The 115343-nt window shown below is 56.6% G+C and carries 106 protein-coding genes, 2 tRNA genes and 1 other RNA gene (2 of these 109 cut by a window edge); 50 read left to right on the forward strand and 59 right to left on the reverse strand.

What is annotated here, in order from left to right:
• A protein-coding gene (gene selO / locus IAE50_RS02435; protein ID WP_200133133.1) for a protein adenylyltransferase SelO crosses the window boundary here: on the forward strand, window positions 1-531 show its final stretch. It extends 912 nt beyond the left edge of the window; 531 of the gene's 1443 nt are visible here — the last part of the coding sequence; the start codon falls outside the window, past its left edge; it ends in the stop codon at window positions 529-531.
• Window position 532: 1 nt separating this feature from the next.
• Here the strand turns inward: selO and hemP are convergent, their stop codons facing one another.
• The 3 genes from hemP to IAE50_RS02450 all read right to left on the reverse strand — a co-directional run bounded on the left by hemP (window position 533) and on the right by IAE50_RS02450 (window position 2888).
• Entirely contained in the window at window positions 533-712 is a 180-nt protein-coding gene (gene hemP, locus IAE50_RS02440; protein ID WP_124968482.1) for a hemin uptake protein HemP, read from the reverse strand.
• 144 nt (window positions 713-856) lie between these two features.
• Window positions 857-1903, reverse strand: coding sequence for a 3-deoxy-7-phosphoheptulonate synthase AroH (aroH, locus tag IAE50_RS02445; RefSeq protein ID WP_076769756.1), 1047 nt, complete (start codon window positions 1901-1903; stop codon window positions 857-859).
• Between the two features lie 151 nt (window positions 1904-2054).
• A complete protein-coding gene (locus IAE50_RS02450) occupies window positions 2055-2888 on the reverse strand; it encodes a pyruvate, water dikinase regulatory protein (protein ID WP_200579465.1) in 834 nt (277 codons plus the stop codon).
• A gap of 331 nt (window positions 2889-3219) precedes the next feature.
• Here IAE50_RS02450 and ppsA point away from each other — a divergent pair, with 331 nt between their 5' ends.
• From ppsA to IAE50_RS02465, 3 genes are all read left to right on the forward strand, one after another.
• Window positions 3220-5598, forward strand: a complete 2379-nt coding sequence (gene ppsA, locus IAE50_RS02455; protein WP_200579466.1) for a phosphoenolpyruvate synthase — start codon at window positions 3220-3222, stop codon at window positions 5596-5598.
• A 216-nt stretch (window positions 5599-5814) separates the two neighbouring features.
• Window positions 5815-7224 carry an MFS transporter gene (locus tag IAE50_RS02460; RefSeq protein WP_200579467.1) on the forward strand — a complete coding sequence of 470 codons (1410 nt, stop codon included), beginning with the start codon at window positions 5815-5817 and terminating at the stop codon, window positions 7222-7224.
• The gene (locus tag IAE50_RS02465; protein ID WP_200579468.1) at window positions 7221-9593 is read left to right on the forward strand and encodes a glycoside hydrolase family 3 N-terminal domain-containing protein; all 2373 of its coding nucleotides are present in this window, start codon (window positions 7221-7223) and stop codon (window positions 9591-9593) included. The genes IAE50_RS02460 and IAE50_RS02465 overlap by 4 nt, the downstream gene beginning before the upstream one ends.
• Before the next feature lie 64 nt (window positions 9594-9657).
• Here the strand turns inward: IAE50_RS02465 and rprA are convergent.
• Window positions 9658-9765, reverse strand: an RNA gene (gene rprA, locus IAE50_RS02470) — antisense sRNA RprA.
• Window positions 9766-9953: 188 nt separating this feature from the next.
• Window positions 9954-11069, reverse strand: coding sequence for an AI-2E family transporter YdiK (gene ydiK, locus IAE50_RS02475; RefSeq protein ID WP_042718165.1), 1116 nt, complete (start codon window positions 11067-11069; stop codon window positions 9954-9956).
• A 200-nt stretch (window positions 11070-11269) separates the two neighbouring features.
• On the opposite strand from ydiK, the gene IAE50_RS02480 reads away from it, so the two are divergent.
• The 4 genes from IAE50_RS02480 to IAE50_RS02495 all read left to right on the forward strand — a co-directional run bounded on the left by IAE50_RS02480 (window position 11270) and on the right by IAE50_RS02495 (window position 16269).
• The gene (locus IAE50_RS02480) at window positions 11270-14323 is read left to right on the forward strand and encodes an FAD-binding and (Fe-S)-binding domain-containing protein (protein WP_200579469.1); all 3054 of its coding nucleotides are present in this window, start codon (window positions 11270-11272) and stop codon (window positions 14321-14323) included.
• Window positions 14323-14733, forward strand: a complete 411-nt coding sequence (gene menI / locus IAE50_RS02485; protein WP_042715208.1) for a 1,4-dihydroxy-2-naphthoyl-CoA hydrolase — start codon at window positions 14323-14325, stop codon at window positions 14731-14733. Before IAE50_RS02480 ends, menI begins: the two co-directional genes overlap by 1 nt.
• Before the next feature lie 208 nt (window positions 14734-14941).
• Window positions 14942-15856 carry a kdo(2)-lipid IV(A) palmitoleoyltransferase gene (gene lpxP / locus IAE50_RS02490; RefSeq protein WP_023481826.1) on the forward strand — a complete coding sequence of 305 codons (915 nt, stop codon included), beginning with the start codon at window positions 14942-14944 and terminating at the stop codon, window positions 15854-15856.
• 56 nt (window positions 15857-15912) lie between these two features.
• Window positions 15913-16269 (forward strand): hypothetical protein, encoded by a 357-nt coding sequence (locus tag IAE50_RS02495; protein WP_225975728.1) that lies wholly within the window; start codon window positions 15913-15915, stop codon window positions 16267-16269.
• A gap of 16 nt (window positions 16270-16285) precedes the next feature.
• On the opposite strand, the gene IAE50_RS02500 is transcribed toward IAE50_RS02495, so the two are convergent.
• Together IAE50_RS02500 and IAE50_RS02505 are read right to left on the reverse strand one after the other, a co-directional pair.
• Window positions 16286-16858: an EAL domain-containing protein gene (locus tag IAE50_RS02500; RefSeq protein WP_094420026.1), complete on the reverse strand. Its 573-nt coding sequence runs from the start codon at window positions 16856-16858 to the stop codon at window positions 16286-16288.
• Window positions 16859-17327: 469 nt separating this feature from the next.
• Window positions 17328-18119, reverse strand: coding sequence for an alpha/beta fold hydrolase (locus IAE50_RS02505; RefSeq protein WP_200579470.1), 792 nt, complete (start codon window positions 18117-18119; stop codon window positions 17328-17330).
• Window positions 18120-18509: 390 nt separating this feature from the next.
• Here IAE50_RS02505 and sufA point away from each other — a divergent pair, with 390 nt between their 5' ends.
• The 7 genes from sufA (at window position 18510) to IAE50_RS02540 (ending at window position 25124) form a co-directional block, all read left to right on the forward strand.
• Window positions 18510-18866 (forward strand): Fe-S cluster assembly scaffold SufA, encoded by a 357-nt coding sequence (sufA, locus tag IAE50_RS02510; protein ID WP_200133127.1) that lies wholly within the window; start codon window positions 18510-18512, stop codon window positions 18864-18866.
• Window positions 18867-18874: 8 nt separating this feature from the next.
• The gene (gene sufB / locus IAE50_RS02515) at window positions 18875-20359 is read left to right on the forward strand and encodes a Fe-S cluster assembly protein SufB (protein ID WP_200579471.1); all 1485 of its coding nucleotides are present in this window, start codon (window positions 18875-18877) and stop codon (window positions 20357-20359) included.
• Window positions 20360-20376: 17 nt separating this feature from the next.
• Complete coding sequence (gene sufC, locus IAE50_RS02520; protein WP_094420024.1) at window positions 20377-21123, forward strand: Fe-S cluster assembly ATPase SufC; 747 nt, start codon at window positions 20377-20379, stop codon at window positions 21121-21123.
• Entirely contained in the window at window positions 21098-22369 is a 1272-nt protein-coding gene (sufD, locus tag IAE50_RS02525; protein ID WP_200579472.1) for a Fe-S cluster assembly protein SufD, read from the forward strand. Before sufC ends, sufD begins: the two co-directional genes overlap by 26 nt.
• Window positions 22366-23586, forward strand: a complete 1221-nt coding sequence (sufS, locus tag IAE50_RS02530; protein WP_200579473.1) for a cysteine desulfurase SufS — start codon at window positions 22366-22368, stop codon at window positions 23584-23586. The genes sufD and sufS overlap by 4 nt, the downstream gene beginning before the upstream one ends.
• Window positions 23587-23598: 12 nt before the next feature.
• Entirely contained in the window at window positions 23599-24015 is a 417-nt protein-coding gene (sufE, locus tag IAE50_RS02535) for a cysteine desulfuration protein SufE (RefSeq protein ID WP_042712086.1), read from the forward strand.
• A 98-nt stretch (window positions 24016-24113) separates the two neighbouring features.
• The gene (locus IAE50_RS02540) at window positions 24114-25124 is read left to right on the forward strand and encodes a L,D-transpeptidase family protein (protein ID WP_200579474.1); all 1011 of its coding nucleotides are present in this window, start codon (window positions 24114-24116) and stop codon (window positions 25122-25124) included.
• 67 nt (window positions 25125-25191) lie between these two features.
• Here IAE50_RS02540 and IAE50_RS02545 read toward each other — a convergent pair whose 3' ends face one another.
• Window positions 25192-25428: a major outer membrane lipoprotein gene (locus IAE50_RS02545; RefSeq protein ID WP_006118977.1), complete on the reverse strand. Its 237-nt coding sequence runs from the start codon at window positions 25426-25428 to the stop codon at window positions 25192-25194.
• Between the two features lie 313 nt (window positions 25429-25741).
• Complete coding sequence (gene pykF, locus IAE50_RS02550; RefSeq protein WP_054802861.1) at window positions 25742-27154, reverse strand: pyruvate kinase PykF; 1413 nt, start codon at window positions 27152-27154, stop codon at window positions 25742-25744.
• Between the two features lie 1012 nt (window positions 27155-28166).
• On the opposite strand from pykF, the gene IAE50_RS02555 reads away from it, so the two are divergent.
• Window positions 28167-29423: an autotransporter strand-loop-strand O-heptosyltransferase gene (locus IAE50_RS02555; RefSeq protein ID WP_200133123.1), complete on the forward strand. Its 1257-nt coding sequence runs from the start codon at window positions 28167-28169 to the stop codon at window positions 29421-29423.
• A 31-nt stretch (window positions 29424-29454) separates the two neighbouring features.
• A complete protein-coding gene (locus IAE50_RS02560; protein WP_200579475.1) occupies window positions 29455-35985 on the forward strand; it encodes an AIDA repeat-containing protein in 6531 nt (2176 codons plus the stop codon).
• 164 nt (window positions 35986-36149) lie between these two features.
• On the opposite strand, the gene IAE50_RS02565 is transcribed toward IAE50_RS02560, so the two are convergent.
• The 3 genes from IAE50_RS02565 to mdtK all read right to left on the reverse strand — a co-directional run bounded on the left by IAE50_RS02565 (window position 36150) and on the right by mdtK (window position 37839).
• Window positions 36150-36226, reverse strand: a tRNA-Val gene (locus tag IAE50_RS02565).
• A gap of 12 nt (window positions 36227-36238) precedes the next feature.
• Window positions 36239-36315 (reverse strand) — tRNA-Val (locus IAE50_RS02570).
• A gap of 150 nt (window positions 36316-36465) precedes the next feature.
• Window positions 36466-37839 carry an MdtK family multidrug efflux MATE transporter gene (mdtK, locus tag IAE50_RS02575; protein WP_200579476.1) on the reverse strand — a complete coding sequence of 458 codons (1374 nt, stop codon included), beginning with the start codon at window positions 37837-37839 and terminating at the stop codon, window positions 36466-36468.
• A gap of 268 nt (window positions 37840-38107) precedes the next feature.
• On the opposite strand from mdtK, the gene IAE50_RS02580 reads away from it, so the two are divergent.
• The gene (locus tag IAE50_RS02580) at window positions 38108-38746 is read left to right on the forward strand and encodes a riboflavin synthase subunit alpha (protein WP_094422856.1); all 639 of its coding nucleotides are present in this window, start codon (window positions 38108-38110) and stop codon (window positions 38744-38746) included.
• A gap of 68 nt (window positions 38747-38814) precedes the next feature.
• Here the strand turns inward: IAE50_RS02580 and cfa are convergent, their stop codons facing one another.
• Both cfa and punC read right to left on the reverse strand, forming a co-directional pair.
• Entirely contained in the window at window positions 38815-39963 is a 1149-nt protein-coding gene (gene cfa, locus IAE50_RS02585) for a cyclopropane fatty acyl phospholipid synthase (protein WP_200579477.1), read from the reverse strand.
• Window positions 39964-40260: 297 nt separating this feature from the next.
• Entirely contained in the window at window positions 40261-41457 is a 1197-nt protein-coding gene (punC, locus tag IAE50_RS02590) for a purine nucleoside transporter PunC (RefSeq protein ID WP_200579478.1), read from the reverse strand.
• Window positions 41458-41569: 112 nt separating this feature from the next.
• Between punC and punR the strand changes: the two genes are divergently transcribed.
• Window positions 41570-42481: a DNA-binding transcriptional activator PunR gene (gene punR, locus IAE50_RS02595; RefSeq protein WP_124968462.1), complete on the forward strand. Its 912-nt coding sequence runs from the start codon at window positions 41570-41572 to the stop codon at window positions 42479-42481.
• An 18-nt stretch (window positions 42482-42499) separates the two neighbouring features.
• Here the strand turns inward: punR and purR are convergent, their stop codons facing one another.
• Window positions 42500-43525 carry an HTH-type transcriptional repressor PurR gene (gene purR / locus IAE50_RS02600; RefSeq protein WP_023481848.1) on the reverse strand — a complete coding sequence of 342 codons (1026 nt, stop codon included), beginning with the start codon at window positions 43523-43525 and terminating at the stop codon, window positions 42500-42502.
• Window positions 43526-43822: 297 nt separating this feature from the next.
• On the opposite strand from purR, the gene IAE50_RS02605 reads away from it, so the two are divergent.
• Window positions 43823-43912 carry a YnhF family membrane protein gene (locus tag IAE50_RS02605; protein WP_094192965.1) on the forward strand — a complete coding sequence of 30 codons (90 nt, stop codon included), beginning with the start codon at window positions 43823-43825 and terminating at the stop codon, window positions 43910-43912.
• Window positions 43913-44078: 166 nt separating this feature from the next.
• Window positions 44079-45248, forward strand: coding sequence for an MFS transporter (locus IAE50_RS02610; protein ID WP_200579479.1), 1170 nt, complete (start codon window positions 44079-44081; stop codon window positions 45246-45248).
• A 44-nt stretch (window positions 45249-45292) separates the two neighbouring features.
• Here the strand turns inward: IAE50_RS02610 and IAE50_RS02615 are convergent, their stop codons facing one another.
• On the reverse strand, window positions 45293-46138 hold the full coding sequence (locus IAE50_RS02615; RefSeq protein ID WP_200579480.1) for a C40 family peptidase: 846 nt from the start codon (window positions 46136-46138) through the stop codon (window positions 45293-45295).
• Window positions 46139-46472: 334 nt separating this feature from the next.
• Here IAE50_RS02615 and IAE50_RS02620 point away from each other — a divergent pair, with 334 nt between their 5' ends.
• Window positions 46473-46817 (forward strand): Grx4 family monothiol glutaredoxin, encoded by a 345-nt coding sequence (locus IAE50_RS02620; protein ID WP_023481856.1) that lies wholly within the window; start codon window positions 46473-46475, stop codon window positions 46815-46817.
• A gap of 228 nt (window positions 46818-47045) precedes the next feature.
• Window positions 47046-47981, forward strand: a complete 936-nt coding sequence (locus tag IAE50_RS02625) for an omptin family outer membrane protease (RefSeq protein ID WP_200579481.1) — start codon at window positions 47046-47048, stop codon at window positions 47979-47981.
• A gap of 29 nt (window positions 47982-48010) precedes the next feature.
• Here the strand turns inward: IAE50_RS02625 and rnt are convergent, their stop codons facing one another.
• The 4 genes from rnt to IAE50_RS02645 form a co-directional block, all read right to left on the reverse strand.
• Complete coding sequence (gene rnt / locus IAE50_RS02630; RefSeq protein WP_094420013.1) at window positions 48011-48667, reverse strand: ribonuclease T; 657 nt, start codon at window positions 48665-48667, stop codon at window positions 48011-48013.
• Window positions 48668-48758: 91 nt separating this feature from the next.
• Window positions 48759-49166: a lactoylglutathione lyase gene (gloA, locus tag IAE50_RS02635; protein ID WP_023481879.1), complete on the reverse strand. Its 408-nt coding sequence runs from the start codon at window positions 49164-49166 to the stop codon at window positions 48759-48761.
• Between the two features lie 95 nt (window positions 49167-49261).
• Window positions 49262-50356, reverse strand: coding sequence for an alkene reductase (locus IAE50_RS02640; protein WP_023481761.1), 1095 nt, complete (start codon window positions 50354-50356; stop codon window positions 49262-49264).
• A gap of 56 nt (window positions 50357-50412) precedes the next feature.
• Complete coding sequence (locus IAE50_RS02645) at window positions 50413-51009, reverse strand: TetR/AcrR family transcriptional regulator (protein ID WP_200579482.1); 597 nt, start codon at window positions 51007-51009, stop codon at window positions 50413-50415.
• Window positions 51010-51117: 108 nt separating this feature from the next.
• On the opposite strand from IAE50_RS02645, the gene IAE50_RS02650 reads away from it, so the two are divergent.
• The 3 genes from IAE50_RS02650 (at window position 51118) to sodC (ending at window position 52914) form a co-directional block, all read left to right on the forward strand.
• Window positions 51118-51369: a DUF1289 domain-containing protein gene (locus tag IAE50_RS02650; RefSeq protein ID WP_200579483.1), complete on the forward strand. Its 252-nt coding sequence runs from the start codon at window positions 51118-51120 to the stop codon at window positions 51367-51369.
• Window positions 51370-51417: 48 nt separating this feature from the next.
• A complete protein-coding gene (locus tag IAE50_RS02655) occupies window positions 51418-52314 on the forward strand; it encodes an aldo/keto reductase family oxidoreductase (protein ID WP_200579573.1) in 897 nt (298 codons plus the stop codon).
• Between the two features lie 78 nt (window positions 52315-52392).
• Complete coding sequence (gene sodC, locus IAE50_RS02660; RefSeq protein WP_200579484.1) at window positions 52393-52914, forward strand: superoxide dismutase [Cu-Zn] SodC; 522 nt, start codon at window positions 52393-52395, stop codon at window positions 52912-52914.
• On the opposite strand, the gene IAE50_RS02665 is transcribed toward sodC, so the two are convergent.
• Genes IAE50_RS02665 through IAE50_RS02675 form a run of 3 tightly spaced genes read right to left on the reverse strand, consistent with a single transcriptional unit; the run spans window position 52907 to window position 56030 of the window.
• Window positions 52907-54931: an FUSC family protein gene (locus IAE50_RS02665; RefSeq protein ID WP_200579485.1), complete on the reverse strand. Its 2025-nt coding sequence runs from the start codon at window positions 54929-54931 to the stop codon at window positions 52907-52909. The genes sodC and IAE50_RS02665 overlap by 8 nt on opposite strands.
• Window positions 54928-55791, reverse strand: coding sequence for an HlyD family secretion protein (locus IAE50_RS02670; protein WP_200579486.1), 864 nt, complete (start codon window positions 55789-55791; stop codon window positions 54928-54930). The genes IAE50_RS02665 and IAE50_RS02670 overlap by 4 nt, the downstream gene beginning before the upstream one ends.
• A 2-nt stretch (window positions 55792-55793) precedes the next feature.
• Window positions 55794-56030, reverse strand: coding sequence for a DUF1656 domain-containing protein (locus tag IAE50_RS02675; RefSeq protein WP_054802851.1), 237 nt, complete (start codon window positions 56028-56030; stop codon window positions 55794-55796).
• Between the two features lie 154 nt (window positions 56031-56184).
• On the opposite strand from IAE50_RS02675, the gene slyA reads away from it, so the two are divergent.
• The gene (gene slyA, locus IAE50_RS02680; RefSeq protein WP_054802850.1) at window positions 56185-56625 is read left to right on the forward strand and encodes a transcriptional regulator SlyA; all 441 of its coding nucleotides are present in this window, start codon (window positions 56185-56187) and stop codon (window positions 56623-56625) included.
• 89 nt (window positions 56626-56714) lie between these two features.
• On the opposite strand, the gene slyB is transcribed toward slyA, so the two are convergent.
• Entirely contained in the window at window positions 56715-57182 is a 468-nt protein-coding gene (slyB, locus tag IAE50_RS02685; protein ID WP_023481629.1) for an outer membrane lipoprotein SlyB, read from the reverse strand.
• A 282-nt stretch (window positions 57183-57464) separates the two neighbouring features.
• On the opposite strand from slyB, the gene anmK reads away from it, so the two are divergent.
• From anmK to tyrS, 4 genes are all read left to right on the forward strand, one after another.
• Entirely contained in the window at window positions 57465-58589 is a 1125-nt protein-coding gene (anmK, locus tag IAE50_RS02690; RefSeq protein WP_200579487.1) for an anhydro-N-acetylmuramic acid kinase, read from the forward strand.
• Window positions 58590-58680: 91 nt separating this feature from the next.
• Window positions 58681-59001, forward strand: a complete 321-nt coding sequence (gene mliC / locus IAE50_RS02695) for a C-type lysozyme inhibitor (RefSeq protein WP_042716941.1) — start codon at window positions 58681-58683, stop codon at window positions 58999-59001.
• Window positions 59002-59057: 56 nt separating this feature from the next.
• Window positions 59058-59714: a pyridoxamine 5'-phosphate oxidase gene (pdxH, locus tag IAE50_RS02700; RefSeq protein WP_076769772.1), complete on the forward strand. Its 657-nt coding sequence runs from the start codon at window positions 59058-59060 to the stop codon at window positions 59712-59714.
• A gap of 141 nt (window positions 59715-59855) precedes the next feature.
• Window positions 59856-61130, forward strand: a complete 1275-nt coding sequence (tyrS, locus tag IAE50_RS02705; RefSeq protein ID WP_054802846.1) for a tyrosine--tRNA ligase — start codon at window positions 59856-59858, stop codon at window positions 61128-61130.
• Between the two features lie 79 nt (window positions 61131-61209).
• On the opposite strand, the gene gstA is transcribed toward tyrS, so the two are convergent.
• Both gstA and dtpA read right to left on the reverse strand, forming a co-directional pair.
• On the reverse strand, window positions 61210-61815 hold the full coding sequence (gstA, locus tag IAE50_RS02710; RefSeq protein ID WP_200579488.1) for a glutathione transferase GstA: 606 nt from the start codon (window positions 61813-61815) through the stop codon (window positions 61210-61212).
• Window positions 61816-61920: 105 nt separating this feature from the next.
• The gene (gene dtpA, locus IAE50_RS02715) at window positions 61921-63423 is read right to left on the reverse strand and encodes a dipeptide/tripeptide permease DtpA (RefSeq protein ID WP_042716881.1); all 1503 of its coding nucleotides are present in this window, start codon (window positions 63421-63423) and stop codon (window positions 61921-61923) included.
• 742 nt (window positions 63424-64165) lie between these two features.
• On the opposite strand from dtpA, the gene IAE50_RS02720 reads away from it, so the two are divergent.
• Complete coding sequence (locus IAE50_RS02720) at window positions 64166-64591, forward strand: CopD family protein (protein WP_200579489.1); 426 nt, start codon at window positions 64166-64168, stop codon at window positions 64589-64591.
• A 4-nt stretch (window positions 64592-64595) separates the two neighbouring features.
• On the opposite strand, the gene nth is transcribed toward IAE50_RS02720, so the two are convergent.
• From nth to blr, 10 genes are all read right to left on the reverse strand, one after another.
• Entirely contained in the window at window positions 64596-65228 is a 633-nt protein-coding gene (gene nth, locus IAE50_RS02725; protein WP_200579490.1) for an endonuclease III, read from the reverse strand.
• Window positions 65228-65929, reverse strand: a complete 702-nt coding sequence (locus IAE50_RS02730; protein ID WP_042716886.1) for an electron transport complex subunit E — start codon at window positions 65927-65929, stop codon at window positions 65228-65230. The genes nth and IAE50_RS02730 overlap by 1 nt, the downstream gene beginning before the upstream one ends.
• A gap of 3 nt (window positions 65930-65932) precedes the next feature.
• Window positions 65933-66553 carry an electron transport complex subunit RsxG gene (gene rsxG / locus IAE50_RS02735; protein ID WP_200579491.1) on the reverse strand — a complete coding sequence of 207 codons (621 nt, stop codon included), beginning with the start codon at window positions 66551-66553 and terminating at the stop codon, window positions 65933-65935.
• Window positions 66554-66562: 9 nt separating this feature from the next.
• Window positions 66563-67615, reverse strand: a complete 1053-nt coding sequence (gene rsxD, locus IAE50_RS02740; RefSeq protein ID WP_200579492.1) for an electron transport complex subunit RsxD — start codon at window positions 67613-67615, stop codon at window positions 66563-66565.
• Window positions 67616-69922 carry an electron transport complex subunit RsxC gene (rsxC, locus tag IAE50_RS02745; RefSeq protein ID WP_200579493.1) on the reverse strand — a complete coding sequence of 769 codons (2307 nt, stop codon included), beginning with the start codon at window positions 69920-69922 and terminating at the stop codon, window positions 67616-67618.
• On the reverse strand, window positions 69915-70493 hold the full coding sequence (gene rsxB / locus IAE50_RS02750) for an electron transport complex subunit RsxB (RefSeq protein WP_200133105.1): 579 nt from the start codon (window positions 70491-70493) through the stop codon (window positions 69915-69917). The genes rsxC and rsxB overlap by 8 nt, the downstream gene beginning before the upstream one ends.
• On the reverse strand, window positions 70493-71074 hold the full coding sequence (rsxA, locus tag IAE50_RS02755; protein ID WP_023481348.1) for an electron transport complex subunit RsxA: 582 nt from the start codon (window positions 71072-71074) through the stop codon (window positions 70493-70495). Before rsxA ends, rsxB begins: the two co-directional genes overlap by 1 nt.
• 78 nt (window positions 71075-71152) lie before the next feature.
• Window positions 71153-71593, reverse strand: a complete 441-nt coding sequence (locus tag IAE50_RS02760; protein WP_023481384.1) for a DUF2569 domain-containing protein — start codon at window positions 71591-71593, stop codon at window positions 71153-71155.
• Window positions 71594-71678: 85 nt separating this feature from the next.
• Window positions 71679-71894, reverse strand: coding sequence for a transcription modulator YdgT (gene ydgT, locus IAE50_RS02765; protein ID WP_023481783.1), 216 nt, complete (start codon window positions 71892-71894; stop codon window positions 71679-71681).
• Between the two features lie 238 nt (window positions 71895-72132).
• Window positions 72133-72270, reverse strand: coding sequence for a division septum protein Blr (gene blr / locus IAE50_RS02770; protein WP_023481427.1), 138 nt, complete (start codon window positions 72268-72270; stop codon window positions 72133-72135).
• Between the two features lie 197 nt (window positions 72271-72467).
• Between blr and IAE50_RS02775 the strand changes: the two genes are divergently transcribed.
• Window positions 72468-73508, forward strand: a complete 1041-nt coding sequence (locus tag IAE50_RS02775; protein ID WP_200579494.1) for an oxidoreductase — start codon at window positions 72468-72470, stop codon at window positions 73506-73508.
• Between the two features lie 35 nt (window positions 73509-73543).
• Here the strand turns inward: IAE50_RS02775 and add are convergent, their stop codons facing one another.
• The 4 genes from add to malX form a co-directional block, all read right to left on the reverse strand.
• A complete protein-coding gene (gene add / locus IAE50_RS02780) occupies window positions 73544-74545 on the reverse strand; it encodes an adenosine deaminase (protein WP_200579495.1) in 1002 nt (333 codons plus the stop codon).
• Between the two features lie 167 nt (window positions 74546-74712).
• Window positions 74713-74994, reverse strand: coding sequence for a hypothetical protein (locus IAE50_RS02785; RefSeq protein ID WP_225975726.1), 282 nt, complete (start codon window positions 74992-74994; stop codon window positions 74713-74715).
• 28 nt (window positions 74995-75022) lie between these two features.
• On the reverse strand, window positions 75023-76207 hold the full coding sequence (locus IAE50_RS02790) for a MalY/PatB family protein (protein ID WP_200579496.1): 1185 nt from the start codon (window positions 76205-76207) through the stop codon (window positions 75023-75025).
• Window positions 76204-77820 carry a maltose/glucose-specific PTS transporter subunit IIBC gene (gene malX / locus IAE50_RS02795; protein WP_200579497.1) on the reverse strand — a complete coding sequence of 539 codons (1617 nt, stop codon included), beginning with the start codon at window positions 77818-77820 and terminating at the stop codon, window positions 76204-76206. The genes IAE50_RS02790 and malX overlap by 4 nt, the downstream gene beginning before the upstream one ends.
• 289 nt (window positions 77821-78109) lie before the next feature.
• On the opposite strand from malX, the gene IAE50_RS02800 reads away from it, so the two are divergent.
• The gene (locus IAE50_RS02800; protein WP_094419993.1) at window positions 78110-78358 is read left to right on the forward strand and encodes a biofilm development regulator YmgB/AriR family protein; all 249 of its coding nucleotides are present in this window, start codon (window positions 78110-78112) and stop codon (window positions 78356-78358) included.
• Between the two features lie 60 nt (window positions 78359-78418).
• Here IAE50_RS02800 and IAE50_RS02805 read toward each other — a convergent pair whose 3' ends face one another.
• The 5 genes from IAE50_RS02805 to manA form a co-directional block, all read right to left on the reverse strand.
• Entirely contained in the window at window positions 78419-78631 is a 213-nt protein-coding gene (locus IAE50_RS02805; protein WP_148285640.1) for a hypothetical protein, read from the reverse strand.
• 163 nt (window positions 78632-78794) lie between these two features.
• Window positions 78795-79094 (reverse strand): hypothetical protein, encoded by a 300-nt coding sequence (locus IAE50_RS02810; RefSeq protein WP_148285641.1) that lies wholly within the window; start codon window positions 79092-79094, stop codon window positions 78795-78797.
• 91 nt (window positions 79095-79185) lie between these two features.
• The gene (locus tag IAE50_RS02815; RefSeq protein ID WP_200133099.1) at window positions 79186-79437 is read right to left on the reverse strand and encodes a two-component-system connector protein YcgZ; all 252 of its coding nucleotides are present in this window, start codon (window positions 79435-79437) and stop codon (window positions 79186-79188) included.
• Between the two features lie 218 nt (window positions 79438-79655).
• Window positions 79656-81188, reverse strand: coding sequence for a YdgA family protein (locus tag IAE50_RS02820; protein WP_042715267.1), 1533 nt, complete (start codon window positions 81186-81188; stop codon window positions 79656-79658).
• A gap of 99 nt (window positions 81189-81287) precedes the next feature.
• Window positions 81288-82466 (reverse strand): mannose-6-phosphate isomerase, encoded by a 1179-nt coding sequence (gene manA / locus IAE50_RS02825; protein ID WP_200579498.1) that lies wholly within the window; start codon window positions 82464-82466, stop codon window positions 81288-81290.
• A gap of 199 nt (window positions 82467-82665) precedes the next feature.
• On the opposite strand from manA, the gene fumA reads away from it, so the two are divergent.
• Together fumA and fumC are read left to right on the forward strand one after the other, a co-directional pair.
• On the forward strand, window positions 82666-84312 hold the full coding sequence (gene fumA, locus IAE50_RS02830; RefSeq protein WP_200579499.1) for a class I fumarate hydratase FumA: 1647 nt from the start codon (window positions 82666-82668) through the stop codon (window positions 84310-84312).
• 150 nt (window positions 84313-84462) lie between these two features.
• Complete coding sequence (fumC, locus tag IAE50_RS02835; protein ID WP_200579500.1) at window positions 84463-85863, forward strand: class II fumarate hydratase; 1401 nt, start codon at window positions 84463-84465, stop codon at window positions 85861-85863.
• Here fumC and tus read toward each other — a convergent pair.
• The 3 genes from tus to rstA form a co-directional block, all read right to left on the reverse strand.
• Window positions 85860-86789, reverse strand: coding sequence for a DNA replication terminus site-binding protein (tus, locus tag IAE50_RS02840; protein ID WP_094419987.1), 930 nt, complete (start codon window positions 86787-86789; stop codon window positions 85860-85862). The two genes, fumC and tus, sit on opposite strands and share 4 nt — an antisense overlap.
• 76 nt (window positions 86790-86865) lie before the next feature.
• Window positions 86866-88161, reverse strand: a complete 1296-nt coding sequence (gene rstB, locus IAE50_RS02845) for a two-component system sensor histidine kinase RstB (RefSeq protein WP_200579501.1) — start codon at window positions 88159-88161, stop codon at window positions 86866-86868.
• Between the two features lie 21 nt (window positions 88162-88182).
• On the reverse strand, window positions 88183-88899 hold the full coding sequence (rstA, locus tag IAE50_RS02850; RefSeq protein ID WP_200579502.1) for a two-component system response regulator RstA: 717 nt from the start codon (window positions 88897-88899) through the stop codon (window positions 88183-88185).
• Window positions 88900-89027: 128 nt separating this feature from the next.
• Between rstA and IAE50_RS02855 the strand changes: the two genes are divergently transcribed.
• Window positions 89028-89363: a GlpM family protein gene (locus tag IAE50_RS02855; RefSeq protein WP_023481682.1), complete on the forward strand. Its 336-nt coding sequence runs from the start codon at window positions 89028-89030 to the stop codon at window positions 89361-89363.
• Between the two features lie 2 nt (window positions 89364-89365).
• On the opposite strand, the gene IAE50_RS02860 is transcribed toward IAE50_RS02855, so the two are convergent.
• Both IAE50_RS02860 and ydgH read right to left on the reverse strand, forming a co-directional pair.
• Entirely contained in the window at window positions 89366-90748 is a 1383-nt protein-coding gene (locus tag IAE50_RS02860) for an amino acid permease (protein ID WP_200579503.1), read from the reverse strand.
• Window positions 90749-90946: 198 nt separating this feature from the next.
• Window positions 90947-91891, reverse strand: coding sequence for a DUF1471 family protein YdgH (ydgH, locus tag IAE50_RS02865; RefSeq protein WP_023481762.1), 945 nt, complete (start codon window positions 91889-91891; stop codon window positions 90947-90949).
• A 492-nt stretch (window positions 91892-92383) separates the two neighbouring features.
• Here ydgH and pntA point away from each other — a divergent pair, with 492 nt between their 5' ends.
• From pntA to IAE50_RS02880, 3 genes are all read left to right on the forward strand, one after another.
• Window positions 92384-93916, forward strand: a complete 1533-nt coding sequence (gene pntA / locus IAE50_RS02870) for a Re/Si-specific NAD(P)(+) transhydrogenase subunit alpha (RefSeq protein ID WP_200579504.1) — start codon at window positions 92384-92386, stop codon at window positions 93914-93916.
• Window positions 93917-93926: 10 nt separating this feature from the next.
• Entirely contained in the window at window positions 93927-95315 is a 1389-nt protein-coding gene (gene pntB, locus IAE50_RS02875) for a Re/Si-specific NAD(P)(+) transhydrogenase subunit beta (protein WP_094419982.1), read from the forward strand.
• A gap of 107 nt (window positions 95316-95422) precedes the next feature.
• Window positions 95423-96535, forward strand: a complete 1113-nt coding sequence (locus IAE50_RS02880) for a mechanosensitive ion channel family protein (RefSeq protein WP_200579505.1) — start codon at window positions 95423-95425, stop codon at window positions 96533-96535.
• A 28-nt stretch (window positions 96536-96563) separates the two neighbouring features.
• Here IAE50_RS02880 and uspE read toward each other — a convergent pair whose 3' ends face one another.
• From uspE to ogt, 3 genes are all read right to left on the reverse strand, one after another.
• On the reverse strand, window positions 96564-97514 hold the full coding sequence (uspE, locus tag IAE50_RS02885) for a universal stress protein UspE (RefSeq protein WP_094419980.1): 951 nt from the start codon (window positions 97512-97514) through the stop codon (window positions 96564-96566).
• A gap of 145 nt (window positions 97515-97659) precedes the next feature.
• Entirely contained in the window at window positions 97660-98412 is a 753-nt protein-coding gene (gene fnr, locus IAE50_RS02890) for a fumarate/nitrate reduction transcriptional regulator Fnr (protein WP_023481718.1), read from the reverse strand.
• Between the two features lie 209 nt (window positions 98413-98621).
• A complete protein-coding gene (ogt, locus tag IAE50_RS02895; RefSeq protein WP_094419979.1) occupies window positions 98622-99137 on the reverse strand; it encodes a methylated-DNA--[protein]-cysteine S-methyltransferase in 516 nt (171 codons plus the stop codon).
• 457 nt (window positions 99138-99594) lie between these two features.
• Between ogt and smrA the strand changes: the two genes are divergently transcribed.
• The gene (gene smrA / locus IAE50_RS02900; protein ID WP_094419978.1) at window positions 99595-100158 is read left to right on the forward strand and encodes a DNA endonuclease SmrA; all 564 of its coding nucleotides are present in this window, start codon (window positions 99595-99597) and stop codon (window positions 100156-100158) included.
• Here smrA and umuC read toward each other — a convergent pair.
• Both umuC and umuD read right to left on the reverse strand, forming a co-directional pair.
• Window positions 100155-101408 carry a translesion error-prone DNA polymerase V subunit UmuC gene (gene umuC, locus IAE50_RS02905; protein WP_200579506.1) on the reverse strand — a complete coding sequence of 418 codons (1254 nt, stop codon included), beginning with the start codon at window positions 101406-101408 and terminating at the stop codon, window positions 100155-100157. The two genes, smrA and umuC, sit on opposite strands and share 4 nt — an antisense overlap.
• Window positions 101392-101772 carry a translesion error-prone DNA polymerase V autoproteolytic subunit gene (gene umuD, locus IAE50_RS02910; protein ID WP_042717591.1) on the reverse strand — a complete coding sequence of 127 codons (381 nt, stop codon included), beginning with the start codon at window positions 101770-101772 and terminating at the stop codon, window positions 101392-101394. The genes umuC and umuD overlap by 17 nt, the downstream gene beginning before the upstream one ends.
• Before the next feature lie 232 nt (window positions 101773-102004).
• Here umuD and IAE50_RS02915 point away from each other — a divergent pair, with 232 nt between their 5' ends.
• The 4 genes from IAE50_RS02915 (at window position 102005) to IAE50_RS02930 (ending at window position 106406) form a co-directional block, all read left to right on the forward strand.
• On the forward strand, window positions 102005-103075 hold the full coding sequence (locus IAE50_RS02915; RefSeq protein ID WP_042717592.1) for an AI-2E family transporter: 1071 nt from the start codon (window positions 102005-102007) through the stop codon (window positions 103073-103075).
• A 398-nt stretch (window positions 103076-103473) separates the two neighbouring features.
• Entirely contained in the window at window positions 103474-103830 is a 357-nt protein-coding gene (gene mdtJ / locus IAE50_RS02920; RefSeq protein WP_042717594.1) for a multidrug/spermidine efflux SMR transporter subunit MdtJ, read from the forward strand.
• Complete coding sequence (mdtI, locus tag IAE50_RS02925) at window positions 103817-104146, forward strand: multidrug/spermidine efflux SMR transporter subunit MdtI (RefSeq protein WP_054803877.1); 330 nt, start codon at window positions 103817-103819, stop codon at window positions 104144-104146. Before mdtJ ends, mdtI begins: the two co-directional genes overlap by 14 nt.
• A 97-nt stretch (window positions 104147-104243) precedes the next feature.
• Entirely contained in the window at window positions 104244-106406 is a 2163-nt protein-coding gene (locus IAE50_RS02930) for a bifunctional diguanylate cyclase/phosphodiesterase (RefSeq protein WP_200579507.1), read from the forward strand.
• 1 nt (window position 106407) lies between these two features.
• Here IAE50_RS02930 and IAE50_RS02935 read toward each other — a convergent pair whose 3' ends face one another.
• The 3 genes from IAE50_RS02935 to IAE50_RS02945 all read right to left on the reverse strand — a co-directional run bounded on the left by IAE50_RS02935 (window position 106408) and on the right by IAE50_RS02945 (window position 109562).
• The gene (locus tag IAE50_RS02935; RefSeq protein WP_200579508.1) at window positions 106408-107238 is read right to left on the reverse strand and encodes a serine protease; all 831 of its coding nucleotides are present in this window, start codon (window positions 107236-107238) and stop codon (window positions 106408-106410) included.
• 281 nt (window positions 107239-107519) lie between these two features.
• On the reverse strand, window positions 107520-107915 hold the full coding sequence (gene asr / locus IAE50_RS02940) for an acid resistance repetitive basic protein Asr (RefSeq protein WP_034814024.1): 396 nt from the start codon (window positions 107913-107915) through the stop codon (window positions 107520-107522).
• A gap of 162 nt (window positions 107916-108077) precedes the next feature.
• Window positions 108078-109562, reverse strand: coding sequence for a carboxypeptidase M32 (locus tag IAE50_RS02945; RefSeq protein ID WP_200579509.1), 1485 nt, complete (start codon window positions 109560-109562; stop codon window positions 108078-108080).
• A gap of 133 nt (window positions 109563-109695) precedes the next feature.
• Between IAE50_RS02945 and IAE50_RS26695 the strand changes: the two genes are divergently transcribed.
• On the forward strand, window positions 109696-109788 hold the full coding sequence (locus IAE50_RS26695) for a KPN_01571 family protein (RefSeq protein WP_208864599.1): 93 nt from the start codon (window positions 109696-109698) through the stop codon (window positions 109786-109788).
• Between the two features lie 66 nt (window positions 109789-109854).
• Here the strand turns inward: IAE50_RS26695 and IAE50_RS02950 are convergent, their stop codons facing one another.
• Window positions 109855-111105: an MFS transporter gene (locus tag IAE50_RS02950; RefSeq protein ID WP_200579510.1), complete on the reverse strand. Its 1251-nt coding sequence runs from the start codon at window positions 111103-111105 to the stop codon at window positions 109855-109857.
• Between the two features lie 122 nt (window positions 111106-111227).
• On the opposite strand from IAE50_RS02950, the gene IAE50_RS02955 reads away from it, so the two are divergent.
• From IAE50_RS02955 to IAE50_RS02970, 4 genes are all read left to right on the forward strand, one after another.
• Window positions 111228-112124: a LysR family transcriptional regulator gene (locus IAE50_RS02955; RefSeq protein WP_200133081.1), complete on the forward strand. Its 897-nt coding sequence runs from the start codon at window positions 111228-111230 to the stop codon at window positions 112122-112124.
• Between the two features lie 128 nt (window positions 112125-112252).
• Window positions 112253-113473, forward strand: a complete 1221-nt coding sequence (mlc, locus tag IAE50_RS02960) for a sugar metabolism global transcriptional regulator Mlc (RefSeq protein WP_200579511.1) — start codon at window positions 112253-112255, stop codon at window positions 113471-113473.
• Between the two features lie 125 nt (window positions 113474-113598).
• Entirely contained in the window at window positions 113599-114294 is a 696-nt protein-coding gene (gene bioD / locus IAE50_RS02965; RefSeq protein ID WP_094419969.1) for a dethiobiotin synthase, read from the forward strand.
• A 143-nt stretch (window positions 114295-114437) separates the two neighbouring features.
• Window positions 114438-115343, forward strand: the 5' portion of a protein-coding gene (locus tag IAE50_RS02970; RefSeq protein ID WP_200579512.1) for a hypothetical protein. The gene runs 15 nt beyond the window's last position; 906 of the gene's 921 nt are visible here — the first part of the coding sequence; the start codon lies at window positions 114438-114440; its stop codon lies off the right edge, out of view.

Here is a 115343-nt window from a genome sequence, read left to right on the forward strand (position 1 = left end):
CCGTTTATTGCCGTCGATGCCCTGAATGGGGCGCTGGATGAGTATCAGACCGCGCTGCTGACGGAGTATGGCAGCCTGATGCGCAGCAAGCTCGGCCTGTTTGTGCCGCAAGAGGGGGATAACGAGATCCTCAACACGCTGTTTGCGTTGATGGCGCGGGAAGGGAGTGACTACACGCGGACCTTCCGCATGTTAAGCCATACCGAGCAGCAGAGTGCGGACTCGCCGCTGCGCGATGAGTTTATCGATCGCGGTGCGTTTGATAACTGGTTCGCCACCTATCGCCAGCGCCTCCAGCAGGAGGGGATTGACGATGCGCAACGGCAGCAGCAGATGCAGAGCGTTAACCCGGCGGTGGTGTTGCGCAACTGGCTGGCGCAGCGCGCCATCGATGCGGCGGAGCAGGGCGACATGGCAGAGCTGGAAAGGCTGCATGAGATCCTGCGCCAGCCCTTTAGCGATCGCAGCGATGATTATGCCCGCCGTCCGCCGGACTGGGGCAAACGGCTGGAAGTAAGCTGCTCGAGCTAGTTTATTTGGTGAGGATCAGCTTGCCGGCGTGGGTTTCGCGCAGCAAATAGCGCTGCCCGTTATGCTCAATCACAACACGGCGCTGTTCGCCGAGCAGCGCCTGGCTGGTGATATGCCGATCGTCGGCCTGAATCTGATCCGGTTTTTCGTGCGGGCTGGTGGGCGTGGCGGGGCTATCCATAGGCAAAGTCGCGCTTAACGGTAAATCAACAATGAGAATTATTATCGATAAACAGCGCGGTGAGGCAAGTGCGTTTCAGGGAGATCGCGCCGATCCCCCTAAAATCTGTAGGTAACCTCTGCCTGGTTCGCAGATGAGCCTGGATCAACCGCGCGTGGCGACGGCGGCGGCCAGTTTTTCCAGCAGCAGCACGCTGTCATCCCAGCCAAGGCACGGATCGGTGATCGACTGACCATAGATCAGCGGCTGCCCGGCAACGATTTTTTGCGTTCCCTCTTTCAGGAAACTCTCCGCCATCACACCGGCAATGGCCGTTGAACCATTGCGAATTTGCGCACAGATCTCATCACACACCTCAAGCTGGCGGCGATGCTGTTTCTGACAGTTGCCATGGCTGAAGTCGACCACCAGTTGCTCCGGCAGATCAAACTCGCGCAGCGTGTCGCAGGCATTGGCGATATCCTGCGGGTAAAAGTTTGGCTGCTTACCGCCGCGCATAATGATATGGCCCCACGGGTTCCCGCTGGTCTGGTAGACGGTCATCTGACCATCTTTGTCCGGTGACAGGAACATATGGCTGGCGCGAGAGGCGCGGATCGCATCCACGGCAATACGGGTATTGCCATCGGTGCCGTTCTTAAAGCCCACCGGGCAGGAGAGCGCCGAGGCCATTTCGCGGTGGATCTGGCTTTCGGTGGTGCGCGCGCCGATGGCGCCCCAGCTAATCAGATCGGCGATAAACTGGCCGGTCACCATATCAAGGAACTCGGTGGCGGTCGGCACACCCAGTTCGTTGACCTGCAACAGCAGCCTGCGCGCCAGTTCGATACCGTGATTCACGCGATAGCTGCCGTTCAAATCGGGATCGGAGATCAACCCCTTCCAGCCGACCACCGTGCGCGGTTTTTCAAAATAGGTGCGCATCACAATCTCTAACTGCGCCTCGTGCTGCGTGCGCAGAGCTTGCAGGCGGCGGGCATACTCCATCGCCGCATCCAGATCGTGAATAGAGCAGGGGCCGATAACCACCAGCAGGCGGCGATCTTCACCGTTAAGGATTTTTTCTATACGTCTCCGTGAGGCCGTCACATGGGCGGCGACCTCCGGGCTGACAGGATAGCGCTGTGCCAGCGCCGCAGGCGTCACCAGGCTATCAATACGCGCGGTGCGAAGTTCATCTGTTTTGTTCATTAACGATCTCGAAATTAGGGGCTTCAGCGGCAAAAGTGCCGGAAGTGATGCGCTCACCATAAACCAATCGCGGCTGAAAACAAGCCTGCTACGGGGCGCAACACATCAGTGGGAAGGATGATAGCGCAGAATGCATTCATGTACTAGCTTATTAGTACATGCGGCGGCTTAATCCCATCATATCGAGCATCTTGGTGGCAATCTCCTCAACGGAGTAGTTGGTGCTGTTAAGGCAGGGGATTTGATGGCGGCGGTAAAGCGCTTCCACTTCGGCCACTTCCATACGGCACTGGCGTAACGACGCATAGCGGCTGTTCTCGCGGCGCTCTTCGCGGATGGCGGCAAGGCGCTCAGGATTAATGGTCAGACCAAAGAGTTTATGCTGCAACGGCTTCAGCGCGGCAGGCAGGCCGAGGTTATCCATATCATCCGCAATAAAGGGGTAGTTCGCGGCGCGAATACCGAACTGCATCGCCAGATAGAGGCTGGTGGGTGTTTTACCGCAGCGGGAGACGCCGAGCAAAATCACCTGTGCCTGGTCGAGGTTGCGCAACGAAATACCATCATCGTGCGCCAGTGTGTAATCAATGGCGGCGATACGCGCGTCATACTTGGTCAAATTTCCCGGCGTCAGGCCATGGGTACGATGGGCAATCGGCGTCGGATCGAGTTTTAATTCCTGCTGCAGCGGCGCCACCAGCGCCTGCACGATATCCTGACAGAACCCCTCGCATTGCAAAATAATGGCGCGGATTTCCGGCAACACAATCGAGTAGAAGACCAGCGGGCGATTGCCGGTCTGCTGATAGAGCGCATCTATCTGCTCCTTGACCGCGCGGGCGCGGCTCTCGGTTTCCACGAAGGGCAGGATGATACTGCTGACGGCAACCGGAAATTGCGACATCACCGCATGGCCTAATACTTCAGCGGTGATAGCGGTTCCATCGGAAATATAAAACACGTGACGATCGACTGCGTTGTCCATTAATCCCATCCTGAGTGTGATGCGCAATTATCTGAAAGCTTAAATTAAAAAGCCTGCCACTGCGTATAACCTTTATCTCATTTTAAAATGAAATACCGTTTTTATTTTTAATGAACTGTACGGTTCATTTTTTAACACCGGGAAGTACGCGAATCGCCGGGGTATTGAGAATTAACCTGGTCACCATTAATTGATGGGTATCTGTCCGAAAAACCGCTAAGGCTAATTGCTTACACGATTCACCGTTTTTTCAACGCAATTTATTATGCCAGGATAAAAAACGCTGTAAGACGTTATGTACCCCTTCATATATCACAAAAGGATTGTCTCGATGTCCAACAATGGCTCGTCACCGCTGGTGCTTTGGTATGACCAACTCGGCATGAATGATGTAGACAGAGTTGGAGGCAAAAATGCCTCCCTGGGTGAAATGATTACTAATCTTTCCGGTATGGGCGTCTCCGTACCGAATGGATTTGCGACCACCGCCGACGCGTTTAATCAGTTCCTCGAACAGAGCGGTTTAAATCAGCGTATTTATGAACTGCTTGATAAAACCGACATCGACGACGTCTCCGAACTGGCGAAAGCCGGGACGCAGATCCGCCAGTGGATTGTGGATACCCCGTTCCCGCCCGAACTGGAACAGGCGGTACATGAAGCGTACGCCCAACTTTCGGCAGATGACGCAGAGGCCTCGTTTGCCGTGCGCTCCTCCGCCACCGCAGAAGATATGCCGGATGCCTCGTTTGCCGGTCAGCAGGAAACCTTCCTCAATGTGCAGGGCTACGACGCCGTGCTGGTGGCGATTAAGCACGTCTTCGCCTCCCTCTTTAATGATCGCGCCATCTCCTATCGCGTGCATCAGGGTTACGACCACCGTGGCGTGGCGCTCTCGGCGGGCGTGCAGCGCATGGTGCGCTCCGATCTCGCCTCCTCGGGGGTGATGTTCTCCATTGATACCGAATCCGGTTTCGACCAGGTGGTGTTTATCACCTCTGCGTTTGGGCTGGGTGAAATGGTGGTGCAGGGCGCGGTCAACCCGGATGAGTTCTACGTGCATAAGCCGACGCTCGCCAACGATCGCCCGGCGATTGTGCGCCGCACCATGGGTTCGAAAAAAATCCGCATGGTCTATGCGCCGAATCAGGAGCATGGCAAGCAGGTGCAGATTGAAGATGTGCCGCAGGCCGACCGCGATCGCTTCTCCCTGACCGATGAGGAGGTGCAGGCGCTGGCGAAACAGGCGGTGCAGATTGAAAAACATTACGGCCGCCCGATGGATATCGAGTGGGCGAAAGATGGCCACACTGGCAAGCTCTTTATTGTGCAGGCGCGTCCGGAAACCGTACGCTCGCGCGGCCAGGTGATGGAGCGCTACACCCTGCATGCGCAGGGCAAGATCATCGCCGAGGGGCGCGCCATCGGCCACCGCATCGGCGCGGGCACGGTGAAAGTGATCCACGATATTAGCGAGATGAACCTGATTGAGCCTGGCGACGTGCTGGTCACCGACATGACCGACCCGGACTGGGAGCCGATCATGAAAAAGGCGGCGGCGATTGTCACCAACCGCGGCGGGCGCACCTGCCATGCGGCGATTATCGCCCGTGAGCTGGGTATTCCGGCGGTGGTCGGCTGCGGCGATGCCACCGATCGCATCAAAACCGGCGAAAAAGTGACGGTCTCCTGTGCTGAAGGCGACACCGGCTATGTCTATGCCGAACTGCTCGATTTCAGCGTGAAAAGCTCAAGCGTCGACACCATGCCGGATCTGCCGCTGAAGATCATGATGAACGTCGGTAACCCGGATCGCGCCTTTGACTTCGCCTGTTTGCCAAACGAAGGCGTCGGGCTGGCGCGTCTCGAATTTATCATCAACCGCATGATCGGCGTGCACCCGCGCGCGCTGCTGGAGTTTGACGACCAGGAGCCGAAGCTGCAAAACGAAATCCGCGAAATGATGAAGGGTTTCGATTCGCCGGTTGAGTTCTATATCGGTCGCCTGACGGAGGGGATCGCGACGCTCGGCGCAGCCTTCTGGCCGAAGCGCGTTATCGTGCGCCTCTCCGATTTCAAATCTAACGAATACGCTAACCTGGTGGGCGGCGAGCGCTACGAGCCGGAAGAGGAGAACCCGATGCTCGGCTTCCGTGGCGCGGGCCGTTATGTGGCAGATAGCTTCCGCGACTGCTTTGCGCTGGAGTGCGAAGCGGTAAAACGCGTGCGCAACGAGATGGGGCTGACCAACGTCGAGATTATGATCCCGTTTGTGCGTACCGTTGACCAGGCGAAAGCGGTAGTGGACGAGCTGGCACGCCAGGGGCTGAAACGCGGCGAGAACGGGCTGAAGATCATTATGATGTGCGAAATTCCGTCGAACGCGCTGCTGGCAGAGCAGTTCCTCGAGCACTTTGACGGCTTCTCCATCGGTTCAAACGACATGACCCAGCTGGCACTCGGCCTCGATCGCGACTCCGGCGTAGTGTCGGAGCTGTTTGACGAGCGTAACGATGCGGTGAAAGCGCTGCTGTCGATGGCGATCCGCGCAGCGAAAAAGCAGGGCAAATATGTCGGCATCTGCGGTCAGGGGCCGTCCGACCATGAGGATTTTGCCGCGTGGTTAATGGATGAGGGCATCGACAGTTTGTCGCTCAATCCGGATACGGTGGTGCAAACCTGGCTCAGCCTCGCCGAACTGAAAAAATAACGGCGAAAACAAAATCCCCGGCACAATGTCGGGGATTTTTTTATTTCAGCCGCGAATATGTGGCCGATCACAATAACTAAAAAACGTAAAAAGCCTGGCAATTATTGCAATTGTTCCGATGCTGCCTTCTTCTAATACTTGAGCCTGTAGTGAGCGGTGCGATAAGAAATAACGCACCAGGATGAAATAATTTTTCACCTCACAAGGCTAATAACAATGACAATTTCCTCTGTCCTGCGTACGAAAGACAAAATAGGCTATGGCCTCGGCGATATGGCAAGCGCCCTGGTGTGGCAAACGGCGACGCTATTTCTCGCCTATTTCTATACCGATGTTTTTGGTTTACCCGCCGCCATTATGGGCACTATGTTTTTAGTCGTTCGCGTTATTGATGCGTTTGTCGATCCCTGTATCGGCGCGCTGGTGGATCGCACGCAAACACGTCATGGTCGTTTTCGCCCGTGGCTGCTCTGGTTTGCTATTCCCTTCGGCGTCAGCTGCGTTATCACCTTCTATGTACCGGAGGCGGGCGCCACGGCGAAAATTATTTATGCCTGCGTCACTTACGCCATTCTCAGCTTTATCTACTCCGCGATTAACGTGCCTTACTGCGCCATGCCCGGCGCGCTGACCATGGATCCGCACGAGCGCCACTCGCTGCAATCCTGGCGCTTTGGCCTGTCGTTTATCGGCGGGCTGATTGTTACCGTTATCGCCCTGCCGCTGGTGGCGCACCTCGGCGATGGTAACGTGCAGAAGGGTTACTTCTACGCCATGAGCATGATGGGCGTATTAGGGATTGTGCTCTTCTTTAGCTGTTTCTTTATGACCCGCGAACGCTTTACGCCGCGTAATGACACTTCCGGCTCGATGATAGGCGATCTCAAGCTGCTGGCAGCAAATAGCCAATGGCGCATTGTTTTCCTGTTTAATATTTTGCTGTTGACCGCCGTCGTGACCCGCGGTTCAGCCACCATGTATTACGTCAAATATGTGTTACTGCGCCCGGAAATGGTCTTCACCTTTATTGTCTCCGGCATGCTGGCTTCACTCACCGGCGCACTATTATCGGCACGTCTACTCGGTAAATTCGATCGCGTGCGCGCTTACCAGTGGACGATTATTACTTTCGTTATCTTTGCCGCGCTGATCTTTATCATTCCGCCATCGCAGGTGTGGCTTATTTTCACCCTCAATATTGTCTTCAGCTTTATTCAGAACCTGACCACGCCGCTGCAATGGACGATGTTCTCCGACGTGGTGGATTATGAAGAGCACCGCAGCGGACGCCGCCTCGACGGGCTGGTCTTCTCCACCGCGCTCTTCGCCATTAAATTTGGTCTTGCCCTCGGTGGCGCAGTGGTGGGCTGGGTGCTCGGTGCGGTTGACTATATTCCGAACCAGGCTCAGCAGAGCGCAACCGTGCTCACCACCATCAATGCGCTGTTTACCCTGATTCCCTGCCTGTTATTTATCTGCATGGTGCTGCTGCTGACCCGTTACAAACTCAACAGCAGCGTCGCCGACAGCATCGCACAAGAGCTTCTGCAAAAACGCGGTGGCAGTAATGAAGCCGCCGACGTGCAAACCACCCCGGATCTCAGCAACACAGGAGTGACCCGATGACCGCAATTTACAAAGACGCAAACCGCCCCGTCGCCGAGCGCGTGGCCGATCTTCTCGCCCGCATGACGCCAGAGGAGAAGTTCGCCCAGATGCACGGGCTGTGGCTGGTGCTCTCGGAGGAGGGCGACCACCGCGAGCGGACCGATTTAAGCGATGAATTTGCCGGAGTAAGCGCGCAGGAGGCGCTGGCGGAGCGGCTGAAACTGGGCGTCGGGCAAATTACCCGCCCGCTGGGCACCCATATTGTCGAGGCGAAACAGGGTGTACGCGCCGCCAACCGGCTGCAAAAAACGCTGATGGAGGAGACGCGCCTTGGCATCCCGGCGCTGTTCCATGAAGAGTGCCTGGTGGGGCTGCTGTGTAAAGACGCCACGCTATTTCCCTCCTCTCTCAACTACGGCTCGACGTGGGATCCGGAGCTGATTAAACGCGCCGCGCAGCACATTGGCGATGAAGCGCGCTCGACCGGCTGTAAACAGGGGCTGGCGCCGGTGCTGGATGTCTCGCGCGATGTACGCTGGGGGCGCACGGAGGAGACTTTTGGCGAAGACCCATGGCTGGTCGGCGTGATGGCCTGCGCCTACGTTGAGGGGTTGCAGGGCGAGAAGGACGATATGCTGGCGACGCTCAAGCACTATGTCGGCCACTCATTCAGTGAAGGAGCACGCAACCACGCGCCGGTGCATCTCGGTTTTTGTGAGCTGAACGACACCTTCCTGCTGCCGTTTGAGATGGCGGTGAAGTGCGCCAATGCCGGATCGGTGATGCCCGCCTATCACGATATCGATAACCAGCCGGGCCACAGCGATCGTTTCCTGCTCACTACCGTATTGCGCGAACAGTGGGGCTTTGAGGGGATTATTGTTGCCGATTATGGCGGCGTCAGCCTGCTGCACCAGCATCACGGCGTCACTCACGATGCCGCCGAGTCGGCGGCGCTGGCCTTTAACGCCGGGCTTGATGTTGAGTTGCCAAAAGATGACTGCGCGCGCCATCTGGCGCAGGCGGTGGAACGCGGTCTGATCTCGATGGAAAAAGTGGATGAGATTGTCGCGCGGCTGCTGTCAGTGAAGTTCCGTCTCGGCCTGTTTGAACACCCCTACAGCGATGAGCAGAAGATTGTTCTGCAAGCGGAGGAGACACGGCAAGTGGCACGCGAGGTGGCGACCCGCTCGCTGACGCTGCTGGAGAATAACGGCGTGCTCCCCCTGAGCGGCGCGCCGAAGGTGGCGGTTATCGGCCCGACCGCGGACGATCCGCTGGCTTTGTTGAGCGGTTATAGCTTCCCGGTGCATCTGATTATTAGCGATATGCTGGAGGAGACGTCGCAGGTCACCACACCGCTTGCCGCCCTGCGCCAGACCCTTGGCGAGGCGCAGGTTCGTTACGCCAAGGGCTGCCATATCATTGAAAAACGGATGGCGGGCGCGCCGGTCTTTCCGGGCGATGCCTCAGGAAAACCGATGCAGGCGTCGCCGGTCTCAAAGGATATAAGCCTGATTCCTGACGCGGTACGCGCGGCGCAAGAGAGTGAGGTAGTGATTGCCTGCGTGGGCGATCTCGCTGGCCTGTTTCAGAGTGGCACGGTCGGCGAGGGCTCTGACACCGACAGCCTGACGCTGCCCGGTGTCCAGCAGCAGTTGCTGGAGGCGCTGGTAGAAACCGGCAAGCCGGTGGTGGTGGTGATGACCGGCGGGCGGCCGTATAACCTGCAGGGGCTGGAAACGCGCGTCGCTGCCCTGCTGATGGCATGGGCTCCGGGGCAGGAGGGCGGATGGGCAATTGCCGATGTGCTCACCGGGCGTGCAGAGCCGCAGGGCAGGCTGGTGGTGAGCGTGCCGAAAAGCGCGGGCGCCATGCCCTATTACTACAACCATAAACTGAAGAGCGGCGGGACGCCTTTCGCCTTCCACTTTGGCTCACGCTACCCCTTCGGCTATGGCCAGAGCTGGACGCAGTTTGCCTACGGCGAGCCTGAATTGGCGAGCAGTCAGGTCGATATCGACGGCGAAATTACGCTGCGCGTGAAGGTAAGCAATACCGGAGAGCGCAGCGGCAGCGACGTGGTGCAGCTCTATGTGCGCGATAAAGTCGCCTCGATGGTGCGGCCGGTGCAGGAGTTAAAAGCGTTTCAGCGCGTGGCGTTAAGCCCTGGTGAGACGGCGACGCTCACCTTCACGCTACCGGTTGATATGCTCAACTTCACCCGCCGGGACGGAAAGCGCATTGTCGAACCTGGCGAGTTTGAGTTGCAGATTGGCGCCTCATCGGCAGACATTCGCGGGCGCGCAACCGTGACGGTAACCGGGCAGACAAAAGTGTTGCCGCAGCGATGGCGAATGATGAGTAATTGTGAAGTAAGTCGCTAATTTCAGACGAAACCCGCTATGCAAAGCGGGTTTCTTTTTTATCAGCGCTATCAATAAAAAAAGGATAAAAAAAAGCCCATCGTGGGAGATGGGCAAAGACTACACACAGCAATTCGTTGTTTCACTCAGGGGATTTCCATGCTTATAAATCAAGGTGTTGATTTATAACCGTGCTCTTATAGTAGGCATACGGAATTTTTGCGTCGATCAGATTCGTCTCATTAGTTAAACGCAGGTAAAGAATATATGCTGCAAAAGAGGCGATATACCGGAGATTATACAGGATGGGTGATGTAGCGGTGTTAAAATGATAAGCAATGCTTAATGATTATTAAGGCGGGCTACCCCGCCTTAACGGTATCAGGCAGGCTTGTCTAAATCGTCGACTTGCGCCAGCGCGTCGTCTGAGGGCGTCTTCGGTGCCGGGACTTCGTTAACCCAGGCGGAGAAGAGACGCCAGGAGACCGCCAGCAGCACCGGGCCGATAAACAGGCCAATCATGCCAAAGGCTACCAGGCCGCCGATAACGCCGGAGAGGATAAGGATCAGCGGAAGATCGGCCCCGAGGCGAATCAGCACCGGGCGGATAAAGTTATCAAGCGTTGCCACCACCGCACTCCATACCAGCAGCACCGTTCCCCACGTCGAATCACCGCTCCAGTAGAGCCAGATAATCGCCGGTACCAGCACCAGCAGCGGACCGATCTGAATCAGGCAGGTCATCAGCATCAGCACGGTAAAGAGGGTGGCGTAAGGCACGCCGGAGACAGCAAGCCCGATACCGCCCAGCACCGCCTGCACCAGCGCCGTTACCACCACGCCGAGCGCGACGGCACGGATTGCCTGGCCTGCCAGCAGCACCGCAGCATCGCCGCGCTCAGCCGCCAGCCTGAAAGCGAAGTGGCGAATACCCTCTGCCACCTGCTCACCGCGCCAGTAAAGCAGGGCGCTGAATAACAGCATCAGGCCGCAGTGCAGCATCAGGCGGCCAATATGCGCGGCCTGGCCGACAAACCACGTTGTTGTGGTCCCGACGTAGGGGCGCAGCTTCGCCATAATCGCGCTACCGCCCATATCGAGCAGGCTGTGCCAGGCGGCGTAGAGCTTGCTGCCCACCAGCGGAATGCTGTTCAGCCATGCCAGATCCGGCGGTGAGGAGACGCCGCTGGTCACGGCGTGGATCACCGTGCCGCTGGAGTCGACAAGGCTATTGACCAGCAGGGCGACCGGGATAATAAACAGCAGGATCAGCAGCAGCATCATCGCCAGCACCGCCAGCGAGCGGCGACCGAAGAGTAATCGCTGCAGGCGCAGCAGCAAAGGCCAGGTGGCGATCACCACGGTTCCCGCCCAGGCGAAGCCGAGCACAAACGGCTGCACCACCCACAGGCAGGCAATGATCATCAGGGCTAAAAACAGTACCGACAGCATTAATTGCGGCACATCCCTGGAGTGACGACTATCAACTTTATCCATTATTCACCTTTCCAGTACTGAAGGGGCGGTGCGGCAGGCAGGCACCCATTATTATGCGAAGCGATATGCGCTGGTTTGCACCGCCTGATTCTGCCTGCAATTCTGCTGAGCACCTAAGAAAAAAATGTGATACAACGATGAGGGCTTAAAGCAAACGATTAACTTTTAACAACATTAACTGTCAGGCAGGGTCAAGCATAATGATCCCACAGATTTCCCAGGCACCAGGCGTCGTTCAACTGGTGCTCAATTTTTTGCAAGCACTGGAGCAGCAAGGTTTTACAGGTGATACCGCCACCAGTTACGCCGACCGGCTAACCATGGCGACAGACAACAGTATTTACCAGCTACTACCCGACGCCGTTCTCTTCCCCCGTTCAACGTCAGACGTTGCCCTGATCACGCGTCTCGCCGCCGAAGCGCGTTTTAAGGCGCTGGTCTTTACCCCGCGCGGCGGCGGTACTGGCACCAACGGCCAGGCGCTGAATCAGGGCATCATTGTTGATATGTCCCGCTATATGAACCGCATTATTGAGATTAACCCCGAAGAGGGGTGGGTGCGTGTTGAAGCGGGCGTCATCAAAGATCAGCTTAACCAGTTTCTTAAACCGTACGGTTTCTTCTTCGCGCCGGAGCTCTCTACCAGCAACCGCGCGACCCTTGGCGGCATGATCAATACCGATGCCTCCGGCCAGGGTTCACTGGTCTACGGTAAAACCTCCGATCACGTGCTCGGGCTGCGCGCGGTGCTGCTGGGCGGCGATATCCTTGATACCCAGGCGATGCCGGTTGCGCTGGCCGAAACCCTCGGCAAGGCCAGCACCGCTATCGGGCGCATCTATAAAACCGTGCTCGAGCGCTGTCGCGATAACCGCCAGCTGATTGTCGATAATTTTCCGAAACTCAACCGCTTTCTCACCGGGTACGACTTGCGCCACGTCTTTAATGACGAGATGACCGAGTTTGACCTGACGCGCGTGCTGACCGGCTCGGAAGGCACGCTGGCCTTTATTACCGAAGCGCGGCTCGATATCACCCGCCTGCCGAAAGTGCGCCGGCTGGTGAACATCAAATATGACTCCTTCGACTCCGCGCTGCGTAACGCTCCCTTTATGGTCGAGGCGCGCGCGCTGTCGGTGGAGACCGTTGACTCGAAAGTGCTCAACCTGGCGCGGGAAGATATCGTCTGGCATTCGGTTAAAGAGCTGATTACTGATGTGCCGGACAAAACTCTGCTTGGCCTCAATATCGTCGAATGTGCCGGGGATGATGAAGCGTTGATCGATGCACAGGTCGCCTCGCTCTGTCAGCGGCTGGATGAGCTGATGGCGCGCGGCGAAGGCGGCGTAATTGGCTGGCAGCGCTGCGATGAGCTGGCGGCAATTGAGCGTATCTATGCGATGCGCAAAAAAGCGGTTGGCCTGCTGGGGAATGCCAAGGGGGCGGCCAAGCCAATCCCGTTTGCGGAAGATACCTGTGTGCCGCCGGAGCACCTGGCCGATTATATTGTTGAGTTTCGTGCGCTGCTCGACGGGCACGGGCTGAGTTACGGTATGTTTGGTCATGTTGATGCCGGTGTGCTGCACGTGCGTCCGGCGCTGGATATGTGCGATCCGCAGCAGGAAGTGCTGATGAAAACTATCTCTGATGAGGTGGTGGCACTGACGGCGAAATATGGCGGGTTATTGTGGGGCGAGCACGGTAAAGGTTTCCGCGCCGAGTACAGCCCGGCCTTCTTCGGCGAGGCGCTCTATGGTGAGCTCAGGAAAATCAAAGCGGCGTTTGATCCTGAGAACCGCCTGAATCCGGGGAAAATCTGCCCGCCGGAGGGACTTGATGCGCCGATGAAGCAGGTTGATGCGGTTAAGCGCGGGACGTTTGATCGGCAGATCCCGACCACTTCGCGCACGGCCTGGCGTGGTGCGATGGAGTGTAACGGTAACGGGCTGTGCTTTAACTTTGATGTCAAAAGCCCGATGTGCCCGTCGATGAAGATCACCGGCAACCGCATTCACTCACCGAAAGGGCGCGCTACGCTGGTGCGCGAATGGCTGCGCCTGCTGGCCGACCGCGGTATCGATCCGCTGAAGCTTGAGAGAGAGCTGCCGGAAAAACGCGCCTCGCTGCGCACCCTGATTGAGCGCACCCGCAACAGCTGGCATGCGCGCCGCGGCGAGTATGACTTCTCCCACGAGGTGAAAGAGGCGATGTCCGGCTGCCTGGCCTGCAAAGCCTGTTCGACCCAGTGCCCAATCAAGATTGATGTTCCGGAGTTCCGCTCCCGTTTTCTGCAAATCTATCACGGTCGCTATCTGCGCCCGCTGCGCGATCATCTGGTGGCGACGGTCGAAAACTATGCGCCGCTGATGGCGCGTGCACCGAAGACTTTCAACTTCTTTATGAGCCAGCCATGGGTGCGAAACCTGTCGGCGAAACATATCGGCATGGTCGATCTGCCGTTACTCTCAGTACCGTCGTTGCAGCGGCAGATGGTCGGCCATCACTCGGCCAATATGACGCTGGAGCAGCTTGAAGCGTTGAGTGAAGAGCAGCGCGCGAAAACGGTGCTGGTGGTGCAGGATCCCTTCACCAGTTACTACGACGCGCAGGTGGTGGCGGATTTTGTCCGCCTGGTCGAGCGGTTAGGTTTCCGCCCGGTGGTGCTGCCATTTTCACCAAACGGCAAAGCGCAGCACATCAAGGGCTTTCTGAATCGCTTTGCGAAGACGGCGCAGAAGACCGCGGATTTCCTCAACCGTGTTGCGGAACTGGGGATGCCGATGGTTGGTGTCGATCCGGCGCTGGTGCTCTGTTATCGCGATGAGTACAAGCTGGCGCTGGCGGATAAACGCGGCGATTTCCATGTGCAGCTGGTGCATGAGTGGCTGCCCGCCGTGCTGGAAAAGGTTGAGCCACGCACCGTGAGCGGCGAGCCGTGGTATCTTTTCGGCCACTGTACCGAAGTGACCGCCTTGCCCGGCGCGCCTGCGCAGTGGGCGGCTATCTTCGCGCGTTTCGGCGCACAGCTGGAAAATGTCAGCGTCGGCTGCTGCGGGATGGCCGGCACCTATGGCCATGAAGTGAAGAACCACGCCAATTCACTCGGTATCTATGAGTTGTCGTGGCATCAGGCGATGCAGCGTCTTCCGCGCAACCGCTGTCTGGCGACGGGCTATTCGTGCCGCAGCCAGGTGAAGCGCATTGAAGGAAACGGTGTGCGCCATCCGTTACAGGCACTGCTGGAGATGGTGTGATGATCTGGAAACGCGCGGTTACGCTGGAAGCGCTCAACGCCATGGGCGACGGCAATATGGTTGGCCTGCTGGATATTCATTTTGAGCGCATCAGCGACGATACGCTGGAAGCGTCGATGCCTGTCGATGCGCGTACGCATCAGCCCTTTGGCCTGCTGCACGGCGGCGCCTCGGTGGTGCTGGCTGAAACCCTCGGCTCGGTGGCGGGCTATCTCTGCACGGAAGGGGAGCAAAAGGTGGTCGGTGTGGAGGTCAATGCCAACCACCTGCGCCCGGTGCGCAGCGGGCGGGTGCGCGGCGTCTGTAGCGCCCTGCACACCGGCAGCCGCCATCAGGTGTGGCAGATCGATATCTTCGATGAGCAGGCGCGCCTCTGCTGCTCTTCACGCCTGACCACCGCCGTTGTCTGAAGCGATTTCGGCGGGTTACCGCCGAAAATCTTCACGTTTTATTCACTATTCTTAAGATAACCCATTAGCACTCCGTGCTATATTACGCGCTACGGGATGTAACGCTTGCGCTCTGATGCAAGCGATTGGGCTGTAACGCGTAATGACTTGATGAAGTTCTTCATTGTCTCTTTAAGCGCTACTGGATACAGGCTTGAAGGATTGATGAATGACGGCATTTAAATTAGCTTTTCTCCACCCGCGTTACTGGCTCACCTGGGCTGGTCTGGGTTTTCTCTGGTTGCTGGTGCAACTCCCTTATCCTTTTCTTTCGCGTCTTGGCGCCGGTCTGGGGCGACAATCACGCCGCTTCCTCAAACGCCGCGAGAAGATCGCAAAACGTAATCTCGAACTCTGTTTTCCTGATATGAGCGACGAGATACGCGAAACGCTTATCGCCAAAAACTTTGTCTCGCTGGGCATGGGTCTGATTGAGACCGGCATGGCCTGGTTCTGGTCCGATAAACGCGTGCGTCGCTGGTTTGACGTCGACGGTTATCAGCACTTGCAGGCCGCGCAGGCAAGCCGCCAGGGGGTTATGGTGGTAGGCGTGCACTTTATGTCGCTGGAGCTTGGTGGCCGCGTGATGGGGCTCTGCCAGCCGATGATGGCGACCTATCGGCCGCATAACAGCCCGGTGATGGAGTGGGTGCAAACCCGTGGACGTATGCGTTCCAATAAATCGATGATCGATCGCCGCAACCTGAAAGGGCTGGTACAGGCGCTGAAGCAGGGTGAAGCCGTCTGGTTTGCACCGGATCAGGATTATGGCCGTAAGGGCAGCAGCTTCGCGCCATTCTTCTCGGTCAAAGACGCAGCGACCACCAACGGTACGTTCGTGCTTTCCCGCCTCTCCGGCGCGAAGATGTTGACCGTAACAATGGTGCGTAAAGAGGACAGCTCCGGCTACTCGCTGCACATCGGCCAGGCGCTGGATGATTATCCGGCCCATAACGAATTTGCCGCAGCCAGCTATATGAACCGGGTGATTGAGCGTGAAATCCTGCGCGCGCCGGAACAGTATTTATGGATCCACCGGCGTTTCAAAACGCGCCCGATCGGCGAACCTTCGCTCTACAGCTAATCTTTCTTAACGCCCCGTTTCAGGGGCGTTTTGCCGTTTAATTAAAGGGAGTGGTTATGGTCAGGATTATTGCCGCAGGCTGTTTTGCACTTTTCTCTGCCTGCTCGTGGTCAGCCGGTATCACGCTGCTCTGCGATGAGTACAGCGTTGAGGTGGAGCCCAACGGTCTGACGGTAAACGGGCGGCACTTCAGCGATCCGCAAGAGAAGCCGTATGAGATTGGCGATCAGTACACCGGGCGTTCGCTTTTTTACAGTGATAAAGAGGATCAGAACGCAGAAACAAACTGGGTTGCGATCCATATCATCACGCAGCTGGGAAGCGGTAAAAAAGCTTTTTTCTATTCAGATAAAAACCACACCGATGACAAAGCGATCCTCTGTAGCCAGGGGAAGGAAACGCCGTCACCGTAAAGGCGAGCACAGGGCGTTAACTGCTGAGATTTTCCCATAACTGCAGCTGTGAAAGGGTCAGAGCGTGGGGTAACGCATAGCCTTTAACGGCAGGAAAGAGGCTTTGCCACTCGCTGTCGCCACTCTGCAGAAGGTGCTCTGCGCGATTCTGCAGCCCCAGCATAAAACCGTACGCTTTAATCTCGCGCAAAAAGGGCAGGCTCTGTTGCAGCTCCGCGTGCGCGATGCGCTTATCAAGAACAATCTCGATACGATCCGCTGCGACATCATGGCGGGTGCAGAGATGATGAAGCGTGGCGAGATAATCGCTATCGTTCAGCCGCTGCGGCGGTAACGTAAAGGAGAAACAGAGCGTCTCTTTCTTTTTCGCCAGCTGGCACAGTGTTGTAAAAATAAAATCGGCCACGCTCGGCGGCTGCCCGCATGTTATCTCTACCGGACGGGGGAGTGCAGGGCGATCGCTGTATTCAAAAAAACGCGCGCTCGTCTGGTAACAAAGAATATTTTTCCCCGACAGATCGGTCACCGGCAGAAATTCTGCCGTCACGAGAAGTTTCTTATCAGCAATATCGACTATTATTGATTTCATTTCCCTGATTAAGCTCCCTACTCAAAAGAACAGGACTTTTCCAATATACAAGAGTGCAATTTTACCTACGCAATCATCACATTTGAAAATTGTTTTAAGTGATCGATCTGTTGCTGTTTGATAGCCTCTATCTATTGCTATTACAAAACCGATCGCTTAAATCTATATAATTGGTTAGCGTTATCGGCGTAATATTTGTATTAACGGCATATTATTATCTGTTGGTTTGTTTTGGGTTTTTGTTATCTTCTTGTTATCGCTGATAAAACATCAAAAATTTATTTCTATACTGTCTGAGAAAACCGCCGTGAAACGGGCCTGCGATCGCCGGGTTTTGTTTTTTATGCCGCAATAAAAGCATTAATTGTTTAAATACCAACTCCGCGCTGCCAATAAATCATCGGCCATGATGAAAATAGCGCGGGCGCGCCGGAAGGAAAAAGACGCACCCTGAAGATAAAAATGCTAATTAAGCGTAACGGGTGAGGAAATCAATAATCAGCCGGGTAACAAATTCCGGGTTTTCTCTGTTGCTAATATGGGCAGCACTGGGGATGAGGCTAAATTCACAGCCCACTTTTTCCGCCATCAATTGGCCCTCCAGCGGCGGGCGCGGTAAATCCAGCTCTCCGGTGGCAACCTGCACCGGGCAACTGATTTTCTCCAGCATCGCCATACGCTCGGGCCGCCCGAAAATGAGCTTGCCAAGCGGAACAATGCTCTCGCGCAGCTGCTCTGCGCTGAGTGCGCCAAGCCGGGCCTTGAGCGCCTGCACATCAGATGAATCGGCATTGTGCGAGTAGAACTGCGAAACCACATACTCCAGCAGCGGCGGGGGAAGGGTGCCAGCAGCGTCAATGGCGTTAAGCATGGCGAAATACTTTTCACGCGCCTCATCCGTTTCACTGCCAATAAAGGTGTCGATCAGCATCAGCGCTTTAACCCGCTCCGGAGCCATTGCGGCGAGTTCTGCGCCCCACATTCCCCCTACCGACAGCCCGACGATGGCAAACTCCTCAATGCCAAGGGCATCCATAATCTGCAGATGATCGGCGGCGAGATCGGCCATGGAGCTTTTCCCTGCGGGCAGCGCGGGGGATTCACCATGTCCCCACAGGTCAGGCACGATGACGCGAAACTGCTTCGCGAGCGCGGTCATCTGCGGTGACCACATGGTTTTATCAAACAGGTAGCTGTGACCAAGCAGGAGGGGTAAGCCGCTGCCGCTATCGATATATGACAGGGTAGATGGTGTCTGCATCACTCTTTTCCTTATAGGGGCGCTCGTTGGCGTGAACGCGGTAAAAGTGCGCTCATCATATAAAAGATCGATCGCCTCGGGAGCCTGCAAATTCCTATTCTTCAGCGGGCGGTCATCTTTAAGCCCTTCCTATAACAAAAATAGGCATTTCCTATACATTTTTTGCGCTTTTACCGATTTAACGCGTTACGCTTGCTAAAGCCATTATTTATCAATTTATTAATCATTTTTTTACCGTCCTCTACACCCTTTCAACAGGGTCTATGCTTAACAGATACGCTGTAAAAAGGGCCCGTGGGGGAATAACCCTGCGGTAAGAAGGTTGAAGTGAGAATTATTATCACTAACATAGCGTTATGCCCTTCAGCTCAGATGAAGTGAGGTAACACGATGGAATCATTTAACCCCGAAGATTTTGCATGGCGCGGGCTTACCCTGACGCCGGCCGCCGCGGAGCATATCCGTGCACTAACCGAAAAACAGCCCGGCCTTCTTGGCGTGCGGCTTGGCATTAAGCAGACCGGCTGCGCAGGCTTCGGTTATGTGCTCGACACCGTAAGCGAGCCGAACGACGACGACCTGCTGTACGAATCTGATGGCGCTCGCCTCTATGTCCCTTTACAGGCCATGCCGTTTATCGATGGCACCGAAGTGGACTACGTGCGCGAAGGCTTGAACCAGATCTTCAAATTCAATAACCCGAAAGCGCAGCACGAGTGCGGCTGCGGCGAAAGCTTTGGGGTATAGGCGGTACTATGTCTCGTAATACTGAAGCAACTGACGATGTCAAAACCTGGACCGGCAATATCAATTATAAAGAGGGCTTTTTCACCCGGCTGAGTACGGATGAGCTGGCGAAGGGCATCAACGAAGAGGTCGTGCGCGCCATTTCGGCGAAACGTAACGAGCCCGAGTGGATGCTGGAGTTTCGCCTGAACGCTTTTCACGCCTGGCTGGAGATGGAAGAGCCGCACTGGTTAAAAGCCCATTACGACAAGCTTAACTACCAGGATTACAGCTACTACTCCGCGCCCTCCTGCGGCAACTGCGATGACGCCTGCGCCTCGCAGCCCGGCGCGGTGCAGCAAACCAACGCCAATACCTGGCTGACGGAAGAGGTCGAAGAGGCCTTTAACCAGCTCGGCGTGCCGGTGCGTGAAGGCAAAGAGGTGGCGGTTGACGCCATTTTTGACTCGGTGTCGGTTGCCACCACCTATCGCGAAAAGCTCTCCGAGCAGGGGATTATCTTCTGCTCCTTTGGCGAGGCGATCCACGATCATCCGGAGCTGGTGCAGAAGTACCTCGGCACCGTGGTGCCGTCGAACGATAACTTCTTCGCCGCGCTGAATGCGGCCGTCGCCTCTGACGGCACCTTTATCTACATCCCGAAAGGGGTGCGCTGCCCGATGGAGCTGTCGACCTATTTCCGCATTAACGCGGAGAAGACCGGCCAGTTCGAGCGTACCATTCTGGTCGCGGATGAAGGGAGCTACGTCAGCTATATCGAGGGCTGCTCTGCGCCAGTGCGCGACAGCTACCAGCTGCATGCGGCGGTGGTGGAAGTGATCATCCACAAAGATGCGGAAGTGAAATACTCCACGGTGCAAAACTGGTTCCCGGGCGATAACAATACCGGCGGCATCCTCAACTTCGTCACCAAGCGTGCGCTGTGCGAAGGGGATAACAGCAAAATGTCGTGGACTCAGTCAGAAACCGGCTCTGCGATCACCTGGAAGTACCCGAGCTGTATCCTGCGCGGCGACAACTCGATTGGCGAATTCTTCTCGGTGGCGCTCACCAGCGGGCATCAGCAGGCGGATACCGGCACCAAGATGATCCACATCGGTAAGAACACCAAATCGACGATTATTTCGAAAGGGATCTCGGCCGGAAAGAGCCAGAACAGCTACCGCGGGCTGGTGAAAATCATGCCGACGGCAACCAACGCGCGAAACTTCACCCAGTGTGACTCAATGCTGATTGGCCCTGATTGTGGCGCGCACACCTTCCCCTATGTCGAGTGTCGCAACAACAGCGCCCAGCTGGAGCATGAAGCGACCACTTCGCGTATCGGTGAAGACCAGCTCTTTTACTGTCTGCAGCGCGGCATCAGCGAAGATGACGCCATCTCAATGATTGTTAACGGCTTCTGTAAAGATGTCTTCTCCGAGCTGCCGCTGGAATTTGCCGTCGAAGCACAAAAACTGCTGGCTATCAGCCTTGAACACAGCGTCGGTTAAGAATTAAAGGATAATAAATGTTAAGTATCAAAGATTTGCAGGTTGGTGTTGAAGATAAATCGATTCTGCGCGGCCTGAACCTTGAGGTGCGTCCGGGCGAAGTGCACGCCATTATGGGCCCGAACGGCTCCGGGAAAAGTACGCTCTCCGCCACCCTTGCCGGGCGTGAAGATTATGAAGTAACCGGCGGCAGCGTGGAGTTCAAAGGCAAAGATCTGCTGGAGCTGTCACCGGAAGATCGTGCGGGCGAAGGCGTCTTTATGGCCTTCCAGTATCCGGTGGAGATCCCGGGCGTCAGCAACCAGTTCTTCCTGCAAACGGCGCTCAACGCGGTGCGTAAATATCGCGGCGAAGAGGCGCTGGACCGCTTCGATTTTCAGGATTTGATGGAAGAGAAGATCAAGCTGCTGAAGATGCCGGAAGATCTGCTGACCCGCTCGGTTAACGTCGGCTTTTCCGGCGGCGAGAAGAAGCGTAACGACATCCTGCAGATGGCAGTGCTGGAGCCGGAGCTCTGCATCCTTGATGAGACCGACTCGGGGCTCGATATCGATGCCCTGAAGATCGTTGCTGAAGGGGTCAATGCGCTGCGCGATGAGAAACGCGCCTTTATTATCGTCACCCACTACCAGCGCATTCTCGACTACATCAAACCGGACTTTGTGCATGTGCTGTATCAGGGGCGCATCGTGAAATCAGGCGATTTCACGCTGGTTAAGCAACTGGAGGAGCAGGGCTATGGCTGGCTTACCGAACAGCAGTAACGCGCTGCAACAGTGGCACCATCTGTTTGAAACAAAGAGGGGTGCGCACTCCGCCACGGCTGAGCAGCACCTGCAGCAGATGCTGCGTCTCGGCCTGCCAACGCGTAAGCATGAGAACTGGAAATATACGCCGCTGGATGGTCTGTTAAACAGCCAGTTTGTCGCCAGCAGTGCCTCCCTCGACGCCGCGCAGCGTGATGCGCTGGCGCTGCCGGTTGATGCGCTGCGTCTGGTCTTTGTCGACGGCTTGTTCAGCGCTGAACTGAGCGACGACACCACCGGCTCCGGGTTTGCGGTAACGGTAAGCGAAGCTGCCGAAAACCTGCCTGCGCCGGTGCAGCCGGAGGTCTTTTTACACCTCACCGAAAGCCTGGCGCAGAGCGTCACCCGCATTGACGTCGCGCGCAATCAGCGCCCTGAAAAGCCGCTGCTGCTGATGCACGTTACCCAGGGGCTGACCGGGGAGGAGATGAACACGGCGCACTATCGCCACCACATCTCGCTGGCTCAGGGCGCGGAAGCGACGATCTACGAACACTATGTCAGCCTGAATGGCGCGCGCCATTTTACCGGCTCGCGCTTCACCATGCAGGTCGGCGCGAATGCGCGTCTGCATCACGTCAAGCTGGCTTTCGAGAACCCGCTCAGCTACCACTTTGCCCATAACGATATTGTACTCGGCGACGATGGCGCAGCCGACAGCCACAGCTTCCTGCTTGGCGGCGCGGTGCTGCGACATAACACCAGTACCCAGCTGAATGGTGAAAACACGCAGCTCAATATCAACAGCCTGGCGATGCCGGTGAAGAGCGAAGTGTGCGACACCCGCACCTGGCTTGAGCACAATAAGGGCTACTGCAACAGCCGCCAGCTGCATAAAACCATTGTCAGCGGCAAGGGGCGGGCGGTATTTAACGGTCTGATCAAGGTGGCGCAACACGCCATTAAGACCGACGGTCAGATGACCAACAACAACCTGCTGCTCGGTCGTCTTTCGGAAGTGGATACCAAACCGCAGCTGGAAATTTATGCCGATGACGTGAAATGTAGCCACGGGGCGACCATTGGACGTATCGACGATGAGCAGATGTTTTACCTGCGCTCGCGCGGCATTGATGAGAACGCAGCGCAGCAGATGATCATCCATGCCTTCGCCGCTGAACTGACCGAAGCTATCAGCGACGAGGCGCTAAAACAGCAGATTCTGGCGCGTATCAGCCAGCGTCTTGCAGGGGGCGAAGCATGAGTTTTCCCGTGAACGAGGTACGTGCCGATTTTCCGGTACTGCAACGTGAAGTAAACGGACTCCCGCTGGCATATCTCGACAGCGCCGCCAGCGCGCAAAAACCAAATGCGGTAATCGATGCTGAAGCGGAGTTTTTCCGCCACGGCTATGCCGCAGTGCATCGCGGCATCCATACGCTCAGCGCGGAAGCAACGCAGCGGATGGAAAATGTGCGGGTGCAGGCGGCAAGCTTCCTGAACGCGCGTCTGCCGGAAGAGATCGTGTTTGTGCGCGGCACCACCGAAGGGATCAACCTCGTTGCCAATAGCTGGGGCAACAGCCAGGTAAACGCGGGCGATAACATCATCATCAGCGCCATGGAGCACCATGCCAACATCGTGCCGTGGCAGATGCTCTGTGAGCGGGTTGGCGCCGAGCTACGCGTCATCCCGCTGAATCAGGATGGCACGTTGCAGCTTGAGGTGTTGCCCGGCCTGCTGGATGCGCGGACCAAACTGCTGGCGATTACCCATATCTCTAACGTGCTCGGCACCGAGAACCCTGTTGCTGAGATCATCGCGCTGGCGCATCAGCACGGCGCGAAGGTGCTGGTGGACGGTGCGCAGGCGGTAATGCATCACGCGATTGATGTACAGGCGCTCGATTGCGACTTCTACGTCTTCTCCGCCCATAAACTCTATGGGCCGACCGGGATTGGCGTGCTCTACGCTAAAGAGGATATTTTGCAGGCGATGCCGCCGTGGGAAGGGGGCGGGGCGATGATCGCCACTGTCAGCCTCACCGAAGGCACGACCTATGCGAAAGCGCCGTGGCGTTTTGAAGCGGGCACGCCGAACACCGGCAGCATTATGGGCTTTGGCGCGGCGATGGAGTACGTCACGCGCCTCGGTCTGGACGCGATTGGCGAGTATGAGCAGACGCTGATGCGCTACGCTCTCGATGCGCTGCGCGAGGTGCCGGATTTGACGCTTTACGGCCCGGCCGACAGAAAAGGGGTGATTGCCTTTAATCTCGGCAAACATCACGCCTATGACGTGGGCAGCTTCCTGGATAATTACGGTATTGCGGTGCGTACGGGTCACCACTGTGCGATGCCGCTGATGGCCTTCTATAATGTCCCGGCAATGTGTCGTGCGTCGTTTGCGATGTACAACACGCATGAAGAGGTGGATCGTCTGGTTACCGGCCTGAAACGTATTCATCAGTTACTGGGCTAACAGGGAGAACACATGGCCGCACTACCCGATAAAGAGAAGCTGGTGCGCAACTTTAACCGTTGCGCCAACTGGGAAGAGAAGTACCTCTACATTATTGAACTGGGCCAGCGCTTACCGGCGCTGAGTGCTGAAGCGCATAACGCAGACAATCTTATTCAGGGCTGTCAGAGCCAGGTGTGGATTGTGATGCAACGCAATGATGAGGGCGTGATTGAGCTGACCGGCGACAGCGATGCCGCCATCGTCAAAGGGCTTATCGCCATTGTCTTCGCCCTCTATCAGCAGATGACCCCGCAGGACATTGTGGCCTTCGATGTACGCCCGTGGTTTGAAAAACTCGCCCTGACGCAGCACTTAACCCCCTCCCGCTCTCAGGGGCTGGAAGCAATGATCCGCGCCATCCGTACCAAAGCTGCCAATCTTAGCTAAACTCAAAAGACCCTTCTATCCTGTTTACGCGGGGCGTTTGCCGCCTCGCTGATTCTTCAGCTTTCTGACAGCCTGTCAGTGATTACAGGAAACACAGCATGAAACGCGCGTCTTTACTTTTTCTTTCTCTTTTTGGTGCATTAAGCACACTTCACCTGGCCCATGCGGCGGAATACAGCCTGCCTGCGAATGGCGGTCGCCTGATTGGTCAGAACCAGACCTACACCGTACAAGCCAGCGATAAAAACCTGCAGGCCATCGCCCGCCATTTTGATACGGCAGCAATGCTGATCCTTGAGGCGAATAACACCATCGCGCCAGTTCCTGCACCGGGCACGACGGTGACTATCCCAACGCAGATGTTATTGCCGGACACACCCAGGGAGGGGATTGTCGTCAACCTCGCGGAGCTGCGGCTCTACTTCTACCCTCCGGGTAAAAACAGCGTGCAGGTCTACCCGATTGGCATTGGCCAGCAGGGGCTGGAAACGCCGGTGTCGGTAACCCGCATCAGTCAGAAAATCCCTAACCCGACCTGGACGCCGACTGCTGGCATCCGTGCGCGCTCGCTGGAGCGTGGCGTAGAGTTGCCGAAAGTGGTGCCCGCCGGGCCAAATAACCCGCTGGGACGCTTTGCCATGCGTCTGGGGATTGGTAATGGCGAGTATCTGATTCACGGCACCAATGCACAGGACAGCGTCGGCTTACGCGTCAGCTCCGGCTGTATCCGCATGAACGCGCCCGATATTGAAGCGCTGTTTGCGCAGGTCGCTGCCGGTACGCGGGTAGCCATCATCAATGAACCGGTGAAGTATGCCGTCGAGCCTGATGGCAGGCACTACATTGAAGTGCATCGCCCACTGGCGCAGACCGTTGAACAGGACACGCAGACGCAGCCAATCGTCTTCTCACCGGCGCTGGGCGCGTTGATTGAGCAGTCTGGCGGCGACCATTCGATGATTGAGAAAGCGCTCTCGCGCCGTGCCGGTTATCCGGTAGTGATTGCGGGCGGGAAAGCCACCTCTGCGTCAACCGCGGTATTGTCGGTACAGAACAGCATTAAGCCGACGGCCAGCGTTGAAGGGCAGAGGGAAGTGGTGATGCAGTAGGTTAGAGGGATAGAAGGAAGGCAAAAAAAATGGCGCACAATGTGCGCCATTTTCATTACAGGTACTCTTACTTACGGTAAGAGTGAGCCTGGTTGTCCAGACGCTGGTTAGCGCGAGCTGCGTCGTCTTTAGCAGCCTGAACGTCAGAACGCACTGCGTTCACGTCGTTGCTCAGCTGGTCAACTTTAGCGTTCAGAGTCTGAACGTCAGAAGACAGCTGATCGATTTTAGCGTTGCTGGAGCAACCAGCCAGCAGAGTAGAACCCAGGATTACCGCGCCCAGTACCAGTTTAGTACGATTCATTATTAATACCCTCTAGATTGAGTTAATCTCCATGTAGCGTTACAAGTATTACACAAAGTTTTTTATGTTGAGAATATTTTTTTGATGAGAATGCACTTAAATTTGATCGTTCGCTCAAAGAAGCACCGACTTTGATTTAACTTGCTAAAAACGCCTATTAAAACAGCGGATTCTCATCGGATTCATCTTAGATAAAGGGCGATTTAAATAGCAAAATCCGATTGAAACTTTTAATTCCATCCGCAAGCAAAAATATTTAAAAAAAAAGCGCCGCAAGGGCGCTTTTTTAATCTGTCAAAAAGTCCGGTAATTATTACAGTACGTGGACAGATGCAGTGTTGGTGGTGCCGCTCGGAACCAGCGCGCCGGAGACCATCACTACCACGTCGCCTTTGCTTGCCAGACCGCTTTCCAGCGCCACTTCTTTACCCAGACGGTAGAAATCATCCGTAGAGGAGATCTCTTTCACCAGTTGGGCAACAACACCTTTGCTCAGCACCAGCTGACGCGCAGTCACTTCATTGGTGGTCAGCGCCAGGATAGTCGCATCCGGGAAGTATTTACGCACAGCGCGCGCAGATTTACCGCCCTGAGTTGCCACAACGATCAGCGGCGCTTCCAGCTTCTCAGCGGTTTCCACTGCGCCACGGCAGACAGCTTCGGTAATACGCAGTTTGCGGCTGTCGTTGTTGTAGTCCAGACGGCTGGTCATCACGCGGTCAGTACGCTCGCAGATGGTTGCCATGATGGAGACGGACTCCAGCGGGTATTTCCCTTTTGCGGATTCGCCAGAGAGCATCACGGCATCGGTCCCGTCGAGGATGGCGTTCGCCACGTCGCCAGCTTCAGCGCGGGTCGGACGCGGGTTTTTGATCATGGAATCGAGCATCTGGGTAGCGGTGATCACCACTTTACGTGCGCGAATACATTTTTCGATCATCATCTTCTGCGCGAAGATCACCTCTTCAACCGGGATCTCAACGCCCAGGTCGCCACGGGCAACCATGATGCCGTCCGACGCTTCAAGGATCTCGTCGAAGTTGTTCAGGCCTTCCTGGTTTTCAATTTTGGAGATGATCTGGATGTTTTCGCCGCCGTGCGCTTTCAGGTGCTCACGGATTTCAACCACGTCAGAACGCTTACGGATAAAGGAAGCAGCAACGAAATCGACGCCTTGCTCGCAGCCGAAGATCAGATCCTGCTTATCTTTTTCCGCCAGCGCCGGCAGGGCGATGGAGACGCCCGGCAGGTTCACGCCTTTGTTTTCGCCGAGATCGCCGTTGTTCAGCACTTTACAAACAACTTTATTCCCTTCGATGGCGGTTACTTCCATACCGATCAGACCATCGTCGACCAGCACGGTATCGCCGACGCTCAGGTCGTTGGTGAAGCCTTCATAGGTCACGGCAACGGTGTCGCTATTGCCAACAACGGATTTGTCGGTGGTGAAGGTGAAAGTCTGACCCGCTTTCAGCGAAACGTCGTTACCGCCTTCCAGTTTGATGGTGCGGATTTCCGGACCTTTGGTGTCCAGCAGGATGGCCGCTTTCTTGCCGGTTTTGCTCATCACGTTGCGCAGGTTCTGGATGCGCTGGCCGTGCTCAGCATAGTCACCGTGAGAGAAGTTCAGACGCATGACGTTCATGCCTGCGTCCAGCATTTTGGTCAACATCTCTTCGGATTCGGTTTTCGGCCCGATGGTGCATACAATTTTGGTCTTTTTCATGACAGTTTCTGGTCTTTAAGTTTGGGTTGAGAAGGAATGGGAATTCACGCTCCGGGATGCGCACGGCGCCGGAGTCAAACCTGTGTTGCGAAAAGAGCGATGCCACAGACTAAGGATAGGTGACATCAAAAAAGCGTGCAGAGGAATGTGTGCCTGAGGTTCAGCCAGTCTGGGAAAACATTGATGTGAGTTATCTGCTTTACAGTTCAATCAGCTGAATCCATTCAAATTAGGATTGCGGCATTATAGCGTCCACAGTGACAGAAAGGAATTAAAAACGCTGTTTCAAAATGCGAATTGATGACCAGCATCGTTTCGTTATGCAACCGTTATCACATAATTGCGCAACCGTTGCACCAGCGTATGCACTTCTTCTGCTGAACAACCCGGCGTCAGCAGTTGCATCAGAATGACCGCATCTTGCGGCAACATTATTGTACAGCTGCGCAAGTGCTTATTTATCGAGCCACTCTTTTGCTGAAAAAAATTAGCAATAAGAAAGTTCCATATATCTCAATTGACTCACGCCTGAGGTCAGGGGATTAAATAAATGCAAAGCAAACTGCTTGCACTCTAATTAATTACCACGATAGCTAATTTTTTAATCACGCCGACCTTTAAGCGAGGCGGATATATCGTTCATTTCGTCAGCATAATCGCAGAAATATATTTTATATTTCCGAATCACTATCACGTTTTTGCACCAAATTTAGATTAAGGAAAATCCTAAAACGCTTGCATTTAAGCGTGGCTAACTTTTTGTTTTAGTTAGTTTCTTCTAACGCAGCGCGAAAGTGGCATAAATCTAAGTTGTTGATATGTATGAATCTTCATTTTTTGAGATAATTTGCAATAAAGCACGGCGTAACTACTCTTAAGCGACTCTTAATGAGAGGCAAAAATTTATAAAAAAATTTGTTCCGGAGAATTACACCCGGAGGTCGGCTGGTGCCTGCTAATTATTTTACCGCCAGCCCTATTTAATGCGTTGACTCTTAATGAAGGTTAGGCGATGACGACTTCCACAGTTGTTGGTCATGGATATGCTTTTATTTCACCGCCGGAAATTCCGACCCAACAGGGGCCGATGGGTATCCTGTATGATTTTAATGACGGTGCCCGTTTATTGTTGCCAGCCGGTAACTGGCGGGTCGAAATAAGCGATGACGAAACGGGAAATATCCTCTTTGCTGACGATGTCGGGCAGGGGTGGGTCATCAGCACGAAAAAATATTATGTGCCGTTTCGTCTGCGGGTCTGGGACGGAGTGCAGGCGGAGCCCGTGCTGGATCATGCGCTGGATATGCGCGGCAAAAGGGTGCTGATCTCTTTTCCCAGCGGCACGCTCGGCGATCTGGTCGGCTGGGTGCCATACGCCGAACGCTTTCGGCAAACCTACCAGTGCCACGTTGACTGCACGCTGGCGCAACCGATTGTCGATCTCTTCTCGCCGGTCTATCCGCAGCTCAACTTTTCAACCCCGGAAAGCTGGCAGGCCGGGCCTGGCGTGAGCGCGCCGCCCTATGCCAGCTGGCGCGTCGGGCTCTTTTTTAATGGCGATCTCGACAAACAGCCCTTTGATTTTCGCGCCGTTGGCCTGCACCGCACCGCCGGGCATATCCTCGGCGTCGACCCGAGCGAAATTGTCCCGGATCTGCGCCAGCACACTCCGCGCCGCATCGCTGAGCCCTATGTCTGCATCGCCACCCAGTCCACCAGCCAGGCCAAATTCTGGAACAACGGCACCGGCTGGCATGAGGTTATCGATTATCTACAAGCGCAGGGCTACCGCGTGCTTTGTATCGACAAAGAGCGCGTGGTCGGCCGCGGTTACGTCTGGAACAAAATCCCCCACGGCGCGGAAGATTTCACCGGCAATTTGCCGCTGGCTGAACGCGTGGCGCTGCTGGAGCACGCCGACTTTTTTATCGGCCTCGGCAGCGGCCTCTCCTGGCTTGCCTGGGGCTGCCATATCCCGGTGGTGCTGATCAGCGGTTTCAGCCTGCCCAACAGTGAGTTTTATACCCCCTGGCGCGTCATCAACACCCATGTCTGTAACGGCTGCTGGGATGACGTGCGGCTCAATTTTGATCATCAGGACTATTTCTGGTGTCCGCGCCACAAAGGCACGGACCGGCAGTACGAATGCACACGATTTATCACTGGCAAGCAGGTCATCGGCCATTTACGCCGGCTGATTGCCCTGCGAAGCAATCCCTTTGGCATCAAAACAACAGCATTGGCAGACCCCGATCAACACGCCGCATAGCGGATGAGAGACGGGTTTCGAGGACATTGAAATGAAGAAAAGTCTTAACTGCAGTTACCGGCTGGTGTGGAATGACGTTCAGCGGGCGTTCGTGGTGGTTTCCGAACTGACACGGGCAAAAGGCAAGCGCGCAGGCGGCGCGGTATTAATCTCAGCGGCGGTGGGCGGTCTGTTCGCCAGCAGCGGGGCAATGGCATTCACCCCCGATGTCACCGATTCGGTGCGGGATGAGGTGGTGCAGGAGGGCGTACAGAATGTACGCACCGGCGGGTTAACCACTAACCATACTATCGGCAGTCGCGGTACCCAGATCGTGGCGGGCGGTCAGACCGTTGACACCCGCGTTCAGGATGGCGGCTCGCAGATCGTGCGCCAGAATGGCCAGACCAGCGGTACCGTGGTCACCAACGGTGTACAGATTGTTGAAGTGGATGGCACGGCAACCGGCTCGCAGCTTAACAGCGGCGGCACGCAGGCGGTCTCCGGCAAGGCGAGCGGCACCGTGGTCGGTGCAGGCGGCGTGCAAACCGTGCTGCAGAGCGGTCTGGCAAGCCAGACGGTGATTAACAACGGCGGCGTACAGGCTGTTAGCGGCAACTCAGTCGAGGGTATTGTTAATGCCGGCGGCACGCAGCTTATCAACAACGGTGGTTTCTCCCAGAATGCGACGGTCAACAGCGGCGGCAGCCAGCACGTTAACGTCGGGGGTTCCGCCGCCGATACCGCTATCTTTGGCGGCGGCAATCAAATTGTTGCCGGTACGGTATCCGGCGCCCACCTCAACGACGGCGGCGCGCAGCTGGTTCAGCAAACCGGTAAAGCCATCGGCACCATCGTCAATAATCGCGGCACCCAGACCGTTGACGGCACCGCGATCTCTGCGGTGGTCAACGGCGGCGGTACCCAACTGGTGCATAGCGGCGGGCTGGCGGCGGGCACTACCGTCAACAGCGGCGGCATCCAGCATATCAAACAGGGTGGCGCAGCCTCCGACGGCGTCGTGTTTGGCGGCGGCACCCAGGTTCTCTCAGGAACCGCATCCGGCACCAGCGTCAGCGACGGCGGTGCGCAGTTAGTCCAGGCAACCGGTAAATCTACCGGAACCATCATCAACAATCGCGGCACCCAGACCGTTGACGGCCAGGCGATCGACTCCGTGGTCAACGCGGGCGGTACGCAGCTGGTTAACCGCGGCGGTCTGGCGACCGGCGGCGTGGTCAACACCGGCGGGCTGCAGCATATCAGCGTAGGCGGTGCGGCATCCGACGCCACTCTGCTCGGCGGCACCCAACTGGTGGAAGGCATGACCTTCGGTACCGTCATCAATAACCGCGGTTTGCAGCAGATCCACGCCAGCGGCATCAGCAAAGACGCGATTGTTAACGCGGGCGGTGAACAGGATGTTGACGGCGTTTCGCTCTCCGCAGAGGTGAACGACGGCGGCCTGCAAAAAGTGCGCAGCGGCGGCAGCGCGACCAGCGCGGTGATCAACGCCGGTGGGATCCAAAGCGTGCTCACGGGCGGTTCAACCGTTGCCACCACGCTGCTGGGCGGTATTCAGCAACTGGCGGGCGTGGCGGCAGACACCATTATCGGTGCGGGCGGCGTACAGCACGTGCAGGTGGGCGGTAGCGCGACCGGATCGCTTATCAACGACGGCGGCCTGCAACGCGTGGATGGCACAGCCACCTCCTCGGTTATCTATGACGGCGGCACCCAGCTGGTGAACCGCGGCGGTCTGGCGAAGAGCGCGACCGTTAACAGCGGCGGGCTGCAGCATATTAATGAAGGCGGAGCGGCATCCGACACCACGGTGTTTGGCGGCGGCAAGCAGGTTGTCGCCGGCACGGCATCCGGGACCAGCATCAATAACGGCGGTCATCAGCTGGTGCAGGCCACCGGTAAAGCTACCGATACCATCATCAATAGCGGCGGCACCCAGGCGGTAGACGGCGCGGCCATTGCTGCCGTGGTCAACGACGGCGGGGTACAGCTGATCCACTCCGGCGCGCTGGCCAGCGGTTCGCAGGTAAATGCCGGTGGTTTACAGCATATCAATGAAGGCGGTGCCGCGTCGGATGCGCTGCTGTTTGGCGGTACCCAGGTTGTTGAAGGGACAGCTTCCAACACCCGTGTCGATGCAGGCGGCGTGCAGCAAGTTCATGTGACCGGCAAAACCACCGACAGCAAAATCTATGACGGCGGTTTCCAGGATGTTGACGGCACGGCGAACGGCACCACCGTCTACAGCGGCGGTAAACAGCTGATCCGTAGCGGCGCTCACGCGAACGATACCCGCGTTGATAAAGATGGTGTGCAGATTGTGCGGGCCAACGGTGCGGCGTCAAAAACAACCCTGCTCGGCGGAACGCAGCAGGTTGCCGGGCTGGCGGGTGATACGGTCATCGGCGACGGCGGCATCCAGCACGTGCAGGTGGGCGGCATCGCAACGGGATCGCTTATCAACAGCGGCGGTTTGCAGCGCGTTGACGGTTCGGCGACTTCAGCCGTGGTCAACAACGGCGGCGTGCAGCTGGTTAACAGCGGCGGGCTTGCCGCAGGCTCAATCGTTAACAGCGGTGGCCTGCAGCACATTAATGTCGGCGGCGCGGCCTCCGACGGCACGATATTCGGCGGCGGCAAACAGCTGGTGGCGGGTACGGCTTCCGGCACCAGCGTCAGCGATGGCGGTCAGCAGATCGTGCAGGCGAGCGGCAAAACCACCAATACCCAAATCAACACCGGCGGCGTGCAGAGCGTCGACGGCAATGCCACCTCATCGGTCGTGCGCAACGGCGGTACGCAGCTGGTGAACCGGGGCGGCCTGGCGGCAGGCACCACGGTGCACAGCGGCGGCCTGCAGCACATCAATGTTGGCGGCGCGGCCTCCGACGGCACGGTATTTGGCGGCGGCAAACAGGTGGTTGCGGGCACGGCGTCCGGTACCAGCCTGAGCGATGGCGGTCAGCAGATCGTGCAGGCGAGCGGTAAAACCACCGATACCCATATCAACAGCGGCGGCGTGCAGAGCGTCGATGGCACCGCTATCTCATCCGTCGTTAATGACGGCGGTCAGCAGATTGTCAACAACGGCGGCCTTGCTGCCGGCTCAATCGTCAAAAACGGCGGGGTGCAGCACGTCTCAGCCGGTGGCGCAGCCTCCGACGGCACAGTATTTGGCGGCGGTACGCAGCTGGTTCAGGGTACGGCTTCCGGCACCAGCATCAGCGACGGCGGTGTACAGCTGATCACGAAAGGCGGCCAGGCACGCGGTACGCTGGTGAACAGCGGTGGCGTTCAGCGCGTAGACGGTCAGTCGTTCGAGGCGGTGATCAATAACGGCGGGCAGCAGATCGTTGACCCGTACGGCTGGTCGCGCCAGAGCGTGATTAACGCGGGCGGCAAGCAGATCCTCAGCAACGCGGCGGTAGCGATCTCCACCGTTCTCAACGGCGGTGAGCAGCACGTCAATAACGGCGCGAAATCCTTCGCCGCGCGCGTGCTGGGCGGAACGCAGAATATCGGTAGCGGCGGCCAGGCCTTCGACGCGCGTATCGAGAAGGGCGGCGTGCAGAACGTTAACGATGGCGGTTATACCTACGGCGGTACTATCTCTGAGGGTGGCAGACAAAACGTTGCCGCTGGCGGCGTTACCGACTTCACCTTTGTTGATGGCGGCCTGCAGGTGGTTGACGGCACGTCAATTGTCAGCATCGTGAAAAACGGCGGGCGTCAGGTGATCAATAAAAATGCCAACGCCGAAGTCTCTATCGTCATCGATGGCGGTATCCAGGAGGTGTACGGCACCACCACCGGTTCGGAAATTACCCGTGCAGAACAGCGCATCTACAGCGGCGGCTCAGCTACCTCTACCGTGCTGAACGACGATGCAGTACAGGGGATTTACGACGGCGCCGTGGTCACCGATACCCGCAACCGTCATGGCATCCAGAATATTTACAGCGGTGGCCGTGCGGAAAATAACCTGATGGATAACTTTGCGGTGCAGAATATCGCTGCCGGGGGAACGGCAGTCAACACCTCGTTGGGCAACGACAGCCAGCAGAACGTGCGCGGCAGCGCGGTGGATACCGATCTCTCCTCGAACGGCGTGCAGAACGTCTACCGCGGCGGTACGGCGACACGCACCACGCTCTACGAGCGCGGCACGCAGAATATCTACAGCGGTGGTTCATCCGATTTTGCTGTTATCAACGTCGGCGGGATCCAGAACGTGCTGACCGGCGGCACCGCCAGCAACACCACCATTAACGGTGGCGGTACGCAGAACGTCAACAGCGGCGGGACGGTGATCTCCACCATCATCCGCGAAGGCGGGATCCAGAACGTCAATGATGGCGCAATCGTCATCGACAACAAAGTGGTTGGCGATCAGGTGGTTAACCAGGGCGGTACCGTTGCTTCCTCTACCGTCAGCGAAAACGGCGCCCAGAGCGTCGCCTTCGGCGGCAAAGCTATCGCTACCACCGTCAGCAAAGGCGGCGCCCAGTTCGTTCGTGCCGGGGGCGTGGCGGATCTGACAGCGATTGAGCGCGGCGGCATGCTGGCGCTGGAAGATGGCGCCACGGTCACCAATATCAATCTCAACAGCGGCGCAGCGCTGATGGCGGGCACTGACACCACGCTTAACGGCACCAACGTTAACGGCAGCTTCTCCATTGCTAATAAGATCGCCGATAGCCTGCTGCTGGAAAGCGGCGGTCTGCTGGCGGTTGCCGCAGACGGTAGCGCCAACAACACCGTGGTCAGCGAGAACGGTACGCTGAGCGTTGCCGAGGGCGGCATGCTGACCGGGGTCACCAAAATCAATGATGGCGGTACGCTGGCCGGTAATGTGAACAACGACGGCGAACTGCGTATTACCACTGAGAACAGCGCCAGCACCGTTAACGCGGCGATCAACGGCAACGGTACGCTTTATAAAGAGGGTAGCAACACCCTGACCCTGAGCGGTGCGCTTAACCAGGCGGGCGGCACCTACCTGCAGAGCGGTACGCTGGTGTTCAGCGGGCTGGATGCGGTGACCGACATCATCGCCCAGGCCGGGACCTCTTTGCAGTTGAGCAACGGCTCCACGCTGACCGGGATGATTGACCCGACTGACCTCACCGTCGATGCGGGCTCAAACTGGCTGATGACCGACAGTTCCCTGCTCGACAACCTGACGCTGGGCGGCACCATTGATTACCAGGCACCGACCGGGGCATTTGTACCGAAAACCCTGACCGTCACTAACCTGGTGGGCAATGGCGGCACCATCACCCTCAACACCCTGTTTGATGGCAATACCGCAGTGAGTGACAGCCTGGTACTGGATGGCGGTACCGCCACCGGTAACACCAATATCGCCATTCGCAGCCAGGGCGGCCTCGGGGCACGTACCAGCGGTAACGGCATTCAGGTGGTGAACGCCATTAACGGCGCGACCACCACCGATGATGCTTTCCGTCTGGACGGCAGCCTGCAGGCGGGTGCGTATAACTACACCCTGCAACAGGGCAGTGCCGACGAGAGCTGGTATCTGACCACCGCAGAGGCAGGCGGTAACGCAGATGGCCCGCAGAACTACCGTTCGGCGATGTACCTCTACAGCTCCGTCTACGCTCAGGCAATGGATTATGACAGTGCGCTCCTCGGCTCGCTGGATGCCCGTCGCTATGCGGCGCGTACCCCGACCGAAGGCGGCAGCAATATGTGGGCCCGTTTCCAGGCCGGTCAACTGAGCCACGATCACGGCGGCAGTGACCTGAGCAATGGCAACACGCCGGAAAGCAAAGGTGGCTACACCTTCCTGCAGATCGGTAGTGATTTGTGGCAGGGTTCAGGCTCTGGCATGGAGTGGACCGCGGGGATCTACGGTGCGGCAGGTCTCTCCGCTATCGACGTGCAGCGTAACAACAAGTCAAAAGCCGGTACGGTTCGCGATGACGCTTACAGCGGCGGTCTCTACCTCAATGGCGTGCATGAGAGCGGCTGGTGGATGGACGTAGTGGCACAGGGTACTCGCCACAACTTCGACACTAATCCGCGCGACGGCGACGGCCTGAAAACCCACGGCTGGGGCTACGTTGGCTCCTTCGAAACCGGTCTGCCGTTTGAGATTGGCAGCGGCCTGGTGCTGGAGCCGCAGGTGCAGTACCAGTATCGCGGCGTGAACCTGAAAGATGGCAGTGATGATGTGGCTGACGTCCAGTTCGGTGATGGTCACAGCCAGCAAGTACGTGCCGGTCTGCGTCTGGGCAACAACGCGACGCTGAAAGAGAGCGGTAAACCGGTACCGGTAAGCTGGTTTATCCGTCCGTCCTTTATCCAGACCTTCGACTCGAAGGGCACGCTGAACGTTAGCGCGCCGGGTGTGGCAGGCAGCGAAACGTCGTTCAATCCGGATCAGGATGGCACCGCAGCAGCGCTGGATATCGGCATCGATGGCCAGATCCGCGACAACGTGACCCTCGGGGTGCGCGCGGGCTACACCCGCAGCATCGATGATGCGGGTACCGGCGGTTACGGCGGTCAAATCACGCTGAAAGTCGGCTTCTGATAAGCCTTGCAGTAATATGAAAAGCCGCGCCGCAAGGTGCGGTTTTTTTTATCTCTTATTTCTGTGGGAAAATTTTTATCACGACCGGTAACGCGCAGAAGGCGTGTAGGTGATGCTGAAGCTGAGATGAAATAAAGGAGGATAAAACAGAGAGTAACAACGAATGGTGCGTCCGAGTGGACTCGAACCACCGACCCCCACCATGTCAAGGTGGTGCTCTAACCAACTGAGCTACGGACGCACTGAAGAAGGATGGTGCGTTCAATTGGACTCGAACCAACGACCCCCACCATGTCAAGGTGGTGCTCTAACCAACTGAGCTATGAACGCAATGTTGTGGTTGACAACGGGGACGAATATTAGCGGCAGCCCGCAGATGTGGCAAGCGGAAAATGGCAGATTTCTTACTGAATTCACTCGATTGCGGAACAACTGAGCAAAACGCGCTGAAAGTAGCCGCCCGCAGGCGGCTACAGCGGTTTAGCGTGCCGCGCGCTGCAAAATGCGGCTCGAAGGCTGACGCTGCAAATGGCGCATGCGCAGCATCATCATTACCGCCGCCGAGGTCAGGCCAATAATAAAGCCCATCCAGAAGCCTGCTGGTCCCATTGGTGCAACCACCAGATCCGTCAGCGCCAGAATGTAGCCGGTCGGCAGCCCCAGCACCCAGTAGGCGATAAAGGTAATAAAGAAGATCGAACGCGTATCTTTATATCCACGCAGGATGCCGCTACCGATCACCTGAATTGAATCAGAGATCTGATAGATTGCCGCCAGCATCATCAGATGCGACGCCAGCGCCACCACTTCCGGGTTGTCGTTATAGAGCAGGGCGATCTGCTCGCGCATCAGCACCGTAAACACCGCGGTAATGGCCGCCATACAGACGCCGACCATCAAGCCGGTGCGCGCCGAGGTTTTGGCATCAATCGTCGAGCCCTGACCGAGGCGGAAGCCGACGCGAATGGTGACCGCTGCTGCCAGCGACATTGGCAGCACGAACATCAGCGAGCTGAAGTTAAGCGCAATCTGGTGTCCGGCAACATCGACAATGCCGAGAGGCGAGACCAGCAGCGCGACGACGGCAAACAGGGTCACTTCGAAAAAGAGCGCCAGCGCAATCGGTAAGCCAAGCTGGGCCAGCCGTTTCAGCACCGCCATATCGGGCCGTGCGAAGCGGGCCTCGTGTTTGATGTCGCGCATCGCACCGGCGTGTTTCACGTAGAGGCGCATAAAGATAAACATCACCCAGTAGACCGACGCGGTCGCCACGCCGCAGCCGACGCCGCCCAGCTCCGGCATACCGAAACGGCCATAGATAAAGGCGTAGTTAACCGGAATATTGACCAGCAGGCCGAGAAAGCCCATCACCATACCGGGTTTGGTACGCGCCAGCCCTTCGCACTGATTGCGCAACACCTGGAAGAAGAGGTAGCCCGGTGCGCCCCACATCAGCGCGCGTAAAAAGTGGACCGCTTTATCGGCCATCATCGGGTCGATGTTATGCATGGCGCGAATAATATGACCGGCGTTCCACAGCACAATCATAATCAGCACTGATACGGCACCCGCCAGCCAGAACCCCTGGCTCACCTGATGCGCGATGCGATCGCGACGCCCGGAACCATTCAGCTGCGCAATCACCGGCGTCATTGCCAGCAGCAGACCGTGACCAAACAGAATAGCGGGGAACCAGATAGAGGTACCGATAGCGACCGCAGCCATATCCGTGGCGCTATAGCCCCCGGCCATCACGGTATCGACGAAGCCCATCGCCGTCTGGGCAACCTGCGCAAAAATCACCGGCAGGGCAAGTGCCAGTAATTGACGCGCCTCTGTTACATACTTCTGCACGTTAACACCTATATATTGTTGTTATAAGAGAGAATGGAAATACTTAAGAGAAAGGAGTTATATCCTTGTGCGACAAAAAATGCCGCACTGCGATAAGTGCGACATCTGCTCAAATAGTACCTGTTAATGCCCCTTTTTGCCACGTTATCCATAAATCAAAATTATCTTTCGCCGCAAAGCGGGCTTCAGGCTGGCAAGGGGATTTTTCACCTGTTATTGTGCGTGGAGCACACGGTAATGCCGTAAGAATGAAACAGGAGTGATGATTATGTTTACGGGTATTGTACAGGGCACGGCAAAAGTGGTGTCGATTGACGAAAAACCGAATTTTCGCACCCACGTTGTTGAGCTGCCTGAAACGATGCTGGACGGAATTGAAACCGGGGCGTCCATTGCGCATAACGGCTGCTGCCTGACCGTCACCGAGATCAACGGTAGCCATATCAGCTTTGATTTGATGAAAGAGACGCTGCGTATTACTAACCTTGGCGAACTCGAAGTTGGGGATATCGTTAACGTTGAGCGCGCGGCGAAATTCAGCGATGAGATTGGCGGGCATTTAATGTCGGGTCATATTATGTCGACCGCTGAAATCGTCAAAATCCTCGCCTCGGAAAATAACCGTCAGATCTGGTTTAAAGTGCAGGATCCGACGCTGATGAAATACATCCTTTATAAAGGATTTATTGGCATCGACGGTATCAGCCTGACGGTTGGTGAAGTGACCGCCACGCGTTTTTGCGTGCACCTGATCCCGGAAACGCTGCAGCGCACCACCCTGAGTGGCAAAAAACTGGGGCAGCGCGTCAATATTGAGATCGATCCGCAAACTCAGGCCGTTGTCGATACCGTTGAGCGCGTACTGGCGGCCAAAGAGGCCGCTGTTGTGGTGAATGTCGTCGAGTAACCAGGCGTCACAAACAGCAAAAAGCCGCAGCGTAGCCGTTGCGGCTTTTTTGTTGCTCAAACGCAGCGCTAACGCGCGACGCGCAGACCTTTCTCGACGCCGCGGCTAAATACCACCTGCCAGAGCTGAATATCGCGGGCGCGAAAGGCCCCGGCGCAGGCGTTCAGATAGTAGCTGAACATGCGTTTAAACCGCTCGGAGTAGTTGTCGGCAATCTCCGGCCACGCGGCGAGAAAGCGCCCATACCAGGCCATTAACGTGCGGTCATAATCGGCGCCGAAGTTGTGCCAGTCCTCCATCACAAAGTGCGGCTCACTGGCGGTGGCGATGTGGCGCACCGAAGGCAGGCAGCCGTTCGGGAAGATATAGCGGTTGATCCACGGATCAACATTGTTATCGGTCTGTCTGGAGCCGATGGTGTGGAGTAAAAAGAGGCCGTCCGGCTTCAGGTTTCTGTCCACCACATCAAAGTAGGTGGCGTAGTTTTTTGGCCCGACGTGTTCAAACATGCCGACGGAGACGATGCGGTCAAACTGATCGCGCAGATCGCGATAATCCTGCAACAGAATCTCCACATCCAGCCCGGCGCAGCGCTGTTGCGCCATTTTCTGCTGCTCTGCCGAAATAGTGACGCCGACCACGCGGACACCATAGTGTTGTGCCATAAATTGCGCCAGGCCGCCCCAGCCGCAGCCGATATCCAGCACGCGCATGCCGGGCGTTAACTGCAATTTTTCACAAATAAGCCGCAATTTTGCCTGCTGCGCCTCGGCAAGGGTAGTCGCCTCTTTCCAGTAACCGCAGGAGTACTGCATTGCGGGGTCGAGCATGCGGGTAAAGAGATCGTTGCCGAGATCGTAGTGCTCTTTGCCGACAATCCACGCCCGCTTTTTACTTTGCAGGTTGAAGAGCCGGGCGGCGGCAATGCGCAGGGTATCTTTGAGATGGTGTGGAAGCTGTTTTTCCAGGCCGGCGCGCAGTACCTGGGTAAAGAAAATGTCCAGCCGTTCGCACTCCCACCAGCCGTCCATATAACTTTCGCCGAGTCCGAGCGATCCCTCCTGTAAAACGCGTTTAAAAAAATCAGGATTTTTCACCTGAATATCTGCGGGGGCGGGACCATTAATATGAATGCCTGCGCGGCCCAGCAGTTCGTTTGCTATACGGAACCAGTTGTCATCCCGCACGCTCACTTCTTCTATACACGATGAACTCATACCTTCTCCATCACGAATAGCGATCAGAACTCTACAAGCGTAGACGCTGGCAGAATTTGTGAGAAATCTCACGGTTTGCACCGTAAGGCTGATATCAGACGTAGAACAGAGGAAGGGAGAGACCCTTGCCAGAAAAGGCCCTCCTTGGGGAAACGAGCACGCTCCGGTGCCCGTTACTGCATAATATTTATCGTATTTATGAGATAGCCGAGAATCAGTATAGGCCTCAATATCAGGTGATTCAACTTGTCGCTAATAGCAGGCTAATTACGCCATTAGCGACAGTCCCGTCAGCAACTACCCGCGTGCGGAGGAGGGCTCACGCACCTCCTCCAGCTCTTCGCCTGCGCGATGCTGAATGCCATAACCGAGTGCCGCGAGCAGCACCATAGCGAGCATCACGCTGGTGGTGGTCAGCAGCGGGGTAATGATCAGCCACGAAACAACGAGGCTTGCGAAGAAGCAGAGCCCCAGTTGCAGGGTATTCTGCAACGCTGCCGCGCGGCCCGTCGCCTGCGGGAAGGGACGTAGCGCCCGCGCCACCACGATAGGGTAGATAGCGCCATTTGCCATCGCCATCAGGCAGAAGGGGATCAGCAGCGCGGTCAGCGAGACGCCGGGAATGAAGCCGACTGCCCAGGTCGCCAGCACGCTCAGAGCGAAGCCGCTCAGTAACCACGGCAACATGCGCGAACCCTGCCATTTTTGCAGCGCTGCGCGGCAGCCGTAACCACCAATCAGGAAGGCGAAGGTTTGTGGCACATAGCTCAGGCCAATTACCGACGGGCCATAGCCCATCTCATGCAGGATAAACGGCGAGCCGGTAAGCCAGGCGAAGAAGCTGGCAGAGCAGGCGGCGTAGATCATCACATTGCCGCGATAATCGCGGGCGCGCAGCAGATCGAGGAAGGTGAGTGCCTGCTGGTCATGCGCCACCTCTTTTACCGGCGATTTGAGGCGGAAAACCGGGATCATCAGCACCACGGTGATCGCCAGCAGGGTGGCGAAAATCGCCTGCCATTCAATATGGGCCAGCAGCCAGGCACCGAGCAGCGGGGCCAGCGCCGGGGTTAAGCCGACCAGCGGCATAATGGTGGCGAAAATGCGGTTAACCCGGTGCGCCGGGTAGTGATCCGTCACCAGCGCCTGCCAGCTAACGGTAGCGGCACAGACGCCGACAGCCTGCACAAAACGCAGCACCAGCAGCCAGGTGGCATCGCGCACCCAGAGGGTGCCAAGGCAGCCCAGGGCGAAAATAGAGAGACCAATCAGCAGAATCGGTTTGCGACCATAGCGATCCGACAGCGGCCCCCACAGCAGCTGCGCCACCGCGAACCCGGCCAGGAAGAGGCTCAGCGAGGCGCTGATCACGGCGGGAGAGGTGTTTAAATCTTGCTGAATCGCGCTGAAAGCGGGCAGGTACATATCGGTGGCTAAAAAGCCCAGCACGCTTAAGCCCGCGAGCCAGACTAAAAATCCTTTGCCAGGTTGCATTCTCATTTCTCTTTAATTGCAGGTAATCAGGGTGGGGAAGTGTAAGGAGTGCTTTCCTGGTTGTGAAACGCTAATATTTGCACATTGGTTTCAAAAATTTTGCAGGCAGAATATGTGGTCAGAATACTCCCTTGAAGTGGTGGATGCCGTGGCGCGTAACGGCAGCTTTAGCGGCGCAGCGCAGGAGTTGCACCGCGTGCCCTCTGCGGTGAGCTACACCGTGCGTCAGCTGGAGGAGTGGCTGGCGGTGCCGCTGTTTGTGCGCCGCCACCGTGATGTGGAATTAACCCCCGCCGGGGTCTGGTTTTTAAAGGAGGGGCGGTCTGTTATCAAAAAAATGCTGATCACCCGCCAGCAGTGTCAGCAGATTGCCAACGGCTGGCGCGGCCAGTTGCCAATTGCCGTCGATAACATTGTGAAACCCGCCCGCACCCGGCAGATGATTGTCGATTTCTACCGTCACTTCAGCGATGTCGAACTGGTGGTCTACCAGGAGGTGTTCAACGGCGTGTGGGATGCGCTCGCCGATGGCCGGGTTGAACTGGCGATCGGCGCCACGCAGGCCATTCCGGTCGGTGGTCGCTACGCTTTTCGTGATATGGGCACTTTGAGCTGGAAGTGTGTTGTCTCGCGTCAACATCCGCTGGCACAACTCAACGGTCCGTTAAGCGATGAGACGTTGCGCAACTGGCCGTCGCTGATTCAGGAGGATACCTCCCGCTCGTTGCCGAAGCGCATTACCTGGCTGCTGGATAACCAGAAAAGGGTGATGGTGCCCGACTGGGCCTCGTCGGAAGCGTGCCTGTCGGCGGGGCTCTGCGTGGGGATGGTGCCAGCCCATTTTGCCCGACCGTGGCTCGATAGCGGTGACTGGGTGGCGCTTGAACTGGAAAACCCGTTTCCGGATGCCGCTTGCTGCCTGACATGGCAACAAAACGAGGCGTCGCCTGCGCTGAACTGGCTGCTCGATTACCTGGGCGACAGTGAAACGTTGAATAAGGAGTGGCTACGGGAGCCGGAGTAAGGCTCCCGCGCAAAGGGATTAACGGCGGTAATCGCGGAATGGGCCATCGGCCACCGAGCGGCGCTCAACCAGGCGCGGATGCACCTCAATCGACTGCGACTGTTCGCGTTTATTCACAATGCGATCGAGCAGCATGGTGAATGCCGTTTCACCCAGTGAGTCTTTCGGCTGATGAATCGTCGTCAACGCCGGGGTGAAGAAGCGCGAGTTGCGCACGTTGTCATAACCGATAACGGAGATATCCTGCGGCACGCGCAGACCCATCTCATCGGCGGCGCAGAGCGCGCCCATCGCCATAATGTCGCCGCCGCAGAAGACTGCGGTGGGGCGCGAGGACTGGCCGAGGATCTGCTGCATAGCGCGGTAGCCGGACTCCGGCTCAAAGTCGCCCTGCACAATCCAGTTTTCCGGCACGTTGATCATCGCTTCGTTCATCGCCTTCATAAAACCGGCCAGACGACCTGCGCCGGTGTTGCGCTCCAGCGGACCCGGGATCACGCCGATGTCGCGATGGCCGCGCTCAATCAGGTAACGACCGGCCATATAGCCGCCCTGGAAGGCGTTATCGATCACCGAATCGGTGAAGTCCGCCTTCGATTCGCCCCAGTCCATCACTACCATCGGAATATGGCGATACTCCTCAAGCATGGTGAGCACGGTTTCCGGGTACTCAGAGCACATCACCAGCAGGCCATCGACACGCTTTTGCGCCATCATCGACAGATAGGCGCGCTGCTTCTCCTGGCTGTTCCAGGCGTTGCCGAGGATCAGGGTGTAACCCTTCTGGAAACACTTTTTCTCAACCGCTTCGATGATCTCGGCGAAGTAGGCCGCTTCACTGCTGGTCGCCAGCAGGCCAATCGATTTGGTGTGATTCACTTTCAGGCTGCGCGCAACGGCGCTTGGCGAATAGTGCAGCTCTTTGATTGCCGCCCAGACGGCGTTGCGCGTCTCTTCGGCGACGAAACGGGTTTTGTTAATTACATGTGATACGGTTGTAGTGGAAACGTTTGCTCGTTTCGCGACATCTTTAATCGTTGCCATCAGATATTACTCCAGACCATATCGTAAGCTCCTGATAATTCGTAAGGTAAACGTTTGCCTTTAAACACCCTGAACTCATCAAAGTGAGTGCGGTACGCCGGGAAAACGACACTGGACGTCAGGAGGGGAGTCAATGGCCGGTACGCTAATAAATTTAGCGTCGAATTTTGTCTGATCTTGAGCAAAAGGGGAAGTATTAAAACGGTTCTGCTGGCAAATCACGCAAGATTTTTCCCATAATTTGTGCAAAAATGCGCAAGCTCACTTTTTGTGGGGAAATTAAATGGAGAAAAATTGATGAGCACCGATCTTAAGTATTCACTCTTCACTACCGTCATCGTTCTGAGCCTGATTGTTTTCGGCGCGCTGACCGCTGCACTGCATTGATCTGATGCGAGGGAGAGCCCTCTCCCTCGGTTCTTGCGTCCCCATTGTTACCCGTTGCGCAATAAACTTTTCTCCGTACGCTCACTTCTGTTTTTTGTGACACCTGTCATACTTTTGCCTTTCGCGACCCGGTAGAGGGTCGGCATGTCCATTTCGGAGTCAAAAGATGAAAATAAATTTCCCCCTGCTTGCGCTGGCGATAGGCGCCTTTGGGATTGGTACCACTGAGTTCTCCCCGATGGGATTACTGCCGGTGATTGCGCAGGGTGTTGGGGTATCGATTCCGGCGGCGGGGATGCTGATTAGCGCCTATGCCATCGGCGTGATGGTGGGCGCGCCGCTGATGACGCTGCTGCTTTCCCATCGCGGCCGTCGTAACGCGCTGATTTTCTTAATGGCGATCTTCACCGTCGGCAATGTGCTCTCTGCCATTGCGCCCGATTACGCCACCCTGATGATCGCCCGTATCATCACCAGCCTTAACCACGGCGCGTTCTTCGGCCTTGGCTCTGTGGTGGCCGCAAGCGTTGTCGCAAAAGAGAAGCAGGCCAGCGCGGTGGCGACGATGTTTATGGGGCTGACTATCGCCAATATTGGCGGTGTGCCTGCCGCCACCTGGGTTGGGGAGACTATCGGCTGGCGCATGTCCTTTATGGCAACTGCCGGGCTTGGAGTGATCTCCATGGTCTCGCTCTTCTTCTCATTACCGAAAGGCGGCGCGGGCGCACGACCCAACGTGCGCAACGAGCTCGCGGTACTGATGCGCCCGCAGGTGCTGACGGCGCTGCTGACTACCGTGCTCGGTGCTGGCGCAATGTTTACCCTCTATACCTACATCTCACCGGTGTTGCGCACGCTGACGGACGCCACGCCGGTGTTTGTCACCGCCATGCTGGTGCTGATTGGCGTTGGTTTCTCGATTGGTAACTTTTTGGGTGGAAAACTGGCGGACCGCTCGGTAACCGGCACCCTGAAAGGCTTTTTACTGCTGCTGATTGTTATCATGCTGGCGATCCCGCTGCTGGCGCGCAGTGAGATTGGTGCGGCGATCGCAATGGTGGTGTGGGGCGCGGCAACCTTCGCGGTGGTGCCGCCGTTGCAGATGCGCGTAATGCGTGTTGCCCATGAAGCACCGGGGCTGTCGTCATCGGTCAATATTGGCGCATTTAACCTGGGTAATGCCCTTGGCGCGGCGGCAGGTGGGGCGGTGATCTCCGGCGGTCTCGGCTATAGTTTTGTTCCGGTGATGGGGGCGATTATTGCCGGGCTGGGGCTGCTGCTGGTGCTCTTCTCCGGGCGTAATTCAGCGTCGCGCGTCTGTGCGGCAGCGGAGTAAGGCGAAGTAACACCTGCCGCGCGAGCGGCAGGTGGGAGAGGGCGTTAGCGAATGGTTTTCGGTGTCACTACGCGGCGCGCACCAACATAGTGGCGCTGCCAGTAATCTTCGCTTAATGAAGTGACCTGAATATCCTGGCCGCTTCGTGGTGACTGGATAAATTTGCCGTTGCCGACATAGACGCCAACGTGATCGGCGGTGCCGCGACCCTGTGTGCGGAAGAAGACCAGATCGCCGCTCTCCAGCTCGCGCAGGTTAACCGGCGAGGCATCACGCAGGTGATACATCTCATTGGCGGTACGCGGAATACGGAATTTCACCAGATCTTTATAGGCGTAATAGACCAGCCCGCTGCAATCAAAACCGGTTTTCGGCGAGGAACCGCCCCAGTGGTAGGGTTTGCCGAGCTGGTTCATCAGCTTCGACATCGCGGTTTTTTGCACTTTTTGCACCCGCAGTTTATGCACGTCAGCCAGCGTGCCGGCCTGGCTGCTTTTCACTTTAATACAGTGCGGCTTGTGGCCTTTGCGCGGCGTACACTTCTCAGTCCAGCTAACGGTTGCAGTTTTCAGTGAGCTGGATGCTTTACGACGCGAGGGAGTTTTAGCGGTTTTCTGCGGGGTAGCGCTGTTTTTCTTTTTTATCGATTTGGTCGACGTTTTGGTTTTTGCGGTTTTTTTACTGCTGACTTTTTCTGCTGGAGTGCCACTGCTTTTCTTTGTTGTTTTTGTAGAACTGTTTTTTTTCTTACGTTCGGATGCTTTCGCCAGATGTGTTTTTTGCACGGCCGAGGCTGGCGCTTGTTCAGAAGCGCTCGCTAATGGCGTGAAAGACAATGTGGTGAACAACAAAGCACAGAGCGTGATTGAAGCTTTTGGTATCCGCGCCACTGAGCATTCCCCTGTTAGGGCAGGCATCTTATTATGCTTGCGTATGATTTAAAAAACTCGTCGATTCTAATCTATAAAAAGCCCAAACGTTAATACTGTTTTTGCATCTGTAACGTCGTTTCGTTAACAAGCGCGCAAAAACGAGCAAAACGTTTCGCTAAAAACGGTTTTTTCACCGCTTGAGCCGCGCCGGGTTGGCTTAAGTCACGCTTACCTTATCGTGCCTGTAACAGCGTAAATTCGCGCGGTGAATAAAATGTTATTTTCCGAAGCAAGCCTGACCCGCTACAATGTTCGATCTCTGCCGTAGAAGAAGTTGAAGGAAGCAAAGACAATGAGTGAGACTCTTGAGAAAATTCAGCGCCAGATCGCTGAGAACCCGATTCTGCTGTACATGAAAGGCTCGCCGAAACTGCCAAGCTGCGGTTTCTCCGCGCAGGCCGTTCAGGCGCTCTCTGCATGCGGCGAGCGTTTTGCCTATGTGGATATCCTGCAAAACCCGGATATCCGTGCCGAACTGCCAAAATATGCAAACTGGCCAACCTTCCCGCAGCTGTGGGTTGAGGGTGAGCTGGTTGGCGGCTGCGATATCATTATCGAGATGTATCAGCGCGGTGAATTGCAGCCGCTGATCAAAGAGGCCGCAGCGAAATATAAAGGCGTACCGGACGCCGAATAACCCGGCGTTATCGGCTCCCCCTTGAAAGGGCTCATGTTTCGACATGAGCCCTTTTTTATTGCCTTTCACCTGCTCACGGTACGTTGACTTAACCTAAATTATTGGGTATTACTGTGCAAATTTTGCACGTAACTGTTTGTTAATTATCCTATTTTAAGAATTTTGATAAACCCAGGCATGCTTTTTCTGATGACGAGCTGTGAACAGGATTGCCTTAATTCAGGATGAATGATGAAAACAATAGACAAGATGATTGCGTTGATGACGCTTCTCTTTGCTTTTTCAGCCACGGCGCAGCAACCGCTGGCAAGCGAGGAGAATGTGATGACCAGTATCTCACTGGGCACCCTAAGCGGAACGGCGAAGGAGCGGGTCTATGATACCGATGAGGGCGGACGCAAAATCAGCGAGCTTGACTGGCGCTATCGTCACGCTGTCGTGGTGCAGGGATCTATCGAGTGGCTGTTGCAGTCATGGCTCACTTTTGGTGCGTCCGGCTGGACAACTGTCGCGCACAGTGGCAGCAAGATGGATGATTACGACTGGCAGCAGGCATCGCAATCCCGATGGACCGACCACAGCTCTCACCCTAATACGTGGCTCAATTTCGCTAACCAGTGGGATCTCAATCTGACCGGCTGGCTCATTCATCAGCCTGACTGGCGGCTTGGCGTGATGGGCGGCTACCGGCAAAGCCGTACCAGCTTCTCAGCGCACGGCGGCACCTTCAGCCGTAATAATGGCGCAAAGGTTGGCCGTTTCGATGATGTGAAAGTTCTCGGGTATTCACAGCGCTTCAACGTACCCTATGTTGGCCTTACCGGTCGCTATCGCTATGGCAATGTTGAAGCAGGAACCAGCCTGAAATATAGCCGCTGGGTAAGCGCGCAGGCGACAGACCAGCACTACTTGCGCAGCATCACCTTCAGCGATACTACCCGGCAGCAGCAGAACTTTTCCCTTTCGGCTAGCGTCGGCTATTACGTCACGCAGCAGGCTAAGCTCTATCTGGAAAGCACCTGGGACCGCACGTTAAACAAAAAAGGGACCAATACCGCCACCTTCTCCAGGGAGGGGACCTATGCGCGCGCCTCTTTCAAGGATAGCGCCGGGATAGAGCACTCCGCGCTGCTCACCACCGCCGGGCTGGTCTACCACTTTTAATAAAAAACCGGTCTGTTGACCGGTTTTTTTCAGGCTTCTGAATCGACTTCTGGCGTCGGCAACGGCCAGCCGCCAAGGCGCTTCCAGCGGTTGACGATTTCACAAAACAGTTGTGCGGTCTGCTCCGTGTCATACAACGCGGAGTGTGCCTGCGTGGCGTCAAAAGCGATGCCAGCGGCTGCACAGGCTTTAGAGAGCACGGTTTGACCCAGCGCCAGCCCGCTCAATGAGGCGGTATCGAAGGTGACGAAGGGGTGAAACGGATTGCGTTTCATCGCCGAACGCTCGGCGGCAGCCATCATAAAGCTGTGATCGAAGGTCGCGTTATGCGCCACCATGATCGCCCGATTGCAGTTCTGGTCTTTCATCCCTTTGCGCACCAGTTTGAAAATGGCATGCAGGGCGTCATATTCACTTACCGCGCCGCGCAGCGGGTTGGTCGGGTCGATCCCATTAAACGCCAGCGCTTCCGGCTGCAGATTAGCTCCTTCGAATGGCTCAACGTGAAAGTGCAGGGTGCTGTCAGGCATCAGCCAGCCTTGCTCATCCATTTTTAACGTAACGGCGGCGACCTCCAGCAGGGCGTCGGTTTTGGCGTTAAACCCGGCGGTTTCAACATCGATTACCACAGGGTAAAAACCGCGAAAACGGTCGCACAGAGCAGTCAGTTGAGCATTATCGGACATCAGGATCTCTTGATAGGAAAAAAGGGCAGCGCATTATGGCAAATTTTACGGAAAGATGTAAAACAGCGGGCGCATTGCGCGCCCGCTGGGATCAGTGACCCAGACCGCGTCCGGCGTCTTTCTCTTCAATCAGTTCGATTTTGTAACCGTCCGGATCTTCAACGAAGGCGATAACCGTGGTGCCGCCTTTAACCGGGCCAGCTTCACGGGTGACGTTGCCGCCGTTTTTGCGAATCGCTTCGCAGGACTCCGCCGCGTTTTCCACGCTCAGCGCGATATGACCATACGCCGTGCCCAGCTCATAGCTGTCGACACCCCAGTTGTAGGTCAGCTCAATCACCGCTTCTTCGCTCTCATCACCGTAACCGACAAAAGCCAGCGAATATTTGTACTCCGGGTTTTCGCTGGTGCGCAGCAGTTTCATGCCCAGCACGTTGGTGTAGAAATTGATTGAGCGTTGCAGGTCGCCGACGCGCAGCATGGTGTGAAGTAAGCGCATAATATCCTCTTTTATGAATGCGTTAACGTTCCGGTTCGAAACACGGTTTTAGTATAGCGGCCGATCCGGGCCGCTATCAAATCTCAATCCGCTTCTCAGAGAGAAGGGTAGTCGGTGTAACCTTCCGCGCCGCCGCCATAGAAGCTTTCCGGGCGCTGCGGGTTGAGTTCCGCTTTCAGCTGCAGGCGTTTTACCAAATCCGGGTTGGCGATATAGGCGCGGCCAAACGCCACGGCATCAATCAGCCCCTTGTTGATCAGGTCTTCCGCTTTCTCCACGCTGTATGCGCCAGCACCGATAATCGGGCCGTGGAAGCGCGCACGCACTTTTTCACGGAACGTTTCGCTGTAGGGCTCACCGCCCGCCCAGTCCGGCTCGGACATGTGCAGGTAAGCAATACCGCGTTTACCCAGCTCTTCAATCAGGTAGAGCGCGTCCGCTTCTTCGTTCGGGCCATTGTCGGTGTTCTGGAAAGAGCCGATTGGCGAGACGCGAATACCGATGCGATCGGCGCTCCACTCTTCACACACGGCGTCAATCACTTCCAGCACCAGGCGCGCGCGGTTTTCAACGCTGCCGCCATACTGGTCGGTACGCTGGTTTGCAGAAGGTGAGAGGAACTGGTGCAGCAGGTAGCCGTGGGCAGAGTGCAGCTCAACCAGATCGAAACCGGCTTCGCGCGCGTTGGCAACGGCCTGGCGGAAATCATTAACGATGCCCGGGATCTCATCGGTCTCCAGCGCGCGCGGCATGGAGGTATCTTCACGGGTGGCGTTGCCGTTTTCATCACGCAGCGAGGTACGGGTACCCGCGCTGATGGCAGACGGCGCAACCGGTGCGGCACCGCCCGGCTGTAAGCTGCTGTGAGAGATACGGCCGGTGTGCCACAGCTGAACCGCAATGCGGCCATCATCGGCATGCACTGCATCGGTGATCTTTTTCCAGGCGGCGATCTGCTCGTCGCTGTGCAGACCCGGCGCGCCCGCATAGCCTTTGGCCTGCGCGGAGATTTGCGTCGCTTCACTGATGATAAGCCCGGCGCTGGCACGCTGGCGGTAGTACTCGGCCATCAGCGGTGTTGGGACATCGCCCGGCTCAATGCTGCGCAGGCGCGTCAGGGGCGCCATCAACACGCGGTTCGGTACGGTAATGGCACCGACTTTCAACGGCGTAAATAATTTACTGGACATAAACAACTCCTGAATAGACCGGTCGACTAGTAAAAGGTGAAATAAAAAGCCTGATGTTATTCAGGCCGGGTAATGATCTGCTGCGCATGCGCCAGCGCGCTTTCCAGCGGCACGGCACTGCGCGAAATTTTTGCCTGCAGGTTAGCGCCGAGCCACAGGGCATATAACACCTGTGCCTGGGAGCGCGCTTCGCCTGCAAAGGCGAGGCTCTTCTCCTCACGTCCCTGTTCCAGCGCCTGTGCCAGCAGGGCGATAATCCCCCGCGCACCGCTGTCCATCGCCGTGCGCATATCTTCCGAGAGATCGCACACTTCCGCCGAAAGCTTCACCGTCAGGCAGCCGCTGATATGGCCCTGCTGGCAAAACTGATTCAGCGTCTCCTGATAATAGGCCAGCAATCTGTCGCGCGCTGTGCCCGGGCCGCTGGAAAAATGGTTTGCCAGCCGCTGGTGGTAACCGGCGTAGTGGCGCTCAAGCAGCGCCACGCCAAACGCCTCTTTCGAGCGAAAGTAATGGTAGAAGGAGCCTTTCGGCACTTCCGCCGTTTTCAGTAATTCGCTCAACCCCATGCCGGTAAAGCCGCGATGCATACAGAGCTGCTCGCCGGTGGCCAGTAAGTGTTCGCGTGTATCGTGTTCAGAATTCTTGCGCATCGACACACTCTAGCGGGCGAACTTTGTGATGGCAATTGGCGAACAATGCGTTTTTAACAGTTGCGCAATATCTCACCGCGGTCTTGAATGTAGAGAAAGCCTGCATCTATGGAGCGTCCATTGCCTGAACAACTGGAGTTTTTCCCGGTCCAGAGTCCGTGTCGCGGCATCTGTCAGACAGATGAGCGCGGCTTTTGCCGTGGCTGTATGCGCAGCCGCGATGAGCGCTTTAACTGGCAAACGATGAGTGATGCGCAAAAGCAGGAGGTGCTGCGCCTCTGCCGCCAGCGCTTGCAGCGTAAATTGCGCGCAATGCGTGACCAACCCCCGGAAGAACCTGATCAACCTTCGCTGTTTTAAGGGCAAAAATGGGTATACTCGGGGCAAATTACCTTCGAGGAAATCATGATGGTTCAGCGTATTGCCCTTGCGCCGCAAGGTCCTGAGTTCTCACGTTTTGTGATGGGTTACTGGCGTCTGATGGAGTGGAATTTCACGCCGCGCCAGCTGGTCAGTTTTATTGAAGCTCATCTCGATCTTGGCGTCACTACCGTCGATCATGCCGATATCTATGGCGGCTATCAGTGTGAAGCCGCCTTCGGTGAAGCCCTCAAGCTTGCCCCGCATCTGCGCGCGCGCATGGAGATGGTCACTAAATGTGGCATCGCCACTACCGCGAAGCCGGAACACGCGCTCGGTCACTACATCACCGGGCGCGACCATATTATTCACAGCGCCGAGCAGTCGCTGGTCAACCTGGCGACCGACTATCTCGATCTGCTGTTGATCCATCGCCCGGATCCGTTAATGGATGCCGATGAAGTCGCCGAAGCCTTTTTGCAACTGCATCAGAGCGGTAAGGTGCGCCACTTCGGCGTCTCCAACTTTACGCCTGCGCAATTCTCCCTGCTGCAGTCACGGCTGCCGTTTACGCTGGTCACCAATCAGGTGGAGATCTCGCCTGTGCACCAGCCGCTGCTGCTTGATGGCACGCTCGATCAGCTTCAGCAGTTGCGCATTCGCCCGATGGCGTGGTCCTGCCTGGGCGGCGGGCGCATCTTCAGCGATGCCGACTGCCAGCCGCTGCGCGATGAGCTGCACCAGGTGGCAACGGAGCTGAACGCCGAAAACATTGAGCAGGTGATTTACGCCTGGGTGCTGCGTTTACCCTCTGCGCCGCTGCCGATCATTGGCTCCGGCAAAATTGAGCGCGTGCGTTCATCCCTCGGCGCGCTCAATCTACAGATGTCCCGCCAGCAGTGGTTCCGCATCCGTAAAGCGGCGCTCGGCTACGACGTGCCGTAAGCTAACGCTATGACCTCCCGGTGAAATGTGCCGCTCTGGCCTACACTTACAGAGCGAAAACAATCCAACGGAGGTCACATGAAGCGTTTTAGTCTGGCAATGCTGGCTCTGCTCACCTGTGCGGGTGCGCAGGCCGCCAGTGAAGAAGTGCAGATGAACCTCGTCACCGCGCAGGGCGTCGGGCAGTCCGTCGGTAGCGTGAAGATCAGCGAAACCGATAAAGGGCTGGAGTTTGCGCCCGACCTCAACGCGCTACCGCCCGGCGAGCACGGTTTCCATGTGCATGCTAACGGGAGCTGCGAACCGGCGATGAAAGAGGGCAAGCCCTCTGCCGCTGAAGCCGCGGGTGGCCACCTCGATCCCCATAAAACAGGGAAACATGAAGGACCGGAAGGGGAAGGCCATTTAGGCGACCTGCCGGTGCTGGTGGTCAATAATGACGGTAAAGCGACCGATGCCGTTGTCGCGCCGCGCCTGAAAAAGCTGGACGAGGTGAAAGGCAAGGCGCTGATGATCCACGTCGGTGGCGATAACATGTCCGATCAGCCAAAACCGCTCGGCGGTGGCGGGGCGCGTTATGCCTGCGGCGTAATTAAGTAACCGGCTCGCTGATGGTGCCTGGCGCGGGCGCGTTTTCCAGCTGGGCAAGCGCGCAGTAGAGACGCCAGATTAGCGAGGCGAGTTCCCGCGCGGCGGGCTGGTGATGCTGGCCCAGCGCCGCGCAAATCCGCTCTAACTCTGCGAGCGTGGCGTTGAGCGACCGTTGCTGAACGCCGCGCTCGCTCATCACATCCCGCAGCAGACCAATCGCGCGATCGCGCACCCGGCTTAACGGATCGGAACGCGTCTCCCAGCCGCGCAATTGCCACACCACATGCGAACAGTTGAGCAGCACCACGCCCCAGCGCAATAACCAGCGCCGCGCCTGTGCATCCTGGCTGGTACTGAGCTGGCTGATGTGGTGATAAACAACCGACTCATATTGGTGTTCCTGCAACCTCGGCGTGCGGCTCAGTTGGTCAACAAAATGGCGGCGCAGGGCGCGAATATGGCGACGGCTTTTGCGCGCATCCGATCCCGGTCGCAGCACCGCAAAGGCGAGCCAGGCCAGCGCCACGCCGAGGATCTTTGCCAGATCGGCATTGAGAAAATCGGCAAAATCAAACACTGGTGGGTCGCTCACCGCGATAAACGATCCCATAAAGACAATCAATTGCCCCCACAGCCCGGCACGCTTTGGCATCTGAAGCTTGAGCAATTGCAGGGTGGTAAGCAGCGGAAAGAGAAACAGCAGAAACAGCGCCAGCGCGTTGATCTGCACCATCAGGCCAAATTTCACCACAAAGCTAAACAGCGTCAGCAGGGCAAGCGTGCGCAACAGAAGGGTTAACGAGTTAAACGGCGCGGGCGAAACGGAGTAGAGCACGCAGCTGATCGCTGCCAGCGTCAGCGCGGCGGAGCCATGCTCCCACTGCGCGCTGAGGCTCCACGCCCCGACCATAATCAGCGCAACAAAGGTTCGCAGCCCGCTCCACAACGCTTCGGCATTGTCGATATCGCGCATTAACGCCGGGCTGCGCGGTGGCAGCGCTTCGCTTACCGGCGAGGCATTTTCCAGATGGCGTAACCAGCGGCTACTGGCAAGGTATAAACGGCAGAAGTAGCGCAGCCGCTGCCAGAAAGCGTGATGGCGATAGTCAGCCTGCGGCGTCGGTGCCAGCGGAGCAATGATGCGCGCGACCGTTAGCGCATCGGCATCGTGATGCGCCAGCTCTGCCAGCAGCTGCTCAAGCAGAGGGCGCAGCGTGGCGGGCGCGTCGGGCCAGTTGAGCATCATTCGCCGCAGGCTGGAGATGACGCTGGTCATGCGCAACTGCTGATGGAGCAGCCAGGTGAGCACCCGGTTTTGACGGCGAAAGCGATAGTGGCTCCAGAAGGCCTGAATGCGCAGCAGGTTAGTGGTGAGGATCTGCCCAATCAGGCTCTCATGCGCGTTGCGGATGGCGTCGTTTGTTTCCGCCTGCCAGAGCAGGCTGGCATGCTCCAGCAGCCGGGCGTGCATCCTTCTTAGCGCGGCGAGCAGCGTCGGGCCATCGGCGGTGCCAGGCAGGATCATCATCATCAGGCCGCCACACAGAATGCCGAGGATCACCTCGCAGACGCGCGCCTGGGCGATGTCCCATAGCTCGGTAATTTCGGTGATATTGGTCATCGCAAACGCGATGATGGCAGCGGTGTAGCCCGCCAGCTGGAAAGCATAGGCGACGTTATTGCTGAACTGGGCGCAGGCCCAGGTGCAAAAGGCTATCCAGCCCGCCATGGCAAACAGAAAAAGCCACGGATCGTTAAGGGTTTGCCCGGCGATAATCAGTGCGGCGCACGCCCCAAGCAGGCTGCCGGCAATGCGCCCGAGGCTTTTGCTGATCACGCCGCCGACGGTGGGAAAGCTGACCACCGCCGCAGAGGTCATCGCCCAGTAGGGCTCATCCAGGTTGAGCGCATAGGCCAGCGTCAGCGCCAGGCACATAGCAATGCCGTTACGCAGTGCGTAGCGCCACTGGCCGCCGGTCGCCTTGACCCACGGCAGGTTTTGCCACAGCCGCGCCAGCCTGCTCACGGCTGCTCGCTGATGGTCACGGTGCAGGTAGTGCCGGCCACCAGCGTCATATCCTGCGGCAGGGCGTCAAACTGAATGCGTACCGGCACACGCTGCGCCAGCCGCACCCACGGAACGGTGGGTTTAATATCTGCCACCAGCCCGCTGTCGGCCTCCACGCTCTGATCGTAAATGGCGCGACCAATGCTGGCTACGTGACCCTGTAACGTTTTATTGCTGCTGTAGAGTACAATCTTCGCTGCGGCGCCTTCACGAATATGGCGCAGTTTGGTCTCTTCGAAATAGCCGACGACATAAAATGAGTGGCTGTCGACCAGCGCAAACACTGGCTGACCGGCAGTGGCGTAGTTGCCCGTGCGCGCAGAGAGGTTTGTCACCCAGCCATCAACCGGCGCGGTAACGCGGGTTTGCGCCAGCTGCCATTTCGCCTGGTTAAGCTGCGCCGTGGCGACGGCGACATCGGCCTGCGCCGCTTTCACGCCAATATTGGCGGTGTCGAGATCTTCAGCCGAAATGTAGTTATGGGAGAGATGGCGGCGGCGGCTGGCTTCGTTGTTAGCTTTTGCCAGCTCCGTTTGCGCCTTCGCCAGCTGCCCTTCAGCATTCACTACCGCAATGTGATAAGGGGTATCGTCAAGCAGAAACAGCACATCGCCAGCGTGAACATACTGGTTATCTTTCACCGCCAGCTGGCGAATAGTGCCGGAGACCTGCGGCGTGATGCTCACCTGCTCGGCGCGCACTTTGCCATCCCGCGTCCAGGGCGACTGCATATAGACATTCCACATCCACCAGCCTGCGGCCAGCGCAACCGCCACGACCAATAACGTTGAGAAATACTTCAGTGAGTTAAGCCGCATCGTTACCACACCATCAACAGGCCGAGCGCGAGGCTCAGCGCAATCACAAAGAGGGAGAGATCCATCAGCATCGGGTGCCAGATATCGCCCGCGTAGATCCAGTCGCGCAGTAGGCGGTGCGCCATCAGCCAGATAAGAAAGCCCAGCATCACGGCTTTGAAGAGCGGCGGAAAATAGACCGAGGCGCCAAAGATAAGATCCTGGAAGGGTAAATCGGGAGAACTTGAGGTTAACTTCACGCGTCACTGTCCTGTTTAAAATAAGTGCGCCAGCGCGCGGAAAGCGGCGCGGCACAAGCCCTGGCGAGGCGAGCAATATATTTGTTTTACAAATATAAATGCTGCAAACTATTCTAAAATGAGTATAATAACTTAGCAAACTAATTATAAGGAGATGAAATTGGAATCGCCATTAGGTTCTGATCTGGCACGCTTAGTGCGCATTTGGCGTGCTTTGATTGACCATCGCCTAAAACCTCTGGAATTAACGCAGACACACTGGGTGACGCTGCACAATATTCATCAGTTACCGCCCGATCAGTCGCAAATTCAACTGGCAAAAGCGATCGGCATTGAGCAGCCTTCACTGGTGCGCACGCTCGATCAACTGGAAGAGAAGGGCCTTATTTCTCGCCAGACTTGCGCCAGCGATCGGCGGGCAAAACGCATTAAATTGACTGACAAAGCGTCGCCTATCATCGATCAGATGGAGACGGTAATTCGTAAGACCCGGGGCGAAATTTTATCCGGGTTCTCTGCGGAGGAGCTTGAGATGTTAATTAAGATGATCGCCCGGCTGGAGCACAATATTACCGAGCTCCAGTCGCGAGACTGAAAGCAAAAAGCCTTGCAATCGCAAGGCTTTTTTTATGCCCGTTAAGGGCAGGCTTATGCGGCCATCAGCATGACCGCACACGCTGATGATTAACGCGGGGAAACGGTGATTTCGCGGCCGTTGCTCGCCATTACGACGCGCTGACCTGCAACGTACTGGGTTTTACCCTGTTTCTGCACCACCATAATGGTGTTGCCGTCATCTTTACGAATTTCCAGCTCCACGCCCTGGGTTTTGTTCATCGCACCCTGCGCGGATTGACCCGCAACGCCACCGGCTACTGCACCTGCGGCGGTTGCCAGCGAACGACCTGCGCCGCCGCCAATGGTGTTGCCCAGGAAACCACCCAGTACGGCACCACCCAGCGCGCCGATAACATTGCTGTCATCACCGCCCTGAATCTGCACCGGACGAACGTTAACCACGGTGCCGTAAGTGACATTTTGCACCTGTTTGGCTTCGGATGCAGAGTAGACGTCGCCGGAGAGCGAGTCGTTATTCACACACCCAGCCAATGTAAAACCAACCAGCGAAACTGCCAGTGCACGTAACATCATTTATGAATCTCCTGTTCACCATGAAACGCCCTTGCGAGCATCCGTCATGGCTAAATTATATGGCATATTCGCAATGCCACTCGAATCTTCAGCCAATTCCCGAAAAAAATGATACACAAAGCGCGATCAACCCGATCTAAACGAAGCGATTATAAGCGTACTTTGCGCCATTTACACTTAAGCAAAATGGTGAGGATTGTTAAAAAGTGTTTGCAGTCGATGGCGTAAACGGACGCTTTATGGTGGAGTGGAGCCTCTTTGCCATGCATGAAAGGAAGGGATATGAAATCAGGTCGCTATATTGGGGTGATGTCGGGCACCAGTCTGGACGGGGTAGATGTGGTACTGGCCGCCATCGACGACACCATGGTCGCGCAGCAGGCAAGCCTGACCTTTCCCATTCCGCTGCCGCTTAAAGAGGGGATCCTCAACATCTGTCAGGGGCAGGAGCTGACCCTCTCTCAGCTTGGCCGCCTCGATACGCAGCTCGGCAAACTCTTTGCCGATGCCGTATTAGCCCTGATGGACAGAGAGCAGCTCATTGCCCAGGATATCGTGGCGATTGGCTGTCACGGCCAGACCGTCTGGCACGAACCGACGGGCGTGGCACCGCACACGCTGCAAATCGGTGATAACAACCAGATTGCCGCGCGTACCGGAGTTACCGTAGTCGGTGATTTTCGCCGTCGCGATATGGCGCTCGGCGGGCAGGGCGCGCCGCTGGTGCCCGCTTTTCATCACGCGCTGCTCGCGCACCCGGTTGAGCGGCGTATGGTGCTCAATATCGGCGGTATCGCCAATCTTTCACTCTTGATCCCAGGCCAGCCGGTCAGAGGTTTCGACACCGGGCCGGGCAATATGCTGCTTGATGCGTGGATCTGGCGTCACCAGGGCAAACCCTATGATGAGAACGCACAGTGGGCGAGCGAAGGCAAAGTGATCCTGCCGCTGTTGCAAAGAATGCTGAGCGATCCCTATTTTGCCGAGCCGGCACCGAAGAGCACCGGGCGGGAGTATTTCAATGCCGCCTGGCTGGAGCGTCATCTTGTTCACTATCCTGGGCTTGCCGCCTGCGATGTACAGGCGACGCTGGTGGAGCTGACGGCGGTCACCATCTCCGAACAGGTGCTACTCAGCGGTGGCTGCGAGCGGCTGCTGGTGTGCGGTGGCGGCAGCCGCAACCCGCTTTTAATGGCGCGTCTGGCAAGCCAGCTTCCGGGTATTGAAGTGGCATCGACCGATGATGCCGGGATCAGCGGCGACGATATGGAGGCGCTCGCCTTTGCGTGGCTGGCCTGGCGCACGCTGGCTGGCTTGCCGGGCAATCTCCCCTCGGTGACCGGTGCTAACGCGCCAACGGTGCTGGGGGCTATCTTCCCGGCTAACCCACGGCAGAATCAGAGTTAACCGCATTCCACTTCAGGGGTACGCCGCTAGACTGACCGGGTTTAAGGAGGGCGCTTCGCTCTCCGTGACCTGGAGCGTCCCGGAGTATCCTATGAAAAAAATTCTTATCATCTGCCTGCCCGCACTGCTCGCCGGATGCAGCTATTACAACCAGTTCGTTGAGCGCATGCACACCGATACTCTCGCCTATCAGTGCGATGAAAAGCCGCTTACCGTGAAGATTAACCAGACCCGCCAGCAGGCGAGTTTCGTGCTTGATAACCAGCAGCTGACCCTGCAACAGGGGCTCTCCGCCTCGGGCGCGCGTTACACCGACGGCGTATACGTTTTCTGGTCAAAAGGCGACGGCGCCACCGTCTATAAACACGACCGCATTGTGTTAAACAACTGTCAGTTAATTCCGCAGCGTTGAGATTTTCACCGGGGGGCGCATAATAGCTCTCCCTGAGGACAACTTTCGCTAACGCCATGACTGATAACGATCAATTGCAGCACATCGCGCACCTGCGCCGTGAGTACACCAAAGGCGGTCTGCGCCGCGCCGACCTTCCCGCTGAACCCTTAACGCTCTTTGAGCGCTGGCTTGGCCAGGCGTGTGAAGCGCAGCTCGCTGACCCGACGGCCATGGTGGTCGCCACCGTTGATGAGCAGGGACAACCCTATCAGCGCATTGTGCTGCTCAAGCACTACGACGAAAAAGGGCTGGTGTTCTACACCAACCTCGGCAGCCGTAAAGCGCAGCATCTGGAACATAATCCGGCTATCAGCCTGCTCTTTCCGTGGCACATGCTGGAGCGCCAGGTGATGGTGACCGGCAAAGCGGAGCGTCTCTCGACCCTTGAAGTGGTGAAATATTTCCACAGCCGCCCGCGCGACAGCCAAATCGGCGCATGGGTCTCGAAGCAATCAAGCCGCATCTCGGCGCGCGGTATTCTCGAAAGCAAATTCCTCGAACTGAAACAGAAATTCCAGCAAGGCGAGGTGCCACTGCCCAGTTTCTGGGGCGGCTATCGCATCCCGATTGAGCAGATGGAGTTCTGGCAGGGCGGTGCAAATCGTCTGCACGATCGTTTTTTGTACCAGCGTGAAAATGGCGCGTGGAAAATCGACCGTCTGGCACCGTAAAACGCCGAAAATGTTGTGATAAGCGCTGGTGCAACGTAGCCCGGCGCTTTATGCTATCTGCCCCCCTGAAGTATCCTTTCGCATCTGGCGAAAAGTCGTGTACCGGCATAGGTGCAGTCCGTTTTATACATGGAGAATTTGATGGCTAGCAGTAACTTGATTAAACAATTGCAAGAGCGGGGCCTGGTGGCCCAGGTGACGGATGAGGAAGCGTTAGCAGAGCGACTGGCGCAGGGGCCAATCGCGCTCTATTGCGGCTTCGATCCCACCGCTGACAGCTTGCATTTGGGGCATCTGGTTCCTTTGTTATGCCTGAAACGCTTCCAGCAGGCGGGTCACAAACCGGTCGCGCTGGTGGGCGGCGCCACGGGGCTTATCGGCGATCCGAGCTTTAAAGCCTCCGAGCGTAAACTCAATACCGAAGATACCGTGCAGGAGTGGGTCGACAAGATCCGCAACCAGGTGGCACCGTTCCTCGATTTTGACTGCGGCGAGAACGCAGCTATCGCGGCGAACAACTATGACTGGTTCGGCAGCATGAACGTGCTGACCTTCTTGCGCGACATCGGTAAGCACTTCTCTGTTAACCAGATGATTAACAAAGAAGCGGTCAAACAGCGTCTGAACCGCGATGATGTCGGCATCTCTTTCACTGAATTCTCCTACAACCTGCTGCAGGGCTATGACTTTGCCTGCCTTAACGAGCGCTACGGCGTGGCGTTGCAGATTGGCGGCTCCGATCAGTGGGGCAACATCACCTCCGGTATCGATCTGACCCGTCGTCTGCATCAGAACCAGGTCTTCGGTCTGACTGTTCCGCTGATCACCAAAGCCGACGGCACCAAATTTGGTAAAACCGAAGGCGGCGCGGTGTGGCTCGATCCGAAGAAAACCAGCCCGTACAAGTTCTACCAGTTCTGGATCAACACCGCCGATGCCGATGTCTATCGCTTCCTGAAATTCTTCACCTTTATGGACATCGCTGAGATCAACGCGCTGGAAGAAGAAGATAAGAACAGCGGGAAAGCGCCGCGCGCGCAGTATGTGCTGGCCGAGCAGGTAACGCGTCTGGTTCACGGTGACGAGGGTCTGACCGCTGCGAAACGCATCACCGCAAGCCTGTTCAACGGCACGCTGAGCGATCTCAGCGAAGCGGACTTTGAACAGCTGGCGCAGGATGGCGTACCGATGGTTGAGATGGAGAAGGGCGCGGATCTGATGCAGGCGCTGGTTGATTCCGAGCTGCAACCGTCCCGCGGTCAGGCGCGCAAAACCATCGCCTCTAATGCTGTCACCATTAACGGTGAAAAGCAGGCCGATCCGGAGTACTTCTTCACCGATGCCGACCGTCTGTTTGGTCGCTACACGCTGCTGCGTCGCGGTAAGAAGAACTACTGCCTGGTGTGCTGGAAGTAATTCTCTGGCTTCAGGCGATAAAAAAGGCGGGATATTCCCGCCTTTTTCTTTGCCCTGCGTTAATACCGTCTTCGGTAAATCAGGCAATGCCTTCCGCAGAGAGCGCCGCAGCCACCGCCGGGCGTGCCGCCACGCGTGACATGTAGGCTTCGATATTGCCAAGACCGCTCATATCGAGTTTTACTGCATGCGCCCAGCGCAGCACGGTGAAGAGATAGCCATCGGCAATAGTGAAGTGCTCACCACTGATCCAGCCGTTGCCGCTCAGAGAGTCGTTAACGTAGTGCAGCTTCTTCTCCAGCTGTGCGCGCACAGTCGGTTTGTACTCTTCCGGCGTATCCGGGCGGAACAGCGGGGTGAAGCCCTTGTGCAGCTCAGTAGCGATATAGTTCAGCCACTCCAGCGCCTTGTAGCGCGGCAGGGTGCCGACAGCGGGCAGCAGCTGGCTTTGCGGCGCGTTATCCGCAACGTACTGCATAATGGCAACGCCTTCGGTGATCAGCGTGTTGTCATCCAGCAGCAGCGCCGGAACCTGGCCTTTCGGGTTAATCGCGAAAAAGTCTTCGCCATCTTCCAGACGTTTTTTCATCAGATCGACACTGATAAGGGAGATCTCTTTCCCGGCTTCGCGCAGCGCGATATGGGAGGCGAGTGAGCAGGCACCTGGCTTGTAGAACAGTTTCATCGACGTTTCCTTTTATCTGAATTCCGGCATAGAGTAGTACGCCGTTGCATAAAAAAAAAGCCGCTAACTGACGTTAACGGCTTCTTCATTTTTACCCGCTTACGATTACGCAGTGGCGGTTTTGGACGCTTCATCCGCGTCGTCACGGCTCTGGGTCATGCGGTTCAGCTTCGGCGCGGTCAGCACCATCAGCACGGCAATCACCGCCGTCGCAATACCAATCTGCAGGAAGACACTACCGTAGATGTTCAGGGACATCAGCGGGTCGGTGACGTTCTCCGGGATCGCCATCTGGTTGGCCACGTAGCCGGCGATAATATTCGCGCCCGCGGTGGTCAGGAACCAGCTGCCCATAATAAAGCCCATCAGACGCTGCGGCACCAGCTGCGCGACCATCGCCAGGCCAAGGCCGGAGATCATCAGCTCACCAATACTCTGCAGGCCGTAGCTCGCAATCAGCCAGCTTACGGAAACAATACCGGCATCAGAGGCGAACTTGGTGCCCAGCGGCAGCACGAGGAACGCGCCGGAGCAGAGCACCATCCCGATGGCGAACTTGTGCGGCATCGGCAGGGTGTCGCCCATTTTGTTATAGATAGCGGCAAGAATCGGGCTACCGATAATGATCCAGAACGGGTTCAGCGCCTGATACTGCTCCGGCTCAAACGCGATGCCGAACAGCGTATGTTCAACGTTACGGATAGCGAAGAAGTTCAGGGAGGTCGGCATCTGGCTATAGAGCACGAAGAAGACGATAGCCTGCACCATCAGGATAAAGGCAACGATCATCTTACGACGCGCCGCGCCCTGCAGGGTAAAGGTCTCTTTCGCGAAGATAGCGATAATGCCCAGCGCGATCACGCCCAGCACCATACGCGCGATACCCTGGTTATGCAGCAGCCAGGTGGCGATGGCGATCAGCACCGCAATACCGACGATAGTCGCCAGCAGGTAGCCAACGCGCAGCGGTTCGAAGTCCGGTTTGGAGCCGTAGTTTTTCACCCAGCGTTTGCAGAACGCAAAGTTAACGATGGTGATCAGCAGGCCAACGACGCTCAGACCAAACGCGGTGCTCCAGCCAAAGCGGGCAGCAAGCCATGGCGTTGCCAGCATTGAGAAGAAGGAGCCAACGTTCACCGCCATGTAATACATGGTGAACGCGCCGTCGAGACGCGGGTCATCCTTGTCATAGCACGTTGAGAGCAGCGAAGAGGGGTTGGCTTTAAACAGACCGTTACCGACGGCAATCGCTGCCATGCCCATATAGACGATGCTGGCATCGTGACCTGACCAGGCCACCAGCGCATAACCCAGCGCCAGCACAATCGCGCCCAGCAGGATCACACGTTTAGTACCGAGCACTTTGTCGCCCAGCCAGCCGCCGATAGCCACCAGGCCATAGACCAGTGCGCTGAAGGAGGAGAAGAGCGTAATGGAGTCTGATTCCGACATTCCCAGTTGCTTAACCAGGTAAACGGCCATAATCCCTTGCAGGCCGTAGTAACCAAAACGTTCCCACAATTCGATCGAGAAGATGAGATAGAACGCTTTCGGTTGTTTGAAAGCGTTCATGCTGACGCTTTCTGTTGGTTTGTTTGCAGTTGACACGTAGACCTCTTTTTTTACATCCCATATTAACGGGGGGTGTTCAGCGCGCGATAACCAGTTTGCATCACGCTTTTAGTTATATTGGGAGGAGAAACGGCGGGTAATGTTCACTATCCTGGCCCCTGAGGCAAGTCTTTTGACATATTCTGTTACATAGATCCAGCGCATAACTTTGCTCGGCAAACTGAATTGTTATTCAGAGTTTAATTTTATCATTTTGGTAAAAGTGGATTTTTCCACTGCTTCTTAACATCTCAATGCGGGGGTAAGGGATATGTCCGGCTATTTTCGCGCACAGGCAGTGCATTGGGCTGGTTTCTGAGACATATCTGGTTGGATGTCCCGCCAGAGTAGGGGCGGGGTGGATATCAGGGAGGGGTAAATTTTAACATTTAGCCCTTTATTAACATTGCCTTAGCAAATAAGCCTCAAAGCGCCTGGCGTTGGATTTTTTTCTTCTAAAAAAAGGTTTCGACTGTCTGAAACTGTATAAGCGGATGATTATTTGCTCAAAGCACCGCTCGACCGCCCGATCGTGTTACCGGGCGACTCTTTTGCAGAGTTGTGAGGTGTATCACAATGAGTTATCTCCTAAAATCAGCCACTTTGTGGCGGCTTTTTTTACAAGCGATACGCTTAACAGAGAAATAATTAACAATTCTTGCCCGGATAAGCCGGTTGTTCATGACAGCAGGGGGCTGCAGTGGCAGACTTCTGACTTCATTTTTATGGGAGCAAAGCGATGAATTTTCATCCGTGGATCAACGCAGTACATATTGTCAGTGCAATCGTCTGGATTGGCGGCATGCTGATGAGCGCCATGGTGGCGCAGTGGAGCCTGCGACAGAAAGATAAAAACACCACCCTGGTTCTGCTTAACGATGTACGCAGCTGGAACCGCAGAATGACCAGCCCGGCGATGATCGTGCTGTGGATTGCCGGTATCACCATGCTGGTGGCCCACGGGCAGATGCCGCACCTGTGGTTAATCATCAAGATCGTGTTTGTGGTGCTGCTATCGGGCCTGCACGGCTTTCTCTCCGCCACGCTGCGTCGGCTGGCGAACGGTGAAGCCCTGAAGCGTACAGGCGCGCTGAACAACGCTACGCTGCTGCTGGTGCTGTTTACCGCGGTGATTACGGTACTGGCGGTGGTACGCCCCTTCTGAGGCGTTAATCGGTCTTACTGTCGTATTCGCACAAATCTTCAATAATGCAGGAGCCGCAGCGGGGTTTACGGGCGATGCAGGTGTATCGCCCGTGCAGAATAAGCCAGTGATGGCAGTCGACTTTAAACTCCGCCGGCACCACTTTCAGCAGCTTCTCCTCCACCTCTTCGACATTTTTCCCCGGCGCAAAGCGCGTGCGGTTAGAGACGCGGAAAATATGGGTATCCACGGCGATAGTCGGCCAGCCAAAAGCGGTATTCAGCACCACATTCGCGGTTTTACGCCCGACGCCCGGCAGGGCTTCCAGCGCGGCCCGATCTTCCGGCACTTCGCCACCATGTTTTTCCAGCAAAATGCGGCAGGTCTTAATGACGTTCTCCGCTTTGCTGTTGTAAAGGCCGATGGTTTTGATGTACTGCTTCACGCCATCGACGCCCAGCTCCAGCATCGCCTGCGGCGTATTGGCAATCGGGTAGAGCAGCGCCGTCGCTTTATTGACACTGACATCCGTCGCCTGGGCTGAGAGCAGCACGGCGATCAGCAGTTCAAACGGCGAGGCGAAGTTCAGTTCGGTGGTCGGATGCGGGTTGTTCTCCCGCAGCCGGGTGAGGATTTCGAGGCGTTTCGCTTTGTTCATTATGCCTTCCCGGGCGAGGTCTCTGGCGCGTCGTTGGCCTTCGCGGCGGCAGCGGCTTCACGACGTTTTTTCATTTTCTGATCGATTAAGTACTTCACCGCCAGCATCATACCGAGGCCGATAAATGCGCCCGGCGGCAGCATTGCCAGCAGGAACGGCGAGTCCGTATGGAACACTTCGATGCGCAGCCCTTTCGCCCAGCTTCCCAGCAGGCCATCCGCGCCGTCAAACAGCGTGCCGTTGCCGAGCATTTCACGCATCGAGCCAAGGACAAACATCGCACAGGTCGCCCCCATGCCGATGGCAAAACCGTCCAGCGCCGATAGCGCCGGCCCTTTTTTCGCCGCGAAAGCTTCTGCGCGACCGACCACGATACAGTTAGTGACGATCAGCGGAATAAAGATCCCCAGCGACTGATACAGGCCGAAAGCATAGGCGTTGATCAGCATCTGCACGGCGCTCACCACCGAGGCGATGATCATCACGTAGATGGGAATACGGATCTCCGACGGCGTCCAGCGCCGCAGCAGGGAGATAAACAGGTTGGTCAGGGTCAGCACCAGCGTAGTCGCCAGCCCCAGCCCGAGGGCGTTGGTAGCGGTCGACGTTACCGCCAGCAGCGGACACATGCCGAGTAACTGCACCAGCGCGGAGTTGTTTTTCCACAGCCCCTGGACAATGACCTCTTTTACTTCGCTCATCGTTTACTCTCCACACTCTGGCAAACGGGACAGCTGCTCAGGCAGCGTCATGGCGTAAATTCCGGTGCGTTTCACCGCATTCACCACCGCGCGCGGGGTGATGGTCGCACCGGTAAATTGATCGAAATCGCCGCCATCTTTCTTCACGGCGAAGTGGCTATCGGCCGGGCCGTCGATTTTCTTGCCGGCAAAGTAGGTGATCCAGTTACTGATGCGCAGCTCGATTTTATCCCCAAGCCCCGGCGTTTCATGGTGTTCGGTAACACGCACGCCCAGCACCGTACCGCTAAAATCCGCGCCGACCAGCAGCTGGATAGCACCGGAGTAGCCATCCGGCGCGGTGGATTCAATCACCGCCGCCACCGGTTTATCCTCCTTCTGCGCAATCCATACGCGATGCGAACCTTTGCCAAGCGCCGGGTCGCTCACCACATAACAGCTCTGCGCCAGCGCGTTAGTATAGCTCCCGGGCGGCAGCACCTGATCGAAGAGCGCTTTTTGCTGCAATACCGCCTGGTCGGCGATGGTGCTTTTGGTCATCTGGTTAATGGCGGCGGTCAGGCCGGTGGAGCCAGCGGCAAAGAGGGCCAGCGTGACGCCATGTTTACGCATTGTCTCTAGCATGACGGCTCCTTAACGATGTCCATACACACGCGGGCGCGTGTAGTAATCAATCAGCGGCACGGTGATATTCGCCAGCAGCACCGCAAAGGCGACGCCATCCGGGTAGCCGCCGAAGCTGCGAATCAGCCACACCAGCAAACCAGCCAGCGCGCCGAAAATCAGACGGCCTTTATTGGTGGTCGAGGCGGTGACCGGATCCGTAAGAATAAAGAATGCGCCGAGCATCGTCGCACCCGAGAGCAGATGCAGCTGCGGGGCTAAGAAGCTCTGCGGGGCGAAGAGCCAGCCAAGGGTGGCGCACAGGGTCAGCGAGAGCAGGAAGCTGACCGGGATATGCCAGCGAATAGTGTTTTGCGACAGCAAAAAGATCCCACCCGCCAGATAGCCAAGGTTAACCCACTGCCAGCCTGCACCCGCCAGCACGCCGCTGTAGATCGGGTACTGCATAATCTGCTCAACGCTGTGTCCGGCATGCAGCGAGGTTTTAAAGGTGTCGAGCGGCGTCGCCTGGCTGATGCCATCCACGCCCATGCGCAGGGCATCCATCGTTGCACCCGTGGTGCTGTGACCGGTAAAGATCACCTGAAGGGCATCCAGCAAGCCGGGCACCGTGCGCGCAATATCATGGGGCGGCAACCAGCTGGTCATCTGCACCGGGAAGGAGATAAGCAGCACCACATAGCCGATCATCGCCGGGTTAAAGGGGTTATGGCCGAGACCGCCATACAGCTGCTTGGCGATAATCACCGCAAACACGGTGCCCAGCACCACCATCCACCACGGTGCAAAAGAGGGGATACTGATGGCGAGCAGCAGGCCGGTTAACAGGGCTGAGTTATCCGCCAGAATGGGGCTGACGGACTGTTTGCGCAGTTTCAGCACCAGCCCTTCGGCCAACAGGGCGCTGACGATAGCGAGAATAAGCTGGATTAACGTTCCCCAGCCGAAGAACCAGAGCTGCGCGGTGATGCCCGGTATCGTCGCCAGCGTGACCAGCAGCATAATGCGCGAGGTCTGGCGCTGGTTATGGGTGTAAGGGGAACTTGCGATTCTGAAAACCATTTAATCCTCGTTAACAGCTTGCTGCGCGGCTTTTTTAGCCTGAACTCGGGCAATGGCCGCCGCGACCGCCGCTTTACGCGGATCGTCATTAGCAGCCTGGGTGTGCGTGGAGGCCTCTTCTGCGCTGGACTGCGCGCGGGCCTGCTCTGCTTTACGTGCTTTGGCACGGGCAATCGCCGCTTCAACGGCGGCTTTGCGCGGGTCAACCGGCTCGCTGCTTTCCGGCTCGGCAACTGGCGTCTCTTTCTGCGCCTGCTCTGCTTTACGCGCTTTCGCACGGGCAATCGCCGCTTCAACGGCGGCTTTGCGCGGGTCGACCGGCTCGCTGGTTGCTGGCTCGGCAGCAGGAGCTTCTTTCTGCGCCTGTGCCTGCTCCGCTTTACGCGCTTTCGCGCGGGCAATCGCCGCTTCGACGGCGGCTTTGCGCGGGTCAACCGGTTCGCTGGCTTCCTGCTCGGCAGCAGGAGCCTCTTTCTGTGCCTGCTCCGCTTTACGCGCTTTCGCGCGGGCAATCGCTGCTTCAACGGCGGCTTTGCGCGGATCAACCAGCTCGGTGGTTTCCGGTTCGGTAGCGGCAGCGACTTTCTGCGCATGCTCCGCTTTACGCGCTTTCGCACGGGCAATCGCTGCTTCGACCGCGGATTTGCGCGGATCGTCGCCTTCAGCCTCTGCCTGCTGTGCTTTTTCCGCCTGACGCGCCCGCGCCTCGGCTTTGCGCGCTTCGCGGGCGGCAATTACTTCGCGGTTATCAGGCTCGGCACCAGCCTGCACCACCACCGGCTCTGCGGCAGTGGCCTGTTTCTCTTTCACGCGCGAGAGGGCGGCTTCAATTGCCTGCTTATCCTCTTCGCCAGGCTTCGCGGCGGCCTGCTTGTGACGCGCCTGGCGCGCCAGTTTCTCGCGCTCAAGACGCGCCTGACGGGCTTCAAAACGCGCCTTCGCTTCGGCGGTGCGTCGCTCTTCCTCGGCGATGGCGGAGATCTCCGCTTTCTCCTGGCGGAAATATTGCACCAGCGGAATATTGCTCGGGCAGACCCATGCGCAGGCACCGCACTCGATACAGTCAGAGAGATTGTGTGCGATGGCTTTGTCGTGCTGCTGGCCTTTGCTGAACCAGTAGAGCTGCTGCGGCAGCAAGTCCGCCGGGCAGGCGTCGGCGCAGGCGCTACAACGGATGCAGCCTTTCTCTTCCTGCGTTTCGCCCATTTCACTGACTGAAGGGGCCAGCAGGCAGTTAGTAATTTTGACCACCGGCACATCCAGCCACGGCAGGGTAAAGCCCATCAGCGGGCCGCCCATAATCACCAGCTGTTCTGCCGAAGGCTGGAAGCCAGCGAAATCGAGCAGGTGGCGAACCGGCGTGCCGAGCCGCGCCCAGACGTTGCCCGGTCGGCTAACCGCTTCACCGGTCAGGGTCACTACGCGTTCTGTTAACGGTTCACCGTCGATCACCGCGCGCTTCACCGCGTAAGCGGTACCGACGTTCTGCATCAGCACGCCGATATCGGACGAGCGTCCGCCGTGGGGCACCTGCTTGCCGGTGAGGATCTGCGTCAGCTGTTTTGCGCCGCCGGAGGGGTATTTGGTCGGGATCACTTTCAGCTGAATATCATGGCTGCCCGCCAGCACCGCACGCATCATCGAGATCGCCTGCGGTTTATTATCTTCGATACCGATCAGCACCTGGCGCGGCTGAAGGATATGCGCGAGGATGCGCACCCCTTCCATAATCTGCGCGGCGCAATCCTGCATCAGCCGATCGTCGGCGGTGATATAGGGTTCGCACTCGGCGGCATTGATAATCAGCGTATCCACTTTATCGCCAGCGCCTTGCAGCTTGGCACCGGTTGGGAAGCCAGCGCCGCCCAGCCCGGCAACGCCGAACTGATGGATGCGCTCAATCAGCGCTTCAACGCTCTGGGCGCGATAATCCTGCCACCCTTCGCGCGCAATCCAGCGATCTTCGCCGTCCGCTTCGATAATGACGCTCAGCTCCGGCAGGGCTGAGGGGTGTGCGGTAGCGTGAGGGGCAATCGCCACAACGGTGCCGGAGGTCGGCGCGTGCACTGGCAGCATACGACCGCGGCCGCGGGTCAGCGGCTGTCCGCGCAAAACGCTATCGCCCACGCTGACGCACAGTTCGCCTTCAGCGCCGATATGCTGCTTTAAAGGAATGACAAAACGGTTCGCCAGCGGCAGTTGACGCAGCGGCGTACCGTTAGACTGGGTTTTCATCTCCGGCGGATGAATGCCGCCGTGGAAATCCCACAGTTTCTCTTTTCGGAATGTGGAAAATAACTTAAGCATGGTGCTCCACGGGAATAGTGCGCACCGGAATGGTGTGCAGATCCCATTTCCAGTTCTGCGTGGTTGGCGCAACCGGGCGCAGGTCGATACACTGCGTCGGGCACGGATCCACACAAAGATTACAGCCGGTGCAGAGATCGCTTATCACCGTATGCATGGCGCGGGTTGCGCCCACGATGGCGTCGACCGGGCAGGCCTGAATACATTTTGTACAGCCGATGCAGTTGCTCTCATCGATAATCGCAAGCATACGCACCGGCTCCAGCGCGTCGGCATCGCCGTCAATCGGCTGCGGGTCGACGTTTAACAGCGTGGCGATTTTCTGCATCACCGCTTCGCCGCCGGGAGCGCAGCGGTTGATCTTTTCACCCTGGGTGCCCACCGCTTCAGCGTAGGGGCGACAGCCGGGGTAGCCGCACTGCCCACACTGGCTCTGCGGCAGCAGTTCATCGATACGTTCAACAACCGGATCGTCCTCGACCGCAAAACGGCGCGAGGCGTAACCGAGGATCAGGCCGAACAGCAGCCCAAGTACGCTCAGGACTGCAACGGCGATGGTTATCGCATTCATTACAGTTTTACCAGACCACTAAAGCCCATAAAGGCCAGAGACATTAAGCCGGCGGTAACTAACGCAATCGCATTACCGCGAAACGGCGCGGGAACATCGGCGACGGCAAGGCGTTCGCGGATCGCGGCGAACAGCACCATCACCAGTGAGAAGCCGACGGCGGCGGCGAAGCCATACAGCGCCGACTGCATAAAGTTGTGCCCAAGGTTGATGTTGAGCAGGGCGACGCCGAGCACCGCGCAGTTGGTGGTGATAAGCGGCAGAAAGATACCAAGCAGGCGATAGAGCGCCGGGCTGGTTTTACGCACCACCATCTCGGTGAACTGCACCACCACGGCAATAATCAGGATAAAGGAGAGGGTGCGCAGATAGACCAGGTTCAACGGGATCAGCACCCAGTTGTCGATAAGCCATGAGCAGATCGAAGCCATGGTCATGACGAAGGTGGTTGCGAGCCCCATACCCATTGCGCTTTCCAGCTTTTTGGAAACGCCCATAAACGGACACAGGCCAAGAAACTTCACCAGTACGAAGTTGTTGACCAGTACCGTTCCGATAAATAGCAGAAGATAGTCTGTCATTATGTGGCCTGAAATGAAAAAAGCCGCCTATTATCGGGCAAACTGCCCCGGGCGACAACAGGTTAACTGTAAGGTTATTTACGGGTTAATAAAGGTCTTCTTCACGCGCACCGCGCGCTTGAAGTAGGGCACAAACAGCGCCGCCGCCAGCAGCGGAAAGATCAGCTGGCGAACCGCCATCGCATCGGAAACCGGTGAAAAAGCAAATGCTTTTATCGCCAGCAGCACGCAGACCAGCAGCCAGATAATGTAGTGTTTCGGCACCAGGCTGCGGCGTTTGAAAAAGGCGATGGTCAGCCAGAGCGTATAGCACCAGAGTGCGGCGGCAAAGACAAAGGATAAGATCAACAGCAGCATCGCTTTCGACGGCTGCGCCAGCAGGGCCGAGAGCGCATGCGGCGTTAACAGGGCGGTGACGTAGAGCATTAACGCCAGCGAGGTGCTTAATAACGCGACCAGCAACCAGGCCAGAGGGGCGAGTAACCAGCCTCCGATACGTTCTGCGGGTGTTGTTGTCATGCCATTTCCTCTGTTAACACATTCAGTTGCGGCAAACATTGCCGGGCGACGAGTATAAAGCATCGCACGGCGATTACCAGCGGCCTCAGACCACGTAGCGCCATACCGAGCGTGGAACGCACCCAATGTCAAATAGCCGCCCGCCGGAGACCAGCTCAGCACGGCGGTGATCGGCAGCGCGATACATATTAATGATCTCACTGCTCTCGGTCAGGGTGTAGTTAAGGTGATCAAAGAGCTTTTCCAGGCTTTCAAGCGAACTGATTTTGCGAAATTTTAATAAATAGTCCTGCACGGTCATGTCGGAGGGTGTCCATATAATGAAGAGGCAAAAAAAGAACGACTATGCGCGCAAATAATAGACGTTATTATCCGGGCGTAAATAGCGTGAGAATAATCTGCCATTAAATTAAGCATATTCTTTTCAGATAAAAACCAGGCGCCACTAAGGCGCCGGGCGAAGAAGGTTAACGTCCTTCCTCATGACGGGCAACCCGCTTCTGGCGCGATATGGGCTATCGCAGCAATAGGGAATACCTTTATTTCTTTTGCACTACCACGCTTTGCTCAGGCGGCTGGTAATTATCAATATGGCTGGCAAACACCAACAGAATGGTTGATACGCCGAGCACAATCCAGCCCATTAATTCAACAATCCGATTGAATATTGCGGTCATATTTATACTGCTCCCTGGGATTAACATCACACGCCGGTAGTCATTAACGGGTGTTGGGCGCAGATTTAAGCAGATTTTGTGACCGGAAACCAGACCAGAATACGCTGAATTATTCATCGTAAAAATGCGTCACAACAGCGGTTGTCGGCGTCAGGCAGATAGTGTGAAATGGAGGTCCACTGAAAAGAGGCCGTGATATGAGTGATATTATTCGGGTTGGCGTGATCGGATATGGCTACGCCAGTAAAACATTTCATGCTCCGCTGATCGCTGGCACCGCCGGTATGGCGCTGGCGGCTATTTCCAGCAGTGATGAGTCAAAGGTCAAAGCCGACTGGCCGAATGTCGATGTCGTTGCCGATCCCAAACGTCTGTTTAACGATCCCAATATCGACTTAATTGTCATCCCCACGCCCAACGATACCCACTTTCCGCTGGCGAAAGCCGCACTGGAAGCGGGCAAACATGTGGTGGTTGATAAACCCTTTACCGTGACACTGTCACAGGCGCGCGAGCTGGATGCACTGGCCCGCAGCTATGGTCGCCTGTTATCGGTGTTTCACAACCGCCGCTGGGATAGCGACTTCCTGACGCTGAAAGCGCTGCTTGCCGATGGCGCACTGGGTGAAGTGGCCTATTTCGAATCCCATTTCGACCGCTTCCGCCCGCAGGTGCGTAACCGCTGGCGCGAACAGGGCGGCCCGGGGAGCGGCATCTGGTACGATTTAGCCCCGCACTTGCTCGACCAGGCGGTCAATCTGTTTGGTCTGCCGGTCTCATTAACCGTCGATCTGGCCCAGCTGCGCCCGGGCGCGCAATCCACCGACTATTTCCATGCGGTATTGACCTATCCCCAGCGCCGCGTGGTGCTGCACGGCACACTGCTGGCGGCGGCGGAATCCGCGCGTTATATCGTCCACGGCACGCGCGGCAGTTATGTGAAATATGGTCTTGATCCGCAGGAGGAGCGCTTAAAAAGCGGAGCGCGCTTACCGCAGGAGGATTGGGGCTACGACATGCGTGACGGGGTATTGACCCGCATCGACGGCGAAACGCGGAGAGAGGAGACCTGGCTGACGCTGCCGGGCAACTATCCGGCCTATTATGCGGCAATCCGTGATGCGCTGATGGGCGGCGGTGAGAATCCGGTTCCGGCCAGCCAGGCGATCCGCATTATGGAGCTGATTGAGCTTGGTATTGAGTCAGCAAAACACCGCGCAACCCTCAGCCTCACCTGAGTGAATGACTCACGGCCTGCCGTGAGCCACGCTCATCAGGCCTGCGCGACGCGTTCGCGCAGCGCCTGTTTCTCTTCGGCAGTGATAAAAGCCAACTCCAGCCCGTTAATCTGCGCCTGGCGGATCTGCTCAGCGCTCAGGCCGGCTGCCGGGGCGGCGACTTCATATTCGTGACCAATATCGATCCCCTGAACCGCCGGATCGTCCGTATTAATGCTGGCCAGAATGCCGTGATCGAGGAAAGTTTTCAGCGGATGGCGATCGAGGGAAGCCACGGTGCTGGTCTGAATGTTGGAGGTGAGGCAGGACTCAATACCAATGCGCTGTTCGGCGAGGAAGTCCATCAGCGCGGCATCTTCAATCGCTTTTACGCCGTGACCGATGCGCACGGCACCCAGTTCACGGATCGCCTGCCAGATGCTCTCCGGACCCGCGGCTTCACCAGCATGCACGGTGATCTGCCAGCCGGCATCGCGGGCGCGGGTAAAGTGGGAAAGGAACAGGCTTCCCGGAAAACCAAGCTCATCGCCCGCCAGATCGAGCGCGGTAATGCCGTCGCGATGGGCGAGCAGGGCGTCCAGCTCCTGTTCGCAGGCGGCTTCGCCGAAAGTGCGGCTCAGAATACCGATTAAGCGTGCCTGCACATTAAAATCGCGGCTTCCTTCGTGTACCCCGGCAATCACCGCTTCCACTACGCCTGCCACCGGCAGGTTGTGGGTCATCGCCATATAGCCTGGCGAGAAGCGCAGCTCAACATAGTGCAGGCCATTTCGCGCCGCATCTTCCATGTTTTCGTAAGCGACGCGTCGGCAGGCATCCAGCGAGGCCAGCACCTTTACGCCCCAGTCGAGTTTGGCGAGAAAGCTCACCAGGTCCGGTTCGTTCGAGGTGACCTGCACATGCGGGCGCAGCGCGTCGAGGGTTTGCGCGGGGAGGGGTAAATTATACTGGCGGCCAAGATCGAGGATGGTTTGGGCACGGATATTGCCGTCAAGATGACGATGGATATCGGTTAAAGGCAGTTTTAAATCAATCATGATCGCACTCATCTTTTTGTAAAAGTGCAAAGCATTATACAACACTTCGTTAACTTATTAAAAATAGTAATAAAATGAGCAGGATGGGAAAGGAGGGTATGCAAAGATGAGGAAAAAGTATGCATCTGCTGATGCCAGCGCAAGCCAGGCTGGCATCGATCACGCCCTCAGAAGAAGACGTTGAAAATCACTGTGACGATCAGCAGCCAGCAGGGGAGTGAAAAGTAGAGCGTGCCCTTTTTGTCCGGGCTACGTTTAAGCAACAGGAGCGTGATAAAGGTCACCGCCAGCACGGCGAGATAGAGGATCACCAGCAAGTGGCTCTGCAACACATTGTGCAGCGCGATGGCCAGTAGCAGGCTCGACACCAGCGCATAGAGGCGGAACGTGCGGGTAAAAAAGATCCAGCCGAGAACAAAGTAAACCAGCGACACGCCCCAGACCATCATTCACTCCCTTGATAAATTTCGCCACAGGCTAACATGAACGCAGCGCGGCAATCAGCCTTTTTACTCCCTCTTCCAGCTTCACTCGCGGGCAACCGACGTTAAGGCGAATAAACCCGCGCCCCTGAGACCCGTAGACATCGCCGCGCATAATCGCCACCTGTTGCTCCTCAATCAGCGTTTTTTGCAGCGTGTCATCATCAATCTCCAGCGCTCGCAGATCGATCCACGCGAGGTAGGTCGACTCCGGCGGCTGCCAGCGCAGTTGCGGGAAGGCGTCGTTGAGGGTTGTGGCGAGGTAAGCCAGGTTAGCGCGCAGATAGCTGCGCAGGGCTTCAAGCCACGGGGCGCCTTCACGATAGGCGGCAACATGCGCCGCCACTGCCAGCACCGCCGGGGAGGATAAGCCGTTAGCGTTTTTTAACGCGTCGAGATAGCCGTTGCGCGACGCCTTGTCGCCAAACAGCCCCCATGCGCCGGTTAGTGCCGGGGTATTGAAACTTTTAGATGCCGAGGAGAAGAGCGCCCACGGTGAGCGCGCGACATTGCACCACGGAATGTGCTGCTGCGCGCCCCAGACCATATCCATATGGATCTCGTCGCTGATCACTTTTACCTCGTGGCGCTCGCACAGCAGTGCCATCGCGGTCAGCTCTTCGTGCGTCCACACTTTGCCGGTCGGGTTATGCGGGCTGCAGAGCAGCAGAACCTTGCTTTCCGGCCGTGCCAGCACGGCTTCGAGCTGCGTCATGTCACATACCCAGCCGCCGTGATACTGGTGCAGCGGCACCGTCAGCAGCTTGCGCTGATTATGGCTTATCATCTTCGGGAAGGCGTCATAGGCGGGCGTGTGAACCACAACGGCATCGCCGGGCTGCGTCCACTGGCGGATGGTCTCGGCAATCATCCAGATAACCGACGGCCCATAGACCAGGGCGTCGCAGTCGATTCGGGTGTCGAAACGGCTGGCGAGCCAGTATTCGATAGCGCCGAGAAAGTCGTCGTTCTGCCAGCGGCTGTAGCCGAAGACCCCGTGCGCAAGGCGCTTTTGCATGGCGTCGAGAATGCATGGCGCGGTGGCGAAATCCATATCCGAGATGGTAAAGGGCAGCAGGTCGGCGCGGCCAAAACGATCGCTCACGTAGTCCCACTGGGTGCACCAGGTGCCGTGGCGATCAACCGGGGTGGAAAAATCAAAGGAAACGTCGCGCTTCATCTACTTGCCTCTGGAGTTGTTTGTACCTGCGCGGCCGTAATGAGCTGCGCCATTTCATCTTTTACCGACTGCACCTGCGGCCCAATCACCACCTGCAGGTTATGGTCGTTGACCTTCACCACGCCGAGGACGCGATGGGCTTTCAGCGCGGCAGTATCAACCTGCGCCATGCTGCCCACCGACAGGCGCAGGCGGGTAATGCAGTTATCCAGGCTCTGCACATTTTGCGCTCCGCCAAGGGCGGCAAGCAAGGCCGGGACATCATAGCCGGAGCGGCCTGTCGCTTCTGGCGTCGTGCTTTGCTCGCGCTCAACCGTCTGCGGTTCGCGGCCAGGCGTTTTCAGATCAAAACGGGTAATGGCAAAGCGGAACAGCGCGTAGTAGACGATAAACCACACCGCGGCGACCAGCGGCACCAGATACCATTTGGTCGCCAGCCCGTGCAGGACACCGAAGACGATAAAATCAATTACATTGCCGTCGGTATTACCAATCGTCACCCCAAGCACCGCCATCACGGTAAAACCCAGTCCGGTGAGGAGGGCGTGGATTAGATAGAGCGCCGGGGCGACAAAAAGAAACAGAAACTCAACGGGCTCGGTGGTGCCACCGACGACGCAGGCGATAACACCGGAAATGAGCAGCCCCTTAATCTTGTGGCGATTTTCCGGGCGCGCGCAGTGGTACATCGCCAGCGCTGCGCCGGGCAGCCCACCCAGGAACGCAGGCATTTTCCCCTGCGAGAGAAACCGCGTCGCGCTCTCAGAAAAACCGTGCGTCTGCGGGCAGCCAAGCTGGGCCTGGAAGATGGTCAGCGCGCCGCTTACCTGATGACCACACACCTCCATGGTGCCGCCCGCATCAGTAAAGCGGATCAGCGCCACCAGAATATGTTGTAAGCCGAAGGGGAGCAGCAGCCGCTCGCCGGTGCCGAAGATCATCGGCCCGAAGTCGCCCGCGCGATCGATAAGTTGCCCGAGGCCGCTAATGCCGAGCGCAAACCAGGGCCAGATAAGCGGGATCAGCAGGCCAGCAATGCCCATCACCACGCTTGTGACAATCGGGACGGAACGCGTGCCGCCAAAAAAGGCCAGCGCGTCCGGCAGGCGCAGGGTGTGAAAGCGCTCGTGCAGCCGCCAGACGATCACCCCCGCAATCACCGCGCCGAGGATGCCGGTATCAATCGACTGAATGCCGAGCACGCTCTGAATGTTATGCGCCTTGAGTACGGCTGCGTCGTTAGTCGGTAAAATACCCTGCGCGGTGAGCCAGAAGTTGACCGCCAGGTTCATCACCGCATAGCCGACAAAGCCAGAAAAGGCGGCGACGCCTTTATCTTCCCGCGCAAGGCCCAGCGGGATGGCAATACAGAACATGACCGGTAAGAAGGTGAAGGCAAATGCGCCGATTTTGCTCATCCAGATAAAGATTGCCTGCGGTAACGGATGGCCTAACAGCGGCAGCAGCGTAATTACATCACGGCTACTTAGCGAGCTGCCAATGCCCAGCATAATCCCGCAGAATGAGAGCAGCGCAACCGGCAGCATAAAGGTGCGGCCAAGCTGCTGAAAAAACTCCCACACGGAATTACCCGATCTCTTTTTTCCCGTCATAACAACTCCTCATAAAAGTAAGCGAACGGCAGGCTTCCTGACTCTGCGTATAGGGTTTTATCAGCTTTCTGCCGCTGGCGGCACCGCTAATCATCCTGACGATCTTAATTAGGAATTCAACTAGATAGAGGGGGATTTGCGAGCTGTTTTCCAGCTTTACTAAATGGATAAGAAAATTTCATATACCCGGTTGCGAAGGCCGAAAACCGCGACTATTTTTAGGGGCGAAATTAAGATCCTCCAGCCATGACGCGGAGGCCCGCTATTGGTATCTCTATTCAGGATGACTATGCAGACGACAACCACAGAAGAGCAGCTCAACGCTTATTTTGGCGCGAGTGCCGGTGATAATGAGGCTGAAAAGCAGGTTATTAGCACGATCCTTGCTAACCTGCGTTTGCAACAGCGTGACGTCACCCATAAACATCTCATCCTCGCGCTGGTTGGGCTGCTGGAAACGGAAGACGATCCCGCAACGCTGGAGATTTATCGCCGCGCCTTAGAGCGGGTAGTGCAGAAAACGCCGGACGATATGTAAAACGGCACGATTGATCAACGAAGACGCCTTCATTGAGGACGAAGGCGTTTTTTACGCCAGTCAGGCGGAGTAGGTTACCCGTTCGAGGATGAGCTGCCGGGCGGCATCAAGCACGCGCTTCTGTCTGGGGTCGGTGGTTATACTGCTCTGTGCACGCAGCACCATTACAAGGTTGCTGGGTTTCACAGGCCGTTGAGAGTGCATAAGGTAGGTAGCGGCTATGCCGATGACCTCATGGATCTCTTCAGGTTCAACTTGCACATCGTCGTTCAATGACTCTCCCTTGTTGCACTGTTGATTCTCTCTTCCAGGCTCGCCGGCCAGATCAAATCCACTGTGCATTCGTCGGAACATGCGAAGCAAGTCTGAATAGAAGGGTGAAAAGTAAGGGTCCGGTAGGGAACGCCAGACCTGATGATGAGTTGTTGCTGGAAAATCAGTGCTTGCGGGCTTTGTTATCGATGCCCGGGCCTGATAAAGGCAACCGGCTCTTTAAGCGGCTGACCTGTAAACTGCTTTTGCGCCCGCGTGAGGCCGGCTGGGTTTTATAGTGGTGAATACCGCTGATCGCACTTTGCAGCGCTTCGCGTCGCGTGCTGTCGGCTTCGCTCATCAGGGACTCTTGCAGTTGCCCAATCAGCGCATCGAAAGAGACATCATCATCTGAATCAAGCAGGGCCAGTACCGCCTCGCCCATTACCGTATCTACAAGCTTATCTGACTCATTTTTACTCATTCTGCCTCACACATTTGCTGCACCGTACAAAGGTTTCCCGGTCATGCATCTTAGTAACGTTATGCTGAACGTTATAGCGCATTCATTAAAATTATGGAAATGACGAGCCCATTTTTCTGGTGAAAATCAGCTTCAGCAGATCGCCATAGCGCGCTTCTGTTAACGGATCGTTGGCGTTATCGAGACGCGCTGCCAGTTTGATACAGAGACTCTGTCGGCTGACCTGGCCTTTTTCACGCAAAAGCTCGATCACGATTTCGCCTAACAACTCCTCTTGCGAGGGCGTGCAACCCGGCGGGAAGAACGCACTCTCATCCGGACCTTTATCCTGGAAACCTTTCACGACTGTCCTCTCTTCAACGGGCTAAATGCCAAAAGAATGATTTTGCATCAACGGACTGATTCGGTTATCAGCCTCGCGCTACAAAGCATTCAGCAGCCCCGAATTTTGCTGGCTAATAATAACTGAAAGAAATAGATAGGGAAGGGAAAAGGGGCTTACGGAGGATATATCTTCCAGGGGAAAGCAAAAAAATGCCCCTCATGTGAGGGGCGTTTTGCTTACTGCTGCGGTATTGCCGGCGGAGCGGGAGGAACCGCTTCACCCGGCACGGCTGGCTGCAGTGACGGCAGGCCAAACATGCCGACAAACTGCTCCAGCGGCATCTTCTCGCCGTTCAGCGTCACCTGGCCGTTGGCATACTGCAGGCTGGTGAGAATGGTGTTGTTCTCAAGGGTAGTGATGCGGAACATCTGGCCCATTGCCGCCAGGCCTTTCACCTGCTGGTTAGCCAGTTTCGCCGCATCCTCTTGCTGATACCCTTGCAGCTTCGCCACCTGGGTCATCAGTTCGGTCGCCATATCTACCGGAATGGAGAGCTTGCCGTCGAGAGATTTCACATTGCGATCGACCTGCTGCGCCAGCGTCTGCGGGGCGTCAGCGGTTTTTGCCGGATCTTTCAGGAACAGCGAGAGGTTAAAGGTCGATTCGCCTTTCGCATTTTTCCAGCTCAGCGGAGCAACGGTAATCACCGGCTCGCCTTTCAGCAGCAGCGGTACGACACTGAGAAACGCTTCGGTCGCTTTCTGCTGGTACAGCTCAGGATTCTGGGCGATATCAGGCTGCGCCATCAGCGCGCGGATCTGCGCATCATACTGCTGCGTGGCCTGATGCCAGGCGTTGCCATCAACCTGGCCGACTTTCAGCGTCAGTTTGCCGTTGCCGAGATCCTGGCCCTGGACTTTCAGGCTGTTGAGGGTGTAATCGACCTGGCTGTTGATATTTTTCTTATCATCCGCCACGTCCGATTTCGCCGTAAGCTCCATCCCTTCAAGAATCGCCATCTCTTTGTTTTCAATGGAGATAGCAAGTTTATCAAGGCTCATCTTCTGGCTGCCGGTGCGCTCATTAAAGGCGCTGATTTCACTGGAGCCATCGGTTTTGAAGTTATTAAAGGAGAGCTGCACTTTCTGACCAAACTCGTTAACCGTATCGACCAGGCCGCTTTGCGCTTCGCCGCTCACCGCGACCGCATTGCCCTCTTTATCAGCGCTGACGCGGAAATTACCGCCGCCGAAAGCGACTTTCTCACCCTCTTTTTCGAAATTCAGCGCGCGCAGGTTGATGTCGCTGCGGGTATCACCGGCGTAGCCAATACGCGTTTCGGCGACGAACGGCGACTCACCCTTCGCCATCTCAAACAGCGCTTTGGTGACGTCATTATTGACCAGCTGCGTATGGACGGAGGCCATTGCCGGCGTCAGGCTGAAGGATTTTAGCTGCGCCAGCGGGAAGGGGCCGTGATCGACATTTTCATGCAGAACCACGCTCTGGCCGGGCTTCAGCCACGGGCTGGTGGTGCCGGCAATCGGCTTGACCTGCAGGGTGAAGGTACTGGAGAAGAGGCTGCGTTTGTAATCCTGCGCCGAAAGCTCAACATTGGCGTCCGGCGCGCTGCGTTTGATCTGGGCATTTGCCTGGCTCACCATCTCGCCCAGACGACCTTCCAGCTGTTTCCCGGTATACCAGGCTCCGCCTGCCCAGACGACACCTAATGCAACAATAACCCCGGCGGCAACCAACGTTTTTTTCATAGCGCTTATCCCTGAAAAAGAAACCAGGCGGTGTAAACCGCCTGGACTGTCAATGAAGTTCGCTAAAGCTTAGCAATAGTTGCTTAAAACTTCAGTAACTTAGTCGATTTTATTAAACACGCGTGCCACCCGTCCGGTGCCGCTCGCGGCGACCGGCGACTCATCCGCGCCGATAAATGCCGACTCACCCGCTTTCAGCACCAGCGTTTGCTCACCTTTGCTGAGCACCGCTTCACCTTCGACACAGAAGATAATCGCCGCGCTCTGCTGCGCCAGCGGCGTTTCGTGGGTGGAGAGATCGTGCAGCGAGAAGGCGAAGTCAGCGACCGGGATCGGGAAATCGAGGGCGGCATCGTCACGAACCGGCTGCGTCAGCAGATCATCTGCCGCTTTCGGCGTGAATTTGACGTTCGCCACCAGTTCCGGGATATCAATATATTTCGGCGTCAACCCGGCGCGCAGCACGTTATCGGAGTTGGCCATCACCTCCAGCGCCACGCCCTGCAGGTAAGCGTGCGGGGTTTCCGCGAACAGGAACATCGCTTCGCCGGGGTTAAGTTTGACCACGTTAAGCAGCAGGGGTGAGAAGAGGCCGCTGTCGTCCGGGTAGAATTCGGCGATGGTGCGGATAGTGTTCCACGGCTCGCCATGCTCTTTATCAAGCACCGATTTCAGCACCGCCAGCGCGCGGGACTTCTCTTCGTTCTGCATATTGAGCAGCGCGGCAAAAAGCTCGCTCAGGCGCCCGGCACCGGGTGCCTGCAGGAAGTGGGCGATGGCGGGATGTGCACCGGCGACAGGTTGCAGCAGGGAGACGATATCAGAGAACTCGCGGAACGCGTTCATCGCCAGGAAAGGGGTGAGGGCAAAGACCAGTTCCGGCTTGTGGTTAGGATCTTTGTAGTTGCGCTCGGCGGCATCCAGCGGGATACCAGCCGCGTTCTCCTTCGCAAAGCCCAGCTCTGAGTTTTTCTTGTTCGGGTGAACCTGGATTGAGAGCGGTTGGTCAGCGCAGAGCACTTTAAACAGGAACGGCAGTTCGCCAAAGCGTTCGGCCACGGCATCGCCGAGCAGGCGGCGCTTATCGGCCTCGATTACCTCGCGCAGCGCGCGGGTTTGCCCCTGTTCGTCCTGCACTTTTGAGCTGCTCTTCGGGTGGGCACCCATCCATAACTCGGCCATTGGCAGATTATCCGGATTGGCGATGCCGTAGAGATCCGTTAACGCACTTTTACTACCCCAGGCATAGTTCTGCACGGAGTTGATGAGTTTTTGCATTATCAAGCCCTTTTTTGATTAGGAAAATTATCGCGCCATTAAAGCAACAAACCCGGCGGAAGTAATCAGTGAGGGTAAAAAGTCGTACTAGTCTCAGTTTTTGTTAAAAATTTGTGTAGGATATGGCGACTCGCTTTAACACAGGCTGAGGGATCTCCTGCCTGAACAATAACCAAATCTTGCCGTAAGTGAGAGAACAATGTCGAACAAACCCTTCTGTTATCAGGATCCTTTCCCCCTCGGAGAGGATGACACCGAATACTATCTGCTAAGCCGCGACCACGTCTCCGTTGCCCAGTTCGAGGGGCAGGATATTCTCAAAGTCGATCTGCAGGCGCTGACGCTGCTGGCACAGCATGCCTTCCATGATGCGTCGTTTCTCCTGCGCCCGGCGCATCAGCAGCAGGTTGCCGATATTTTGAGCGACCCCGAAGCGAGCGAGAACGATAAATATGTCGCACTGCAGTTCCTGCGCAACTCGGAGATCGCCGCTAAAGGCATTCTGCCGACCTGCCAGGATACCGGCACGGCGATCATCATGGGTAAAAAAGGGCAGCGCGTCTGGACCGGCGGCGGCGATGAAGCCGCACTGGCGCAGGGCGTTTACAACACCTATACCGAAGACAACCTGCGCTACTCGCAAAACGCGCCGCTGGATATGTATAAAGAGGTCAACACCGGCACCAACTTGCCTGCGCAGATCGATCTCTACAGCGTGGACGGCGAGGCGTATAAGTTCCTGTTTATCGCCAAAGGCGGCGGCTCGGCAAACAAAACTTATCTCTACCAGGAGACAAAAGCGCTGATCACCCCGGCGAAGCTGAAAAACTATCTGGTAGAAAAAATGCGCACCCTCGGCACCGCGGCTTGCCCGCCGTACCACATCGCTTTTGTCATTGGCGGGACCTCTGCGGAAGCGACGCTGAAGACCGTCAAACTGGCTTCGACCAAATATTATGACGCGCTACCAACCCAGGGTAACGAGCACGGCCAGGCGTTCCGCGACGTGCAGCTTGAGCAGGAGTTACTGCAGGAAGCACGCAACCTCGGCCTCGGCGCGCAGTTCGGCGGCAAATACTTCGCCCATGATATCCGCGTGATCCGTCTCCCGCGCCACGGCGCATCCTGCCCGGTCGGCATGGGCGTGTCGTGCTCCGCAGACCGCAATATTAAAGGCAAAATTACCCGCGACGGCATCTGGCTTGAGCGCCTCGAGCAGAATCCTGGCAAATACATCCCGGAAGCTCTGCGCCAGGCGGGCGAGGGCGAGGCGGTAAAAGTCGATCTTAACCGCCCGATGAGCGAGATCCTGGCTCAGCTGTCGCGCTATCCGGTCTCTACACGCCTGTCGCTCACCGGGACGATTATCGTCGCCCGCGACATTGCCCACGCCAAACTGAAAGAGCTAATGGACAGCGGTGAGCACCTGCCGCAGTACGTAAAAGATCACCCGATCTACTACGCCGGACCGGCGAAAACGCCGGAAGGGTACGCGTCGGGATCGCTCGGCCCAACCACCGCCGGACGTATGGACTCCTATGTCGATCAGCTGCAATCCCAGGGTGGCAGCATGATTATGCTGGCGAAGGGCAACCGCAGCAAACAGGTAACGGACGCCTGCGCGAAACATGGCGGCTTCTACCTCGGCAGCATCGGCGGCCCGGCAGCGATCCTCGCGCAGAACAGCATTAAACATCTCGAGTGCGTCGCCTACCCGGAGCTGGGTATGGAGGCTATCTGGAAAATTGAGGTAGAGGATTTCCCGGCGTTTATCCTCGTCGATGACAAAGGCAATGACTTCTTCCAGCAGATCCAGTCTGGCCAGTGCGCCAGCTGCCTGAAATAGTACCTGCCGCCCTGCGGGGCGGCTTTTTCCCCGTTTTGGCGGTTATAAAGCACGAACTTCACAACAACATTCTAAAAAGCATCAATACTTTTACCTGTTTGCAAGTGAGCCAGTCGAAAACCCTATCACTTTGTACCCAAGGAGAGAGTAATGACAACGCATCGCAGTGAGAAAGATTCGATGGGCGCGATTGACGTCCCGGCAGATAAGCTGTGGGGCGCGCAGACCCAGCGGTCGCTTGAGCATTTCCGTATCTCAACAGAGAAGATGCCGGTCTCGCTGATCCACGCCCTGGCGCTGACCAAACGCGCGGCGGCGAAAGTGAACCAGGATCTGGGGCTGCTGCCGGAAGAGAAGGCGCGCGCGATTATGGCGGCGGCCGATGAGGTGCTGGCCGGAAAACACCCTGACGAGTTTCCGCTGGCGATCTGGCAGACCGGATCGGGCACCCAAAGCAACATGAACATGAATGAGGTGCTGGCAAACCGCGCCAGCGAGATCCTCGGCGGCGAGCGCGGTATGGCGCGTAAAATTCACCCCAATGATGACGTCAACAAGAGCCAGAGCTCCAACGATGTCTTCCCGACGGCGATGCACGTCGCGGCGGTGATTGGCGTGCGCGAGCAGCTCATCCCGCAGCTTCAGGTGCTGAAAAAGACCCTCAGTGAAAAGGCCACCGCCTTTGCCGATATCGTCAAAATTGGCCGTACCCATCTGCAGGATGCAACGCCGCTGACCCTCGGCCAGGAGATCTCCGGCTGGGTGGCGATGCTGGAGCACAATCTTAAACATATTGAACAGAGCCTGCCGCATCTCGGCGAACTGGCGCTCGGCGGCACCGCGGTAGGTACCGGGCTCAACACTCATCCCGAGTATGCCGAACGGGTGGCAAAAGAGCTGGCAAGCTTTACGCAGCAGCCGTTCATTACCGCGCCGAACAAGTTTGAAGCGCTGGCGACCTGCGATGCGCTGGTGCATGCCCACGGCGCGTTAAAAGGGCTTGCCGCGTCGCTGATGAAAATCGCCAACGATGTGCGCTGGCTCGCCTCCGGCCCGCGCTGCGGCATTGGCGAAATTTCGATCCCGGAAAACGAGCCGGGGAGCTCCATCATGCCGGGCAAAGTTAACCCGACCCAGTGCGAAGCGATGACCATGCTCTGCTGCCAGGTGCTGGGCAATGACGTGGCGGTGAATATGGGCGGCGCGTCGGGTAACTTTGAGCTTAACGTCTTCCGCCCGATGGTGATCCATAACTTCCTGCAGTCGATTCGCCTGCTGGCGGATGGCATGGAGAGCTTCAATGAGCACTGTGCGGTTGGCATTGAGCCAAACCGGGAGCGAATCGATCAGCTGCTGAATGAGTCGCTGATGCTGGTGACCGCCCTCAATACCCATATTGGCTATGACAAAGCGGCGGAGATTGCCAAGAAGGCGCATAAAGAGGGGCTGACGCTGAAAGCCTCGGCGCTGGCGCTCGGCTACCTGACGGAAGCCGAGTTTGACAGCTGGGTGCGGCCGGAATCGATGGTTGGCAGCATGAAGCCTGCCTAATCCGCCACGTAGAGGTGCAGCCGGGGAATAATCGGGGTTAACGGCTGCGCCTGCGGTTTGTAGCGGTGCTGAATATTATCGGCGTTGTAGTCCAGCAGTTCGCCGACGTCCGGCACCGCGCCGCCATTCTCCTCCGATATCAGCGTGATAATCGGCGTCGGGCAGGCGTGCTGCACCTGTTTTTGCGAGCCGGCGTACCAGACGCGGGCGATAGGTTGTACCTTCACCGGGCGTTTGATCTTCAATCGCGCTTTTTGCGGCAGGGCGGCGACATCGTTGTACTCCTGCTGAACGCGCGCCAGCCACTCATCTCTGCTCCAGCCTGCCACCGCGCGCGGTGATTTCAGGCTCTTCTCCAGCTGCGCCAGCACCTCATCGCGGGTGAAATTTTTAATAATGTGCTTATTGGCCCAGCCGAAACGGATGGTCGCCGGTGCGCGCAGCAGTGTTAATGTGCGGTAGGCATTGAGGGTAATCAGCCCCGGCAGATGGCGATGCACCCACTCGAAGCGGGCAGTGGGCGCCAGCCCGGACTCAACCGTGACGATCTTTTCAAACGCCTGCTTGAGCGAATTGATGGTGTTAATGCGCGCCTCCAGCGCCTGCAACATCGCGTCACTTGCCTGATAACAGACCACGCCCGGCAGCCGCACGGCGGCTTTACTGCTGCGGTTTTCCGACTGCTGCTGAATAAAGAGGTGGGTGTAGTGGTTGAGCGCGAGGCTGGCCGCCGCTTTGCCGATATGCTGCTTCACCGCGATGGTCGGGAGCGGATCGTGCTCGGCCCCTTTGGCAATCTCCGGCAGGGTAAAGACGCGGGCGACCATCAGGCGGCACTCGCTCAGTTCAGCCTTCAGCGCCGCCAGCTCACGCTCCAGCTGGCGAAAGGTGCTGTTCAGGCGGTCAATCAGATCTAATGCGGCCATTGTGCACTCCTGTAGTTACAACATACTCATGGTTTATAGCACAGGAGCCGGGCATTAGCCACTGTGCGTTGAAGGGTTAAACAGGAAGCGGAAGGTTATGGTAGATCGGCCACTGGAAGGTAAATTTCGCGCCGCCCAGCTCGCTCTCGCCGCAGCTGACGCTGCCGCCAAAGGCCTGGGCGATGGAGTGGACAATCGCCAGCCCTAAGCCGCAGCCGCCGGTGGCGCGATCGCGGCTCGGATCGAGGCGCACAAAGGGTTCGAAAATACGCTCCCGTTCAGCCGGCGCAATACCAGGGCCATCATCTTCCACCGTCATGCTGGCAAGCGATCCCTGACGCTGCAACGTCACCTTAATCGTCCCTTCACTGTAGCGCAGGGCATTGTTGACCAGATTATCCAGCACACGCTCCATCAGGCGCATATCGAGCGCGCCATACTCGTCGCCTGCCTGGCAGTCGAGCAGCAAGCTGTGCTGCGGGTTCATGCTGCGCGCATCGTCGAGATAACTGCTAAACCAGGCGGGCAGATCCGGCGTCGTCAGCTGCAACTCGGTCTGTGGGCGATCGAGGCGGGCATAAGTCAGCAGCTCCTCAATCAACCCCTCCAGTTGCCCGATATCGCGGTTTAGTGCGGTGTGTTCCGCCTCGCTGAGGTTATCGCTCATCTCCAGCCGGTAACGCAGCCTGACCAGCGGGGTGCGCAACTCATGGGCGATGCCATCAATCAGCTGCTTTTTACTGGCGATTAAGGCGTTGATATTATCCGCCATCTGGTTAAAAGCGATGCCGAGCCGTTCGAAACTTGAGGCGCTGTCAAAGTGAATACGCTCCTCAAGATGGCCTTCACCAAAACGCTGTGCGGCAGACTCCAGCCGCAGCATCTCTTGCCAGTGCGGCCGCATCCAGATAAAGACCGGGAAGGCCAGCGAGATGGCAATCAGCGCCATCAGCCCCATATCCAGCAGCCGCGTTTCATGCAGGAAAAAGAGATAGGGCACCGGGCCGACCGCCAGCACATAATGGCTGCGCGGAATGCGCTGGATAAAAGTGTATTCTGAATCAATCGCGACAATATCGCCCTCGCGCAGACGCTGGGCACCCGCCGGATCGAGGTTGAACTTGTTCATCGGCTCGACCTGCAAATCGAACGAGAGATTAAGATCCAGCTCTTTTAAGGTCTTTGCCCACTCGTGGGGCGGGATTTCGCGCAGCTCGCTGCGCATCAGGTAGAGCGAGCTTTTCATCAGGTCATCAAGCGACTGACGGCCGGCGCGCTCGGCGGTAAATTTGTAGACCAGACCGACCAGCATCGTCATCACCAGAAAGCAGACGAACAGCAGCAGGTAAAACTGGACGAACAACTTTTTCATCGTGACACCTGGTTACGGATTTCAGTTGTCCCACGCATGGGGAGCAAACAGATAGCCTTTGTTACGGACGGTTTTAATACGATAGGGCTCCGTGGCGCTGTCGAGCAGCTTTTTACGCAGGCGCGAAATCGCCACATCAACACTGCGATCCATCCCGTCGTAGCTTACGCCGCGCAGGTTTTTCAGTAGCGCATCGCGATCCATAATTTGCCCCGCGTGGGTGGCAAGCTCCCACAGCAGATCGAAGTCAGCGGTTGAGAGCGCCACCTCAACGCCTGCCAGCAGCACCTGGCGGTTAACGGGGTCAATCGACAGTGTGCCGAAGGTAATGGTTTTATGCTGTTTCAGCGACGGCACCGCAGGCTCGGCGGCTGCTGCACTGCGCTGGCGTAGATGGAGCCGCAGTCGCGCCAGCAGCACGGCGGGCGGGGTGGTTTTCAGAACATAGTCGTTAGCGCCCATCTCCAGCGACAGGATATGGTTCATATCGCTATCAAGGGAGGTCAGCAGCACAATCGGCCCGTTCCACTGTTTGCGCAGATCGCGACACAGGGTCATGCCATCTTTGCCTGGCAGCATAATATCGAGCAGCACCAGCTCCGGGTTCTCCCGCGCGATCACCTCTTCCGCGCGATCGCCTCTCGGCTCGACAATCACATCCATATCGTGCTTGCCAAGGTATGCGGCAATCAGTGCACCCACATCCGGGTCGTCTTCTACAAAAACGATCTTATTCATAAGCCATCATAATGAGCAAAAACGTCAACATACACCGCCTTGATAGAACCTGCCATTACTCTTTTCTAAACGAACGCGCTTCCGCTATGCTGGCGGTCTATGTTGTTGAAGTGTTAACAGGAAAAATGATGGGCTTGCTGATGAAAGCGGCGATTGGCGCGCTGGTGGTAGTGCTGATTGGTCTGCTGGCGAAAACAAAAAACTACTATATAGCCGGGTTAATCCCGCTCTTTCCTACCTTTGCCATGATTGCGCACTATATTGTCGCCACCGAGCGCGGTGTCGAGGCGCTGCGCACTACCATTATCTTTGGCATGTGGGCGATCATCCCTTACTTTCTCTATCTGCTTTCGCTCTGGTACTTCACCGCGTTTATGCGGGTAGGGCCGGCGCTGGGCTGTGCGGTGATCTGCTGGAGCCTCAGCGCCTGGCTGTTAATCTACTGCTGGAGTCGCCTGCACTGATCTCAGCGCACCAGCATCCAGGTGGCGGGCAGGGCGGCAACCAGCAGCAGGAAAATCAGGACTTTTTCGCGCTGCATCAGCGAGATGGTGTCGTTATGGGTGCTGCGGGCGTAGATAAAGACCAGCAGACCTGGGGCATAAAGCACCACTGAGAGCAGCAGGTGCATCGGGCCGGAGGCGTAGAGCAGCCATAAACCGTAGAGGCAAGCCCCAACGGCGACCATCCGGTGCAGCGGACGACGCGCTATTTTCAGCAGGAAAGCGCCAACCAGCAGATAGGGCACGAGGATCATCTCTGAGGCAATGGTCAGCAGAGTGTTGTAATCCGAGCCGGTAAGCCAGATTAGCACCAGGCAAATCTGCACGCTGGCGTTGGTCAGCCACAGCGAGGCCGCAGGCGCGCTCTGTTTGTTCTGATGCGCGAAGATACGCGGGAAGGCTTTATGCGTTGCCGCCAGTAGCGGCACTTCCGCCGCCATAATGGTCCAGCTCAGGTAGGCACCGCACACGGAGATAATTAATCCCGTCGCGATCACCACTTCGCCCCAACTGCCCAGCAGTTTCACCATCAGCCCGGCCATCGACGGGTTACGCATTTCTGCCAGCTCCGGACGCGCGACCACGCCGAGAGAGAGCAGTGTTACCAGCAGATAGACCGTCAGTGCCGCCAGCACCGCCAGCAGCGTCGCGCGGCCGACATCCTGTTTATTACGCGCACGGGCAGAGACGACCACCGCGCCCTCCACGCCGATAAACACCCACAGGGTGATCAGCATGGTATTTTTTACCTGCTCCCACACCGGCACGCCGAGCGCTACGCCGCTAAAGTCGAGGGAGAATTTATCGAGGTTGAAGGCCAGCGCCGCCAGCACGACAAACAGCCCGAGCGGGACCAGTTTCGCCAGCGTTGCCGCCAGGTTGATGCTCGCTGCGGTTTGCACGCCGCGCAGCACCAGTGCATGCACAATCCATAGCAGGGCGGAAGCTCCGACGATCGACTGCCAGGTGTTGCCATCGCCAAACAGCCGCAATGTCGGGCTGTCAGTGAAGAAACTGAGGGCGGAGAAGACGATCACCAGATAGGAGACATTGGCGATCACCGCGCATAGCCAGTAGCCCCAGGCGGAGCAGAAACCAATCAGCTCGCCAAAGCCTTCACGGGCATAGGTGAAGATACCGCCATCGAGATCCGGGCGGATGCGGGTCAGGATCAGCATGGCGAAGGCGAGAAGGATGATGCCGACGCCGGTGATCAGCCAGCCGATAATCAGCGCGGCAGGGCTGGCGACTTCCGCCATATTTTGCGGCAGGCTGAAGACGCCCGCACCAAGCATTGAGCTCAGGACCAGCGCAGTTAAAGCGCTAAGGCCAAGTTTCTTTTCCATTGTTATCCTGTCAAAAAAGCAACTCATCCAGAATAATTATTTTGCCGGAGCGCATAAATATGGTGGATATCACTAAGGCGCGGAATTTTACGGAGAGTCGTCAGGGCATGCAATGAGGGCGAGGGGAATTTTGTGAAAAAGTAGATAAAACTGAAAAAAAAGGCGGCTTTCTAAGCCGCCTTTTCTCTGAGCGACGCCTTATTTATAGAGGTCGGCGCTGATGGTCATGTTGTTGCCGCTTTCAGACCATTGACGCGTGATGTGATAGTACTTCGCGCCTTTTGCGGCGGCACGTTTGGCGACCTGATAAGAGATTTCAGTCATGTTGCCATAGTTGCCGGTGAACTTAACGCTGTCGAAAGGCACCATCTGCGCGGCGGTGATTTTATTCAGCTCTTCAATCTTTTTACCGTCCGGAAGCGTGACACTGTAACGACCACCGGTAGAGGATTGCGTTTCAAAGAAACGGCCGACGCCGACGCCTGCGGTGGCATCTGACGCTACGCCTGGAATTTCAACACGCTTCGCTTCTTCACCGCCTTTCGCCAGCGCGGCACGGCCCGCTTCGGAGTCGCGTGGGATGGCGTCTGCGCTCTGAATCACGCGTTTTTTCGCATTGGCTTTATAGATGAAGGCCGTAATCAGCTGGTTACCGCCCTGGTTGGCATCAACCTGGCGCACGATATAGAACGCATCAGCGCCCTTCGCTTTCGCCGCTTTACTGATAGCGTCGTTAACTTCCGGCTGGGTGCGGTAGAAACCCTGCACCGTCACGGTATCGTAAGGCTCGAGCGCAATGGCTTTATCTTTTGGATATTCGGTTACGCCATTGATCACGCGATAGGTCGGCTTGTCTGCTTTCGCCGCATCAGCTTTATAGAGATCGGCGGTGACGCGCTGGTTGCCGCTGTTATTGGCATCAGAGGTGTCAACAACATAAAAAGAGGCCGCGCCTTCTTTATCTGCGCGTTTGGAGACGGCGTTAACCGCATCGCCAATCGCGTTAAAACGTCCGGTAATCACGATGCGATCGTAAGGCTTCACCGCAGCGGCTTGCTCCGGTGTTAACTCTGTCGCGGCGTTAGCAGTAAACGCGGTTGCGGACAGAAGTGCTGACGCCAGGAGGGTGTACTTGAGCTTCATAAAAATAATCCTTCGCCTTGCGCAAACCATAAGTTGTTATTAATAAAACGTCGGTGATTATTGCATTTAAACCGCGCGACTGTCTGCGTCATTTTTTACAGAGTGTGCGCGGCCAGGGGGATAAACCATAACCTTTAGTGATATGTTGAAAAAATAGCCCCTTGACCAGCAAAAGTGATAAAGGTTATGAGTTTTTAAAGTTAATGTAATGTTAAAAGGGATGGTGGGGCGGAGATAAATCATGTTTTGCCGCTTCGCTTAAGCGGAATATCAGCCTTTCCACGTTAATTTAAGTCAAATAACCCTGTCAGCCCGCTTCAGCGCTTAATTTTCGCGGATTAGTGCAGCATTTCGCTTTTCTGACGGTGGATCGCAGGCGTTATTTTCAGTAGGTTATAGAAAGTTTGTTACTGTTTTATTTTCCGCACGGCGTTAATTAGCCACCGCGAAAAACGGACAAACCATCAACTAAAACCGATGGAAGGGAAAACTATGCGTATTGGTGTACCTAAAGAGAGGTTGGCCAATGAAACCCGCGTGGCCGCGACGCCGAAAACGGTCGAGCAGCTACTAAAATTGGGTTTCACCGTCGCGATTGAGAGCGGCGCGGGCAAGCTGGCAAGTTTTGACGACGAGGCGTTTGCCCAGGCGGGCGCGACCATTGTCGATAGCGATAATGTCTGGCATTCGGATGTGATCCTGAAAGTGAATGCGCCGCTGGAGGAGGAGATTGCACTGCTCAATCCGGGCACAACGCTGGTGAGCTTTATCTGGCCTGCGCAAAACCCGGCGCTGATTGAGACGCTGGCGGCACGCAACGTCACGGTGATGGCGATGGACTCCGTTCCGCGCATCTCGCGCGCTCAGTCGCTGGATGCGCTGAGCTCGATGGCGAACATCGCCGGTTATCGCGCAATTGTTGAAGCCGCCCACGAGTTTGGCCGCTTCTTCACCGGGCAGATCACCGCCGCCGGTAAAGTGCCACCAGCCAAAGTGATGGTGATTGGCGCAGGCGTTGCTGGTCTGGCCGCCATCGGTGCGGCTAACAGCCTTGGCGCGATTGTCCGCGCATTCGATACCCGCCCGGAAGTGAAGGAGCAGGTGCAAAGTATGGGCGCCGAGTTCCTCGAGCTTAATTTTGAAGAGGAAGCGGGCAGCGGCGACGGCTATGCGAAGGTGATGTCGGAAGCCTTTATCAAAGCGGAGATGGAGCTCTTTGCCGCGCAAGCGAAAGAGGTCGACATCATCGTCACTACGGCATTAATTCCGGGCAAACCGGCGCCGAAACTGATCACCCGCGAGATGGTTGACGCCATGCAGCCGGGCAGCGTGATTGTCGATCTGGCAGCGCAAAACGGCGGTAACTGTGAATATACCGTGCCGAACCAGGTCACCACTACCGCCAACGGCGTCAAAGTGATTGGCTACACCGATCTCCCGGGGCGCCTGCCGACCCAGTCGTCACAACTCTATGGCACCAACCTGGTTAACCTGCTGAAACTGCTCTGCGTTGAGAAAGATGGCAACGTGGTGGTTAATTTTGACGATGTGGTGGTGCGCGGCGTAACGGTGGTGCGTGAAGGCGAAGTGACCTGGCCGGCACCGCCGATTCAGGTCTCTGCCCAACCGCAGGCCGCACCAAAAGCTGCCCCCGCTGCGCCGAAAGAGGAGCCGGCACCGGCATCACCGTGGCGTAAATATGCGCTGATGGCGCTGGCGATTGTGCTGTTTGGCTGGCTCGCCGACGTCGCACCGAAAGAGTTCCTTGGTCACTTCACCGTGTTTGCGCTCTCCTGCGTCGTCGGTTTCTACGTCGTGTGGAACGTCTCCCATGCGCTGCATACGCCGCTGATGTCGGTCACCAATGCCATCTCCGGCATTATTGTCGTCGGTGCGCTGCTACAGATGGGGCACGGCGGCTGGGTCAGCTTCTTCAGCTTTATCGCGGTGCTGATTGCCAGTATCAATATTTTTGGTGGTTTCACCGTCACTCAGCGCATGCTGAAAATGTTCCGGAAGAACTAAGGGGTAACAAATGTCTGGTGGATTAGTTACAGCTGCATACATTGTTGCCGCGATCCTGTTTATTTTCAGCCTGGCCGGGCTTTCAAAGCATGAGACCTCCCAGCAGGGTAACAACTTCGGTATCGCCGGGATGGCGATCGCGCTGGTGGCGACCATCTTTGGTCCGGATGCAGGGAATGTCGCCTGGATCCTGCTGGCGATGATCATCGGTGGCGCAATCGGCATGCGTCTGGCGAAGCGTGTTGAAATGACCGAAATGCCGGAGCTGGTCGCGGTGCTGCATAGCTTTGTTGGCCTGGCGGCGGTGCTGGTGGGCTTCAACAGCTACCTCGACCACAACCCGGGTATGGATCCGGTGCTGGTCAATATTCATCTCACCGAAGTGTTTATCGGTATCTTTATCGGTGCCGTCACCTTTACCGGGTCGATTGTCGCGTTTGGTAAGCTGCGTGGGAAAATCTCCTCGAAGCCGCTGATGCTGCCGAATCGTCACAAGATGAACCTCGCCGCGCTGGTGGTCTCTTTTGTGCTGCTGCTGGTGTTTGTACGCACCGAAAGCGTTGGCCTGCAAGTGCTGGCGCTGCTGCTGATGACCATCATTGCGCTGGTATTTGGCTGGCATCTGGTGGCGTCGATTGGCGGCGCGGATATGCCGGTGGTGGTCTCGATGCTTAACTCCTACTCCGGTTGGGCGGCGGCGGCGGCGGGCTTTATGCTCAGCAACGACCTGCTGATCGTCACCGGCGCGCTGGTCGGTTCGTCCGGGGCAATCCTCTCCTACATTATGTGTAAGGCGATGAACCGCTCCTTTATCAGCGTGATTGCCGGTGGGTTTGGCACCGACGGCTCCTCCAGCGGTAGCGAAGAGGAGGCGGGCGAGCACCGCGAAATCAACGCTGAAGAGACGGCGGAGCTGCTGAAAAACTCCCACTCGGTGATCATCACTCCGGGCTACGGGATGGCGGTGGCACAGGCGCAGTATCCGGTAGCGGAAATTACCGAAAGACTGCGAGCCCGCGGCGTGAAAGTGCGTTTCGGTATTCACCCGGTCGCCGGGCGTTTGCCGGGCCATATGAACGTGCTGCTGGCGGAAGCAAAAGTGCCATATGACATCGTGCTGGAGATGGATGAGATCAACGATGATTTCGCCGATACCGACACGGTGCTGGTGATTGGCGCGAACGACACCGTTAACCCGGCGGCGCAGGACGATCCGCGCAGCCCCATCGCCGGTATGCCGGTGCTGGAAGTGTGGAAGGCGCAGAACGTGATTGTCTTTAAACGTTCGATGAACACCGGTTACGCCGGCGTGCAGAACCCGCTCTTCTTTAAAGAGAATACGCAGATGCTGTTTGGCGATGCCAAAGCCAGCGTCGATGCCATTCTCAAAGCGCTGTAAGGTTTACTGCTTAACGATACCGCTCTTCGGAGCGGTATTTTTTTGCCCGCAGTAAGGCTTGTCAGAGCGTCTATACTTCTTGCTTGATCTTTTTATAAGGAGGAAGGATGACGTTTTTGTCACGTTTTGACTTTATATCCATCTTGATGATGCCCTCATTCTGGATTGGTCTTGGTACGGTGGTGATTGTGACGCTGGTGGTTTACTGGCTCTTCACCCACTTACTGAAAATGGTGCTGAAAGGCGCGCGTAGCTGGAGTGAAAAGCAGGGCGGCGTCGGCACATTGCAGCATGTGGTGGTGGATATGCTCAGCCGCACCAGCAGATTCCTGCTCTTTGTCGCGGCGTTACTCTTCAGCCTGCGCTTCGTCGACCTTCCCGATCACCTCTTTAACACCCTCGGGCATGCCTGGTTTTTAGTGCTGGCGATCCAGATCGCGCTCTGGCTTGATCAGGGCGTGGTGTCGTGGATGCGCCACCTGATGTACTCGCCTAATACCAGCAAAAACCCGGTCACCATGGTGATTGCCGGTCTGCTGCTGCGCATGATGCTCTGGACGATGATGCTGCTGTCGATCTTGGCAAACGTCGGCGTCAATATTACCGCGCTGGTGGCGAGTCTTGGGGTAGGCGGTATCGCCATTGCGCTGGCGGTACAAACCATTCTGAGCGACGTTTTTGCCTCGCTCTCCATCGGCTTCGATAAGCCCTTTGAGATCGGCGACTTTGTGGTGTTCGGCGACGTTGCCGGTACCATTGAGCATATTGGTCTTAAAACCACCCGTATTCGCAGCCTGAGCGGGGAGCAGATTGTCTGCGGCAACGCCATCCTGTTGCAGCAAACGCTGCATAACTACAAGCGTATGCAGACGCGCCGTATCGTCTTCACTTTTGGCCTGGCGCTCACCACGCCGCCGGATAAGCTGCGCAAAGTGGGCGAGATGGTAAAAAACATCATCACCGACGTGGGCAATACGCGTTTCGATCGCGCCCACTTCCTCGGCTTTGGTACCGATCGGCTCAACTTTGAAGTGGTGCACATTGTTAACTCGGCGGATTACAACACCTACATGGATATTCAGCAGGAGATCAATATCCGCATCATGGAGCAGCTGGCGGCAGAAGGGATTGAGCTGGCGATACCGTGCGTGGTGGTGAAAGGAGGGCTGGCGGTAGAAACGCCGTCAGCAGAGCCGCAGAGTGAACAACCGGCAGTATAAAAAACCCGCCTCGCGGCGGGTTGTTTGCTTAGTCGTCTTCGTCGTCATCCAGCTCAACGGGCGACTGGTAATCATCCGGTTTGATAACCAGCAAATCGCAGCGCAGGTGATCGATCACCTGCTCTGCGGTATTGCCGAGAAACGCGGCGGAGATTCCGGTGCGGCCAATGGTGCCAAGCACCACAATCCCGGCCTGTAAATGTTCCGCCAGGTCCGGGATCACCTCTTCCGGCAACCCTTTCTCGACATGGGTCATTTTCTCATCGATACCAAACTTTTGCCGCAGCGCTTTCATCGCCAGCAGGTGCTGGCCGCGAATGGCGTCGTTATAGACGCTCGGATCAAACTCCGGCAGCTCAATCGCAATATTGATGGGGGTGACAGGATAGGCACCGACGAGGTGCACTTCAGTATGGTTGACCTGCTCAGCCAGATGCTGGGTCTCTTTCACCAGCTTCTCATTCAGCGCGTTGTGATAGATCTCTTCGCTGGCAAGGTTAACAGCAACGACAGCGCGACCGCCTTCCGGCCACGGCTGATCTTTTACCATCCACACCGGGCAAGGGCATTTACGCAGCAGATGCCAGTCGGTCGGGGTGAAAATTACTGATTCCAGTTTGTCGTGCTGGTGGGTCATCTTCAGCAGCAGATCGTGGCCGCCGGAGAGCACTTCCTGAATAATCGCTTCGAAAGGACGGTTATGCCACACCACTTTGATGTCGATTGGCACACCCGCGTCGATATAGTATTTCGCCTGTTCGCGGATCCATGCGGTGCGCTGGCTGATAACGCCCTGGCGCATCGCCGTTCGCTCATCGGGGGACAGAAGGGTGGTCATCTCGTATGAGAAGTCATAAATCGGCAAAAATGCTTTGATCCGACCGCCAATCCGTTGATGCAAATACACGGCACGTCGTAATGCGGGTTGATCGTCCTGATTAGGATCGATGGCGACCAACATATTCTGATACTTAGCCATACAGGGTCTCCTTACATCTGTCACCACTCTCTGACAGTAAAAGATAACCCATATAAGCTGAATGAAACAGCGGAAACCTTTTGCCGGATCAATAAATCAGAAAAATGTAATGACCCGGCAAAAAGGCAAAAGGTGGGGGTAAAACTCAGGCAACGTTACGGGCGTGGCCCGCCAGCTCAGAGAGCAGATCGCCATTTTCGATGGTGATATATTTCCCTTTCACCGCCAGCATACCGCTCTTCTGGAAACGACCCAGCAGACGGCTGATGGTCTCAACGGTAAGGCCCAGATAGTTGCCAATGTCGCCACGGGTCATGGTCAGACGGAATTCACGCGGCGAGAAACCACGCTGCGCAAAACGACGGGAGAGGTTGTAGATAAACGCCGCCAGGCGCTCTTCCGCGTTTTTCTTCGACAGCAGCAGGATCATATCCTGATCGCCTTTGATCTCACCGCTCATCAGACGCATCATCTGCTGGCGCAGGCTCGGCATTTTACCGGAGAGATCGTCCAGCGTTTCGAACGGGATCTCACACACCATTGAGGTCTCCAGCGCCTGAGCGAAGCTCGGGTGATGACCGGTGCCGATGGCATCAAAGCCCACCAGATCGCCCGCCAGATGGAACCCGGTGATCTGCTCATCACCCTGTTCGGTGATGGTATAGCTTTTGATGGTGCCAGAACGGATAGCGTAGAGCGATTTCAGCTCGTCGCCTGCTTTAAACAGGGTCTGACCTTTCTGGATGGGCTTTTTACGCTCAATGATATTGTCGAGCTGATCCAGCTCATGCTCATTAAGAGTAAAGGGGATGCAAAGCTGGCTGATACTGCAATCCTGACAATGGATAGCACAACCGCCAGACTGAATGCGTCGAATAATTCGCTTTTCCGGGATCATAGGTCTGCTCTACGCCGTAATTGATATTGGTCAATTTTAACATCTTTTTATGGCGCACGTAAGCCTGGCAAAACGTCAATTCACCATAAATGAAACAGTGGAGCGAAACGGTAAAGACTTACTTTGTCTCATGTTATTGAATTTCCACCAATTCACTAAGGCTTTAGCGAGCGAAGTACATGAAATACATACTAAACAGACCTGTTTTCTCACAATAGTAAGTAACGTTCATGGCGCAGCAGCCACTCTTTACGGGCCACGCCGCCCGCATAGCCGGTGAGCATGCCATTACTGCCGATCACGCGATGGCAGGGGACGACGATGCTAATCGGATTGGCTCCATTCGCCGCACCCACGGCACGCGCCGCGCCCGCGCGGCCAAGAATGGTCGCCAGTTGACCATAATGCATTACCTGACCGCAGGGAATGGTGCGCAGCATCTGCCACACTTCACGCTGAAAAGGGGTTCCGCCCGTTGCGGTCGGCAGGGTATCAATCACCGCCAGATCGCCGTCAAAATAGTCCTGCAGTTTTTGGCTCAACCCGCCAGGGTTCTGCGAAGCCACGCGCTGATACCCTTCACGGCGATAGTGAATATTAAGCAGTTCAACCATCCGGGCATCATGTTCTTCCCACTCGACGGCGCGCAGCTGAAACTGCTCATCGCAGATGATCCACAGCGGGCCAAGCGGGGTGGAGATTTTATCTTCAAGCAGGGTGAGCATCGGGCGTCCTTATCGCTAAATAGCGGCGATAATTTAGCAAACAAAAAAGCGCCTCACCATACCCTGAAAGGGTGGTAGCTTGAGCCTTCAATAAGGAAATAACCCTTAAGAGTTAAATGGCGGAGAAAATATAAGGTTACTAACGTTTATTAATTAAAAAAATAGAGCCTGCCGACATCCGTCAGGCTCCAGAGTACACACAAACTGAGCATCCAATCTTTATTTTTTGCACGCGATCCTTGCGCCTTCCCTATATTTATAGCGGCCATAATAATTATTGCCAGTTTTAATTAGTGATTAATTTCACGATTATTTAACAGAGGTGCAGGGTATAAAGAGACGCCTCGTTATACCGTTTTTATAACACCTTGAGCCTACGCATAATTTGCCCGCAGCATTGAGAAGCGCTCCTGCGCCAGCTATAGTACTTCAGCAGATGTTGCTGGAGGACTGCCCCATGAACCCGGATGAAAAATCGCTGTTTCTTGACGCCATGGAGGATGTCCAACCCCTGAAACGCAGTGCCGATGTGCACTGGCACCCGAGCCATAAATCCCGACCCTTGCAGCGCATTGACACCCTGCAACTCGATAATTTTTTGACCACCGGCTTTCTTGACCCGGTAGCGCTTGATACGCCGCTGGAGTTTCGCCGCGAAGGGCTGCAAATCGGCGTGCTCGATAAGCTGCGGCTGGGCAAATATACCCAACAGGCGAGCCTGAACCTGCTGCGCCAGCCCGTCGAGCAGTGCCGGCAGATGCTGTTTAGCTTTATGCATCAGAGCCGTAAAGATGGGCTACGCAATGTGCTGATCATTCACGGAAAAGGTCGCGACGAGACCTCGCACGCCAATATCATCCGCAGCTACCTGGCGCGCTGGCTGCCGGAGTTTGAGGATGTGCAGGCGTTCTGCCCGGCGTTACCGCACCACGGCGGCAGCGGCGCATGCTATGTCGCCCTGCGCAAATCCGAGCAGGCAAAGCAGGAGAACTGGGAGCGGCACGCCAAGCGCAGCCGCTAGCCGACAAGCGGAACATCCGCTAAGCGTGTGGTCCAGGCGGGGGAGAGCAGGGAGCGCTTCATCTTCCAGCCTGGCGTGACGCCCTGGCCGGCAAACCATAATTTATTTCCCTTCTTATTAAGCGTGTCTAAAACATTCATTAGTGATTCGCTATTTTCGCGCGGAGTAAATTCATCGAATAAATTAAGTTGCGCGACGCCTTTACTAAAAAAATCCCCCAGCATAACGCCCGCTTTTTGATATCTCGGCCCTTGCTTCCAGATAATATCCAGGCTACGCGTTGCCGCTGCAATAATATCGCGGGTGTCATGGGTTGGCGTCAGTAAACGAATGCCTGCGCTGTTGCTGTAATAAGGTTCATCATCATCGTGCGGGCTACTCTTAATAAAAGCTCCGACATAGCGGCAATATTGACGATCCGCACGCAGCTTTTCAGCGGCCCGCGCCGCCCAGGTGCAGATGCCTTCGCGCACCGATGCGTAGTCGCTGACGCGCTCGCCAAAGGAGCGCGAACTGATGATTTCATGCTTCGCCGGTGCGAACTCGGCAAATCCCAGGCAGGGTTCCCCGCGCAGTTCACGTACCGTTCGCTCCAGCACCACGCTGAAGTTTTTACGGATAAGCCATAAATCGCTCTGCGCCAGCTTGAGCACGGTATCAATGCCCATCGCCTCCAGCCGCTTGCTCAGACGGCGACCAATTCCCCACACTTCGCCTACCGGCAGGGCGGCCATCAGCTTTATCTGCTGTGGCTGGCGCGACAGATCGACCACGCCGCCCGATGCCTCCGGCCACTTTTTCGCGGCGTTATTCGCCAGCTTGGCCAGCGTTTTCGTCGGCGCAATGCCGACACCGACGGTGAGCATGGTGCGCTGATAAATGGCATTACGCAGGGTACGCCCAAACTCGCGCAGCTGTGGAATGCCGGTTAAATCTACAAACGCTTCATCGATGCTGTAGATATCTACCGCCGGACAAAGCTCCTCCAGCAGCGTCATCACCCGATGGCTCATATCGCCATACAGTGCGTAGTTACTGCTGAACACCGCCACATTGTGACGCTCCATTAGCGCCTTCTGCTTGAAGTAGGGGTCAGCCATCGTAATGCCGAGCGCTTTGGCTTCAGCCGAGCGGGAGATGACGCAGCCATCGTTATTGGATAAGACTACTACCGGCTTACCGGTTAAATCGGGCCGGAAGACGGTCTCGCAACTGGTGTAGAACGAATTCACATCAACGAGCGCGTACATGATGGCGGGGCGGCAAAGTGATCACGGTCGTCACGACGCCAACTATATGCGCGCCTTCCTCTTCTTCGATCCTGATCGCCGGATAAGCGGGGTTATCCGCCACCAGCTGCGGATAAGGCCGCAGCCTCAGCCGCTTTACCATAAAACCGCTTAACAGGCGGGCGACAACAATATCGCCATCGCCCGGTTGCAGGCTGGTATCGACCAGTAACAACGAACCCGGCAGGATCGCCGCCCCGCACATGGCGTCACTGGACGCCCGCATTACATAGGTGGCCGACGGGTGGGCGATCAGGCTGCTCACCAGGTCGATCGCATCTTCAATGTAGTCCGCAGCCGGACTCGGAAAAGCGCTGGTAGTCATAATGGGTGTCGATCTTTTATTATTACTGTATATAAATACAGTATCGTTGTTCGCACGAAAGGATCAACCCCCTGGAGGCAGGATCGTTGAAAGATCCTGATGATATTGGCAATTTTTTGCACAATCATTTTCAGCGTTTGCGCGGCGGGCTGCGCGTTTTGACGGTTAATGCTTTTGCAATCAAAGGGTAAGACACTACACTTAGTGAGAATCTTTCCATTGGACGGTCCGCATGACAACGCTCAAGAGCAACAACTTCTTTTTTACCATTTTGTTATTACTGGTCAGCGTGGCGTTTTTCACCCTGATCCAGCCTTACTACTCCGCCATTATCTGGGCGGTGATCCTGGCATTGATCTTCTATCCGCTGCGCACAAAGCTCACTATGCTCCTGCGCGGGCGGAACGGTATCGCCTCGCTGATTACTGTGCTGCTGATCTGCATCCTCGTCTTTATCCCGATGATGATCGTGCTCTCGTCGCTGGCGGTAGAGATCAACGCGCTCTACCAGCGTCTGCAAACTAACGCGACGGATCTGCCGCAGCTGTTAAGTAACGGCATTGCGCACCTGCCGGAGTGGGCAAAACATGCGCTGCGCGAAAACAATTTCGATTCGGTGGACGCCATCCGCGAAAAACTCTCGGGTGTTGCGCTCAGCGTCGGGCGTTATCTGGCGGGTAGCGCGGTGATTATCGGTAAGGGAACACTGGGATTAACCATCAGCTTCTCGCTGATGGTCTATCTGCTCTTTTTCCTGCTGAAAGATGGCGCCGCGCTGGTGAAGAAAATCTACGAGGTGATGCCGCTGTCGGCCAAAATCAAACGCCGTCTGTTCCTGAAATTTGCCGGTGTGGCGCGCGCGACGGTAAAAGGGACGCTGGTGGTGGCGATTGCGCAGGGCGCGCTGGGCGGGATTGGCTTCTGGTTCGCTGGCCTGAGCGGCAGCCTGCTGTGGGGGGCGCTGATGGCGTTCCTGTCGCTGATCCCGGCGGTCGGTACCGCACTTATCTGGATTCCGGCGGTGATCTTCCTCTACTCCACGGGCGAGTTGCTCACCGCCACGCTGCTGACCCTCTACTTTGTGATTGTGGTCGGGCTGGCAGATAACCTGCTGCGTCCGCTGCTGGTGGGGAAAGATACCCGCATGCCGGACTACCTGATCCTGCTGACCACCCTTGGCGGTCTGCAATTCTTTGGCATCAATGGCTTCGTGCTTGGGCCACTGATTGCAGGGTTGTTTATCTCCTCCTGGAACTTGCTGGCAGAAGCGCGTGCCAATGCGCTTAATACGCCGCAGGAATAAAACGTAACAGGCTGCCGGAAATAAACCGGCAGCCGTTCATTTAGCCTGCGTTTAATTAATTCGACGAGCGGTAAAGAATTGCAAATACTTTGAGTAAAATCTTAGCTTGTGCTAAATATAAGGCATGTACAACAACTGAGGACAATTTTTAACCGCCACGAAGAGAAGCAACGCGCGGTAAATTGTAAAAATATGGACATTCGGTTCAGTAGTCTTACCCCCTGTTTTTCACTTCCTGCCCCCTTCTGCTGCCCGCCTGCGGGCGAACAATACTGGCGCACTGCGCTGTAGTCCTCTCCTGCCCGATCCGGCGCCCTGTGCGCAACTGTTAATTTTTTTACGGTTTTCCGCTATGCGGTAAATCGCAATGATCTCTATTCTCAAGCAGGAGAAAAAATATGATTTACTGGATTTTATTAGCGTTGGCGATTGCCTCGGAAATAACCGGCACGCTATCTATGAAATGGGCAAGTATTAACGACAGCCACAGCGGTTTTATTTTAATGCTGGTGATGATCGCCTGTTCCTATATTTTCCTGGCGTTTGCGGTGAAAAAAATCGCCCTCGGCGTGGCCTACGCATTATGGGAAGGTATTGGTATTGCCATTATTACGCTGTTTAGCGTGCTGCTGTTTGATGAACCCCTCTCACCGTTGAAAGCGGCGGGTCTGGTGACGCTGGCGCTCGGTATTGTGCTGATCAAGTCCGGCACGCGTAAGGCCCCACGTCAGGAGCAGGGTCATGTTACTGCTTGAGTGGGTGCACGCGTTATGGCTGGCGATGGCCATTATTCTGGAAATTGTTGCCAACATCTTTTTAAAACTTTCTGACGGCTTTCGTCGCAAACTCTATGGCTGCGGATCGTTAGTGGCAGTGCTGGCGGCGTTCAGCGCGCTGTCGCAGGCGGTAAAGGGGATCGATCTCTCCGTCGCCTACGCCCTGTGGGGCGGGTTTGGTATCGTGGCGACGCTCGCCGCCGGCTGGATCCTCTTCGGCCAGCGCCTCAATGGCAAAGGCTGGATCGGCCTGGCGCTGCTGCTTATCGGGATGATGCTGATAAAACTTGCCTGATGTGATATTGCCCGCGTTTGCGGGCAACGAAATTTGTGGGCTGTATTACGCTTAGAGGACAATAACAAACGTTACGGGACACCAGTAAGGGTCGTCGATGCTCAATCCGCTAAGCTGGCGCAATATCCCCACAGCAAGAACGCTCTTTGTGATGATTTTTCTGGCGGGAGCTGGCTTAATCATCTCCGTCGTTGCGCTCCTCTATCTCTCACTGCACCTGATTAGTAGTAAAGCGAATGAAATCGATGAGCACCGCGCGGCACTCGCCGTGCAGGGGGCGATTCAGACTTCGGTCAACAGGATGCGATCTCTCGGCCTCGATAATGCGGTGTGGGATGAGGCGGTGCGCGTCGTCTACCGCACGCCGATGGACACCGGCTGGCTCTACAACACCTGGGGCGCGGGCTTTAAAGTCGACAATCTCTATGACGGCACCTTTGTGCTGGATGAGCACTTTGCAGTGGTATGGGGCGCGTTTCGCAGTCAGCCTTTTACCGAGCGCAATCTCGCCTTTTTTGGCGACGGGCTGGCGGCGCTTATCCGCAACCATGCCGCGGCGCTACAGCAGGGTAAGGACATTTTCGCCGGTATCACCCGCACGCACCGGGGAGTAGCGTTTGTCAGCATTGGCCTGATCCGCCCGGTGTCGGGCCGGCTTGATAAGCAGGGCAGCGCGCGGCGTTACTTAGTGATGACCCGTCATCTTGATGATGAACTGCTCAGCGAACTGGGCAGCACCTTTCAGATCCAGAACCTGCGCCTGGCGCCGCAAAACGCGCAGGGAAGCAGCATGCCGTTGCACGGCTCCGCCGATGAATTCCTTGGTTATATGAGCTGGAAGCCGCACTTTCCGGGTGCGGAAGCGGCAGACGCGGCGGCAGCCGATATCCGCCAGATCGCGATGCTCGCCTCGGGTCTTATCCTGCTGTTTATCGTGCTCAGCAGCGCCGGGCTTTATAAGCTGGCAAAAGGGGAGAAGCTGGCGCGCAGCATCGCGCTAACCGACTGGCTCAGCCGTCTGCCTAACCGACGCGCGCTGATTGAGCAGTTAGATCAGTGGAGCGAGTGGGGCAACAGCGATCTGATAAGCGTGGTGTTTATCGATCTTGATGGCTTTAAAGATGTGAACGATATCTATGGTCATGACGTGGGTGACCGGTTGATCGTCACCATTGCGCAGACGTTGCAGGAAAAAGTGCCGACCGACGGCATGCTGGCGCGCATGGGCGGGGATGAGTTCGCCATGACCCTGAGCGGGCCGTGGTCGGTTGAAAAAGCCACCGACTTTGCGCAAACGGTGCTCGACTACTTCTGCGCGCCGGTGCGCATTGGCAAACGTTCGCTGCATATCAGCGCCAGCATCGGCATCGCCAGCGGAACGCTGGTGGAGTGCTCAAGCTCTGAGCTGTTCCGCCGGGCTGATATCGCCATGTACCATTCGAAAATGTGCGGCAAAGCGCGGATGACGCACTATGACGCGGCGCTAAACAGCGCCCGCGAGCGGCAGTTGATGATTGAAAACGATATTCGCGACGGGCTGGAGCGGGAGGAGTTTGACGTCTGGTATCAGCCGATAATCGATGCCCGCAGCAGCAAGATGAGCGGCGTTGAAGCGCTGGCGCGCTGGCCGCGGCGTCCGGATGGCGAGCTGAAACCGGACGAGTTTATCCCGATTGCTGAAACCAGCGGCCTGATTTACGCGCTGGGGCAGTTTGTCCTGCGTCGCGCCTGCCGCGATCTCTATCCGCACGCGGGGCTCAAACTGTCGGTCAATATCTCTCCCGCGCAGTTTCGCGACCCGGAGTTTGAAGACAAAGTCGCTCAGGTGCTGGAGACCTGCCGCTTTCCGGCGCAGCGCCTGCAACTGGAGGTGACGGAAACGTACGTGCTGGAGAACCCGGAGCGCGCGCAGGCGGCGATTGCCAACTTAAAAGCGCTGGGCACGGCGGTCGCGCTCGATGATTTCGGCACCGGTTACTCCAGCATCGGCTACCTGCGGCGCTTTAATTTCGACACCATCAAAATTGATAAATCCCTTGCCGGATTAGTGGATAACGATGAGCAGGCCTCAGCATTAGTAAGCGGCACCATCCGCATTGCCAGCGCGCTGGGGATGCAGGTTGTAGCGGAAGGGGTGGAAAACGAAACGCAAATGGCGCTGCTGCGTGATGCGGGCTGCGATCAGTTGCAGGGCTTCTACTTTAGCGCGCCGATGCCGCTGGAGAGGCTGTTACAACAGCCTCTCCAGCGGCAGGAGTGAGTTACTGCACCGTATCGCTGACCAGCGCGTCCAGCTTGTCACGAAAACCGGTCACCGCAATCGCGCGGTTATCGGCGCGCCAGCGATCTTTTGCCGCCGGGGCAGAGCTTTGCACGGCGATCAGCTGCCAGCCCTCATCGGTTTTTAACATCAGCGGTGAACCGCTATCGCCCGGTAGCGTATCGCACTGATGCGACAGCACGCTGCTCTGCGCCCAGCCCGTCACAATACAATCCTGGTGGCTGAAGAGATTATCCAGATGATCTTGCGGATAACCTGCCTGCGTCACTTTGCGGTTGGCGGCTTTCAGCGCGGCAGTAAGCGCATCTTTATCGCCGCTAAACAGCGGCAGCGGCGTAATGCCGGAGGGGGGATAGCGCAAAACGATCAGCCCAAAATCCCATGAGGCGGCCGAGGAGGGGACAATCCACCCTTCGCCGTCGGCCTTCAGGCGTCGACCTAATGAGGCATCAACCCGCCCTTCAATACCGTGGATCTCATAGCGCCAGATCCCTTTTTGCGACACAAAACGCAGCGCTATCGCTTTATCAATTTTGCCGCGCGGCGGCGTCAGCAGACAGTGCCCGGCGGTTAAGGCGAGATGCGGGGAGATAAGTGTGGCGGTGCAGAGATTGCCGCTGGCGGTCTCAAGCTGGCCTATCGCATCCCACGGTGCGGTGGTCGGTGACGCAACGCGGACACGATCGTCATGCCCAAAAAAGAGGGTTTTTATATCCCTGGCGCTAACCGCGTCCTCATCGCCATCATCAGCATGTCCAACAGCGGAAAACAAAAGCAGCGGTCCCAGCAACAGCACAACGGTTCTTCGCATAGTACTCTCAGGTGGGGAAATTATGATTATTAAGGTCGAGCCATGAGTAATAAATATAGACGGGACGCATAGAAAGCGGGAGTAAAATCAGCGTGCTACATCAATAAAGATAGAAACGGAGGGCGATAAGCGCGCAGAGAATTAACATCATCAGGATAACTTCAAAACGATAACGTCGCAGCATGCTCAGGCCTCCAGAGAAAAACGGCGCTTCACCCGAAGGGCTCAGCGCCGCGTTTTAGCACGGCGCTCATGGGGAGCGCCGGTTACAGACACGTGGCTTATGCAGCCGGCTGTGCAGCCGGTTTAGCAGCAGTGTGTTTTACGTGTTTGTGGTGTTTTTTAGCAGCCTGGGCTTTCTGCTCTACAGCCGGTTTAGCAGCTGCTTTTTTGTGGTGCTTTTTAGCAGCCTGGGCTTTCTGCTCAGCAGCCGGTTTAGCGGCGGCTTTCTTGTGCTGTTTTTTAGCAGCCTGAGCTTTCTGCTCAGCGGCTTTTTTGTGTTTCTTGTGGTGAACTTTCTTCGCCGGAGCTGCTTTGGTGTCAGCAGCAGCCGGAGCTGCGGTGGTGGTGGTCGGCGCAGCAGCCGGAGCCTGAGAGGTGGCAGCGGTGTCAGCAGCGAAAGCAGCAGAAGACAGACCCATTGCAGCGGCAACAACCAGAGCTAATACTTTTTTCATTCCGATATCCTCGAATTGGTTTCTTCATTCAACCCCACTGCGGGGCCGTTGAAAGAACTATATCCCTGTTATCGAAGCGTTTCCGTGAGTGATTGGTATCGGCGTGTAACGGAATGTACAGCGGGGGAAAACGCGCCGGAAAGCGGCTCCGGCGCGGGAGGATTAGAGGTAACGGCGGGTAAGGTGCTGGCGGAAATAGTCCGCGTTCAGCGGCTCGCCGGTGGCATTGGCAATCAGCTGGGCAGTGCTAAAGCGGCTGCCGTGCTGCCAGATGTTCTGGCGCAGCCACTCAAACAGCGCGCTGAAATCACCGGCGGCGATGGCTTCTTCAAGGCCCGGCAGCGCGCGACGCGCGGCGTGGAACAGCTGTGCGGCGTACATTGCGCCCAGCGTGTACGAGGGGAAGTAACCAAAGCCACCGTCGGTCCAGTGGATATCCTGCATACAGCCGTTGCGATAGTTGCCTTCGGTCGATAGTCCAAGCCAGGATTGCATCTTTTCATTCCACAGTGCCGGAATATCGTCGACCTCGATCTCACCGTCGATCAACGCCCGCTCGATCTCATAGCGCAGAATAACGTGTGCCGGATAACTCACCTCGTCGGCGTCAACGCGAATATAGCCCGGCTTCACGCGCTGGTTCCAGGCGATAAAGTTGTGCTCTTCAAAGGCAGGCTGCATACCGAACCGCTCAATAATCGCCGGCTCCAGGCGACGCAGGAAGGCTTCGCTGCGACCAAGCTGCATCTCAAAGAAGAGGCTCTGTGACTCGTGGATCGCCGTGGAGCGCGCCAGCGCGATCGGCTGACCCGGCCAGCTGCGCGGCAGGTTCTGCTCATAGCGGGCATGACCGGTTTCATGCACCACGCCGAACAGAGCACTCAGCAACTCATTTTCATCGTAACGGGTGGTGATGCGCACATCTTCCGGCACGCCGCCGCAGAAGGGGTGGGCGCTGACATCAAGGCGTCCGCCGTTAAAATCGAAACCGAGCGTCTTCATCGCCTGCAAACCCAGCTCACGCTGATCGGCAATCGGGAATGGTCCTTGCGGGGCGATAAGCGTCTGCTGCGCCTGTTTCTCTACCGCCTGTTTCAGCAGATCCGGCAGCCAGCTTTTGACCTCGCCAAACAGCTCATCAAGGCGGGCGCTGGTCATATCCGGCTCGAACTTATCCAGCAGGGCATCATAGGGCGAGCAGCCTTTCGCCGCCGCGCGCAGCTTCGCCTCTTCGCGGGTGAGTTTCACCACCTCTTTCAGATTGGCGGAGAAGCCCGCCCAGTCATTGGCCGGGCGCTGGGTACGCCAGGCGTGTTCACATTTACTGCCCGCCAGCGACAGAGCTTCCACCAGCGCTTCCGGCAGCAGGGCTGCTTCATCGTAGTGGCGCTGCATTTCACGCAGGTTAGCCTGTTCAACGTCGTTGAGATCTTCCTGACCGGCGCTGGAGAGCCACTGGCCGACCTGCGGATTGGTTAAAATCTGGTGGCGCAGCACGCTCAGCTCGGCCAGCGCTTCACCGCGCGCGGCGCTGCCGCCCGGCGGCATCATGGCGAACATATCCCAGCCGGCAACGGCGGCAAGATGTGAGAAACGTGACAGGCGAAGGAAGGTACGGGTGAGTTGTTGATAGTTCTGCTTATCCATAATGCCTCTGATTTTTTTGCATTTTATTAACCCGAACGCCCAAAAATAGTAGTTCTGCGGCTAATGTTAAAATCTGTACCATAATAGAGAACACATTCATTTGACCAATAAACGCATAACACAGCAAAAAACCATGAATCCTTTCATTTGGGTGATCTGCAGTTTAATGGCGCTTGACGCTGTGCGGGAGTTGATGGGCGCAAGCTCCGTCTTCGCGCTTTTCTAGCCCTTTTCCGCACTACATTGCAATAAAAAAGCCCCGCTTGCGCAGGGCCTGCCTTCCTTATACGCGCTAGCGCAGACGCGCGTGCAGCCGTGTGCCGACCAGCAGGGCGAGCACCAGCATCGCCGCGATAAACCCGCCGACGCCGTTCCAGCCATAGCTGTGCCAGAAGACGCCGCCTAAGGTTCCTGCCACGCTCGATCCAAGATAGTAGCTGAAGAGATAGAGCGACGAGGCCTGGCCTCTGGCGCGCTTAGCGCGGGGGCCAATCCAGCTGCTGGCAACGGAGTGTGCGGCAAAAAAACCGCTGGTAAAGAGCAGCATGCCGATAAAGATCGCCCACAGCGAGGAGAAGAGCGTCAGCAGTAAACCGAGCAGCATGATTGAGGTAAAGGCGATCATCACCGGGCCGCGGCCATATTTGCTGGTCATCGCGCCCGCTTTTGGCGAACTCCAGGTGCCGGTCAGATAGGCCACCGAAAGCAGGCCAACCACCGCCTGGCTCAGCATCCACGGGGATTGCATCAGGCGATAACCAATATAGTTAAACAGCGTGACAAACGACCCCATCAGCAAAAAGCCTTCGAGAAAGAGCAGCGGCAGGCCGCGATCGCGCCAGTGCAGACGGAAGTTGATCAGCAGCGTTTTTGGCCGCAGAGAGGAGGGGCGAAAGTGGCGCGAGGGGGGCAAAATCTTCCAGAACATCAGCGCCGAAGCCAGCGCAAAGCAGCCAATCACCGCCACTGCCACCCGCCAGTTAAAGAAGTCGGTAAAAACACCGCTCAGCAGGCGGCCGCTCATGCCGCCGATGGAGTTGCCGCTGATATAAAGCCCCATCGAGAAGGCGACAAAACTGGGGTGGATCTCTTCACTCAGGTAGGTCATACCGACTGCCGCCACGCCGCTGAGGGAGAGCCCCACCAGCGCGCGCATCACCAGAATGCCGTGCCAGCTGGTCATCATTGTCGAGAGCAGCGTGCAGCACGACGCCAGAAGCAGCGCGGTAACCATCACATTTTTGCGCCCGATTGCATCTGATAACGGCCCGGTAAACAGCAGGCCAATCGCCAGCATGGCGGTAGAAATAGAGAGGGAGATACTGCTGCTGGCGGGCGAAACACCGAACTCATGGGAGAGCACCGGCAAGATAGGCTGAACGCAGTAGAGCAGGGCGAAGGTCGCAAGCCCGGCGGAGAAGAGCGCCAGCGTGACGCGCATAAATTGGGGAGTACCACGTTTAATAAACTGCCCGGACTGAGCGACGGGTTTTTCGTTAACGATGTGTGTCGGTTCGCTATCAACCGTTGTTGTACGACTCACTTGAGATCCTTACCTTTTTGGCCCGTCATTACGGGGACGGGCTTACCACGGCGTAAGGGTATGAAAGCGGCAATATTCTGTCTAATATATTAATTATCTCAACTAAGTCGTTATACATATCAATGAATATCGAACTGCGCCACCTGCGTTACTTTATCGCCGTTGCGGAAGAGCTCCATTTTGGTCATGCCGCCGCGCGGCTGAACATCTCGCAGCCGCCCCTGAGCCAGCAAATTCAGATCCTCGAACAGCAGGTCGGCGCGCGGTTGCTGGCCCGCACAAATCGTAGCGTCTCATTGACCCCGGCCGGACGCCAGTTTCTGGCCGACAGCCGGCAGATCTTAAACCAGGTGGATGAAGCCGCCGCCCGTGCGCTACGTTTGCACCAGGGGGAAACAGGCGAGTTACGCATTGGTTTTACCTCCTCCGCGCCCTTTATTAAAGCGGTCTCAGATACCCTCTCTTCCTTTCGCCAGCGCTACCCGGATGTGCATATCCAGACGCGAGAGATCAATACCCGCGAACAGATAGCGCCACTTAATGAGGGAACGCTGGATCTCGGTTTGATGCGAAACACCCCGCTGCCGGAGACGCTGGCGTGGGAGGTGATCCTGCGCGAGCCGCTGCTGGCGATGGTTCCGCGTAACCACCCGCTGGCAACACGCACGGCCGTCTCGCTGCACGAGTTGGCGCAGGAGCCGTTTGTCTTTTTCGATCCCCATGTCGGTACCGGCCTGTATGACGATATCCTCAGCCTGATGCGGCGCTACCAGCTGACGCCACGCATCGCGCAGGAGGTGGGCGAGGCGATGACCATTATCGGCCTGGTGGCCGCAGGGCTTGGCGTGTCGATTTTGCCCGCCTCGTTTCACCGTGTTCAGCTCAGCGAGATGTGCTGGATACCGATTGTGGAAGAGGATGCCGTCTCGGAGATGTGGCTGGTGTGGTCAAAACACCAGGAGCAGGGGGCAGGGGCGGCGCGTTTCAAACAGCAGCTCCTTGACGCGGCAAACGGCTGAATTTCGCCCATAACGGCGGGCAAAATGTGCGTTAAATCACAAGCATGGGTAAATATTTGACGACAGCCGTTAAGTGTTTCACCATAGCCGAATGTTTATTTCGAAGCGCGAAAATAAGGGAGTATGAGGTGGTCGCTGATAGCCAGCCGGGGCATATTGATCAAATAAAGCAGACCAATGCGGGCGCAGTCTATCGCCTCATCGACCAGCTTGGCCCGGTCTCGCGTATCGACCTCTCCCGGTTAGCGCAGCTGGCCCCGGCAAGCATCACCAAAATTGTGCGCGAAATGCTGGAAGCCCATCTGGTGCAGGAGACGGAGATCCAGGAGCCGGGCAGCCGCGGGCGTCCGGCGGTCGGGCTGGTGGTCGAAACCGAAGCCTGGCACTACCTCTCGCTGCGTATTAGTCGTGGCGAAATTTTTCTCTCCCTGCGCGATTTAAGCAGCAAGCTGGTGGTCGAGGATCGTCTCGATCTTCCCTTAACCGCCGCCGAACCCTTGCTCACCCGCATCATTACCCAAATCGATCAATTTTTTACCCGCCATCAGCACAAGCTTGAGCGGCTGACGGCGATCGCTATCACGCTGCCGGGCATTATTGATACGGAAAATGGCATTATCCACCGCATGCCTTTCTATGAGGACGTGAAGGAGATGCCGCTCGGCGAAGCGCTGGAGGCCCATACCGGCGTGCCGGTCTATGTGCAGCATGACATCAGTGCCTGGACGATGGCGGAAGCACTGTTTGGCGCCTCTCGCGGCGCGCGGGATGTGATTCAGGTGGTGATCGATCATAACGTCGGTGCCGGAGTGATCACCGATGGACGCCTGCTACATGCGGGCAGCAGCAGCCTGGTGGAGATTGGCCATACGCAGGTCGATCCCTACGGCAAGCGCTGCTACTGCGGCAACCACGGCTGCCTGGAGACCATCGCCAGCGTGGAGAGTGTGCTGGAGCTGGCGCAGCTGCGCATGAGCCAGTCGATGAGTTCGATGCTGCACCAGCAGCCCTTAACAGTGGAGTGGCTCTGCCAGGCGGCACAGCAGGGCGATCTGCTGGCAAAAGATATCATCAGCGGCGTCGGGGCGAATGTCGGGCGTATTCTGGCCATCATGGTCAATTTGTTCAATCCGCAAAAAATATTGATTGGCTCGCCGCTAAGCCTTGCGGCAGAAGTGCTGTTTCCTACCATTGCCGACTGCATTCGCCAGCAGGCGCTACCGGCGTACAGCCAACATATCTCCGTTGAGAGTACGCAGTTCACCAATCAGGGCACCATGGCGGGTGCCGCGCTGGTAAAAGACGCGATGTATAACGGATCGCTGCTGATTCGTTTGTTACAGGGGTAACATTTTTACCCAGTCGCGATAAAAATTGCGCTATCTCAAATTGAGCCTCCACCACTTCCCGTAGACTTTCTGCTCTGAATTATATTTCCGGTTTATATTTTCGTTGCTTAACGGTGGAGTTACTTATGCTTAAGCGTTTCTTTGTTACGGGTACAGACACTTCTGTCGGGAAGACAGTGGCGTCCCGCGCGCTGCTCCAGGCGCTGGCTGCCAGCGGCAAAACGGTGGCAGGTTATAAGCCTGTTGCAAAAGGAAGTCAGGCAACGCCGGAAGGGCTGCGTAATAAAGACGCGCTGGTGCTGCAAAGTGTCTCCTCCCTCGAACTGCCTTACAGCGCCATCAATCCGATTGCGCTGAGCGAAGAGGAGAGCAGCGTGGCGCACAGCTGCCCCATCAACTACACCCTGCTGTCGAACGGGCTGGCCGATTTGTGTAAGCAGGTCGATCACGTCGTTGTCGAAGGCACCGGCGGCTGGCGCAGCCTGATGAACGATCTGCGCCCGCTCTCCGAGTGGGTGGTGCAGGAGCAGATGGCGGTGGTGATGGTGGTAGGGATTCAGGAAGGGTGCCTCAACCATGCACTGCTTACCGCGCAGGCGATCGCCAGCGATGGCCTGCCGCTGATCGGCTGGGTAGCAAACCGCATCAACCCGGGCCTTGCGCACTATGCCGAGATCATCAACGTGCTGAGCAAAAAACTGCCCGCGCCGCTGGTGGGCGAGCTGCCTTACCTGCCGCGCCCGGAACAGCGCGACCTCGCCCACTATATCAACCTGCAGATGGCCACCGGCATGCTGATCGCCGATCGCGTGCTGGCCTGAGTCCTTTTTTGATCGTTCGCCGGACAGGGCTAATGCCTGTCCGGTCTATGTGACCCCCTGTGCTCATTTACCCATGAAACTTCTGAAAGCGCGCTTCACACACTCAGGCCATAGCTACGCTTAACGGAAAATCACTTCCGGAGATGAAGCTTATGTATGCTTATGCAAAAGAGAAAACCAAGCCTCAATATCCTGCACAAACTGCCGCGCCTTCAGAAGAGGAAATCCTCGAACAACTCCGGTTTAATAATTTCCCTAAGGATGATCTCAAAACCATCCTCGATAAAATAAAGCAGCTTAATCCCAAATTAAAACAGCCCCACCTGCTGGTTGCGAAATATCGCTCAGGTGCCGCTGCAAACAGCCAGGGTAGCGCAAATGCTGCCTCATCCAAAAGTGCGTCATCAGCAACGACTGCGGGATACAAATTTTCCAGCGATATTGTGGATGGCGCGCTCTACTTATATGCCACTAACAAAGGTGCTCTGTTTATAAACTCGCTTATCAGAAAGGCAAAAGGACAGGATATTGATATTCCTGACTCGACAAAACTGGCGCGAGAAGCCAAAAGAGAGTTTGAAGTCGGCACAAATCCTGCGGCTTTTGCGCCCGGGATAGATATAAAGCGCGTCATCAAAACGTTAAGTGAAAAAAGCAATGCCGTAGCCATCATGAACCAGGCCGCAGAGGAGGCGAAATTCAGCGGTATGGATACCTATTACAGAGGGACAAAACACCGCCCCGTTCTCAACTCCATTGAGCCTGATGAGTTAGTCAGCGCCAATTTTCTTATGTCGGTCACTCAGGATAAGAAAACGGCAGAAAAATTCTCCTCGGGTAAATATAACTCACTTGCAGATTCGGATGAGTTTGGTGTGATATACGACATCACGGGCAACCCAAAGGATTTTAAATATGGCGATGCCATTGAAAAAGAGAGTATTTTCCCCGTTGGCACGAAGTTTAAATATATTGGTCGTACCGGAGCCACTTATCGCTTTGTTGAGCAGTCGGCGGCGGAAGTGAAAAAATATAAGGGTAATATTTAC

It is taken from the genome of Kosakonia sp. S42 (genome assembly GCF_016624785.1).
Lineage (GTDB): Bacteria > Pseudomonadota > Gammaproteobacteria > Enterobacterales > Enterobacteriaceae > Kosakonia > Kosakonia cowanii.

Bases quoted from the DNA above. Each gene is read 5' to 3' on its own strand.
- IAE50_RS02930 (WP_200579507.1), top strand. From the start codon at position 104,244: ATGCTCAATCCGCTAAGCTGGCGCAATATCCCCACAGCAAGAACGCTC.
- IAE50_RS02605 (WP_094192965.1), top strand. From the start codon at position 43,823: ATGAGCACCGATCTTAAGTATTCACTCTTCACTACCGTCATCGTTCTG.
- rsxC (WP_200579493.1), bottom strand. From the start codon at position 69,922: ATGCTTAAGTTATTTTCCACATTCCGAAAAGAGAAACTGTGGGATTTC.
- menI (WP_042715208.1), top strand. From the start codon at position 14,323: ATGATCTGGAAACGCGCGGTTACGCTGGAAGCGCTCAACGCCATGGGC.
- malX (WP_200579497.1), bottom strand. From the start codon at position 77,820: ATGACGGGAAAAAAGAGATCGGGTAATTCCGTGTGGGAGTTTTTTCAG.
- IAE50_RS02760 (WP_023481384.1), bottom strand. From the start codon at position 71,593: ATGACAACAACACCCGCAGAACGTATCGGAGGCTGGTTACTCGCCCCT.
- IAE50_RS02465 (WP_200579468.1), top strand. From the start codon at position 7,221: ATGACCGCAATTTACAAAGACGCAAACCGCCCCGTCGCCGAGCGCGTG.
- ogt (WP_094419979.1), bottom strand. From the start codon at position 99,137: ATGCTCACCCTGCTTGAAGATAAAATCTCCACCCCGCTTGGCCCGCTG.
- umuC (WP_200579506.1), bottom strand. From the start codon at position 101,408: ATGTACGCGCTCGTTGATGTGAATTCGTTCTACACCAGTTGCGAGACC.
- IAE50_RS02540 (WP_200579474.1), top strand. From the start codon at position 24,114: ATGAAACGCGCGTCTTTACTTTTTCTTTCTCTTTTTGGTGCATTAAGC.
- bioD (WP_094419969.1), top strand. From the start codon at position 113,599: ATGCTTAAGCGTTTCTTTGTTACGGGTACAGACACTTCTGTCGGGAAG.
- tus (WP_094419987.1), bottom strand. From the start codon at position 86,789: ATGGCCGCATTAGATCTGATTGACCGCCTGAACAGCACCTTTCGCCAG.
- sodC (WP_200579484.1), top strand. From the start codon at position 52,393: ATGAAGCGTTTTAGTCTGGCAATGCTGGCTCTGCTCACCTGTGCGGGT.
- umuD (WP_042717591.1), bottom strand. From the start codon at position 101,772: ATGACTACCAGCGCTTTTCCGAGTCCGGCTGCGGACTACATTGAAGAT.
- anmK (WP_200579487.1), top strand. From the start codon at position 57,465: ATGAAATCAGGTCGCTATATTGGGGTGATGTCGGGCACCAGTCTGGAC.
- pdxH (WP_076769772.1), top strand. From the start codon at position 59,058: ATGACTGATAACGATCAATTGCAGCACATCGCGCACCTGCGCCGTGAG.
- ppsA (WP_200579466.1), top strand. From the start codon at position 3,220: ATGTCCAACAATGGCTCGTCACCGCTGGTGCTTTGGTATGACCAACTC.
- mdtJ (WP_042717594.1), top strand. From the start codon at position 103,474: ATGATTTACTGGATTTTATTAGCGTTGGCGATTGCCTCGGAAATAACC.
- hemP (WP_124968482.1), bottom strand. From the start codon at position 712: ATGGATAGCCCCGCCACGCCCACCAGCCCGCACGAAAAACCGGATCAG.
- slyA (WP_054802850.1), top strand. From the start codon at position 56,185: ATGAAATTGGAATCGCCATTAGGTTCTGATCTGGCACGCTTAGTGCGC.
- fumC (WP_200579500.1), top strand. From the start codon at position 84,463: ATGACAACGCATCGCAGTGAGAAAGATTCGATGGGCGCGATTGACGTC.
- mliC (WP_042716941.1), top strand. From the start codon at position 58,681: ATGAAAAAAATTCTTATCATCTGCCTGCCCGCACTGCTCGCCGGATGC.
- uspE (WP_094419980.1), bottom strand. From the start codon at position 97,514: ATGGCTAAGTATCAGAATATGTTGGTCGCCATCGATCCTAATCAGGAC.
- IAE50_RS02810 (WP_148285641.1), bottom strand. From the start codon at position 79,094: ATGAGTAAAAATGAGTCAGATAAGCTTGTAGATACGGTAATGGGCGAG.
- IAE50_RS02460 (WP_200579467.1), top strand. From the start codon at position 5,815: ATGACAATTTCCTCTGTCCTGCGTACGAAAGACAAAATAGGCTATGGC.
- cfa (WP_200579477.1), bottom strand. From the start codon at position 39,963: ATGAGTTCATCGTGTATAGAAGAAGTGAGCGTGCGGGATGACAACTGG.
- rsxA (WP_023481348.1), bottom strand. From the start codon at position 71,074: ATGACAGACTATCTTCTGCTATTTATCGGAACGGTACTGGTCAACAAC.
- IAE50_RS02650 (WP_200579483.1), top strand. From the start codon at position 51,118: ATGGAGCGTCCATTGCCTGAACAACTGGAGTTTTTCCCGGTCCAGAGT.
- sufE (WP_042712086.1), top strand. From the start codon at position 23,599: ATGGCCGCACTACCCGATAAAGAGAAGCTGGTGCGCAACTTTAACCGT.
- IAE50_RS02775 (WP_200579494.1), top strand. From the start codon at position 72,468: ATGAGTGATATTATTCGGGTTGGCGTGATCGGATATGGCTACGCCAGT.
- IAE50_RS02730 (WP_042716886.1), bottom strand. From the start codon at position 65,929: ATGAGCGAAGTAAAAGAGGTCATTGTCCAGGGGCTGTGGAAAAACAAC.
- pntB (WP_094419982.1), top strand. From the start codon at position 93,927: ATGTCTGGTGGATTAGTTACAGCTGCATACATTGTTGCCGCGATCCTG.
- mdtI (WP_054803877.1), top strand. From the start codon at position 103,817: ATGTTACTGCTTGAGTGGGTGCACGCGTTATGGCTGGCGATGGCCATT.
- slyB (WP_023481629.1), bottom strand. From the start codon at position 57,182: ATGATGTTACGTGCACTGGCAGTTTCGCTGGTTGGTTTTACATTGGCT.
- ydiK (WP_042718165.1), bottom strand. From the start codon at position 11,069: ATGGATAAAGTTGATAGTCGTCACTCCAGGGATGTGCCGCAATTAATG.
- IAE50_RS02560 (WP_200579475.1), top strand. From the start codon at position 29,455: ATGAAGAAAAGTCTTAACTGCAGTTACCGGCTGGTGTGGAATGACGTT.
- IAE50_RS02620 (WP_023481856.1), top strand. From the start codon at position 46,473: ATGAGTGAGACTCTTGAGAAAATTCAGCGCCAGATCGCTGAGAACCCG.
- nth (WP_200579490.1), bottom strand. From the start codon at position 65,228: ATGAACAAAGCGAAACGCCTCGAAATCCTCACCCGGCTGCGGGAGAAC.
- IAE50_RS02480 (WP_200579469.1), top strand. From the start codon at position 11,270: ATGATCCCACAGATTTCCCAGGCACCAGGCGTCGTTCAACTGGTGCTC.
- sufD (WP_200579472.1), top strand. From the start codon at position 21,098: ATGGCTGGCTTACCGAACAGCAGTAACGCGCTGCAACAGTGGCACCAT.
- IAE50_RS02670 (WP_200579486.1), bottom strand. From the start codon at position 55,791: ATGCGGCTTAACTCACTGAAGTATTTCTCAACGTTATTGGTCGTGGCG.
- rstB (WP_200579501.1), bottom strand. From the start codon at position 88,161: ATGAAAAAGTTGTTCGTCCAGTTTTACCTGCTGCTGTTCGTCTGCTTT.
- IAE50_RS02495 (WP_225975728.1), top strand. From the start codon at position 15,913: ATGGTCAGGATTATTGCCGCAGGCTGTTTTGCACTTTTCTCTGCCTGC.
- IAE50_RS02880 (WP_200579505.1), top strand. From the start codon at position 95,423: ATGACGTTTTTGTCACGTTTTGACTTTATATCCATCTTGATGATGCCC.
- IAE50_RS02935 (WP_200579508.1), bottom strand. From the start codon at position 107,238: ATGCGAAGAACCGTTGTGCTGTTGCTGGGACCGCTGCTTTTGTTTTCC.
- rsxB (WP_200133105.1), bottom strand. From the start codon at position 70,493: ATGAATGCGATAACCATCGCCGTTGCAGTCCTGAGCGTACTTGGGCTG.
- IAE50_RS02555 (WP_200133123.1), top strand. From the start codon at position 28,167: ATGACGACTTCCACAGTTGTTGGTCATGGATATGCTTTTATTTCACCG.
- IAE50_RS02545 (WP_006118977.1), bottom strand. From the start codon at position 25,428: ATGAATCGTACTAAACTGGTACTGGGCGCGGTAATCCTGGGTTCTACT.
- gstA (WP_200579488.1), bottom strand. From the start codon at position 61,815: ATGAAACTGTTCTACAAGCCAGGTGCCTGCTCACTCGCCTCCCATATC.
- rsxG (WP_200579491.1), bottom strand. From the start codon at position 66,553: ATGCTAGAGACAATGCGTAAACATGGCGTCACGCTGGCCCTCTTTGCC.
- IAE50_RS02790 (WP_200579496.1), bottom strand. From the start codon at position 76,207: ATGAAGCGCGACGTTTCCTTTGATTTTTCCACCCCGGTTGATCGCCAC.
- IAE50_RS02955 (WP_200133081.1), top strand. From the start codon at position 111,228: ATGAATATCGAACTGCGCCACCTGCGTTACTTTATCGCCGTTGCGGAA.
- aroH (WP_076769756.1), bottom strand. From the start codon at position 1,903: ATGAACAAAACAGATGAACTTCGCACCGCGCGTATTGATAGCCTGGTG.
- fumA (WP_200579499.1), top strand. From the start codon at position 82,666: ATGTCGAACAAACCCTTCTGTTATCAGGATCCTTTCCCCCTCGGAGAG.
- rnt (WP_094420013.1), bottom strand. From the start codon at position 48,667: ATGTCCGATAATGCTCAACTGACTGCTCTGTGCGACCGTTTTCGCGGT.
- IAE50_RS02610 (WP_200579479.1), top strand. From the start codon at position 44,079: ATGAAAATAAATTTCCCCCTGCTTGCGCTGGCGATAGGCGCCTTTGGG.
- asr (WP_034814024.1), bottom strand. From the start codon at position 107,915: ATGAAAAAAGTATTAGCTCTGGTTGTTGCCGCTGCAATGGGTCTGTCT.
- IAE50_RS02855 (WP_023481682.1), top strand. From the start codon at position 89,028: ATGGGCTTGCTGATGAAAGCGGCGATTGGCGCGCTGGTGGTAGTGCTG.
- sufB (WP_200579471.1), top strand. From the start codon at position 18,875: ATGTCTCGTAATACTGAAGCAACTGACGATGTCAAAACCTGGACCGGC.
- pntA (WP_200579504.1), top strand. From the start codon at position 92,384: ATGCGTATTGGTGTACCTAAAGAGAGGTTGGCCAATGAAACCCGCGTG.
- fnr (WP_023481718.1), bottom strand. From the start codon at position 98,412: ATGATCCCGGAAAAGCGAATTATTCGACGCATTCAGTCTGGCGGTTGT.
- rsxD (WP_200579492.1), bottom strand. From the start codon at position 67,615: ATGGTTTTCAGAATCGCAAGTTCCCCTTACACCCATAACCAGCGCCAG.
- IAE50_RS02640 (WP_023481761.1), bottom strand. From the start codon at position 50,356: ATGTCCAGTAAATTATTTACGCCGTTGAAAGTCGGTGCCATTACCGTA.
- IAE50_RS02625 (WP_200579481.1), top strand. From the start codon at position 47,046: ATGATGAAAACAATAGACAAGATGATTGCGTTGATGACGCTTCTCTTT.
- manA (WP_200579498.1), bottom strand. From the start codon at position 82,466: ATGCAAAAACTCATCAACTCCGTGCAGAACTATGCCTGGGGTAGTAAA.
- IAE50_RS02860 (WP_200579503.1), bottom strand. From the start codon at position 90,748: ATGGAAAAGAAACTTGGCCTTAGCGCTTTAACTGCGCTGGTCCTGAGC.
- punC (WP_200579478.1), bottom strand. From the start codon at position 41,457: ATGCAACCTGGCAAAGGATTTTTAGTCTGGCTCGCGGGCTTAAGCGTG.
- IAE50_RS02915 (WP_042717592.1), top strand. From the start codon at position 102,005: ATGACAACGCTCAAGAGCAACAACTTCTTTTTTACCATTTTGTTATTA.
- smrA (WP_094419978.1), top strand. From the start codon at position 99,595: ATGAACCCGGATGAAAAATCGCTGTTTCTTGACGCCATGGAGGATGTC.
- sufC (WP_094420024.1), top strand. From the start codon at position 20,377: ATGTTAAGTATCAAAGATTTGCAGGTTGGTGTTGAAGATAAATCGATT.
- blr (WP_023481427.1), bottom strand. From the start codon at position 72,270: ATGACCGCAATATTCAATCGGATTGTTGAATTAATGGGCTGGATTGTG.
- ydgH (WP_023481762.1), bottom strand. From the start codon at position 91,891: ATGAAGCTCAAGTACACCCTCCTGGCGTCAGCACTTCTGTCCGCAACC.
- sufA (WP_200133127.1), top strand. From the start codon at position 18,510: ATGGAATCATTTAACCCCGAAGATTTTGCATGGCGCGGGCTTACCCTG.
- ydgT (WP_023481783.1), bottom strand. From the start codon at position 71,894: ATGACCGTGCAGGACTATTTATTAAAATTTCGCAAAATCAGTTCGCTT.
- tyrS (WP_054802846.1), top strand. From the start codon at position 59,856: ATGGCTAGCAGTAACTTGATTAAACAATTGCAAGAGCGGGGCCTGGTG.
- IAE50_RS02820 (WP_042715267.1), bottom strand. From the start codon at position 81,188: ATGAAAAAAACGTTGGTTGCCGCCGGGGTTATTGTTGCATTAGGTGTC.
- IAE50_RS02450 (WP_200579465.1), bottom strand. From the start codon at position 2,888: ATGGACAACGCAGTCGATCGTCACGTGTTTTATATTTCCGATGGAACC.
- pykF (WP_054802861.1), bottom strand. From the start codon at position 27,154: ATGAAAAAGACCAAAATTGTATGCACCATCGGGCCGAAAACCGAATCC.
- IAE50_RS02500 (WP_094420026.1), bottom strand. From the start codon at position 16,858: ATGAAATCAATAATAGTCGATATTGCTGATAAGAAACTTCTCGTGACG.
- IAE50_RS02800 (WP_094419993.1), top strand. From the start codon at position 78,110: ATGCAGACGACAACCACAGAAGAGCAGCTCAACGCTTATTTTGGCGCG.
- IAE50_RS02945 (WP_200579509.1), bottom strand. From the start codon at position 109,562: ATGGATAAGCAGAACTATCAACAACTCACCCGTACCTTCCTTCGCCTG.
- sufS (WP_200579473.1), top strand. From the start codon at position 22,366: ATGAGTTTTCCCGTGAACGAGGTACGTGCCGATTTTCCGGTACTGCAA.
- IAE50_RS02720 (WP_200579489.1), top strand. From the start codon at position 64,166: ATGAATTTTCATCCGTGGATCAACGCAGTACATATTGTCAGTGCAATC.
- rstA (WP_200579502.1), bottom strand. From the start codon at position 88,899: ATGAATAAGATCGTTTTTGTAGAAGACGACCCGGATGTGGGTGCACTG.
- IAE50_RS26695 (WP_208864599.1), top strand. From the start codon at position 109,696: ATGAATCCTTTCATTTGGGTGATCTGCAGTTTAATGGCGCTTGACGCT.
- IAE50_RS02505 (WP_200579470.1), bottom strand. From the start codon at position 18,119: ATGCAGACACCATCTACCCTGTCATATATCGATAGCGGCAGCGGCTTA.
- purR (WP_023481848.1), bottom strand. From the start codon at position 43,525: ATGGCAACGATTAAAGATGTCGCGAAACGAGCAAACGTTTCCACTACA.
- lpxP (WP_023481826.1), top strand. From the start codon at position 14,942: ATGACGGCATTTAAATTAGCTTTTCTCCACCCGCGTTACTGGCTCACC.
- punR (WP_124968462.1), top strand. From the start codon at position 41,570: ATGTGGTCAGAATACTCCCTTGAAGTGGTGGATGCCGTGGCGCGTAAC.
- IAE50_RS02785 (WP_225975726.1), bottom strand. From the start codon at position 74,994: ATGATGGTCTGGGGCGTGTCGCTGGTTTACTTTGTTCTCGGCTGGATC.
- IAE50_RS02580 (WP_094422856.1), top strand. From the start codon at position 38,108: ATGTTTACGGGTATTGTACAGGGCACGGCAAAAGTGGTGTCGATTGAC.
- IAE50_RS02645 (WP_200579482.1), bottom strand. From the start codon at position 51,009: ATGCGCAAGAATTCTGAACACGATACACGCGAACACTTACTGGCCACC.
- gloA (WP_023481879.1), bottom strand. From the start codon at position 49,166: ATGCGCTTACTTCACACCATGCTGCGCGTCGGCGACCTGCAACGCTCA.
- add (WP_200579495.1), bottom strand. From the start codon at position 74,545: ATGATTGATTTAAAACTGCCTTTAACCGATATCCATCGTCATCTTGAC.
- IAE50_RS02655 (WP_200579573.1), top strand. From the start codon at position 51,418: ATGGTTCAGCGTATTGCCCTTGCGCCGCAAGGTCCTGAGTTCTCACGT.